Below are 82,957 nucleotides of genomic sequence, written 5' to 3'. Positions count from 1 at the left end.
AGAGGCTTATCTTTTAGAGGTAGGGCGCTACATACTACTTAACCCCGTTCGAGCAAATATGGTAGATACACCGAACGAATATGAGTGGAGCAGTTGGCTTTTCATTACTGGTTTTAAAGAGGCACCTGACTGGCTAGCCGTCGATCAAACCTTGCTTCAATTTGGGCGGCAGCGAAATAAGGCCGTTGAGAAATACAAGCAATTCGTTTACGAGGGGTTTGGTAAGCCACTATGGACAAGTTTAAAGCAGCAGATGTATTTAGGTAGCGAAGAATTTGTGAGCAGTCATCTTCCTAATTTGGATTTAGAAGAGGGAGACATCAAAGAGGTTCCAGCAAAACAGAGACGTGCTAAACCCCTTTCGTTAAAGGAATACCAAGACTCAGCACCAAGTAGAAATGATGCCATTATTGCTGCCTTTAGAAGCGGCGGTTATACACAAAAGCAAATAGGGAATCACTTCGATTTACATTACTCACGAGTCAGTCGTATCGTGGCACGAGGTTCGACTAGTTAGTCTTAGCATACTTGTGAAGCCAAGAGTGCGCTCTATCTATTTTAAATACACTGAAAATTGTATATTAATTCAGATCTTATGACTGGTTAAGTCTAGCGTAGTTGAAGGTAGAGTTAGTTTATCTAATGTGTGAGTTGCCAACTCTAGTTCCAGCCTATCTCATTATTGTCCAGAAACGTGTTACATGTTCCAGTGCGCAGACTACAGTTAGCTTTTCTTTAGTCGGTAATCTCGATTAAGTATTTGGTATTAGTAGTATCGAGAAAAGCCACCAGCTGTGTTGGTGGCTTTCAAAGTACTTAATGTATGTAGGTAGGGTCATCTCTCACTGAAAGTTGCTTGAATACCCAGGTAGCGTCGTACAATGGAGCTCCTCGCCGACATGTAAGTAGTACATCAACGGCTCGCTCAGCTAAGTGGTTAACATAGCCTTCCGTTAAGTGATAGTTGATTTGGAATTCATGCTCCCAAATCTTATCCTGGATAGAGGGTAGGTACTCTCGAACCTCTTGCTCAGTTAGCTGGTGGAACTCCTCAAATGCAGCAATGTCTAGGCAGATGCTAGCAGTTTGAATCTCTATAGGTGTCACGCTCATCACATACTCCAATTTCTAATAGGGTAAATGTCGTACTTTCCACATACGAGACTAAGATCACAGCGAACTGGTGAAGCACAATTTACACTTTAAGTTATGCAATCTAGTCTGGAAGTTTAAAAATTGTCTTCCTATAGATTAATATTAGTATATAAATGTACATCTGCAATTATTTTTGCTCTGTAGGAGTTAATATTTTGGACTTAGAGAGAAAAGTAACCTGCCACTTATCTCGGATTATGGGCGAAAAGCGTTTAAAGATATCAATAGTTTCTAGAGATACTGGCATTAATCGAGGAACCATTACTAGACTGTATTACGATGAGGCGGAGCGTGTTGAGTTGGATGTCATTGGGAAACTTTGTACGTATCTTGAAGTAGAGATTCAAGAGTTATTTGAAATACAAAAATCTCAATAGTAATTTTTTGAGTTTTGGATAGTCATAGCAAAATAAAAATAGTCGCCGTTCTGCGCATTAAGGGCAAGGGGTGTCGCGTTTTCTCTTACGTCCTTTAAAGAGGTTAGATAGGCGTTGCTAATGACTTATTGTGTAAACATAGCATGTTGTTGACGTCAGTTTATTTCTCTCTTGGTTGGGTGAAAATCAGCACTCTACTGTTCACTGTGTAATCTAGTCCTCAAATTGCCTGAGTTAAGTTTTTAGTAATAGTTACTTGAGTTGGTCTAAGCTCTGACAAGTGATAAAGACATGGGACACCGTAAGAGCCTAATTGTTGGCAAAAGCTAAAGTGAAATTCATGGTACTTTAAACTAGGTTTTTACGTGATGCCTCAATGTATTCACTCCACCAGTGCATTACGTCAATTCGTTGTACAAAAAAATCAGTGCGATTGTAACTAGCTCTGGTTTCATTTTGATCCGAATGAGCTAAGCATGCTTCTACTATAAGTGTATCGAAGCCTTGTTCATGTAGTGCTGTAGAAGCTATAGAACGTAGTCCATGTGCAACAAGCTTCCCCTTCATACCTAAGCTTCGTTTAAGGGCTGCATTTGCGGTGAATGTACTCATATGTGTCTCGTTATTCCGCTCACCAGAAAACACAAACTCTTTACCGTGACTGAACGGTTGAACTTGTTCTAGAATATCAATGGCATATCGTGTCAATGGAACTCGATGTTCTCGCCTGCTCTTCATTTCAGATTTTGGAATTGACCATGTTTTATCTATCAGATCAATGTCGCACCACCGTGTTCGAGCAGCTTCACGAGGTCGGGTTATTGTATGTAGTTGCCAAAGAAGTAAGCACTTTGTTTTTATCGTCAAGTTATCGTTACTTTCTATACGATACAAAAGCTCACCGAGTAATTCAGGCCTAACAGTGGGCATATGTTCAACATTATGTCTATCAAATGCATTAATAATCCGGGTTAGGGGGTTAGCATCAATCGCACCAATATCAACGCCATATTCCATGATTTGATTTAAAGACTGGCATAAACGTTTAATGGTCGATAGCTTATGAGCTTTTTCAATGGGGCGAAGTACAAGAATGGTGTTAGGGCGATTGATATCTTGGATTGGTAAATGACCTAACTTAGGAAATATGTATTTTTCTAATGTTCTCCATGTCCTCTTAGCATGTTCATGGCTTACCATTTTTTCTTTTCTTTGGAACCATAGATCAGCGATATGATATAGGTTATTGACCTCTTTTTTCATTTCTTCTTGCTTGATTAGAGAAAGTTGTTTTTTAAGGTTAATGCCCGAAGCAATTGTGTTGCGGTGGATTTGAGTTTGTTTTCTAGCATCACTGAGTTTTAGAGATGGATAAGTCCCCAGGGTAATTTTATTTATCCTTTTGGTTACAGGGTCACTGTAACGAAATTGCCATGATTTTGTCCCATTAGGGCGGATACGAAGATTGAGACCGTCGCCATCAGATAAAGTGTATTCTTTATCTCTAATAATAGTGTTGGCTATTTCTTTGTCAGTCAGTCTTCTGGTCTGCTTTGGCATAAGAACCTCTCCTACTAATCTGTATGTTAAGTATACAGTGGTTTGGTTCTATGGGGTACATAGTGGGGTACAAAAACAATAAAAAGCAGTGATTGTTTTAGGATGCTCTTGATGGCTATTGATGACTTTATATGTTGATTTTAAAGGCGTTATGATAACTCGTGAATTATTGTGGTATCTAAATGCTATGGCCCAGGGAACCATTGAATTGCATTGTTAACCATTAGAATGTACTACCTATAATTTTGTTGTTGTGCTTTTGATTTCAATTGGATGAAAAGTGTTTTCAATAAACAAGCGTAAGAGAAAAGACTCTATGTTGAACGACTCGTATTCGCTCAAATCATCAGAAAAGCGTAATTGCGTGAGATATTACCATTTTATACAAGAAAACGGGAACAGACTTACTAAACCAAGAAATAATCAGTATGTTAGTGTGTAATTATTAATCGTTGTTAGGGTAGGGTAATGGAATACGAACTAGACATGTATGTTGTAGATGCGTTCACCGAGGAGAAGTTTAAAGGTAATTCGGCAGCGGTTGTGCCTTTAAAGGATTGGTTAGAGCCTGATGTAATGCAAAAAATTGCGACTGAAAATAACCTTTCAGAAACCGCCTTTGTGAAAAAACTCTCAGCGAGCAAGTATCAAATACGCTGGTTCTCACCGTTAACAGAAATAGACTTCTGTGGTCATGCGACATTGGCTTCCTCTTTCGTGCTATTCAAATACTACGGTTGTATTGGCGAAATTGAATTTGAAACTTTGCATGTTGGTAATCTTACTGTTGTTCAAAATCTCGATGGCAGAATTGAAATGAACTTTCCAAAGCAAGAGTTAGAACCTGTTGTCATTTGCCCTGCGCCACTATTAAACGGATTATCGATTAAACCCGTTGAAGTGCTAAGAAATCGCCAAGCTTACGTCGCGGTGATGAGGTCAGAAGATGAGGTAGAGAAAGTAACCTATGATTCTGAGCAGTTAAAACAGTTGGCACCTTTTGATGTTTCTATCACCGCAGCGTTTGATCAGTATGATTTTGTCTCGCGTTATTTTTGGCCAGCGAATGGTGGAGATGAAGATCCAGTGACGGGCTCCATTCATACTGGTCTTGCTCCGTATTGGTCAAAGAAACTAGGGAAAAAGAATCTAACCGCTTATCAAGCATCGAAACGTGGTGGCGTTTTATTCTGTGATGTTGAAGAAGAACGAGTGACCATCGCAGGCTATGGTGTGTTGTATATGAAGGGAATAATCTATGTATAGGCAGACCTGTTGCTGCATAAAAGGGCTTTAGAGAGGTCTGCTGAAGAAATGATATTGGGTAATTAGTGTTTTCATTTCTATACTTATCTAAAGCTTGGAATGAGATAGTTAGAAACTATGCTAGAACGGTTAGGAACAATTATTGGGGTCATTGCTGTGCTTCTCTTTTCATTTCCAGTGAGCGCTCAATACAAAATGCACTTTTTCGTCCCTGACTTTCCTCCCTATACGACGGTTGATTTGAAAGGGAGTCCGGTTGGTATTGGAATCGAAAAAATGGGAAAGGTTCTTGCATCGTTAGATGTCGAATACAGTATTGAAGTCGGCCAAATCACGGGCGAGCCCTTTCTGAGCTGCGCCGAGGTCATTCTGATGGTTTCTTTATGGCTTCTAAAAATAGCGAGCGAGATAAGTATGGCGTCTTTTCCGAATCACTTATGGTTAATCGTTGGGTTTGGGTGGTTTTAGATGATAACAAAGACAACTTAGACCCCAAATCCGAAAAGTTTAAATCTGAAGCTCGCGTGATGAGCTTGCTTAATACCAATACGAGTTATTGGCTAATTAAGAATAAATTTAATGCTGTTTCCCCTGCGCCAGATATTCGTTCGTTAGTAAAAGCACTCGACAACAAAGAGGTAGACGCGATTTTTGTAGCAGAAGTCGTGTTTATCCATCGTTCTGAAAGTACTAAGCAATACCAAGTGATTTTAGAAAAAGAGAAAGAGTTTGGCATGTACGTCTCCAATGACTTTATCGAAAAAACCCGTTGTTTATGTTTAAGCTAAATAGTGCAATACGTAAACATAGAGAACATTAGACATCGTGGATTTGAGTTGGTTTTTTACTCATCTGACAACATGGAGTTATTGACTGAAAATAGAAAGGTGATAATGGTTAGATTAAAGGACGTTTACGCGTATAATTGACGCGTTATCAAAACCTGAGCAATAGGGCACACATGTTAGAAGAGCAGCAAAACAATCCACTTCACGGTCTAAAACTAGAACAACTCTTAACGGAGTTAGTTGATCACTATGGGTGGGACATTCTAGATGCAGCCATGCGTTTCAACTGCTTTCACACTAAGCCTACCATTGAAAGTAGCTTAAAGTATTTGCGTAAAACAGAGTGGGCGAGAGAGAAGCTTGAGAATTTCTATCTTTCTCGTTTCAAACGAATGCCGAAAGCAAGTGAAGAGCAGTTTAAACTTCCTCCTCGTCAACGAACTTACCCTAATGGCATAGAGCCACGCGACCCGATGCCACTTACCGTGGAATCCATTCTTAATTCTCAAGCGAAAGCGGCTTCATCATTCAAGGAGCGAGCAGGCCGAAGTGGGCGTTACAACCGTCGCTCATAGCTATTAAGTTTTAGGAGCCTATCAACAAAAGGTGGGCTCATAATCTTTCTATTCCCTCATAGAGCATCGATACTAGATTGTGTACGCGAATAGTTCTCTTTAGTTAAAAATCTTTCCAATATCTCTTGTATTCAAATTTTGATTAATCACTGCCCTTGTTGAAACATATCGATACTATCAATGTATGATTTTGTTGCATTCTATAACACCTAACTCTTTGGAATGTGTAATAATCTTTATTATCGTTCAAAGATGCGTAGGTGAAATTATAAGTATGGGTGTAATTAGTGTTTAAAAGCTATAGGCGAAATCAATTCCTTTTCGCAACCTTGTTAATCGCTTTTCTTTATGGATGTAGCTCCACTGGGAGTATCGAGCCAAGAGCACCAAAATCAGTTAGCCACCACTATGGTTATCAAGAGGGTTCAAGGCTTGACGCATTATTCCACCAGAGCGATTACGACACAGATACTCATACGGGCTTCGTTCCTCTTATTCAAGGGCATGATGCATTGTTAGCTCGCCTCTCGTTGATTGAAACCGCCGAAACCAGCATCGATCTGCAATATTACATCTATCGAGACGATGAAACGAGCCAACTTTTGACGTGGCGTCTATATGAAGCGGCTAAGCGTGGCGTACGTGTTCGACTTCTTCTTGATGACATGCAAAAGCGCAGTGACCGTGGAATGGCGACACTTGATGCTCACCCAAACATTCAAGTTCGACTGTTTAATCCGCACCAGTATCGCACTGCGAGAGGTGTTGCATTTTTATCTGACTTTGAGCGTCTTAATCGTCGAATGCACAATAAATCGATCACTGCTGACTCGGTTGTGAGTATTGTTGGTGGACGCAACATCGGTAATGAGTATTTTTCTTTTGAGTCCAATGTAGAGTTTGGTGATTTCGATTTACTGCTCTATGGAAATACGGTTGAACAAACCGCAGATCAGTTTGATATTTATTGGAATAGCGAATATGCAGAACCTATCAAGTGGATTTACCCCAATTCCCGAGTGCTATCAAAAGAAGCAATAAAGACCTTGCTTGAAGATACCGATCTTGAAAAGAAATTTTCTACAGGTGAGTACAATTTTACCAAGCTGCCTTTTTATCAAAAGCTCACTGAGCATGATTTTACTCTATATTGGGGGCCAGCCAAGCTTTGGTATGACATGCCAGATAAAGTGTCTGGTGAAAGTAGCCAGTTAGTGGATAACTTAATCGGTTTATTGAGTTCTGTTGAAGAGTCGCTCGTATTAGTTACTCCTTATTTCGTTCCGACACAAAGTGGTACTGAAGCATTGGTCGATGCAGTTCAATCAGGTAAAAGCATCACAGTGATCACCAATACATTAGCTTCGAATGATGTCTTTGCAGTACATGGCTGGTATGCAAAATATCGCCAAGATCTTGTAGAAGGCGGTGTGGATCTATGGGAGATTAAAGCAAGTGCAAATATCGATAGTAAATGGAGCTTTACGGGCAGTAGCCGGTCGAGTTTACACGCTAAAGCGATGTTGTTAGATGATAATAAAATCTTTGTTGGCTCGATGAACTGGGACCCACGTTCCGCGTTTTTAAATACTGAAATGGCGGTTGTTATTGAACAACCTGAGTATGTGCAACACTCTTTATCTCGGATGAAACAGCAGTTAAGCGCTAATGCTTATAAAGTTGTTGTCCAAGATGGTAAGGTCGTGTGGTATGACCCTGCAACAGGTGAAATCTTAACCAGTGAGCCGGAAGCTAGCGTGTGGCGAAGAATGGGAGCTTGGGTCTCGGGTTTATTACCTATTGAAGCTCAGCTTTAACTTTTCTATCCGTGAGTTTTAAATTAACCACCATTGGAGCCAAGCGATGTACGAGCAGATCAAGGCGTTTATAAACCCCAAGAAAAACGAAGACTTAGCGCAGGCGCATCAATATCAACGTCAACACCTTCCAACACTATGGTTGTTAGGAAAAACGGGCGCAGGGAAATCGTCATTGGTTCAAGCATTAACGTCACGCTCTGAGGTAGAAGTTGGTAACGGATTTCAACCCTGTACAAAAACAGCGTCTGTCTATGATTTCCCTAATGACAAACCTATTTTTCGCTTTCTCGACACTCGCGGTTTAGCTGAAGTCGATTATGATCCCAGTGATGACATTAAGCACTTTTTAAATCAAGCTCAAGATAGACAAGGCAAATGGGAGAGCCATCAAGCAGCTCATGCTTTAGTCGTAGTGATCAAGCTAGAAGAAGTTGAACAAAGTGCTCTGATCAACGCGTTGAAGGTCATCAAAAATACCAAGCAAATTGAACAGATTACAGTAGTGCTCACAGCAGTAAAACAAGTTGAAAATGGAGAGCGATCGCGATTAGCAGCTTTTCATCAAACCATACTCAAGGATGTATGGGGAGCTCAGGTCGAAACTGTCGAGGTAGATTTCGAATTGAATGATGGAACAGTTTATAACCTTGAAGGCTTGGTAGATGTGTTATCAAAGCAACTTCCGATTGTTGGAATGATGCTTGAGGACAAAGAGCATGCAAGTGTAGAAGTCGCCAATTTCGACCGACTGGAAAATGAAGTGCTTTGGTATGCGGGCTCTGCGAGTGCGTCAGATTTGATACCAGCGGTTGGACTAGTGTCGGTACCGGCGATTCAAGCTAAAATGCTTCATGCACTTGCTCAGCAATATGGTGTGGTTTGGAATAAACGAGCATTTGCAGAATTATCGGCAACGCTAGGCAGCAGCTTTGGTATTCAGTACGGTCTTAAACTAGGCGCTCGGCAACTGACCAAAATGATTCCTGTTTATGGCCAAACGGTTGGTTCGGTAACCGCCGCTGCGATGAGTTTTGCTACAACGTACGGATTAGGACGAGCGGCTTGTTACTATTTCTACCATAAGAGTCGGGACGAAACAGTGAGCACTGAAGCAATGCAAACCGTTTATAAAGAAGCGTTGATGAAGGGCAAGAAAGTCGGCTCTAACGTGTCGGAAGGTGACAATGAGTAAGTGGAAAAAAACACATCAAGTACTCACTCATTTGGCTGAGGGTGGCCTGGGTTTTGGATTCGTACTGGCTATTGTGCCTACTCTAATCATGTCATGGTTTGGTCTTTTTTTGTCGTTTAAATATGGCTATCTCATCGAGCTATCTATCGCGTTAATGTCTGTTAGCGTTTGTGCTTTGATTCCTATCCTGATTATCCGTTATAGAACGAAGAAAACGACACTAGAGTCAGAAGACATCGAGAGAGACTTTGTTCAAGCATCTACGGATTGGTCTGACAATGAATTGGAAATATGGAAGAGCACGAAACAGCATGTGAATTCCCTTTTAGAGCAAGATGATGAATGGTCATCACTTTATGATCATGGTGTGAACATCGTAGAGAAAGTGGCTCATCACTATGGGAAAAAAGAACTCGAATTTACCGTACCAGAAGGGCTTCAACTGCTTGAGGAAATCAGTCGGCGATATCGCAGTACTTTGATTGAGCATGTACCTGCCATTGAATCGATTAATGTCTCTCAAATAAAGTGGCTTTATGACGCTCATGATAAATATGGCGACAACGCGTTAGCAATGGCCAAAGTAGCGAATATTGGGCGAAAAACGTATTTGGCTTATGCCAATCCTATAAAGCTGATTAATGATGAAATCAGAAATAAGATCCTTATGACAGAATCGTCCAGTCGATATGGCGCTCTGCAAATCAATGCCAAGAAGGCGTTATTACACGAAGTCGCCTCCGTCAGTCTGGATCTCTATAGTGGGCGATTTACAGTGTCAGCCAGTAAGGTTACCGCATCCAATATATCTGAAAAAGATACGACACGGGAAGCGAGAGAATTAGAGCCTATTCGTGTGGTGTTGGTTGGGCAAACAAGCGCCGGAAAGTCTTCACTCGTTAATGAATTAACGAGTGAGCTTACAATGGAAGTGGATGAGCTACCATCTTCTAAAGGTGTAACGACGTATCTTATGACAGGATTAGACTCAGACGCTTTACGTGTCGTTGATCTTCAAGGTTTAGATGGAAATAAAGACACTCGCAGGCAGATGCTTGTTGAAATGACAAATGCAGATATCGTTTTGTGGGTACTAAAGGCGAATCAATCGTCTCGTCAGCTTGATTCGGAATTAAAACAAGAATTTGAAAGCTACTACGCAGAACGAGCGAATCTCTCAAAGAAGAGGCCCGTTGTTCTAGGAGTCCTAAACCAAATAGATCGCTTATCACCACTATCTGAATGGTCTCCACCTTATGACCTTGATAACCCTGTTGACGACAAATCCAAGACGATATTTGAGGCGCTTAAATACAACAAAGAGTTACTTGGGTTTGCCGAGGTTTATCCACTATCGATAGCACAGGACAAAGCGTCATTTGGCGTAGAGTCGTTAAAAGAACATCTACAGCGTTATTATAACCAAGCTAAAAACGTTCAAAGAAATAGACAAAACCGAGAAGCGGAACAAAGTGGCTATTCTATAAAACACCATGGGAAGCGGCTCTTTAGAAGTGCAAAGAAGATGGTTAAGCACTCAACATTGAGAAAGGAAAACGAATGAGAATTGGAGTCATCGGGTTAGGCGATATCGCTCTTAAGGCCTATATGCCGATATTGGCGAATTTAAAAGGTGTCGAGTTAGTACTTTGTACACGTAACGCAGAGGTTCTACACGCTGTTTCTGAGCAATACCGAATTAAGGAATATTGTTTAGATTACCATTCCTTGCCGATGATGAATGTTGATGCGGTGATGATACACGCTGCCACGAGTGCGCATTTTAATATTGCGAGTTACTTTTTAAAGCAAGGTATTGCTACGTTTGTTGATAAGCCTCTTGCTGACTCTGCAAAACAAGTCGAGCAATTATATGAATACTCCTATAGTTCAGGGGCTCCACTCTATGTTGGCTTTAACCGTCGCCATATTCCTCTTTTCAATCAGCATATTCCTGAGCTTAAAATTTCAAGTGTCGGTGCATTGACATCGTTGCGATGGGAAAAACATCGCCATAACCTGCCAGGCGAATTACGAACTTTCATCTTCGATGATTTTATACATCCGCTTGACAGTATTAACCTAGATTCTAGAAGTCGGCTAGATGATTTAAATCTAACCTTTCAAAAGCCTGCTAACCGCGCCAATGAAAACGAGCTATCTCGATTAGACATTCAATGGCAAGCAGGGGAAACGATTCTTCATGCTTCTATGAATCGTTCTTTTGGTGTGACGTGTGAAAATGTAATGGCCTGCTATGAGAATAAAACAGTAAAGTTTGATTCATTTGTTGATGGTCAAGTTTGGAGTAATGGTCAGAAATCAACAATTTCGTTAAAGGATTGGACACCAATGCTTACAAGCAAAGGCTTCGAAAGCATGATTAAAGATTGGCTAGAAGTTGTACAAAGAGGTTCAATTGAGCAGAACATTATTGAGCGAAACATAGCCACCCATCGATTGGCCGAGTCTGTGTATCAATACATAGTGACACGGTGACGGAAATGAACGTTGAGGCGGTTTCTAAATTAATACAGACTCTGTCCCTACCATTGTTTTTCGTCTGATAAAGGGGCGGGTGTTGCGGCTTGTTCAAGCGAAGAGTGTATTTTCATTCGGCTTTGTTTATTCGTACAGGACAATGCCCGAATAAAAAAGGCGAGAAGTTAAAACTTCATCGCCTTTCTCTATTCTACTTTAGATTAATACGTTCGTGAGTAACTAATCTTTGTGTTCAACCATTGCTATTGCAACCGCTTCTGCCGCTTTAATACCATCAATACCCGCCGATAAGATACCGCCTGCGTAGCCCGCGCCTTCACCAGCAGGGTAGAAACCTTTCAAGTTAATGCTTTGGAAATCTTTACCACGCTTAATGCAAACTGGAGAAGAGGTACGAGTTTCAACACCGGTTAGTAGCCCGTCATCAATCGCGAATCCTTTGATCTTTTTATCGAAAGCTGGAATGGCTTCTCGAATCGCTTCAACAGCGAAATCAGGTAGCGCCTTTGATAAATCTGTTAGCTTAATGCCAGGTGTAAACGAAGGCTCAACGTTACCAAGCTCACTCGGATCCGTTCCTTTTAAGAAATCGCCAATTTTCTGAGCGGGTGCGTCGTAGTTTTCGCCCCCAAGCTTGTAGGCTCTAGCTTCAAGTTCACGTTGAAGACGAATACCTGCTAATGGATCTCCAGGATAGTCTTGTTCTGGTGAGATACCCACTACAATTGCACTGTTAGCATTGCGTTCTGCACGTGAATATTGGCTCATGCCGTTAGTAACAACAGCGCCTTCCTCTGAGGTTGCGGCTACAACGGTTCCGCCGGGACACATACAGAAGCTGTATACCGTGCGCCCATTTGTACAGTGGTGAACGAGCTTATAATCAGCCGCGCCTAAGATAGGATTACCGGCATTTTTACCAAATCGAGCATCATCAATCATTGATTGTTTATGTTCGATACGGAAACCGACTGAGAATGGTTTCGCTTCCATATAGACACCACGATCATGAAGCATCTCAAAGGTGTCACGTGCACTGTGCCCAATAGCCAAAACAACATGACGAGTTTTAATCTCTTCACCATCCGACAGCGTAACACCCGTAAGTTGACCATCTTCCATGTGAATGTCATCTACGCGAGTACTGAATCGAATTTCACCACCTAGCTCGATGATCTTTGCACGCATTTTCTCGATCATAGTAACGAGCTTGAATGTACCGATATGAGGTTTGCTCACGTACATTATTTCTGCGGGTGCACCAGACTCAACGAATTCTGTAATGACTTTGCGGCCGTAGTGCTTTGGATCTTTCACTTGGCTATATAGCTTACCGTCAGAGAAAGTACCTGCTCCGCCCTCACCAAATTGAACATTGGACTCAGGATTTAACGTTCGTTTACGCCAAAAACCAAACGTATCTTTTGTTCGCTCACGTACTTCTTTGCCTCGTTCGACAATGATTGGGTTGAATCCCATTTGAGCGAGTACAAGACCAGCGAATAACCCACAAGGGCCAAAGCCAATAACGACTGGGCGCTCGGCTAAAGTTGCAGGGGCTTTAGCGACAAATTTGTATTCCATGTCTGGTGTGACTTTCACATGGGGGTCACTGGTGAATTTTTCGAGTAGCTCTTCCTCGTTTGTTACCTCAACATCAAGAGTGTAAATCAATAAAATCTTAGATTTCTTACGAGCATCATAGCCACGCTTGAACAGGTTGTATGAAACCATCTGTTCTGCAGGAATATCTAATTTTTTGATGATAGCCGCAGGAATAGCGTTTTCATCATGATCTAATGGAAGCTTAATTTCGGTTAAACGAATCATGGAGTTCTCGATGTTGTTATAGGTGTCTTTGCATAGGGATAAAATTGAATTCATTCACTATGCTCACAATGGCGCGTATTTTACGTGAAGTTGGCTGAAGTGTCATATACTTGATGGAAATTAATTTAAGCTTGATAACAGCAGTTTTTCACGGATTTTGGTTTCTTATGATTGTATTTTTAAGCTGAATCAGTATCATCGCCCGTCTTCAATTTTAGTAACGTGAGTAGTGAGTCATGGCGTTTGTCGTAACGGATAACTGTATAAGGTGTAAATACACAGACTGTGTGGCTGTGTGCCCAGCTGATGCATTTTATGAAGGTCCTAACTTTTTAGCGATTAGCCCAATTGACTGTATTGACTGCGGTTTATGTGTTCCTGAATGCAACGCTCAAGCTATTTTCCAAGAAGATGAGTTAGCGGACGATCAAAAAATCTTTATTAAACTTAACGAAGATCTTGCTGAAATTTGGCCGAATATTACCGAAGTAAAGCCGGCCCCTGAAGACGCTGAAGAGTGGAATGGCGTCCCAAATAAACTGGATATGTTAGAGAAGTAGCGCTATAAGAGTTTTGAAAGAATATTAAAAAAGCGCTAGATGATTTTTCATATAGCGCTTTTTTGTATTTGCCGTTTATGTATTTGGCTAGCATTCGCTTTTTCGAGAGCGTTAGTTTGTATGCTGGCGTTTCATATTGTCGAGAATAATCCCCGTTGCCATCGCGACATTTAATGACTCAGCGCCGCCAAATGAAGGAATGGTAACCTTATCGGTGACATAGCATGATGCCGCTTCTCGTACACCATGAGACTCACTTCCCATCAGAAGAATGCCTTCGGGTTTAAAGGTTGTTTGATGCACGCTGTCACCTTCCAAAAATGCACCATAAACAGGCAAGTTAGACGCTTCTAAATACGAAGGTAAATCGACTAAACTCACTGAGACTCGAGCAAAGCTACCCATAGTTGCGCTAATGGTTTTTGGATTGTATGGGTCAGCGCAATCAGTACTGGCAATGATGTGTTTAATACCATACCAATCTGCCACTCTAATGATGGTTCCTAAGTTGCCAGGGTCTGAAACACCGTCCAGTGCAATCATTGTTCCTTTTGCCGTTGGTACGTCCATATTTGGCGTTTCAACAATGGCAATCGCGGCGTTGTTACTTTTGAGCGTGCTTGCTTTGGTGAGTTCATCTAATGACGCATCAATACAATCAAAACCATTAAGTAAGTCTTTATGTTCAGATAAAAATTCAGAAGTAGCGAAGATCTGTTTCGTATTGAGATTACTGCCTACTAATTCTAAGACGTTCTTTTCACCTTGAACCAAGAATAGACCTAGTGCTTTACGTTGCTTTTTTTGACCTAAAGCGCGAAGAGTTTTTAGTTGGTTTTTTGAAATCATTATTAATTCTCGAGTCAAATCGCGGTCATTATAGGGGAAAGGGGAGTAGAGACAAAGCGTAGATTGAGTTAACGGAATATTAATAAATTATTGGACTAATAAAGATCTTTGTTAGGTCGTAGAGTTGTTGAGCGTTTATGTATCAATTATATTGTATTCCACCCTGCAGAGACGTAAAATTGCCCCTTAATACATAGATAAAATATCGAGCAGTCGTTGTCGAATACAATAAAAGTCAGTATCGCATTAGTCGCCGTTTATTTGCTCGTCTGGGCCGGTGTTTTAGGGCTTCCATTTAGTGATTTCGACAAAAACAAGGTCGACCTTTGGGTGTCGTATCTGATTTTTACTGAAGAAGTACTGTCGTTAATTTGTCTTGTTTTTATTGGTCAACTTCTGCTAAAAGACGTTAAATCGTCTTTACTCAAAACAGGTAAATAACGTAAGTACTGTTACGGTATATACCCCATCTATTAAGGCTGGTTATGGCGAACCCAGAGCATATCGAGACATTGGATCTTGTTGATAAAATCAGTGTGATTGGGTATCGGCTAGGTCTTAGTCTTTTTTCGGTATCATTAGCTTGGTATTGCATCATCGGTTTCGTTGAGAGCAGTTGGGGTCAGTTACCGTCTACCTTCCAATTTAACCCAGCGTCTCTATTTATTGTTGCTACCTTGCTGAGCGCAGGGAATCTGCATGTGTATGATAAAAATGTCCGTTCGATTATCATGTGGTCTGGTTGGTTAGGGATAGCGCTGTTTTCCTTTTTAATCAACAGTCATTTTGAATGGGTAGCATACGGTTTTATTTTTGTTGCTTTCTCTGGCATTGCGCTGAAAGAGTCATTTTGCTTTCGGGTGTTTGGGCTAAAATTGATACCACTCTTATTGTTTTTAACGACCTTGTTTATGGCGATAAGGTTATGGACGCTTAGTCTAGGGCTTATTGCAATATGTACGCTAATTTTTTCATATCTTACGGTCCAAAAATGGAAAATGCCTTTGCACTTCGACATTGGGAATAAATCTAACTACCAAATATAACGACATAATTGAGGATGTATATGTCAATGAAAATAAGTGATTTTAGCGTACAAACAGAAATTACTCCTGAACTCGATGCTCTATACGATGAGTGTCAGGAGAAACTGTACGATTTCAACCAAACAAGACCGAGTGAAAAGATCAAGCGTAAAGCCATGCTCAAAGAGATCATTGGAACGATCGACGATACGACCATTATTCCTCCTTTTCGGTGTGATCTAGGAGTAAACATTTCTTTCGGTCAAGGTGGCTTTTGCAACTATGGGTTAACGATTTTAGATATTGCACCGGTCACGATTGGTAGCAATGTATTAATAGGCCCTAACGTGCAAATTTGCGGAGCGTCACATCCGGCCTTAGCTTCAGAGCGAACTCTTCCGATTGCGTGTGGCGAACCCATCACGATTGGTGACAATAGTTGGATTGGCGGGGGCGCAATTGTCCTCGGTGGTGTCACTATCGGAGAAAACACCGTGATAGGTGCCGGTAGTATTGTGACGAAAAACATTCCAGATAATGTCATTGCTGTAGGTAACCCATGTAGAGTTATCAAACAGCTTCCGGATGGAAAGACGGCGAAAGAATACGGTGAATCAAGGCTAAATGAAAACCAGTAAAATAACCGAGCTTAAATAACCAAATTTTAATATCCAGTAATAGGTACCAAAATGTTTCATGCACATGTTTACTTTCCATTAAAGAACCTCAAACAAGCCGAGAACTTAAAGGCTCGCATTGAGTCAGAAAGGCGCGATGTTCTGAAAGTGTTTCCTCTGAATATGGGGTTAGTCGGGCCACACAAAATGCCGATGTTCGAAATCCATTTTTCTAATAATGAACGAGACTTTATTCAATGGCTAGACGGTGTTCGTGAGGATTTATCTGTGTTAATACACCCTGTCAGCGAGGAACACCTGCTCGACCATACAGAGCGTGCTACTTGGTTAGGTCGAGAGCTAGGCGTTTTTGAAGATAAACTTAAATAGCGGAGAGATGGCAGAGTTTAAAATGCCATCTGCCATTTGAAATACATCTCTTCTTCAGCGGAATTAACCCCAACACGAACTCGATGATTATCTATCTGTTTACCCACAAATGTGTCAACTGAGTGGGTCTTATAATCGTTTTCACCAACAGTGTAGAAAGGGTCTACGCCTAGGTGGAAGCTACTTCCAATATTGATTCGCGTGTACATACCGATAGTCCCTGTAGCAATGGTAGTATCCTTGAGTTCATCGTTATTAACGCCAACCATTGCCAACGGGTAAATCTTTATTTTTTCGGTGAGCTCAAACGTATGTATGTAACCTAGGCTTCCTGATTGCGTTTCAGTTTCATGATTAAAGTACGCTTCGGCATAGACACCTTTGCCCTCAGTCATCCAGGCGTAACGTGTACTTAAGGCGTCAGTTCCTTGCTTTGTCTCAAGCGATAATAAGTTATTCCCCCATGCAAACCCAGCAGAGACATCTAAATCTCCATTTGAACTCATGCTTGTACCGAAAGAAGAGTAAACTGCGGTTGGATCACTCATATCAACGCTCTTTTCTGCATTGGATTTCTGATTAGATGGGCTTGAACTTTTTGTGTCTTTTGCATGAGCAATAGGGACAAAGATCAAAGTGGTCACCATGACGGTATTGATAAATGGTTTGTAGAGGGAAGTCATAATCAGCCTTTAGCATCAATGTTTATAACGAAAAGTGTTTACTACGAAAAACGTCAGAGACGAAACGAGTAATGAGTGACAACATTACCGAATGTCTACACTCACTTTTGATAAGCAAAGAGCTTAAATTTGGGACTATGAGAAACCAAAGTGGTAAAAGAAAAGGCCGATAACAAAAGCGCTATGTTTCGCGTTTTTGCTAAAGGCCTTTTAGGTGTGAGTTCTTTATTGCCTAAGCTTCTAAATTGTTTGGTATGTAACGGAAGCCTTTATGAAGGTTGAGGGTTAGGTGTTTCAATCAAATTATTAATCCATTTTTTCGATTGGATGCGTTGGGATGTTAAACAAATCTTTACGACTTCTTCCAATAGGATAATCATCATAACCATGTGTAGAGGCCAACCAAGTACGATACCCGTAAAGTAGGCTAGGGGAATACCAATCGCCCATTGCCCAAATAGGTCGATGAAAATGCTGTATTTTATGTCGCCACCGCTTTTTAGGACACCACCAATCCCTACCATGTTAAAGACTCTTAGTACCATGCCAAATGCCATCACTAAACATACCTTAGTGGCCATGTCAGGATTACTGAGCGGGCTATTAATGAGTAACTGTTTGATCAATGGCTCAGCAGCCAAGCAAAGCAGGGCAAGAAGAAGTGCCAATGAGCAGCTCGTAATCACATACCACCATGAGGTGTCAGAAACCCTCTGGTAATTTTTCGCACCTATTTCGTTCCCTAGAATGATGGAAGCCGCGACAGAGAAGCCGAGAAAAGCTGAGATAAGAACGCTTTCAATAGGCGCAAGTAGAGAGATGATAGCAAGCTCACTGATGCCTAATTGTCCAACGATGACGTTATATACCAATAAACCACCCGCCCATGCTGCATCATGAATAATCATCGGTGTTGCGACTTTAAAAAAGCGTTGTTTATGTTGAGAACCTTTTGCTTCAATCCAATTGAGCTTTTGAGGCAATAAGTACGAATAATGCTTCTTAACCATGTAAAACAACATCAAGGTTTGTATGAGCCTAGATACCGTCGTACCGATTGCAGCCCCCAGTACACCCAGTTCTGGAAACCCAAATAGACCGAAAATCAGTAAAGCATTAAGCACTGCGTTGATGATAATGGCGACAATACTGACATTCGTCGGCATTTTGGCTTGTCCTACAGCACGGAGGGCGCTTTCCATGGGTACAACGACCGCAGTGAGTAACAAGCTAACGCCAGTAACGAGTAGATAGTCAGTTGCAAGCCCTACGTATTCAGGTTCTGACGCTATGATCGAGATAACTGATTTAGGCGCTAATGTATAAAGAATCACAAACGGAATGGTTATAATGATGGCAACAAGCCAAGTTTGCGCTAATGTACGCCTAACACCACTTAGGTCATTCGCACCAAAGTATTGCGAGGCTAGCACGCTCACAGCGCCACTGGTACCGACAATAACAATCATATTGAAAAAGAAAATTCGATTACCGACGCCAACGGCTGCTGTCGCTGCCTCACCTAACTGACTGACCATAAAAATATCGACGACGCCAAGTAGCGAAAACAGAAGACCTTGCAGGGAAACAGGAAGACCTATGTCTATGAGCTTTCGCCAGAATTGTTTGTCGAGTGATTGATAGGTGGATAGCATCACAATATTCCTTAAAGTAGATGCGTACTAGTTTAGTAATCATTCACAGTTATGTATTGTTAGAACTTATCAAATAATATTGCAAAACTATCATGCTGACTTTGGTGGTTTATAAGTGGGTGTAGGGACTCTTCATGATCGAACGACAAGAAACGCTACAAATTTCAGATAAAACGCATCATGAGTTTATAGACCAGACTAACGTATTAATGTTAGAAGAGATGGGAATTATTCAGTGCGGAATTGCCACTTGTCGTGATTTCTTCTCTATATACCGAAAGAACCAGCAAAAACATATGCTGCTCTACACGATTAAAGGGAAAGGTTGGCTAAAAGTACAGCATCAACGTTACCAGTTAGAGCCAAGCTCAGTGATTACGACTCCTGCGTTTATTGAAGTTGGGTTTGGAATGGAAGAAGAGGAGTGGCAAATCGCCTGGGTTTTTCTTGATCCAAAAGCGGATTGGTCGGACGTTATTGGTGGTGGGGTTCAATACTCATTAACACCAATCTCAGAGGTGATATATGCTGCAATCCTCTCAATGCTTCGCTCAATCTCTCTGCCTATTGACCTAGGTGGAGCGATAGGGAAAAGAGCCGTTGAGCAGATAGAGTTATTGATCAATGCCCCGATAAATAATGAGCAATCTCGAAGTAAAATAAGGATGACCCGAGTCTTTGACCTCGTTCAAAGACAACTTCATAAAGATTGGACAGTGACCCAGTTAGCTTCGCAATTTCCATGTTCAGAACCTCATTTTCATCGCCTCTGTCAGCAAATCTATAAGCATAGCCCTAAGGTACACGTTACTCGCATGAGAATGGAATATGCAGCCAGGCTGTTGGTCTCAACGGATTGGTCGATTCAGCATATTGGTGAGATTGTAGGGTACCCAAATGCCGCTAATTTTAGCACTCGGTTTAGGCGTTGGAGTAACATGACACCGAGAATGTTTAGAACAAACGTAAGAAGTGGCTAGTTATCAACTAATGTCACAGGATGAAGATCCTAGAATATTTAAACTATCATTAACCATCGGAAATTTAGGACTTTTCTTAAGCTGCTTTTAAAAAGCTCGAAATCACGTCGATATATTGCATATTTGCATCTAAACTCACTACAAACAATAAAACAAATTTCATACAAACCAGTTGGCTAATTTATTGTGCTGCGACGTTAGCACGATTGAGAGGGAGTATTTCAGCTAGGAGCTGTGAGGTTTGATTATGAAGATCGCTACAAAAATAATTATTGCGTGCACGCTATTGTGTACTTTAGGAGTCGTTGCCACTGGTGGCTTTGTTGGGTGGAGAGCATCCATTATGTCCGAGCAAGCGCTCATTGACCGGGCATCTAGTCAACTTATCTCGGTTCGCGAGATAAAAAAATCCGAAATAGAACGCTACTTTGATCAAATACATTTCCAATTGGAGACATTGTCGGATGACGTCTCCACAAAGGATGCGATGGTTGCTTTTAGTGATGCTTTTAATTCTTACCCTATATCCGATGTATCAGAGAGCGATAAGAGCAAGCTAAGAAATTATTACACCAATGAATTTGGTGCGACGTATCGAGAGTCCAATAACGGAGCGTCTGGTAATGAGTTACAACGGTTAGGCCAGATAAACGATATTGGCGTTGCTCTTCAGTCCCGTTATATAGCGGTAAACCCGAATGGGTTAGGTAATAAGCATCAAATGAAAGCCGACTCATTAGGCACAAGCTACGATAAAGCTCATAAGCGTTTTCATCCTGCCATCAAACATTTCTTAGAAGCGTTCGGTTACTACGATATATTTTTAGTCGATCTAGACGGAAATATTGTTTATTCAGTATTTAAAGAGCTAGATTTTGCTACGAATTTAACGACCGGACCTTACAAAAATACGGGTATAGCTAGTGTGTTTAGGGAAGCAAAAAATAAAGCCGTAAATCAATACCATCTTGAAGATTTTGCACCGTACTATCCCTCATATGAAGCCGCGGCATCATTCATAGCAACACCTGTTTTTGTTGATGACCAAAAAGTGGGTGTCCTTATTTTCCAAATGCCGGTTGATGTGATCAATTCCATTATGACCTTTGACGGTAACTGGAGTCATGCAGGTTTGGGATTAAGTGGGGAAACCTACTTGATTGGCCAAGATAGTTTATTACGCAGTCAGTCCCGTTTCTTGATAGAAGCACCAAGTGACTATTTCTCGGCACTTAGCAATTCAGGTGTGCCGCAAAACACCATTGAACAAATTAGAAGTAAAAACTCTGCAATAGGTCGCCAAAGCGTTAGTACTGAGACTGCAAGACTTGCACTGCAAGGTCAGAGCGGGATAGATGTGCTACCTGATTATCGAGGAGTGAAAGTATTCTCTGCCTATGCGCCTATTAATGCTGCTGGAATGCAGTGGGGCATACTCACCGAAATTGATGAGTCGGAAGCACTCGAAGACGTCACGACATTAGTCAATTCAATGGTAATGACTGTTCTTATCGCAATTGTCATTATCGTTGCCATTTCAATTGTACTCTCTTATCTCGTTGGTTCTGGTATTTCTAAACCAATCCGCGTAGCGTCTCATCAGATCCAATTAATTAGTAAAAATAATGATTTAACAGCACGATTGAAAGAGCAAGGTAAGGATGAGATGACGGATTTAGCGGTCTCATTAAATGCGCTATTCGTACACTTACAAAATATGATTCAACAGTTTGCTCATGCCACAGAGACGCTAAACAATAATACCCAAACCATGTCGAGTAATATGAACAGCACACGTGATGCCGTTCAGGAGCAAAACCATAGAACGGAATCTGTTGCGACCGCTGTGAATGAAATGAGTGCATCCATTAGTGAAGTGGCTCAGTTTGCGAGTCGAGCTGCAGACTTTGTTAAGGATGCGAACGATACGGGAACGCAAGGTGTGAGTGTCGGTAATTCACTCGGCTCGGAGATTAGCCAATTAAGTGACGAAATGAATACCGCGGTAGAGGCGATTACACGATTGCATACCGAAACGAATTCAATTGCCGAAGTATTGGACGTGATTCAAGGAATTGCCGAACAGACCAACTTATTGGCACTTAATGCGGCTATAGAAGCAGCAAGAGCAGGAGAGCAAGGACGAGGATTCGCGGTCGTTGCTGATGAAGTGCGTTCACTAGCAGGACGCACTCAGTCTTCAACGGAAGAGATCCGGGATAAGATTGAGGCACTACAAAAAGAGACCAACAGCGTAGCGAGTGGGATAGAGAGTGCTAATACGACAGTGATTCGAGGTGTAGATACGTGTGGCAAGAATACGGAAATGCTCACGCAACTGGTTTCGATGTTAAGTGAAATCAATGATATGAACGTTCAAATAGCGGCTGCAACTGAGGAACAAAGAGCAGTGACGGATGAGATCAGCGGCAGTATAACGTCTATCGCAGATGCGTCTTCCGCCGTGTCGTCAGAAGTAAACGATGTGGATGAAGTACTCCAAGGGTTATCAAACCAATCTACGGAACTTAGTGCTGAGATTTCTCAATTTAAATATAAATCTTAAGTAGTGGGTATTCGTCTATCGATTTGTTAAATGGCTGCATGGCAAAATGTTTTCCATCCAACCAATTGTTTTAAGTGAAGTAAGCTTCCGTAAATCAATACTCTAGAGACTTTGGTTTTCGTGCAAATATGCAAAACTGTGCTAAAACTTAAGAAGTAACGTAATGAACTTTTGAGGCTGTAATGCAACTATTTGCTGATCGACGTGATGAGACGTGCAGTACCGATGATACGAATGTGGTGGTGCACTCTGTTAAGCCATGGCGTCTGCTGCTTGTCGATGATGACAAGCAGATGCATCAAATCACACGCCTTGCATTAGGGAGTTTCAAATTTCAAAATCGCCCCTTAGAGATATTGTCGGCAATGTCAGCGGAAGAAGCCAAGAAATTATTGGTTGAAGAACAAGACATTGCTCTTGCCCTTGTTGACGTTGTGATGGAAACAGAGCACGCGGGGTTAGAGCTAATCAAGCATATTCGAGAGGTAGAGAATAATCATTTAATTCGCTTGGTGTTAAGAACGGGGCAAGCGGGACAAGCCCCAGAAGATACTGTTATCCAAGAGTATGAAATAGACGACTATAAAGAGAAAACGGAATTAACAACCCAGAAACTTAAAACATTACTTTATTCAATGCTTCGTTCCTATCGTGATTTATGTTTAATTGAGGATCAAAAAAAGGGGTTGAGCAGAGTTATAAAAGCGTCAGCAAAAGTCCAGAATACTTGTAGTCTTCAGGAGTATGCCTCTTCAGTATTGAGTCAGTTAACGTCTCTTTTAAAATTGGAAGAGTCTGCTTTTTATTGCGTTGTTCAACCAGGCCCGGAAGCGGAAGCATCACGTGCATTAACTCTCGCTGCGACAGGAGGTTACGTTAATTTTTATTACGAGTGTGTCTTAGATAAGCTCCCTAAAATTGTATCTGAACGCTGTCATCAAGTATTGCGAACAAAAGAGACTGCGAGATTTGATGATGCTTTTGTACTGTATACTTACACCGATGAGGGTGCGGACAGCCTTCTATATGTAAATTTGAACCGTACGCTTGATACACTTGATGAAAAGCTTCTTGAAATCTATATGAGGAACATTAGCCTTTCGTTTGAAAACCTCAATTTACTCATTGATTTACGTGAAACCTCGAAGGAGCTTGTTCACAATTTAGCCAACGCAGTTGAAGCCAGAAGTAAAGAGACAGGAGCGCATGTTCAGCGTGTTTCGTTAATTAGTGGAAGGCTCGCTGAACTTTATGGCTTACCAAAGAGACAAGTCACGCTCATTAAAGACGCTTCGCCTCTCCATGATATAGGAAAGGTAGCTATTCCAGACCGAATTTTACATAAACCGGGTAAGCTAGATGCGGAAGAGTGGGTTATCATGAAAAAGCATGTTGAGTTTGGTGTTGAGATACTCAGCTCATCAAAGCGAAAACTTATTCTTACTGGTAAAGAGATAGCCTGTGCACACCATGAAAAGTGGGATGGGACTGGGTATCCAGCCAACCTTTCTGGCCTAGATATTCCAGTTTCTGGGAGAATCGTAGCATTAGCTGATGTGTTCGACGCTCTTGGTGCTAGGCGTTCCTATAAAGAACCTTGGCCTGATGAGGATATTAAACAAGAGCTTATTTTGCAGAAAGGTAAGCATTTTGAGCCAAAGCTTGTTGATTTGATGCTCGATAATTGGAATGACTTTATTCAGATAAGAAATGAACTGCCAGATTAGTCCGTATTACAGATTTTCCTAATCATCGATACTAGAAGGCAATAATTTAGGCATAGTGATAGTGAACGTAACGCCTTGTTCCGGTTGGGAGTCAAACTGTAAATCCCCATCTAGCTTCTGTTTAACTAAGTTAAAAACTAGGTTGAGACCAAGCCCACTTCCACCTTTCCCTCTTCGACTAGTAAAAAAGGGTTCAAATATTTTTTGATGTAATGATCTGTCCACTCCACTGCCATTGTCTTGATACACTAAAATAATATTAGGTCCACTTTCAAAGAAGTTTATTTTTATTTCAGGACGAGTTTGTTTGTCAAACGCGTGAATAATGCTGTTCATTACCAAATTGGATACGATTTGGGTCAATACACCGGGTAAACTATTCATAGTAAGAAGCTCATCACCGGTAAGCTCTGGGGTAACATGAGCCTTTCGAGTTTCAGAGTGAAGGCTAGTAATTAGTGAATCAAGGACCTGTTTAACTCTAAACTGAGAGCGCATCTCTGACACCTGATCGACCGCAGTTTGTTTAAAGTCTCGAATAAGTTTTGCTGCTCGTTCAAGGTTGTTTTCTAACATGCCATTTCCCTCTTCGATTTGCCCAATCAGGTCACTAAATTGAGTGCTAGTTAGAGTTTGATTAGAAAAGGCGGTGTTTAATTCACTCGTTACATCACGAATTACCGACGCTGCAGTCACAGAAATACCTAAAGGGGTATTCACTTCATGGGCGACTCCGGCAACGAGACCGCCTAAGGCAGCCAATTTCTCTGATTCTATTAGCTGTTCCTGTGTTGCTTTAAGCTCTTCTACACTTTGTTTTAAATCGAGGGTTCTTTCGGCGACAGTATGCTCTAGGCTTATGTTGAGTTTCTCAAGTTCAAGTTGCGTTGTTTTTAGTTCGGTAATATTAATACTAGTACCACGAAACCCTATGAATTTACCTTCTTTATATTTGGCTATGGCTTGAAATAACATGTGGTACGTGATGTCGTTGATTAGAATAGTCTCTTCGCACATTGAAAAGTCATTAGTGGAATGGATTGCTTGGCTTAAGTTAGTCAGGTTATGAAATTGCGGAAGCTCAAGTAACATGGGCTTACTAAGCAGGTTCAGGCTTAACGCTTCCACCATAGACTCTGAGCAGTAGGTGAGTAAGCCGTTTTCATTGGTTTCCCATAACCAATCCGATGATACGTGAGTAAAATCAGTGAGTCGCTCTTTCTCAAATTTTATATTCTTATAGAGTTTGGTTACGTCACTGGTGATCTTATTTGCCTCATCGGCTAGCCAGTTCAGTTCGTCGTCTTTTTCCATGATCCACTTCTTATAAAAAAGGGATAAAGTTTTACCAGGGTGTCGTGGGTTATATGCCCTAAGGTATTTTGCGATAAGGAAAACTCGACGATTAATACTTTCGTGAAAAATCATTAGGATGATGTAACACACCAGTGTTGTTTTCATCGCATTTAAGGTGAGTGTTATGAAAAACTGTTTTATCAATGAGTTATAAATATTCTGAGCGTCAGACTCAATGTAGATATGGCCAATGATTTCAGCATCGGTGCGATCTTGAGTTACATGTTCAAGAGGGTACTCAACGGTGATTGATTGATTGATTACTTTGCTGCCTGCATTAAAGGAGTAATTACCTGAATCTACTCGTAAATAGTCTATCTTTGGTAAGTTAATTAACCCATCTAGACGTTCTTGTAATACAACGAGGTCGAAGCTCCAAAGTGAGGAAGCGAGTAGAGGGGCATGAATGGTTTGTATTTCATTGTGGCGCTGTTCAACATCATTGAATTCTTTATTGTAGTCCCAATATAACTGCATCAATGTTGTCAGCAACGTTATAAAACCACTTAAAATTATCATGATGAGGATGATACGGCGGCCAATCCGGCTATAGAATGGGTTATCTATACCGTTTTTAAATTGTTGGTCTTTGCTCATGTCAGGTCCAACTAGTATTTCATTATTTATAGTATAGATGCTTGCGGTGATTCAGTGTTTTTGAATTCCTCAACTAAACTAATAGTAGGGCTTGTCGAGATTGATATTGTTTGGAGAAGATGAAGTGAAATCATTAGTAGTCAAACAGAGGTTACTCTTTATCTGCATTCTTAGCTTGTGTGCCGTAAGTTTTCTCGCTCTGCCCAATACCGTGCTATTGATTGAAAGTTATCATAGCGAATTTGAGTGGGATGAAAGCTATATAAAGGGTCTTGAAAAAACACTTGGCTCAGCGGGAGAGCTACACACCTTCCAGATGAATACGAAAAGAATCTCCGCTGAGCGATATGAGGAGAGCGCTAGGAACGCGCTTCAAGCGTATCAAGATCTTAAACCCAGTGTGGTCGTTCTCGGTGATGATAACGCGTTTAATTTCATGTATCCCAAGCTGTTTAATGAGCCAATCTCGATTGTTTTTTTAGGTATTAACTCAAATCCTCGTCATTTACTGCAAGAGTATCAAGGGAAAGCGTCAGTTACTGGTGTATTAGAGCAGCCCTTATTTGTGAAGACCATGGGTGATATTGGTGAATTGATACAGGGTCAAGACAAAAAGGTAAGGGTCATGTTTGACTCTGGCGTAACGTCGAAATTAGCGATTGATTATATGGAAAAGCAGACAGCAGCGATAAGCCGAAGCTTGAAGATAGATATAGAGCTGCAAGCGATTAGTACCGAGATGGAGTGGCATGAAAGTGTTTTGGGCGCGAAGGAAGACGGGGTAAGTGCAATTGTTATCGGCTTATATCATACGCTGATCAACGAAAAAAAACAGAGTGTTAGTGCCGATACGATCTTGAGTTGGACGAACAAGAACAGCACTGTCCCTTTGTTTGGCTTTTGGGATTTTTCGATTGGAAAAGGAAAAGCAGCGGGTGGGGTCGTTCTTTTTGGCCAGCTTCAAGGTGAACAAGCCGGAGTATTGATTATGCGTATCTTAAATGGTGAACAGGCGGATTCGATACCCATCCAGATCGGTAAAAAAGGTAGAGCAATATACAGCCCAATCGAAATGGAACGCTGGGGATTAACACCACTTAGTCATTGGGAACCAATGTAACCATCTAAAAAACCGCAAGTTTAATTAGTGACTTCAACACACGGTTATTTTTATGGTATGTTTTTGAGCCTGATTTAAATTGGCAAGAGACACTCATGGAATTGAACGTATTTATAAAAGAGTTAGAAAGCGCACCAGAATCGATAGACTTTGAACAGACCATGTCAGTTATTGAGCACAACTACGAGTTTACACCGACCCAGTTTAAAAATGGTCAAACGGTTAACGAGGCGAATCAAAATAACGGATCTTGTAAGATCTTTGCATTTGGAGCGCTTCTTGAACTTACAGTTGAGCAAACTCTAGCTTGCTTTGGCAAATTCTATAGACAAGACGTACTACAACATCCGGAAAATGACGATCATCAGAATATCCGCAATTTTATGATCTCTGGGTGGGGTGGTGTTAAGTTTGAAGGTTCGGCATTAACTTCAAAAGCATAATTCGACCTGTTTACGTTTAAACTTTAAACAGATTTGAATGAACTATAAATAGGGTTCATCGTTATGTTATGAACCCTAGTTGTGTCAACTTGCTAAGGTATCCATTATTCGTATTGGCTATTTGTGAATAACCCTGAGAGTAGTTACAAAATAGGCAAAGCACTTAAACATTTTCTACACATACAAACACCACTCTTTACGACGTTTTCAGAGTCACGTTTATCAATATCAAAGCACCAACAACGACTTTTTCCGTTTTGAATATCACACTGTGTTTTTGCCTGACAAACGGGGCATTCGTGACTTGAAGTCTCACCTTTTATCTCAGCCATAATTTGATCTCTTTGAGCATCACTATAACTTTGCCATTCGGCGATCTCTTTGGTTGTACGTTGGCATCCAACACACATACTACCGGAACTCTCACAAGCGCCTATACAAGGTGATTTCATATAACCATGTTCATAATTTCATAATTTGCCGAGAGTATATCAGAGTGAATCGTTTAGGTTGATTGAATCTAGAAATTCTTAGTGTCTTGGTGTAGCATTGCCGCCCTTTTTTAGCTTCTGAGGCCACTATGTATATTGGTTTTGATTATGGAACAGCAAATTGCTCTGTTGCATCAATGCAAGATGGACAACCTTCTTTAATTCCACTCGAAGGTGAGCATTTTTATATTCCATCTACGTTATGTGCGCCTACACGTGAATCTGTCTCTGAGCATCTATTTCGACATCGAAATATCTCACCAATTGATGCGGTCGGTGAGCAGGTGTTAAGACGATCTATCGCTTTTAACCGTGAAGAAAGTATTGAGCTAGAAGCAGATGATGTTGCGTTTGGTCAAGCAGCATTAGATTTGTATCTAGAAGACCCAAGAGATATCTACTACGTTAAATCACCAAAATCATTTTTGGGAGCGTCAGGGTTACATGATGTTCAAGTGAGCTTCTTTGAAGATCTCGTCTGCGCCATGATGGCAAACATCAAGTCTAAAGCCGAGTTACACACCGAGCAGACGATTAAAGAGGCTGTGATTGGTCGTCCTGTTAACTTTCATGGTCGAGGTGGTGACGAAGCCAACAAACAAGCAGAAAAAATTCTCTTGAATGCAGCCAAACGAGCTGGTTTTAATGATGTTGTCTTTCAGTTTGAACCCGTAGCGGCTGGGCTAGAATATGAATCAACACTCACTGAGAACAAAACCGTTCTGGTTGTTGATATCGGTGGAGGTACAACCGATTGCTCAATCATTGAAATGGGACCGAAATGGCGCGGACAATCAGAACGTAATTCCTCATTGTTAGCACATACGGGTCAGCGTGTTGGTGGAAATGATCTCGATATTCATCTCGCGTTTCGACAGCTAATGAGCCCATTTGGATTTGGCAGTAAAATGACAACAGGGATTGAAATGCCAATCACCCAATATTGGAATCCAATCGCCATTAATAACGTTGAAGCTCAAAAGGATTTTTACAGCAAAGCCAACTTGTCAGCCCTTAAATTACTTCATAAAGAAGCGAGTGAACCAGACAAGTTGGCAAGGCTATTAACGGTTTACAATGAAACGCTGGGCTACAGTATTGTCCGTCGAGCGGAAGAAGCGAAAATAGCACTCTCTTCTGATACAAATTATCGAACAACCATTGATCTGCTAAAAGAAAAGATCGGCGTTGATATTAGTCAACAACAGATGATAGATGCCATTGCTCAACCTAAGTCAAAAATGGCGGAGTTGGTTAAGGAAGCGGTTCGTCAAAGTGGCACAAAGCCAGATGTGATATTCATGACAGGCGGCTCGGCTCGATCACCATTTTTACGTAGTGCGGTGGAAGAAATTTTGCCCAATATCCCAGTAGTCAGTGGGAATTACTTTGGTTCTGTCACCTCTGGATTGGCTCGTTGGGCGGAGATTTGCTTTAAGTAAAGCCCCTAAGCCATATATTTATCTTTCCGATAAGTATATGGCGTTTAAGACAGATATCAGGTAGCTAAATACACTCCTTCTCATTGCTATTTGGTATGGCTTGGTGGTTGATAAGAGAGTGACGAATCTTGTCGTAGAAAAACATTACTGGCGACGATACTTCCAATACAAATTGAAACAAGGGCAAGCCATGTCATTCCACCTGGAGTCTCGTTAAAGACGAATATCGCAAGTAAGGTCGCTACAACCGGTGTTAGTGACCCAAACGCAGCGGTTCTTTCTGCTCCAAGAATAGAAATCGCTTTTAAATAGGTAAAAGAAGCAAGCAATCCAGCTCCGACTCCTTGCAAGAGTAGATGGCCAATAAGCTCTTTAATTGGCCAATTCCCAATGTTTCCCAACCAAGAAAACTGTCCATCTACAGAAAATAACGACGTTTCTACTAAACCAATCATTAAAAGGAGGCTAAGGATTGCTAGTGATGATAGCGAAATAATTCCGGCACAGACCAAGGAAGGCAGGTTCGCGATCCGAGCGCAAATAGTGAAGATTGCCCACATTAAACTCCCGAAAAGAAAAAGTAGATAACCTTGAATCGCTTCGTTATTCGCGGAAGAGAAGCCAGAATAAATGAAGATACTGATGCCGACAACGATAAGAAAAATACCGATTTTCCGATGAGAACTGAGCGGCTGAGCAAAGAACAGAACGGCAATGGCAGAAACAAATAACGGAAGGGTACCTGGCACGAGCGCACTACCATCGGAAACGGTAGCGTAATTCATCGCCCATCCTGCTACTAATAAATAAGGAAGCCCTCCACCGATCATCATACCGATAAGGTAACGCTTAGGGACTAACAGGATCTTTTCCCTAGCGTAAAAAGTGATAGGTAATAACACGATAGCGGGAATAAGGAATCTAGTCATTGCCATGTCTGCGGGGGTGAGCGATGAAATAGCACCGCCTCTCAGAGATAGAAAGAAGCCTGACCATAGAACAATAGTGGCGAAAATTGCGGAATATCCAGAAATCATAGAGGTTACATTTTTGTTAATAAGCGCTATTATCCATCAAATAGATAAGTGGTATTCGGCGTATTTATCTCATAGAAATAGAAGATTGCTGTAATAATGCGTGAACTAGTATTTGAGTGATAAAAATCACTAAAGAGGATTTGTGGAGTTAGATAGAATTGATCGACACATACTTGAGGTCATCCAAATTAAGGGTAGATTATCGACAACGGAGTTGGCTGAAGAGGTAGGGTTATCTGCCTCACCTTGTGCTAGACGATTAAAAAAGCTTGAAGATACGGGCATTATTGATAGTTATAGTGCCAACCTTAATAAGGGAAAACTGGGTATAGGGATGACCGTATTCGTAGAGGTCAGCCTAAATAACCATCAAGCGGAGTCGATTGAAGCATTTGAGAACAGAATGCTTGATACGGAGTCTGTAATAAATTGCCATGTTGTTTCTGGCGCGTACGACTATTTACTGGAAGTTGTCACAAAAGACTTAGAAGGCTATGAGCTTTTTACCCGTTTATTGCAGCAGATTGAGACAGTGAAAGATATCCATACTCATCTAGCAATCAGGCAGGTGAAAACAGGAAGATCACTGCCAATATTAACCTAATCAATATTAAGCAGTGATGTTTAATCGTTAATGTTTAGCCTAGAGCGGGTAGGACACCAATGGTAATAGCCAATTGCGCCATTACAATACCAGCACCAATCACTCCTGTAACAACAAGAGCAGCTTGACCACCAAAGACTTGATATTCTGAATTGAACTTTTCAGAGCGTCGAGTCTTGTAAACCATGACAACAGGTAAGAATATCGCCAATATTGCGAGAGCAATAGCAGCATAGCCTAGAGCCATAATAAATCCTTGGGGATAGAACAGTGCAAAGCCCAACGGGGGAGTAAAGGTAACAAGTGCCGCTACAACTCGGCTTCGACCGTTAGCCTCTTTGTTAATGGAGTCAGCTAAGAACTCGAATAGTCCAAGACTTACACCCAAGAATGAGGTAAGTAACGCTAGATCGGCAAAGACACCGACGATGTGGCTAATATTTGACTGCTGTACCGTCAATGAAAGCTCATGGACTAAAGAGGATAGGCCGCTGTTTTTAATCAGTTGTTCTTGGCTGATGACACCTAACGTTACGACTTGCCAAAAGATATAGATAACAAGTGGTATAGAAGAACCAACAATAATGGCTTTGCGAAGAGAGCGAGTATCACCTTGAAGGTAATTCACGACGGCTGGAATGCTGCCATGGAAGCCAAACGAGGTAAAGATGACTGGAATTGCCGCTACGATTAACCCTTGTTGGACGGGCATGCTAAGCAGGTAGCCTTGAGTAACATTAGGAGCAAGAAAGCTGAGTACAAGAACCATCGCAATGAGCTTAGTAATGAATAGAACGCGATTTACCTTATCGACGGTAGCAGTACCAAACGTGACAATTGAAGCGACAATTATGGTAAACAATGCAGTCGCTAAGCCTGAGTGAATCTGTATTCCCATCCAAGATGTCAGTCTTTGCTCAAATTGAGCGCCTCCACCCGCAATGTATGCTGCACATAATGAATAAAATAAGAACAACATTGCAAAGCTAGCAACCCATTGGCCTTTCTTACCAAGAATTTTCTTAGCTAAGGTGTGCAACGTCGCTTTACTGTCAGCATGTTGGTGGAGTTCCAACATCAGTAATGCGGTAAATGCCATGAGTGCCCATAGTGCAACCATGATAAGAAGTGATGTTGTAAATCCAATCCCAGCTGATGCGATAGGCAAAGCGAGCATTCCAGCACCAATTGTTGTGCCTGCTATTATTAATGTACTACCAAATATCTTTGAATTATTCATCTGTATAAATTTCTTTACGTCGACATATGCTTTGGTATGTTAGTAATACTAAGCATATAGTTATGGCTAGTCTTCAATGACTGGGATTTTGTAGTATATAGAGGATAAGATCAAATGGTTTGTACACTTCAATATCCAGCAGTGTAACGTAAATTTTACGAAAGTGGTTTTGTTGATAAAGAAAAATACAAAAGCTAAGACTCAAAACACGTTTAAGTTCATATTACTTCTGCGCTTGTTGGTCCATTCTGCTAAAATCTGCGCCAGTTTAATTATTGGTATCTAAAATGACGCACCCATTTCAAAAATTAGGGCTTTCCGCCTCACTTGCTGATGTTGTTACTAAGTTGGGATTTAACCAACCAACAGAGGTTCAACTGCAATCTATTCCACATATTGTCGATGGAAAAAACATCTTAGCGGGTGCGCAAACCGGTACCGGTAAAACAGCGGCTTTTGGTTTACCAATTATCCAACGATTTTTAGACGCCCCAGTAACTCGCGAGATGAACAGTTGTGTCGTTCGTGCTCTTGTTTTGGTGCCGACTCGAGAGCTTGCTCAACAAGTGTTTGACAATATTACGGCTTACTCAGAACAAACTAACTTGAAAGTCGTGACTGCGTACGGCGGTACGAGCATGAATGTGCAAACTCAGAATTTAAAAGGTGGAGCAGACATTCTTGTTGCAACGCCTGGAAGACTTATTGACCATCTATTCTGCAAAAACATCATTTTGTCGCAGACCGAAGTGTTAGTTTTAGATGAAGCCGACCGAATGCTTGATATGGGTTTTATGCCTGATATTCAACGTATTCTTAAGCGTATGAATGAAGAGAGACAGACACTGTTCTTTTCCGCTACCTTTGATCAAAAAATCAAAATGATTGCTCATAAAATGATGAGTAATCCAGTGGAAGTTCAGGTCGCGCCATCTAACAGTACTGCAGAGTCGGTTAAGCAGATGGTATATCCCGTCGATAAGAAGCGTAAAAGTGAGCTTCTGGCCTATTTAATAGGGTCTAAAAATTGGCAACAAGTATTGGTCTTTGTAAAAACGAAGCAGGGTACAGACGCGTTAGTCAAAGAGTTAAAATTGGATGGTATTAAGGCCGCTTCTATCCATGGAGATAAAAGCCAAGGGGCACGTCAAAAATCGTTAGATGATTTTAAATCAGGAAAAGTAAGAGCGTTAATTGCCACAGATGTTGCTGCTCGAGGGCTAGACATCCACCAACTAGAGCAGGTTGTGAATTACGATTTACCGTATAAAGCAGAAGACTATGTTCATCGAATAGGAAGAACAGGACGAGCAGGTGCAACGGGTCTCGCGGTATCTTTAATGAGCCGTGATGAAGAATACCTCCTTAAGGCAATTGAAGACCTACTTGATAAACCGCTTCCACAAGAATGGCTCCAAGGTTTTGAGCCTAGTTTAAAAAACGTGGAAGATTTACCAGATACGAGCAGAAGGCGTGGCCGCTCGTCGGAGAAACAAAAAATGAAAGCAAAACTAAAAATACATTCAGGGAGAGGTAAGAAAAGATAGTGCATTAGTCGAGTTTCTCCTGTATTACACAACGCTTCATTGATTTAGGTCTTGTTCTATTTTTCGATGAAGTGTTGCTCCTCACCCAAGACGTTCTCTTTTATCTTATTAATCTCGCCTTTAAGCCAAGTAATGCGTCTACTATTATTACGCGCAAATATAATGTTTTTATATTACTAATTGATATGACAACTACATTTATTATTTCAATGTCATTATAAGTAGATTAACAATTAAATATATTCACGCACCTAAATAAATCAATTTATTAGTAATGTTGAACCAAAATAGTGCAGGTTTAATTTGAACTCACCGTTGTTGATGGTTCTATTAATAATGATTTTTAATTTGACACCTTTAATATTGAAAAGCTTGTTGCATTTTTTTGCGACACACTGCTAGGTCTTTACAAATCAATAACTTATGAATTAACGCGCCTTTTTTGATATAACGAATAATAGCATTAAAATCAACATCTTACATAATTTAACAAGCGCTTAACATTTCATCATAAGTGAGATCTCGTTCAATAATATGTGTATAAATCGTAAATTACATTTGAATTGTAATAAAACAGGTTTAGATTAAATAACTAGAAAGGTTCTTCAATTAGAAAGAATCAAAATATTAAACACGTTAGTTGGTGCTATTACATGCACCATTTTAAATAAGCTTAAATATTGCTGTTAAGAATGGAGTCCCCCAATGAAAAAGCTCGCTTTGATCACCGGATCAAAAGGCGGAATCGGTTCCGCGATCTCTTCTAAACTCGTTGCTGATGGTTTTCGTGTCATAGCTACCTATTACACTGGCAATTATGAGTGCGCGTTAGAGTGGTTTACCGAAAAAGGGTTTACCGAAGAAGAGGTTCGCTTATTTGAGTTGGATGTAACTAATGCCCCGGAGTGTGCAGAACGTTTAAGCCAACTTTTAGAAGACGAAGGAACCATAGATGTTGTGGTCAATAATGCTGGTATTACTAAAGACGTTCAGTTTAAAAAAATGTCTTTAGAAGCATGGCGTGACGTGATCGATACTAATCTCAATAGCCTATTCAATGTGACTCAACCTCTTTTCGCATCAATGTGTGAAAAAGGAGGCGGTCGTATTGTCAATATTTCTTCGGTAAATGGACTTAAAGGTCAATTTGGCCAAACAAACTATTCGGCTGCAAAAGCTGGAATGATTGGTTTTTCTAAAGCTCTGGCTGCTGAAGGCGCTCGTAGTGGTGTCACGGTAAACGTTGTTGCACCTGGATATACAGGTACACCAATGGTCGAGCAGATGAAGCCTGAAGTGCTTGATTCAATCAAAGCCCAGATCCCAATGAAGCGATTGGCGACTCCAGAAGAGATTGCAGAATCAGTCAGTTTTCTAGCAAGCGACGCAGCAGCTTACATTACCGGTGAAACATTATCGGTGAATGGCGGCTTATACATGCATTAAGGGTGAAGTAATGGAAAAAGTATTTGTAGTAGCGGCAAAAAGAACACCTCTAGGCTCATTTGGCGGAAGTCTTAAAGATATTCCTGCTGGCAAATTAGCATCAGTGGCCATCAAAGCGGCCCTAGAATCGGGTAACGTACAGGCGCATAACGTTGATGAAGTGATTGTCGGGAACGTTATCGGTGCAGGCCAAGGCATGAGTGTTGGTAGACAAGCTGCAATTTATGCTGGAGTACCCGCAAGCGTGCCGGCTTACACTCTAAACATGGTATGTGGCAGTGGCATGAAAACCGTGATGGATGGGGTTTCTCATATCCGCTCTGGGGATGCTGAGATTGTTGTTGCTGCTGGTGTAGAAGTGATGTCGCAAATTCCATTTACGGTTCCTGCGTCAGTGCGAGATGGACACAAAATGGGCAACATGAGCCTGACTGACTTACTAATCAATGATGGTTTAACGGATGTATTTAACCAGTACCACATGGGTGTTACAGCCGAGAATGTCGCGACTGAGTGTTCGATTGGGCGTCAACAGCAAGATGAATTTGCCTTAGCAAGCCAACAAAAAGCGGTAGCAGCGATAGAAGCAGGCGTCTTTAAAGACGAAATTGTTCCGGTTGATGTTAAGAAGCGCAGAGAAACGTTCGTATTCGATACTGATGAATATCCAAAAACAACAGCAACGCTAGAAGGCTTAGAAAAACTTCGCCCTGCTTTTGATAGAGAAGGGAGCGTAACTGCTGGAAATGCGTCTGGAATTAATGACGGCGCGAGTGCTTTAGTTTTAGCATCAGAATATGCAGTTAAAACGTATAACCTTAAACCAATCGCCGAAATAGCCAGCTATGCACAAACGGGTATCGATCCAAAGGTCATGGGACTTGGACCAGTAAAAGCGGTGACTACCGCATTGGAAAAAGCCGACTTAAAGCTAACTGATATTGACCTTTATGAGCTTAATGAAGCCTTTGCGGCACAGGCTTTAGGCGTTGTGCATTCGCTAGCGAAGGAACATCAAGTTTCGGCATCTTCCATCTTGGAAAATGCTAACGTAAATGGCGGTGCAATAGCACTTGGCCATCCATTAGGAGCTTCAGGAAATCGTATCCTCGTTACTCTTGTACACGAACTAAATCGACGAAGTGCTCAATATGGAGTTGCCTCACTATGTGTGGGCGGCGGCATGGGTACAGCTGTCATAGTTAAATCAATCTAGTTGTTAAACGGAATATTCCCTTTATTTAGGAGCAAGACCATGTATACAGATTTTTTTAAATCATTCACAGACCAAACTGAACAGTCACTACAGCCACTAGTTAAGTTCAATAAGCTAATAACAAAAAATGTTGAAGTGATGACTGAACTTCAGCTGAACGCTATGCGTACATATAGCGAAATGGGCATCAATCAGATGAAAGCTGCAAGCGAAGTACGTGATGTAACATCATTAACAGCGTTCAGCAGCCAACAACTAGCGGCGATGACAAAGCTGTCTCAACAGCTAAATGAAGACAGCACAAAGATCCAATCTCTTGCAAAAGAGTTTAAAGATGACGTTGATCAGATGACTTCGGAAAATCTTAAAACTGTGACTCCAGCGTAGCACAGACCTTTGCCGCCTTTGATAAGGCGGCTTTTTTCCGAAGATAGGAGTATAAAATATGTTCCAGCACTTCTTTTCGGACTACCTTGTAAAACTCCAAGAAACCAATCAACAGTGGTGGAAAGATCTTGAACAGAACAAGGAAGCCGTAAACTCTCCCCTTAATAAGGCGATGCAAGAAGTTAACTTTGAAGACTCAGCAAAGTTCTTTGAGCAAGCTGCGAATCAACCCGCCGCGTTACTTCAGTTGCAGACCCAGTGGTGGGAGCAACAGCTTCAAATCTGGCAAAATGTTGCGCTAGCAGGTAACTCAAAAAGTTTAGTTGAAGAAGAAAAAGGCGATAAGCGTTTTAAAGACGACGCTTGGAAAAACGATGCCTTCTACAGCTTTATCAAACAGTCGTACTTATTATTTAGCAAAACTTACTTTGACACGATTGAAAGCATTGAAGGTGTTGATGAAAAAACAAAAGAACGAATTATGTTTTTCTCAAGACAAGCCATTAATGCACTTTCCCCTAGTAACTTCATTGCTACCAACCCTGAGCTACTAAAACTGACTTTAGAGCAAAATGGCGAGAATCTATTAGCGGGATTAGAACAACTCAAAGAAGACGTTGAATCAAGTGCCGATATTCTAAAAATCCGAATGACAAATAATAATGCATTCCGCCTTGGTGATGATGTTGCGAATACACCGGGTGATGTGGTGTATCAAAATGAGTTATTCGAGTTAATTCAATATAAGCCACTCACAAAAACCGTCAACAAAACCCCGCTTTTGATCGTTCCGCCATTCATCAACAAATACTACATCTTAGATTTGCGTGAAAAGAACTCCATGATGCGTTGGCTGGTAGAGCAAGGCCATACTGTATTTATGATGTCATGGCGTAATCCAGGCAAAGAACAGTCACACATTGAATTTGGTGATTATGTCACTGAAGGTGTCGTTAAAGCGGTATCTGCAATTGAAGAGATTACTGGGCAAGAACAGATAAATGCGGCTGGGTATTGTATTGGTGGCACGGTTCTCGCTTCCACAGTTGCCTACTATGCAGCGAAACGTATGAAGAAGCGGATAAAATCGGCGACATTCTTTACAACGTTGCTTGATTTTTCACAACCAGGTGAGGTTGGCGCTTATATCAATGAGACCATCGTGAGTGCGCTTGAAGCACAAAATAGTGCAAAAGGGTACATGGATGGACGTTCGTTGAGTGTGACGTTTAGCTTACTTCGCGAAAACAGCTTGTATTGGAACTACTACGTCGATAATTATTTGAAAGGGAATAGCCCCGTCGATTTCGATTTGTTGTACTGGAATAGTGATAGTACGAACGTATCCGCACCGTGCCATAACTTTCTAATTAGACAGTGCTATTTAGAAAACAAACTGGTTCAAGACAAAGGTGTGAAAATCGGTGGCGTTTGGATCGATCTTAATAAGATAAAAATCCCAAGTTACTTTATCTCTACTAAAGAAGATCACATCGCGTTATGGCAAGGAACCTACCGAGGCGCACTTAATACGGGCGGTAATAAAACGTTTGTATTGGGCGAGTCAGGACACATTGCCGGTATTGTGAATCACCCGAGCAAAAACAAGTATGGATACTGGGTAAATGACAACCTAGATGACTCGGCTGAAGAGTGGTTGGCTAATGCAACTCGCACGGATGGTTCTTGGTGGACGCACTGGCATGAATGGTTAATGACATTTAACCTGAAGGAGCAAGTGGAACCGTATATGCAGGGTTCAGAAATTAATCCTGTAATTGGTGCCGCGCCTGGCCAATATGTTAAGCAAGTTTTGCCCGTGAAAAGTGACGTTTCCGATAGTGGTGTCCCTGATAGTGAAGTGGCAGAAGAAACCGTGTAGTTTCGTATAACAGTAGAAACAAAATGGACACCTAGTAGATAGGTGTCCATTTTTTATTTCGATGTATTAAAGTGACAACATTATTCTTGAGAGGCTTTTAGTGTTTTATAGCCGCCAATTAAGTTACGAGCTTTAAAGCCACTATTCACCAATTGACGATAAGCAACGTTACCCCGTAACCCAACTTGACAATAAACGATGATCTCTTTGTTTTTTGGTAACTCACTCATTCGATGGCGAAGTTGATCAACAGGAATGTTGATCGCACCTTCGATAAAGCCAACATTTTGAAGCTCAATTGGGTTACGAACATCAAGCAATAACTGGTCATCAGTTAAGTTATCAATTTGATCGAAGTGGATTGGCATCGCTTCACCATTAATGATGTTGTTGGCAACAAAAGCTGCTTGGTTGATCACATCCTTAGCACTGCCATAAGGTGGTGCATAGGTAAGCTCCAGGTGTTGCAGCTGTTCAATCGTCATTCCTGCGCGCTGAGCGACCGCCAGTATGTCAATACGTTTATCTACGCCATCTTTACCTGCTGCTTGTGCCCCTAGAATTTTTCCTGTTTCAGGGCTAAACAACAGTTTAAGTGAGACAATTTCCGCTCCCGGATAGTAGCTCGCGTGGCTGGCCGTATGTACATATACTTTTTCGTAAGCGATCTCTTCACGTTTCAGTGTTTTCTCGTTCTTACCAACAGATGCGACTGCTAAATCAAAGATTTTGACGATGGACGTGCCTTGTGTACCTTGATAAGTTTGGTCGCCGCCTAGCATATTATTAGCTGCAATGCGCCCTTGACGATTCGCAGGACCCGCCAGTGGCACAAATCCAGGTTTACCTGTCACAAAATCAGTATCTTCAACCGCGTCTCCCACGGCGTAAATATACGGATCACTGGTTTGCATAGCGTCGTTGGTATATATGCCACCAAAGTCTCCAAGACGCAGTCCCGCTTCTTTCGCCAGCGTAGACTCGGGACGAACACCAATAGACATAATGAGAAGGTCTGTCTTTAGCGTATCGCCATTATTTAGAGTGAGTTCTAGCGCACCCTGAAGATGCTGGTGTTCACTAGTTTCACCTGCATTTTTGTCTGCCACATGGTTGTTTGGTAGGTAGTTAACCGACTCAAGCGCAACACCTAAACGTAAATCAATACCATGCGATTTGATTTCAGCATGAGCAAAACCGGCCATTTCTTTATCAACAGGCGTCATCACTTGGTCAGCCATTTCGATTAATGTGGTTTTAATACCGAGCTGATGGAACGCCTCCATCATTTCTAAGCCAATGAATCCGCCTCCGACTACTGTCGCGTGCTCAGGCTTATTCATTTGCATGGTTTTTAAGATTCGATCCATGTCAGGAATGTTTCTAAGCGTATGGGTAAGCGGGTTCTTTATGCCTTGTATAGGTGGAACAAACGGTGCTGCGCCAGGGCTTAACAATAACAAGTCGTAAGACTCTGTATATTCGCTGCCGTCGATCATATTTTTGACAGTAACGGTCTTATTCTCGCGGTTAATTTTAGTGACTTCATTCATTACGCGAACATCGACGTTAAAGCGCGCTAGAAAGCTTTCAGGTGTTTGCAGCAGCAGTTTCGAACGATCTTTAATATCACCACCGATATGGTAAGGAAGACCACAGTTGGCAAACGAAACAAAAGGGCCACGTTCAAACATAATGATTTCAGCATCTTCACTTAAACGACGAGCTCGAGCAGCAGCTGAAGCGCCACCTGCAACACCACCAACAATCAGAATTTTAGACATTATCTTCTCCGAGTTACGCTTCACGTAAACCTAGCTTTTTTAAAAAATAGACAGCGGGACAAATACCAGTGAACGCACTTTGTATTAGGTTAACGCCAACAAACACGGTTAACCAAATAAAATGACTATGAACACTCAAGGTCAAAACCACTGATAGAAGAACCATACTACCGGCCAAAACACGCACACCATTATTAATTGTCATGATTGCTTTCCTTTTTTGTATGAAAACGAAATTTATATCGAAACACAATAGCACTTAATTTAGGTGATTCTAATATTGTTTAGTCTAATATGCAATGGTCTAATTTAGAATTGACTAATATAATATTGTCGGTAAACTACAGACATAGAGTAATGATGGAAGGTGACTATGGATACTTCGATTGTAGATATAGATGAAATGCACAGCCAAGCTGAAAACGCCGCTGATTTGCTGAGAGTGATGGCACACCCAGAACGTCTAATGGTGCTTTGTCAGCTTACGATTGGTGAAGTCGGTGTTGGAGAACTTCTACGCTGCTCAAGTCTAAGTCAGTCGGCATTCTCTCAACATTTGTCGGTACTGCGTAACTACGGGTTGATTGAAGCTAGGAAGGAGTCTCAACAAGTGTTCTATTCGTTAGCGGATCCACGAGTTGAAGTCCTTATTGGCAGTATTCATGGTTTGTTTTGTCAATCTGACATCAGAGCATAGATTTGTCGTTGACCTTACAACGGGGTGAATAAGGTCAATTGACGGTACGATTATTTTGAGATTTTATTTTAATTAAGAGGTGAAATATGGCTATAGCCGTTCCTTGGGAGTCATTGTTTGGCGGTATGTTGTTAGGACTATCTGCCACTATTTTGATGCTATTTAGTGGCAAAATTGCAGGCATAAGTGGCGTTATTGCGGGGCTCTTAAATCCGTTAAGACATGAATCTAGCTGGAGAGCGGCGTTTGTAACCGGCATGATTTTAAGCGTTGTGATTGTCGCTCCATTTAATTTCGCTTTACCAGAGCTCGGCGATACTAACTTATTGGTCATCGCGTTGGCGGGAATGCTGGTTGGGTTTGGTACTCGCCTTGCTAACGGCTGTACTAGTGGCCATGGCATTATCGGTATGGGGCGATTCTCTAAGCGTTCAATTGCTGCGACGTGCACCTTTATGGTAACAGCGATATTCGTTGTTTTCGTTAAGCGTCAAATGGGGTGGATGTAATGAACACTAAGAAATTGATTGGCATTATCGCAGGCCTAGTATCTGGCCTACTATTTGGTGCTGGAATGATTATTTCTGGAATGGCAGATCCAAAAGTAGTAACTGCTTTTCTTGATCTCACGGGTGAGTGGGATCCGAGCCTGATCTTTGTTATGGGGGGCGCACTTTTAGTCTTTACGCCTTGCTATCATTTGATTATTAAAAAGCGCCAAAGAGCATTGAGCGGAAACACATTTCAATGGCCTTCTAATACTAAAGTAGACAGCACTCTGATTGCTGGCTCGGTTATTTTTGGTCTTGGTTGGGGCATCTCTGGGATTTGTCCTGGCCCGGCAATGAGCAGTATCGGTGGGGGCTCGAGTACAATCTTAGCGTTTGTATTGAGTATGTTAGTTGGAATTGTTCATGCCAATCAATATCTTCTGGGACGTTTTCCATTGCCTTTTGTCGGTTATCGAAAAACCAGGGAGCAAGATGTGCCTGCTACAGCGACCCAACCTTTAAAAGTAACGGAATAACATGCGTTTCACCGTGCGACTATTCGATAACGGATGGTCGCACGGTGTGAGTCAAAAAGGAGTTTGAAATGAAGCAATCTCGGACACTGGTTCACAAGGTGATGAACAGCTTTTTTCCGTCAATCTTACTGGTATTAGCCATGATTTTCGGTGCTGCTGCGCTTTGGTTAACCCCGAAAGAAGAAGATCCTCAGATCATTGTTCCAATGATCGATGTCTTGATTGACGCACCAAGCCTCAGTGCTAGGCAGGTCGAGAATCAAATAACTGTACCAATTGAAAAACTCCTGAGTCAAATTGATGGTGTAGAGTTCGTTTATTCTTCATCCATGGAAGGGGCGGCGCAAGTTATTGTCCGTTTCTATGTCGGTGAAAATAGAGAACAAGCGCTGGTAAAGCTTTACAATAAACTCTACGCAAACCAAGACCAAATTCCTTCCACTGTGAAACGTTGGTTAGTGAAACCGATCGAAATTGACGATGTCCCCATTGTCGTTGCCGCAGTTTATTCAAAAGCCCCCACACTAACAGGAAGCGACGATCTGCGTCGACTGGCTGAACAAGCGACAATGGAGTTAAAAGCGGTTTCAAGTACCAATATCGTTTCCGTCATTGGTGGTCAACCACGAATGGTCGAGCTGGTGCTCGATACGGCAGCAATGGCAAGTTACCAAGTCACAGTCGGTGATTTAGAGCGAGCATTTATGCTTACTCACGCGAAAGTTCCGGTAGGGGATTCCTATCAGCAAGGCACGCGTTATTCATTAGAAAGTGGGCAACTGTTCCAATCGTCAGAAGAGCTCGGTGATTTTGTTGTGTCAGTCATTGATGGACGTCCTGTCTACCTGCGTGATGTCGCGGATATTTATGACGGTTCATCTGAAGCAACGAGTGACACGTGGTACCGTTCGACGGAATCGCATGACTTCCAAACCTTACCTGCGATCTTCATCAGTGTGGCGAAACAGAAAGGCAGTAACGCGGTTACCGTTGCCAATGATGTATTGACGACGCTAGACAATATTAAACAAACACAATTTCCAGATAACGTAGGCGTCGACATTATTAGAAATTATGGCCAGACCGCTGATGACAAAGTCAGTAATCTGGTGTCTAGCTTAGGCATATCGATTCTCACGGTTGTTGTTTTCGTTGGTCTTTTTCTAAACTGGAGAAGCGCACTGGTTGTGGGTATCGCGATACCGATCAGTTACGGTGCGACTCTAGGCGTTGATTTATTATTTGGCTATTCAATTAACCGTGTAACTCTGTTTGCGTTAATTTTAGCTCTCGGTTTGATAGTGGATGATCCGATCGCCAGTATTGATAATATTGAACGTTATCTAAAACGAAAACATCTCAAACGTACAGATGCCATCGTCCTCGCTATGGCCGAAATACGTAGCGCTTTGTTGATGTCAACGGTTGCCATTGTGATTGTATTTACGCCAATGTTCTTTATTACTGGAATGATGGGGCCTTATATGGCACCACTCGCATTCAATGTTCCAGTGAGTGTTGTGTTTAGTACCATAGTCGCGTTTTTTATCACGCCTTGGCTGGCCAAAAAAATACTTAAAAGAGCGCAAGAAGATGGACATTATGATATTCACAGTACCACTCTGTATAAGTTATACGATCGATTATTAACCCCACTCTTAAGTGACAGAAAGAAGAGTTGGTGGTTTTTGGCATTGGTGGCGGGGCTGTTTTTTATTGCAGCATCCCTACCGGTAATGCGCTTAGTACCGCTAAAACTACTCCCGTACGACAATAAAAATGAGTTCCAGTTAATTGTAAATATGCCAGAGCAATCTAACTATGTTGAAACATCAAATGTTCTGCGCGCGTTTTCTGATTATTTGGCTCTAGTGCCAGAAGTTAAATCACTATCGGGGTTTTCTGGTGTTGCGTCACCAATGGATTTTAATGGGATGGTTCGTCACTATTTTATGCGTAACCAGCCTTATCAGGGTGAAATTCGTATCGTATTAGTGGACAAAAACAACCGCCACATGCAGTCACATGAAATTGTGACTCGCCTTCGAGCAGACATCGAAGCGATTGCGGCTAAACACAACGCGATAATTCAACTGGTGGAAGTTCCGCCAGGGCCGCCGGTGATCACCACCATCGTGGCTGAAGTGTATGGTGATGGCATTCAAACCTATCAAGAGATACAAGCACAAGCGACAGTTGTGGCGGAACGTCTTGCTCGGGAAGAGTTTGTGTCAGAAGTGGATAGTAGTATTCAAGGTGACTGGCAAACACTTCAATTTGTTATAGACCAAGAGAAAGCGGCACTATCGGGCATCTCAATTTCTGATATTAATAAAACCCTCTCTGCAGCGAATCAGGGTTTTACACTTGCGTATTTAGCCAATCAGCGAGAACTTAATCCACTCGCTGTTTCCATTCGCTTACCCCGTCAAGACAGAGATAAGATCGATTCACTACTTCAATTGTATGTTCGAGGCGAACCCGGCGCGATTAAGGTGAACGACAACGGTGCGTTAGTTGATGCGCCTCTTCCAATGGTGCAATTGAGTGAGTTAGGTCATTTTGTCGAGCGAAATACCGATCAGCCTATCTACCATAAGAACTTACAACAGGTCGTCTACGTGTACGCTGAAGCAGCAGGGCGCGTTCCGGGTGAGATCATCGCTGATATTATCAGTGATCAAGATGCACAGAAGAGTACTTCTCGTAATCCAGTGAATAACCGAAACTACTTTAACAATGGGGCGGGCGATGGCTGGAGTGTGAGTGAAGGAACCAAGGTCGTTTGGAGCGGCGAGGGTGAATGGAAAATCACCGTTGATGTCTTTAGAGACCTAGGTATAGCCTATGGAGCCGCGTTATTGGGTGTTTTCATCGTTATGCTCATTCAAACCGGTTTACCGGCAGTCTCTGGCATCATTATGTTGGCTATTCCTCTCACTGTTATAGGGATCATGCCGGGTTTTTGGCTGCTCAACATAATGAGTAGTGACATAAATGGATACCCGAATCCAGCGCTGTTTACCGCCACAGCAATGATAGGAATGATTGCTTTGGCTGGGATAGTGGTGCGTAACTCACTGGTATTAATTGAATTTATTCAACAATCTTTAAAGCAAGGTAAACCATTACAAGATGCACTGATAGAGTCGGGGGCGGTCAGAATGAGACCGATATTATTGACGGCAGGTACTACCTTACTGGGTAATATCGTCATTACACTCGACCCAATATTTAACGGACTCGCATGGGCGATCATATTTGGTATTACAGCGTCAACCGTGTTTACTTTGTTGGTGATTCCGGTGGTGTATAACTTGGCTTATCAAAATACGGAAGGCCATGGCCTTAAAAATGTAGATGATTTACAAGAACAAGAAGAAGGAATTTACAATGAACAATAAATGGCTTGGTGTCATCCTATTTTCTTTTTTGGCGTTGCTATTCCTTTATATGGCAGGCAGGTTTGAGGATAAAGTACCCCAAGAGCACAGGGTGATGAACAGTACCCAAATGTCACCGCCTAACACCATTACCCTTGCGGCAAAGGCAGAGCCGATTTCACGCGAATTCTCTGGGGTGGTCATTGCGAAACACCGTACCGATATATCAGCAAGGTTAACGGCACGAGTGGCTGAAGTGCTGGTTGAAGTGGGTGATAATGTGAATCAAGGAGATATTCTTATGCGCCTTGATAGTGATGATCTCGATGCACGGGTCGTCCAAACTGAGCAAGCTTTGTCGGGCGCGCAGGCGAAGCTGAATGCTGCGCGAAAAGAGTATGTTCGTTCCAAAGAACTGCTTCAAAAGAAATTGGTATCACAAGCGAATTTTGATAACGCTGAAAGCCAACTTCAAACCGCAAAAGCCAACTTCAACCAGACAAAAGCCGCAGTATCTGAAGCACAAACGACCTTTGGATTTAGTATAATTAGCGCCCCTTTTTCGGGGGTTATCACTCAAAAACCGATCAATGTTGGTGACACAGCTTCTCCAGGCAATTTGTTGGTATCTTTATACCAACCGACAAAGTTACAAGTAGAAGCGTACATTGCAGAGTCAACTATGTCCTCGATTGAATTAGGTGAAAAGTTGAACGTAGAATTACCGTCTAGCTCAATCAATACCTATGCAAAAGTGAGTGAAATCACCCCGTCGGCTGACAGTCGCTCACGAAGCTACAAAATTAAACTTGATTTAGACCTAGTTGAGGATGTCTATCCTGGTATGTACGCGAAGCTGAACGTAGACGTGGGCCATAGAGACATATTGCGCGTTCCGATGGCTTCAGTGATGAAAATCGGCCAGCTAGACTATGTCAACGTGTGGAATGGAGAATACGTTTCCCGTAGGTTAGTACAATTAGGTGAAAATGGTAGAGTACGAAAAGGACTCGTTGAAGGCGAAGAGGTGGTCGTTTCACCGTAACGTCTCTCTTTATACGACGCGTTTGTGGTTATTGTTGTTGTCGGATAACCGCAAATTATTGAATGTGTAGAGTAACGGGGCAGTGATCGCTCAGATTGTAATTTAGAACGTGCTCTTTTTTAAATTCGACTTGCTTTGCATCAGTAAACAGAACATGGTCACTCACCACTATATGATCGATCAGTGATTTGTATTGATACGTTTTATTCGGTTCTCGCTTGGACTTTACTAAACACGTCGCCTTAGCCTTTTTGCTCGCTAACACAGCATTGTTACCACTGCTCAACAATGCCCACATCCAATCGTTTGGGTAACTGAGGTTGTGATTGAAATCTCCCGCTATCACATATAGGTCATTATCGAGTTCTCGGTCTAATATCCATTGCTGCAATATGTAGGATTGCTGTTTAAGTCGTCGACAATTTTTGCTGTTTCGGTAGGCTGCATGACATCCGGCCTTTAAATGTATGGCAAGCATATGAACCGGTTGTTCACTGTCAGGCTCTACCACTATATAGGTGGCAAAGCGCAGCTTACTTGTAGGGCTGTGCTCTAAACGAAGATCTGCCATACGTGTCACGCTGAGTGCTTTATTAACGGCAAACCCCGTATATTGATTTGTTTGAACAAATTGATGCTTTCTATTTTCTTCCCACGACCGCTGTGACAACCATATTGTATAGTTACTCCCAACCACATGCTTAATGGCGTCAAGATCATTCACTTCTTGAAAACTCAGAATATCAGGCGATATTTGAGAAAAGTATTGGTTGAGCTGTGAAAAATCGGCGTTTGACCGATGTGAGGGAACCATTGATGGGTTGGGGGCAGAAGTGAGCCACTCTATATTCCATGTCATGACTTTTAAGTTGGTGTTGGCCGAACTTGAACATGTGACAAAAAGCAAGCTTGTGACGAATATTTTTAATAAATGGTTAGTGAACATGCAATAGCTTCTATCAATTTTAGCCGAGCCTTTATTCTATCAGTGTTATAAAAAAATCAAGTGTGATTTTCATAAAACATACATATTTCATCGTTTCTTTTCTAAGTGAGAAGTGAGAAGAAAAGATCGAATTGATCTTGAACAGGCCTCACGTTTTCTTGATCCAAATCAATACTTCTGGTTGGTGCTTTTTGTTAAATACACCACAATATATAGTGTTATTCGGTTATTTAATCACCCTATATAGTGTGTTTGTGGATAAGTCTGTGAGTATGCTTAGGGTAAGGGGAAGTAGTGAAACCAATCGTAATCAAACGTGACGGCTCAAGAGCTCCGTTCAGCAGGGATCGCATTCAAGCAGCAGTGGAAAGTGCAGCGGAAAATGTAGACAAAGAAATTGCTATCTATGCACTTAATGTAGCATTGGCTGTTGAGCTTAAGCTTAAAGATCACGATGAAGTCCATATCTCTGAAATCCAAATGCTCGTCGAGAACGAACTCATGCAAGGGCCGTATAAAGCGCTTGCACGTGGTTATATTGAGTACAGACATGATCGAGATATTGCACGCGAAAAACAAAGTGCTTTGACACAAGAGATCGAAGGTCTTATTGAAGAGAGCAACGTTGATTTAATCAATGAAAATGCTAACAAAGACGGAAAAGTTATTCCGACTCAGCGCGATTTGTTAGCGGGTATTGTTGCAAAGCATTATGCGAAAACACACATCTTACCGCGTGATATCGTACAAGCTCATGAAGAAGGCGATATTCACTACCATGACTTAGATTACGCACCATTTTTCCCAATGTTTAACTGTATGCTTATTGATCTTAAAGGCATGTTAACGCATGGTTTTAAAATGGGTAATGCAGAGATTGATACACCGAAATCAATTTCAACCGCTACTGCTGTCACGGCGCAAATCATTGCTCAGGTTGCTAGCCATATATATGGTGGAACGACGATAAACCGTATTGATGAAGTGCTAGAACCTTATGTCAAAACCAGTTATGAAAAACACTTAGAAATAGCGAAAGAATGGGATATTCCAGAGCCTGAAGCGTTTGCGAATGCTCGTACAGAAAAAGAGTGTTATGACGCATTCCAATCTTTGGAATACGAAGTAAACACACTCCACACTGCAAATGGACAGACTCCATTTGTGACATTCGGTTTTGGCTTAGGTACTAGCTGGGCGTCTCGACTTATTCAGCAGTCGATTCTTAAAAACCGAATTGCAGGCCTAGGTAAAAATGCGAAAACCGCAGTGTTCCCAAAACTTGTGTTTGCTATTAAAGACGGCCTGAACCACCAGTCAGGCGATCCTAGTTACGACATTAAGCAATTAGCTCTTGAATGTGCGTCTAAGCGTATGTATCCGGACATCTTAAATTACGGCAAAGTCGTTGAAGTTACCGGTTCATTCAAAACCCCTATGGGCTGTCGTAGTTTCTTAGGTACCTACGAAGAAAATGGCGAACTTGTTCATGAAGGTCGTAACAATCTTGGTGTAGTTAGCCTGAATCTGCCAAGAATTGCGCTAAAAGCCAATGGCTCTATCGATACGTTCTACGCACTATTGGATGAGAAGTTAAAACTTGCTCGTCGAGCGCTAGAAACGCGTATTAGTCGTCTTGAAAATGTGAAAGCTCGCGTTGCACCAATCCTGTATATGGAAGGAGCGTGCGGTGTTCGTCTAAAAGCGGATGATTCAATTGCTGATATTTTCAAAAATGGCCGTGCGTCTATTTCACTAGGTTACATCGGTATCCACGAAATGATTACCGCTCTATATGGATCAGAAAAGCATGTATACGATAACGAAGAATTACGCCAAAAAGCATTAGATATTGTTAAGTACCTTAAAGAGCAAGTAAATCTGTGGACTGAAGAGACAGGTTACGCGTTTAGTCTTTATGCAACGCCAAGTGAAAATTTATGTAGCCGTTTCTGTCGTATCGATACGAAAGAGTTTGGCGTGATCGAAGGGGTGACTGATCGTGGCTATTACACCAACAGTTTCCACTTAGACGTTCAAAAGAAAGTGAACCCATACGATAAGATTGACTTCGAATTACCTTATCCACCAATCTCTTCTGGTGGCTTCATCTGCTATGGCGAGTTTCCTAATATGCAGAACAACATAGAAGCGCTAGAAAATGTATGGGACTACAGCTATAGCCGAGTGCCATATTACGGTACCAATACGCCGATTGATGAGTGCTACGAATGTGGTTTTAATGGTGAATTTGATTGTACAAGTAAAGGCTTCACTTGCCCTAAATGTGGAAACCATGACTCAACTAAGGTATCAGTGACTCGCCGTGTGTGCGGCTACTTAGGCTCACCAGATGCGCGTCCATTTAACTTCGGTAAGCAAGAAGAAGTTAAACGCCGTGTTAAGCACTTATAACGAAGCAACTCGTTAGTTATTTATAATTGATCGGTACTTTTAGCAATGAATTATCACCAATATCATCCTATTGATGTGGTTAATGGCCCAGGTACACGCTGCACACTGTTTGTTTCTGGTTGTGTGCACCAGTGTAAAGGGTGTTATAACCAATCAACACAACGTCTTGATTCTGGTCATCTATTCACTCAAGAACTTGCCGATCAAATTATTGCTGACCTAATGGACACTCGCATTAAGAGAAGAGGGTTGTCGCTATCTGGTGGCGACCCAATGCACCCAGCTAATGTGGCTGATGTATTGAGGCTAGTTAAACGTGTGAAACGAGAGTGTCCGAACAAAGATATTTGGCTTTGGACTGGATACGAGCTGAATGAGCTAGACGACCATCAAAAGCAGCTATTACCTTACATAGATACGTTGATTGATGGGAAGTTCGAGCAAGACAATTACGATCCTTGTTTGAAGTGGCGAGGGAGCAGTAACCAAATTATACATACATTTAGCGATCTATAAGAAGCATGAAATTTAGTCGAATAATCGGCTTTAGCAAAGAAATTTTTAAGTGAGCATTATTGATTTAACAAACCATTAAAATATCGCTTCGATTTTGATGAATCTAATGTTAACGTGATGTCATTACACTGAATTTCAAAGGGTTGTGACTTTCATGTTCTCACACTTATCAGAACCAACATTAGATCCCATTCTTTCTCTATCCATTGCTTACCGTCAAGATGCACGTCCTGACAAAGTTGACTTAGGCATTGGCGTCTATCGTAACAGCCAGGGGGAAACCCCAATTATGGCTGCAATCAAACAAGCTCAAGATATCGTCGTAGAAACGCAGCAAACCAAAGCTTATGTTGGTTTGGCTGGCTGTGAAGAATTCAACGCATCTATGACTGATCTTCTTTTGTCTGGTACATCGGCTATGGACCGAGTTGCAACCATTCAAACACCAGGAGCCAGCGGAGCATTACGTATGCTCGGTGACTTAATGAAGCTTGCACAACCAGATACAACTATTTGGATTTCTAATCCAAGCTATGTGAACCATAAACCCGTTATGGAAGCGGCAGGATTAAAGGTTAAGCACTACAGTTATTTTAGCCCTGTGACAAAACAGGTTGATAGTGGAAAGATGCTGGCTGAGTTAGCGCTAGCGGGCCCGAATGATGTTGTTCTTTTGCATGGCTGTTGCCATAACCCAACAGGTGCGGATATTGATTTCGCTGCGTGGCAGGCAATTACTGAGCTTTCTCAGAAAAATGGTTTTATTCCTTTTGTCGATATCGCTTACCAAGGGTTTGGTGATGGCTTAGAAGAAGATGCAAAAGGTTTACGTTATATGGCAGATAACGTTGAAGAAATGCTCATCACGACGTCTTGTTCTAAGAACTTTGGCTTATACCGTGAGAGGACTGGTGCCGCCATTGTTGTCGGTAAGTCAGCTAAAGATGTAAATAACGCAAAGGGTAAACTGCTTACACTTGCTCGTTCAACTTACACCATGCCGCCTGATCACGGAGCTGCGTTAGTAAAAACGATTTTGAATGATGAAAAACTTACTCAGGTTTGGAAGTCGGAACTTAGCGAAATGCAACAACGACTGCTGAGTTTAAGAACAAGTCTATGTAATGAATTTAGAACTACTCATGGAACGGAGCAGTTTGATTTTATCGAGCAGCATAAAGGCATGTTCACTGTACTCGGTTTTAGTGCTGATCAAATGGCGACACTACGAGAGCAGTATGGTATTTATGGTGTTGGTGATGGTCGAATCAACATAGCAGGGCTTTCAGAAAATCACATTGCCTATGTTGCTAGCGCAATCGCTCAAGTCGCTAACTAATTATTGGGGCCTATTATGAAAAAACAAAATAAGATCATTCTAATGATCATGTTAAGTGTAGGGTTAACCGCTTGTTCAACAACAGGTCAGATGGATAAGGAAACAATGCCAGAGCCTGTTAACCCAATTGAAAAACCTGAGGTGGAAACACCTGAAGTCGTTGACCCTGAAACGGTTGAGACAGCTGAACCAGAAGCTAAGCCTGAAGAGAAACCGGTTGAACCTGAGACTAAACCAGTAGAAAAACCAAAACCAGAGCCAAAGAAAACGGAAGATGGCAAGTTGATTCTTGGTGATCAAGAGTGGGTTTATATACCGGGTTTACAACAAAGTTTTAAGGCGAGAGTCGATACTGGCGCTACGACATCTTCTGTCAATGCACAAGACATCGTTCAATTTGAGCGAGATGGAAAAGACTGGGTTAAATTTAAGCTAGATATGGGCAAGGATCTGAGTAAAGAGATTGCACTTCCTATTCAACGCTGGGTTAAGGTTCGTCAATCTAACAGTGAAGAGTCAGTTAAGCGTCCTGTTATCGTTGCATGGGTACAGGTTGGTGATTTAAAAGAGAAAACTGAATTTACTCTTACAGATCGAGGTCATATGACGTATCCGATCTTATTAGGTCGTAGTTTCTTTAAAGATGTCGCTATTGTTGATGTCAGCAAAAAGTATGTTCAAGACAAGTACAAATAGTTTGTTAAGTTCAGCTTAGTGCCGACAAAGCCGTTCTATAACCTTCGTATTATAGGGTAGTAGAACGGCTTTCACATTTTAAAACGAGTGTATTGAAGGGGTCTATGCGATAGGAAGGTCGCTGCGTTGTCCCCATTCTGTCCACGAACCATCGTATACCGATAGATTCTCATAACCTACGAGCTCACATGCTAAAAGCACGATGCAAGCCGTCACGCCCGAGCCACAACTGAATATGTAATTCTCTTTATTAGGGTCAATTGAATTATTAAGGATTGTTTTTAGTTCTTCTGTCGATTTCAGTTTATGTCCTTCCATTAATTCGGCGAATGGCTGACACACTGAGTTGGGAATATGGCCGCTTCTAACGCCTGATCTAGGCTCTTTCACTTCACCATTAAAGCGAGCTAATCCTCTTGCATCTACAGTTAAGCTTGTAGTGTCATCGATAGCGTTAAGTGTTGTTTGTGCGTTAATGAAAGAATTTATGTTCAATGAACCTTTAAAGTCACCGTTGGATTTTGGTTCAGCGTAATGGTCAGTGACTGGTAAACTCTCTTTTTTCCATTCAGTCAAACCTCCGTCTAATACATAGACGTCTTTATGACCCATCGCTTTTAGCATCATCCATGCTCTAGGTGAAGCAAATGTACCGCTGTTATCGTATACCACGATAGTAGAGTCATTTCGTAGTCCTAATTCAACAGCTAACGAGTTGAAGCGTTCTTGTGAAGGCATCATGTGGGGTAGAGGATTAGAGGCATCACAAAAGCTCTTATCGTAATCAAAACGAAGTGAGTTAGGGATCTTGTTTACCGTATCTTTTTCAGTTTCTGCTGGGATTTTAAACTCGATACTGCAATCAAGAACAATAAGATTGGTATCTTCAATATGTTCAGATAGCCATTTGGCGGTAACTAGCGGCGACATAAAATTTCCTTATAGCGGTATCGATGACCTAATAGTTTTAGATGAACTCGTAACCAAACTTATTGGCACGAAACAAATTTATACTGTGTTTGAGAAGAAAAGAGAGTTTTAGTAGACGATAACTGTACGGTATCACCTACGTTACACTGTGTCGTTGGTGGCACCGTAAGAACGATAGGAGGTTGGTTATTAATTGTTACGGTCAAGAATCGTCGATGCCCGTCAATAGATTGAGTTAATGTATTATCAGAGATCAACGCTGATACGATCCCTGTAGCATGTGAATCTAATCTAATAGATTCTTGATATTTTAGTAGCCCGAATAAAAGTAACGAAGTAACGGCAAGTAAGAGTACGAAAACTTTAGGGTTATTCATAAGTATCAAAAATGGAACTCTTAGTTAACACTAAAGAAAAGTGTAACTAAGAGTTCATATCTAAACCAGTCAAATATACGTCTAATGTGATGCTAGGTTACAAGCTATAAAGTCCATTGGTTTTGACTTGCGGGAATGACGACTTGGATTGGGTCACTACCATCATAAAACCAGACTTCTGCGAGTACCATTGATTGTGAATCACTGATACAAAAATCAAGTGATGCAGTTCCATCGTCTAAAGTACTAGACGTTATTCGGCTATTAAAATTAGGTGTGTAACTCCCATCTTGATTTGTTGCGTAAGCACCATATATTGAGATATATGCTCTTTCCGTAGTATAGCTACTAATATCGACATCAAATTGATGTCCCATAACAGGGTTATAGCTGAACCCTTCAGGCACGTTAAGGTCAGACATAGTTCTTTGAGCAACCGTCGCGTTTTCAGGGGCATTGGAATCGTCCGTCGCTACTATTGTTGCTGAGGGCGAATCTACAGAACCAGAACCAGAACCAGAGCTTGAGTCAGAGCCACCGCCACCTCCGCCACATGCACAAAGAAATGATGTAATGATGAGTATTATCCATTTAGTATTCATTGTGTTTACTCCTGGGGTAGATAAAATTTGGTGTTGTTTGCATTTTCTTCGCTGTGCCAATCTTGTGATTGTTGCCCCGCAGATTCTGCGTAATCAGCGAAGTCTGGATAGGCGGAGAGTAATTCTACTTTTTCCTGTGGCCACTTCCATTCGCTTGAAATAAGCAGAGCCCAAGGTAGGTTAGCGTCCGTTTTGTAATAACGATTTACGGTCTCGTCGCTGCTGTCGACACCTCGACCAAATAACGAATCATCAAACTGTTCTGTAGGCGCTTGGTCAGCAACATGTACTTCCCATTTTCTTCCCGGTTGGAAGGTAACGCCTTCGCCGTGGTAGTAGTTAGGGGTAGCAAAGATGAAAGGGTCGTAAGGCATACCCATTAAGCTAGAGCTATCTGAACTCTCTTCTACAGTGATATCAAGTTCGAATGAAAAATTCAGAATTTCTTGACAGTTTTGTAGCGTTCTATAGAAGTTACATCCCTCTAATACCACATCAGACAAATCTTCCGAGATGATAAAAATAGCCTCATCTGAAATCGCTTCTAATCCGCTTGTTGGTTGTTGAGTTCCGTTGTGAGTCATTGTAGACAGATCCGTGTCAATATCGGTACGATTTAGCCCAGCTAAGCGGATTGCAAAACCGTTACGATATTCTGCACCATAGGCCGCAACATAACCCTGTATGACAGTACGCGATACTTTCCCATCTTGAAGTGTTTCTGTGACGCGGTAACGTACGACAACATCGTTCATGTCATAATCCGCTGTATATGGCCAGTTATCTTCAAAAGCGACTGTCGCGTAAGTTGATTCACTTGGGTAATGACGAATCGCAACACCATCTTTTGTGATTAATACAGGATGGTCTTCAACTTCGCCTTTTTGCGCTCCTCCAAAATAGTCAATTCCAGTCTGGTCACTAAAGCGGAAGCGACTCCATGTTGATCCCATCGTTACATCATTTGGCACTGAAAGAATCAGAGAATTACTTCCTTCTGAGAGAATGGTATCGGTAAATACCTGTTCACCTTGGTCAGTAAAATCGCCATCTTTATTCCAGTCTATCCAAGCTGAAAGGTAACCAGTCGTTGATGCTTGTACTGAGACAATTGAATTCATTCCAGCTTCAATGGCAGTAACAAAGCCGACGCCATCTTCATCTTGAAGGCCTGCTTTATTATCATCGAGTGGAGCGAGTAAACCATCACCTTCTCCATCGGGGGCAACAAACCCTAAGTAGTAGTCTGAACCTATCCCATGACGAGGACCGTTGTCATCTAGAAGAGTCGTGTAACTACTAGGTGCATCGCCGAAGTCTATGGTTGAATCTTCATCGATTACAGGGGCATTCGCACAACGAGCACCATCGTTTTGTCCTGAAGCGGGTCCGTACGCGAATATATCTGCTTCAATTATTTCATCGGTAATATTGTCAGGATCCGAAAGGTCGATGCGGAAAACATGACCGTCAGGATTACGAGATATGTAGTAATACCCATTAACATCAAAATACCCAGCACCAAAAGTGCCTGTTACTCCAACATTACCGACTAATGTTTCTCCTCCAACACTCGTATCGAACACATAAAGATCACCACTTGAATTATCAACTCCATAGAGCTTTCCATTTCCTGGATGAAAGGCGAAATCGGTTAGCGATACAGTTGCTATATCCGTTATTTTTACGAGAGGTAAGCTAGCCGTTGGATCGGCGTCTAGGGGAGATAGCTCTACCTTAAAAAGCCCATTTCCCTTTCTGTAGAGATACAAAACATGTTGATAAACATCACCAACATAAAAGGTATGTGTAGGCAAGCCAGTGACATTTAGAGTTTGTGATTGGAAGTCTTTACCCAGTCGGACGACTTCTTTATTAGTAGTGTCGTATCCATAAATATATCGGTCTTCATAATCGAAGCCAACCGCGTTAATGTTACCGTTAGTACCCGTATCAGCTTGTAAGAGGTTTGTTTCACCTGTTACTAAATTAACGCCATAAACTTGCACAGGTTTAGATTGAAATAGATAAGCTTTACTAGGGCAAGTATCAAAGGGTTCTGCCAATACAGCAGGAGATAGAAGGATAGTAATGAATAATAACGTTAGCCAACGCATAGTGTGCTCCTTTCGGTAAACATCTAAATTCTACTGTTACCTATTACAAGGAGCGTGCCACATTTAACCTGTTGTTTTTTAATGAATTAAAATTAAATTTTATAGGCGAGTGTGAAAATCTTCATATTGATTGTCAAAATAAAAAAACGACAATGTATCAATTTCTTATTTTGACTTAGGTCATTTGACTAAGATACCTAAAAAAGAGTGAGGAGAAGCTGAGCCGTCGACTCAGCTTTTTTAATAAACCAAAGAACAGATTATAATGAACAGGTAGGGCAGTTTGCTATTTTCATTAAGTTCATTTCTCGCCAGCTCATGGTTAGCGCATCCAAGATTAAGATCTTTCCTATTATTGGTTTACCATAGTTAGCGATAACTTTGATCGCCTCCATCGCTTGAACTGCGCCAATAATACCGACCACAGGTGCCATAACACCCGCTTCAACGCAAGACAGTGCGTTACTACCAAAAAGAGAACTTAAACATTGATAGCAAGGATCGCTCTCATTTTGATAAGTAAAGACGCTCACTTGGCCTTCCATGCGAATTGCAGCACCCGACACGAGTGGCGTTTTAGACTCAAAACAGAGTCGATTGAGCTGGTTGCGAGTGTCGACATTATCAGAAGCGTCTAAGACAAGTGTGTGGTCATCTATAAGCGCTTTAAGGTTTTCATCACTTAAGCGCTCATTAATTGTTTCAACGGTAAGGTGAGGGTTCAGCTTGGTAAGCGTTTCCTTTGCGGATGCCACTTTTTTTACACCAATATCGCTATCGGTGTGAAGCACTTGTCGTTGGAGATTAGAAAGTTCAACATGATCATCATCGATGAGCGTTAACTTCCCAATCCCCGCGGTTGCAAGATACTGGCTCGCCGCACAGCCTAAACCACCGGCGCCAAGAATTAGAATAGAGCTTTGCTTCAACGCTTCTTGTCCTTCAAAATCAAACTGCTTGAGAATGATTTGACGGTTGTAACGCAGCATTTCTGAGTCCGATAAAATATCCAATTCTTTTACCTAGTAAAGTGTTGAATTAAATAGTTGGATTTGAACAGTCTCGCCAATTTCCACACGACCCCGTTCTCGTTCTAAGACTACGAAACAATTCGATAGACTCATTGAACGGAAAGCGCCTGAACTTTGGTTTCCCGTCGTTTCAACGACGAACTTGCCATCTTCAAGGCTGTAAATTCCTCGTTGGTAATCTGTTCGTCCTGGTCCTTTTTTGAAGGCTGTCTTAGTGGTTGCAGGAATCGAAGGCTCTTCCTTCCACTGAGTGTGTCCACCAAGTTTCGCCAACATAGGTTGTACGAGTACATACATCGTCAGCATTGCTGAAACAGGGTTACCGGGTAATCCGCAGAACCAAGCGTTGTCTAACGCGCCAAATGCGAAGGGTTTGCCAGGTTTAATAGCAAGTTTCCAGAAACCTATTTCGCCGAGTTCTTCTAAAATATCTTTTGTATAGTCTGCTTCACCGACACTAACGCCACCGGAAGTAACAACCACGTCAGCCAGTGACTGAGCTTTCTCAAATGTTGATTTTAATGTTTCTTGGCAATCTGGAATAATACCTAGATCAATCGCTTCACAGCCAAAGTTTTCGATGAGCGGTTTAATGCCGTATCGATTACTATCGTAGATTTGGCCATCTTCAAGTGGTTCACCAAGCGGTTTAAGCTCGTCGCCCGTAGAAAAGAATGCGACTTTAGGCTTTCTAATCACAACGATATGGCTGATGCCCAGTGAGGCAATCATCGGGATATCTCTAGGTGTTAAACGCGCCCCTTTTTCAAGAACGATATCACCTTGACGAATATCGTCACCAAGAGGGCGAATATTATTCTGTGGAGCGATGTTTTCCTGACTAATAACGATGCCTTGCTGAGTTACTTCAGTATTCTCTTGCATGACAACAGCATCACAGCCCGTTGGGATTTTAGCGCCGGTCATGATACGAATACAGGTTTGCGCTGGCCAATCACCTTCGAAAGGAAGCCCCGCAAATGATTTACCTGCAAGCGGCAGTGTTTTAGTCTCGTTTAAATCTGCCAAACGTAGGGCGTAACCATCCATTGCAGAGTTATCAAAAGGGGGAACGAAAATTGGCGAAAGCACATTTTCAGCAAGAACGTAGCCTAGAGCATCAGCAAGAGGAAGTGTCAGCGTAGTTTGAATTGGTTTGATGCGAGAAAGCATCTTATCCATGGCATCTTCAAGAGGCATTAAGCCCGGTGCGTCACAGCAGCCCATCTAGTTATCCTATTATCTTCTTATTTGTTTTCAACTTTATCATAGAATTATCAGTACCTATAATGGCTAGAGACAATTTATGGGTAGTCATTATTTCTAATTACGGGTATTCTTGCTGCCATCCAAAAGGGGTAATTCAAGAGGAATGAGAATGTCAGATCTTAGCGAATCCGCAAAGTTAGTAAAAGATGCGCTAGAAAGCCGCGGGTTAGAAACGCCAATGCGTCCTAATCAGGTTAGTCGTGAAGATAAAAAAGAGAAGATAGAGCACCATATGCGTGAGATTTTATCGCTTCTCGAACTCGATTTGACAGATGACAGCCTCGAAGAGACGCCACATCGCATAGCAAAAATGTACGTTGATGAGGTTTTCTCAGGATTAGATTATGCCAACTTCCCAAAGATCACTGTCATTGAAAATAAAATGAATGTGAGTGAAATGGTGCGAGTAAAAGACATTACTGTGACCAGTACGTGTGAGCATCATCTTGTGACCATTGATGGTAAAGCCGCGGTTGCTTATATTCCTCGCGGTAGAATCATTGGACTCTCTAAGATCAATCGTATTGTTCGTTTCTTTGCTCAGCGCCCTCAGGTACAAGAGCGAATGACACAACAGATCCTAGTGGCACTTCAAACACTACTAGAGTCAGAAGACGTTGCTGTGACGATGGATGCGGTTCATTACTGTGTTAAGTCGCGCGGTGTGATGGATGCAACGAGCACAACGACAACCACAGCACTCGGCGGAATATTTAAATCTAATTCCGCAACGCGCCATGAATTTTTACATGGGTTGCGATAGTAACCAAAAAAAGATTCCAATACGCCTCTAAAATAGAGGCGTTTTACTTTAAGCCCAATTGAAAATTAAACGGGCAAAATTTCTATAAGTAGGCATAATACGCCTCCTAATTAAGAGCCTTGAAGGACATTACCGTGACAACAACTTCTTTTTCGACCCTGTCGTTAAAACCTGAACTACTGCAAACATTGGATTCTCTAGGTTATACCGAGATGACGCCGATTCAACAGCAGAGCTTACCGAGCGTTCTAGCAGGCAAAGATGTTATTGCTCAGGGTAAAACGGGCTCTGGTAAAACAGCGGCATTCTCGTTAGGTTTATTAAGTAACCTTAACGTTAAGCGTTTTCGTGTTCAGTCATTAGTACTGTGTCCAACACGAGAACTTGCCGATCAAGTAGCAAAAGAGATTCGTACTCTCGCTCGTGGTATTCATAATATCAAAGTACTAACCCTATGTGGTGGTATGCCAATGGGGCCTCAAATAGGTTCTCTAGAGCATGGTGCTCATATCTTGGTGGGCACTCCAGGACGAATCCTCGATCACATGTTACGTGACCGTATTTGCCTTGATGAACTAAACACGTTAGTGCTTGATGAAGCAGACCGCATGCTCGACATGGGCTTTGAAGATGCGCTTGATGCCATCATCGACCAAGCACCGAAGCAGCGTCAAACCTTGTTGTTCAGTGCGACTTTCCCGAAAGAGATTAAAACCGTTGCTGCTCGAATCATGGACAAGCCTGAGATGGTAAAAGTTGAGTCGACGCATCAAACATCAACGATCAAGCAACATTTCTATAAAGTTTCTTGCCAAGAAGATCGTGATGATACGCTTGAAACATTACTTCTCAATTACCAACCCGAATCTTCAGTTGTGTTCTGTAACACTAAGAAAGAAGTTCAAAACGTAACTGACGAGCTACAACATCGCGGATTTAGTGTGACAGAGTTGCACGGGGATATGGAGCAGCGCGAACGCGATCAGGCTCTAACCATGTTTGCTAACAAGAGTATATCTATTTTAGTTGCTACGGATGTCGCGGCTCGCGGACTTGATGTTGATAACCTAGATGCGGTATTTAACTTTGAGCTATCACGTGACCCAGAAGTACATGTTCACCGTATTGGTCGTACCGGACGAGCGGGTGAGAAAGGCAATGCCTTTAGCTTCTTTAGTGATAGAGAAATGCAACGTGTCGCTCTTATTGATGAGTACATGGATATCGAAATCAAGCCATCTGCAGTACCTGAAAGATGCAAGCAGGAGCCGATGGAAGCACCAATGACGACCATCCAAATCCTAGGTGGTAAGAAAATGAAACTTCGTCCTGGTGATATTCTTGGTGCCTTAACCAAGCAAGCCGGTATCGATGGTAAAAAAATCGGTAAGATTAACTCTCTAGCGATGGTGACCTATATCGCTGTCGAGAAGAGTGTTGCGAAAGTGGCTCTAAAGCAGATTCAAACAGGCAAGATTAAAGGACGTCAGTTTAAAGCACGTATCATGAAGTAAATGGTAAAATAGATAGAAAACAAGCCGACATGATCATATCAAGTCGGCTTTTATATTAATAAAGAATGGTGGTGTTCACAAACTAGCCATTAAATAAATACAAGTACTCTTCATAGCCTTCGGTGCTCATTTGTTCTACTGGAACAAATCGAAGTGCTGCAGAATTAATACAGTAGCGTAATCCTGTTGGTGCAGGTCCATCTTCAAACAAATGGCCTAAATGTGAGTCGGCAAATCGACTGCGAACCTCTGTACGTGAATAAATGAGCTTATTATCCGTGTGCTCAGAGATGTAGCCCTTATTGATAGGTTGGGTAAAGCTCGGCCAACCCGTTCCTGACTTATATTTATCAGTCGAAGAGAATAGGGGTTCACCGGTAACGATATCCACATAGATCCCCGCTTTTTTGTTATCCCAATACTTATTCTTAAACGGCCTTTCGGTGCCTTCCTCTTGAGTGACGTAATATTGAAGCTCTGTTAATTTCGCCTTAATCTGCTTATCACTTGGCTTGTCATAGGCCTTGATTGTTGCTAAACGTTCTTTATCGTCAATCATTGCTCTAAGCGTGACAGGCATATCGATGCGCTCTTCGTCGAAGATACGGTCTAGGTATTGATCTCTACCTGAATTATATCGGTAGTATTTGTAGCGAATTTTGTTCCGCTTGTAATAGTCCTGATGATAGTCTTCAGCAAGCCAGAAAGTATCGAAAGTGATGAGTTCAACTTTCAAAGGTGCTTTGAATACACCAAGATCATCAACCTGTTGTAAAAATGCCTCTGCAATCATTTTCTGTTCGTCATTATGATAAAAAATGGCAGGACGATAATGGGGGCCTCTATCAACAAATGATCCTTTGTCGTCAGTTGGGTCTATATGGCGTAACAGTTGATCGAGAACCTCTTCATAGCTAACCCGTGACGCATCATAAGTAACTGAAATAGCCTCTATGTGATTTGTCTTTCCTGATGAAACATCTTTGTAGGTAGGGTTTTCTAAACTTCCTCCAGAGTAACCCGACACGACATCAATGACGCCGTCTAATGCTTCTAAATCGGATTCTGTGCACCAAAAACAACCGCCAGCCAGTGTCGCAATTTCAATGTTTCCAGATTGATTGTTCTGTTCACCAGTCGCTTTAGTTGAAGATTCAACCGGTATCAGCGAAGAAACCACAAGTACACTCATTGCAGCGATAAAAATTGAAAAGAGAGAGCGTTTGCGCATATTGATTCCCCAAATTGTTTGTCTTTAAATTAGAACCGAAACGAATGGGAAAAATTTCAAAGTTTATGATTGGTGGTATAAATACAGAGTAAAAAAAAGCGAGGCAATTTGCCTCGCTTTTCTATTGTGAGCATATAAGGTTAGCTTAACCCTATGATATTTCCTTCGTCATCAAGATCAAGATTCATAAACGCTGGTTTATCTGGTAAACCTGGCATGGTCATAACATTGCCACATAGCGCATAGACAAAACCTGCACCCGCGCAAAGTTTAAGTTCACGAATAGGAACATCGAATCCGCTTGGAGCGCCTTTAATCGAACCGTCAGTTGAGATCGATAGGGGGGATTTAGCTAAACAAACCGCTAAATTGTCATAGCCGTCTTTCTTGAATTGGGCGAGCTGTTGAGTTGCTTTGTAGCTCATCGTTACGCCTTTCGCGCCATAGCCACACTCTGCGACTGCCATTAGTTTTTCTTCTAGAGCTTGCTCCATTTTGTACAATGGTTGAAACTCAACTTCGTTAGAACATTGTTTGATGACTTTTTGTGCGAGTGCAATAGTGCCTGCACCACCTTGTGAAAAGCCTTCACTTATCTCTACTTCAACATTGCTTGGAAGCGCTTCTACCATTTCTTTTAATTGTTGAAGCTCGTCATCCGAGTCTTGAGGGAAACGGTTGATCGCGACAACTGCTGGTACACCGTATTTATTAACGTTGTTAATGTGCCACTTTAAGTTTTTGAAACCTGCGGTCAATGCTTCTGAATCTGCGTCAAAAATAGTATCAGGGATAGCTTGACCTGGTTTTAGATCGTAGAGCCCAGAGTTCGCTTTTAATCCACGAAGCGTCGCGACGATAACCGCACAATCCGGCGCTTTTCCTGACGCTTGAGCTTTAATGTTACAGGCTTTTTCAAAGCCCATATCAGAACCAAAACCACCTTCAGTAACGGTAAAATCAGCGAGTTTATTTGCGATGTTATCGGCAATAATCGAAGAGTTACCATGGGCGATATTGGCAAAAGGGCCGGCGTGAATGAGAGTAGGGACGCCTTCCAGAGTCTGCATTAAGGTTGGTTCAATCGCGTCTTTCATGCTTACAGCCATTGCGCCAGCGACTTGCAGCTCTTCAGATGTGACAGGGTCACCATGAATGTTGTAAGCGACAACAATGCGACCAATTCTAGCGCGTAAATCTTTTAGATCAGTCGCCAAAGCTAAAATAGCCATGAGTTCAGAAGCTGCTGAGATGTCGAAACCGTCTTCGCGTTCAAAACCATTGATGGTTTTATTGGTTTCGTTTCTTCCTACCGTTACCATTCGTAAAGCGCGATCGTTATGATCAAGAACGCGTTTCCAAACTACATTCTTAGAATCAATTTTTAATGCAGTAAGCCCCGTACGCGCTTCGAAATTGGCATAGCCTTTACGCTGCTCATGATAAATACGAGCGTCAATAGCAGCGGAAGCGAGGTTATGGGCTGCAGTGACCGCATGGATATCTCCGGTCAAGTGAAGGTTTAACTCGTCCATCGGCGCAACTTGAGAATAGCCACCGCCAGCCGCTCCTCCTTTAACGCCGAAGACGGGGCCCATAGAAGGTTGACGAATACAGGCGACAACAGATTGGCCTATCTTCTTGAGGCCTTGAGACAGCCCGATTGTCGTTACGGTTTTGCCTTCACCTAGTGGGGTTGGTGTAATTGCCGTAACTAAAACGAGTTTCCCTGAACTGCTATCTGCCAAGCGTTTGACGCTAGATAGAGAAATCTTAGCTTTGAATTTACCTTGCGATTGGAATTCATCTTCAAGTAAGCCCATTGAAGTCGCAATGGAGGTAATTGATTGTAGTTTTGTCTCTCGACAAATTTCGATATCTGACAGCATAAAACCCTCGGAACAGGATGCAATAAAGTTAGGTAAACGTTTGCGTCAGGATGATAGCGTTAATAAATGCTTTGTAAAGGGCTAATTGACGCATTATTTGTAGGGTATTGTATCAGGAGCTGTCACAACATAAAAACAACGTGATCAATGAACGATAGAGTAATGATAAAAGGAGTGTCGCTATAAATTATAGTGGAAGGAATGTTGTATTTAGAAACGCGTTATATAAATGTGTACGCCGATAAGGCAATAAAAATTTGAGCGGTATAGTAGCTGATCATGACCACTTGACGCGTTAGGAATGATGGAGCTCTAAATCGGTCAACCGCAAGAACAAAATCGGAGAGTAAGAATAAAATGGAACCTGTGAAAGCGAATGCCGCCGATTGACTATAACCAGTACTTCTGTATTCAATCGCGCCCCAAGCCATCATTAGTATAGTGACAATATAGATAATGACCGGGAATTTTAGTTTTCCAAGGTGAGAACGAATGAAGCCGTAAACTAAAAGCCCAATAAAGCTAAGGACTATGATAGGCCAAATTGATCCAATAGAAACGACTTGGCTGAAAAAAGCGACAAAATAGAATAAATGAGCGATCAGAAAAAATTGCAACCCTGGCAGGAATTTATCACCTGGGTGCATCAGAAATATATCGCCGATGAGTGACATAGCTAAGCCAATTACGATCAACTGAGCATAGGGTAGAGTTGTCACTCCAGAAATTGCGAGTAGAGTGATCAACAATATAATTGGCATGGGTTTGGATATATAGAAAACCCAACGAAATCGAGTGTTGATCGACGAAACGTGCACTATTGCAAAGAGAACAATGAGAAACCACATAGCGACCAGCCCGATAAACACACACAAAAGAGAGCGATGCATGTTACCAGTTTTCTGACGGAAAATGTTTAAAAATTGACATAAAAAACACAGTAACTTGTTGAATGTACGTTTATTTGCCTATTTTTAAAAATAGGTGTTATTAGTTTGTGTTCTAGACGAAAATTTCGTAGTTGAAGATGATTGCGGTGAGTCCGATTATTATGGTCTCAAAAATTAGTTATTGGTGCAAAATTAGTGTCCATTAATTGCAGTGATGTACAGGTTTATTGCGAGTGATTGTACATGTTGACGATAAACCAAGCGCCATTTATTCAATTTATCCTAATGTTGTTTTGCGTATAAAAATTAGACAGCGAGCTGTGGTTTAAGCTGGTTTAGCGCATTTAAACAATTACTTAAGGATAGAGAGTTATGCGTAAAGCAAATATTGGGGTGCCAAAACGTGTCTTAACATTGAGCACTCTGGCGGCATCATGCTTGATGGCGACAAATAGTTATGCAGCAGTGGATTGTAGCCCATTGGCGGTTTGGGACTCTTCAACGGTTTATACCGGTGGAGATGAGGTTCAGCATGAAGGTAATGCCTATAAAGCAAACTATTGGACCCAAAATAACAACCCAGCAAACTTCGAAGGTGACTGGACTCAATGGAAATTGACCGACACTTGTACCACTGGAGGCGGTGGCACTAATGAAGCACCAACGGCGACTTTAACGTCACCAAAGGTAGGTGATGTCATTACTGAAGGTGATGTTGTTGTGTTATCAGCAAGCGCTGCCGATAGCGATGGCACTGTATCAAGAGTTGATTTCTTAGTAGGCGGTGTTGTTGTCGCGCAAACGACAAACTTGCCTTATAACGGTACTTGGACAGCAACGGTAGGAACACATCAATTCAGTGCAATTTCATATGATGACCAGGGTGTAGCAAGCGTAGAAAGCTCCGTTACTTTGGTTGTTGATTCAGGTGTACCTGGCAACACGCCACCAACTGCGTCATTATCATTATCTGCGTCCACCGTGGGTGTTGGCTCGGTAGTTACGCTAACTGCCCAAGCGGATGATACGGACGGTACGGTTGATAAAGTTGATTTCTATGTAGCAGGGACGTTAATCGGAACCGTGGCAAGTGCGCCATACACGCTTGAATACACTACGACCCAAGCGGGTACTTATTCGGTTTATGCAAAAGCCACTGATAACCAAGGTACAACGACGGATTCTGCTTCAACCGCGCTAAAAGTGAATGGTGTCGCAACCGTCAGTAACTGTCGTCCAGATGGTTTATACCAAACTGAAGGTGTGAATGTGCCTTACTGTTCGGTATACGATGAAGAAGGTCGCGAATTAATGGGTGCGGACCACCCACGTCGTGTGATCGGCTACTTCACAAGTTGGCGTGCAGGCGACGATCCGCAAGCGACTTACCTTGTAAAAGATATTCCATGGGAGCAATTAACTCATATTAACTACGCCTTTGTCAGTATTGGTGCAGATGGTAAAGCGAACATTGGCGATGTAAACGATCCTGAAAATGCGGCAGTGGGTAAGGAGTGGTCAGGGGTTGAAATTGATCCTGCGCTTGGCTTCAAAGGTCACTTTGGCGCATTAGCTACCGCTAAAGAGAAACATGGCGTTAAAACGCTGATATCAATCGGTGGTTGGGCTGAAACTGGTGGGCACTTTAGTGCAGATGGTAACCGAGTAGCTGATGGTGGATTCTACACCATGACAACCAATAGCGATGGGTCTATTAACCACCAAGGAATAGAAATATTTGCTACGTCTGCCGTCGAAATGATGAAAAAGTATAAGTTTGATGGCCTAGATATAGACTATGAGTATCCAACATCAATGGCGGGTGCGGGTAACCCGTATGATAAAGATTTTATGGAGCCACGACGTCAATACCTATGGGCTTCTTACCAAGTATTAATGAAGGTACTTCGTGAAAAAATAGACCAAGCGTCAGCATTCGATGGAAAGCACTACATGTTAACCATCGCAGCGCCATCGTCGGGTTACCTGCTACGAGGAATGGAAACGTTTGATGTTACTCAGTATCTAGATTACGTCAACATAATGTCTTACGACCTACACGGGGCTTGGAATGATCATGTTGGTCACAATGCTGCGTTATTTGATACTGGAAAAGACTCAGAGTTAGCGGCTTGGAATGTGTATGGCACCACAGCTTATGGAGGAATAGGTTACCTTAACACCGACTGGGCTTATCACTACTTCCGCGGATCTATGCCAGCAGGTCGTATCAATATTGGTGTACCTTATTATACGCGTGGTTGGCAAGGCGTCACAGGTGGCGAGAATGGTCTTTGGGGCCGTGCCGCACTTCCAAACCAATCTGAATGTCAGCCAGGTACAGGTGAGGGTGAGAAAAACAATTGTGGATACGGTGCTACCGGTATTGACAATATGTGGCACGACAAGGACCCACAAGGTAACGAAATGGGAGCTGGCTCTAACCCTATGTGGCACGCCAAGAACCTAGAGAAAGGTATTTGGGGGTCTTACTTGGCAGCGTATAGTCTTGATCCTGTGACTAACCCAATTGTAGGTAGTTATACGAGAAACTATGACAGCGTTGCTGTTGCACCTTGGTTATGGAACGCAGAGAAGAGCGTATTCTTATCGACTGAGGATAAAACTTCTATCAACGTTAAAGCGGATTACGTCATCGATAAAGAGATTGGTGGGATCATGTTCTGGGAGCTGGCGGGAGACTATAATTGCTATACGTTGGATGCTAATGGTAACCGTGTTGGTGTCGATGAGACAGAACAAGCTTGTGCTTCGGGCAACGGTGAATACCACATGGGTAATACCATGACCAAAACCATGTATGAGAAATTTAAGACAGCTACGCCTTATGGGAATAAGGTGGCGACGACTCCTCTTGCAACAGAAGTACTGGACATCGCAGTTTCTGTTGGTGGATTTAAAGTGGGTGATCAAAACTACCCGATTAATCCTAAAGTGACATTTACTAACAACACTGGCCAGACATTACCCGGTGGAACTGAATTTCAGTTTGATATTCCGGTGTCTGCTCCTGACAACGCAAAGGACCAATCGGGTGGCGGTTTGACGGTCATCTCTTCAGGTCATACACGCGCTAATAACATTGGTGGCTTAGATGGCCCAATGCATAGAGCATCGTTCTCGCTACCATCTTGGAAAGATCTACCAGACGGTGGTACGTACGAACTAGATATGGTGTATTACTTACCTATCTCGGGACCTTCCAACTACACTGTAACGGTGAACAACGTAGACTATGCGTTTAAATTCGAACAACCTGATCTACCGCTAGGCGATATTAGTAGCGGAGGTAATGGCGGCGGCACGGGTGGAGGAGACAACGGTGGTGGTTCGACTACGCCAGGAGCGGTTACACCTTGGGAGGCCGGCGTAACACGCGCAACTAATGGCGAAACCTACTCTCATGAGGGCAAGTGTTTTACCGCAAAAAACAACCCTGGAAGCTGGGAAACGCCGACACAATCCAATTGGTTCTGGGATGAGGTTGCTTGTCCTTAGCTAAGAAACCCACTTACGGTAAATTAGATCGTAGTGTGTAAACAAAAGAGCCTTAATCAAACAATTGAGGCTCTTTTTTATTTATCTCGAATATGAAATAGTAAATCTAATGTTTAGTCGAAACGATAACTTTCAGGAACGACCACAACGCCGCCATTTGAGATGTGGAACCTTTGTGCATCTTCGGCTTTATTAATACCTATCTGAGTATTCTCAGGGACAATAACGTGTTTATCGATAATACAATTGGTTAATTGGCAGCCACTCCCCACAATAACATAATCAAACAATATACTGTTTACAATGGTTGCGCTGTCATTAATTCGAACATTAGAAGATACGATCGAATGCTGTACAGAGCCTCCTGAGTTGATGACTCCGTTGGCTATGAGCGAATTAATAAAGATACCTTCATTTCCTGAAGCGGAAGAAACGGTTCTTGCCGGAGGATACTGAGCTTCATAGGTGCGAATCGGCCAATTGGGTTGATAAAGGTTCATTGGTGGTACAGGTTGAAGTAGATCCATGTTTGCTTGATAGAAAGAATCAATGGTTCCTACGTCTCTCCAGTAGCAGTCTTTTTCAACGCGTCCCTTATCACTACAAAACTGATACGCGAAAACTCGTTCTCGGTCGATAAGTTTTGGGATGATATCGTGTCCGAAATCATGACTAGAAGATTCGATGAAGGCGTCTTCTTCCAACACTTTTTGAAGGGTTTCTATTTCGAAGATGTATATTCCCATTGAGGCTAAACTTCGAGAAGGGTTGTTAGGCATAGAAGGGGGATCAGCGGGTTTTTCGATAAACGAGATTACTTGACCATGATTGTCGGTTTCCATGACTCCAAACTCATGAGCATCCTCTCTTGCCACATCCATGCAGGCAACGGTGAGCTTCGCACCCGTTTCTTTATGTTGTTTAAGCATAGCGGCGTAGTCCATACGATATACATGGTCACCAGAAAGTACGACGACGTAATCTGCATTGCTTCGAGATAAGAGCCATAAGTTGTGATAAATAGCGTCTGCAGTGCCTTCATACCACTTTCCACCTTTCCTCATTTGTGGCGGAACGACAGTGATATATTCACCTAATTCAGGGTTGAATATTGACCACCCATCTCTTAAATGCTTTTGTAACGAGTGGGATTTATATTGTGTTAGAACGAGGATTTGCCTAAGCCCTGAGTGAAGGCAATTGGTGAGTGTGAAGTCGATGATTCTATATTTTCCCCCAAATGGTACCGCGGGTTTTGCTCTATCATCTGTTAAGGGGCTAAGCCGAGACCCCATTCCTCCTGCCAAAATGACGGTTAACGCGTTTTGCATCTATATTCTCCAATGGATGTGCAATTGATTGTCCATCATATAGCGTAGTACATATTTTTAGTTGGGATAATATAGAAGGAAAATAGACAGTTAACGACTTATTACGCCGTAACTAAACAGCAAGGGAGGTATGTATCAATAGTCTAGGTAATCGATAATGTTTCAATAGTTTAAGTTAGCTATTCAGATATGAACGTTGCCAATAGGGTTAGAATGACTACGCAATTGCTTCATTTTCTTGACTTGTCACTATAGATATACAGTTTTTTCCTGAGCTTTTGGATTCATAGAGAGCAAGATCGGATCGTTTATATGAGCTTTGTACGCTGTCGTCTATATCGCTAATGCCACCACTAACAGTGACCGAATTATTATGATCAAGGCTAATAGCGATTCTCAAACGATTGAGTACCATTTCAGCTTCGTTTAGATCGGTATGAGGCATGATTAATCCGAACTCTTCACCACCGATACGAGCAAGAAAATCAGTCTCTCGAATTTGTTCTAATATTATATTCGAAACAGACTTTATTACGCGATCACCTTCGTCATGCCCAAGTTGATCGTTAATACGTTTAAAATTATCGATATCGATGATAGCGAGACAAGATTTATATTTGGTAGGGTATCGACGTGATCGTCGCGTTTCTCTGCGCATCTGTTTATCGAACTTTCTTCGATTCCAAAGTCCACTTAGGGCATCTTTCTCACTGAGTACTCTGAGTCTATTCTCAAGTTCCTTACGTTGAGTGATATCGACAAAAGAACCAACGTAATAAACGACTTTTCCTTTGTGATCGGTAACGGTTTGGATTCGTAAAATTTCGGTTAACAGTGAACCATCTTTGCGTCGATTAACGACTTCACCCTCCCAGAAACCTTGTTCTAACAGGAGTCGCCACATTTTGATGTAAAACTGTTGTTGATGCTTTCCAGATGAAAAAATCGCGGGGCTTTTACCTTTTACCTCTTCAAGAGCGTAACCGCTTAGCCTAGTAAACTCTTTGTTGACTGAAACAATGCGATTATTATGGTCAGATATAAGGACTGCAGACATTCCATCCATTGCAATTCGAGCTATTTGGCTCTCAATCGAGTGCTTTTTATGTCGCCGGTTCCAATTACAAAAAATTAAACTAAGTAGAGCTGTAATGATATAGACGGTTGTTCCTAACAGTAATAGATCAGAGTATTTATGATCGACATATTGACTGATTTTCTGGTCAGGGATATTCAACACAAGAATCAAGTCCCTGCCTAATAGTCGGCTAGAAAGCGTTACCTTAGAGTAGGACCACCAAGATTCAGCATCAAAAATGAATCCTGATGGGGCTATTTTTGCTTGCTCCCATAATTTAGGAAGTAAAATACTTAGATTGTAAGTCTCGTTTTCAGGAACGATATCCCCAAGTAATTGACTGAATGTTTGGCTTTGTAGTAGGAAACCATTCGTTTTAAAAATGTCAGGTTTAGGGTGATCATCAGAGCGGTTATCTAGCGCACCATAGATGACGTCAAAGTTTAGATTCGCAATGAAGTAACCGTGGCGTTTATTGTTTATATCAATGGGTGTAATTAATCTTAATGCGGGAGTAATTGGGCTGAGTATTTTACCATGTTCATACTCGACATCTATCCCAAAGCTTCCTGACTCATTTTGTTTTAGCGACTGAGCGTATTGAAAGTAATCACGATGTGATTTGTTCTGTAAATACTCATCCGTTACGACTTCGACAAAGTTATCGACACTATTTATTCGTATAACTTCCTGACCGGTAGTATCAATAAACCTTAAGTGAGAAAAGTATTTCTTAGACCTTGAAATCAAAATCCAAAGGTCTTGAACGGCCTCGAGATCGAGAGAGTCTTTTTCAGATATAGCAGAATGCAGTAACCGGTTACTTGAAAGTATCTCAACAGTGGCATCGATATCGAGCAGAATAGCTTGCAGTGATAACTGATTTAATTCTAGTTGCGATCGAGTCTCTTGTTCTACTAATGAGAACGCTCTCTCTTCAATACGCTTTAACTCAGTTGAGAAAAACAGCGTAGGGACGATACTCAGTATGATAAATACGAGAATAAATTGAAGAAGTAGAGAACTAGGTTTGGCCGTCATTGCACTGTGGTCAGGGAAATAATGGCTCTATCATACCTGACTTGGTAGTTATATTCGTGATACGAGTGGCATATTGAAGTTACTGCTACATATAAGCACTGTTATTGAATGATTTAGCACTTAAGTGTTAGGGAGCGCGTTGTTAAGGAATTTTATTTGTGGGTATGAAGGAGCTTGAGGGAACAAAAGCCGAAATGCCATAAAAGAAGACTGCCGATGATAATACCGACAGTAAATGGTCTTCTTTTTGTGTGCTAGGGTACGATAGTTAGTAGTTAAAACGTGCTGCTATTGAAAACTGTGGGCCATAAACTCCATCATTACGAGCTCCAGCAAATAAAGACAGTGCTTCAGTGGAATGAAAGTTTAGTCCGGCATGAAAGACAGAGCGTTCTTTATGCAAGCCGATACGACCCGTTAATTCAATTTGATTAGTCATCCAGACTCGGCCACCTATGTTAAATTCAGGTTGAAATGCCGAGTCTGAACTTGAAGAATCTACGAAGTTAACATGGTGAATAAGAATTTGGCCATAAATATCAGCAAAAGAACCTATCGGTCCGTTAAAACCAACACCGGCAGCTGCATCCCAATCGTTCTCAAACGATGTATCAACTCGGCCTACGAAGTGAGCATTCTCCATTAATAGCATGCTAAATTCTCCGCCGATGGTTTGCGGCCCAAATCCACCTCGAACTTCAAAATAGTTGTAGCTAAAATTATTAGCCTGCGCAAAAGGGGATAATAAAAGGGTAAGCGCGATAAGGCTAAATTTGCTGGATACTTTTAACATAACTGCTCCGTAGTCATTCAGTATAGTGATGTATATTTGACGTTACGGAATAGCCTGCAATAAGCAGGCCATAATAGTGCTTTTTAAGAACTAAGTTTTTCTATATAAAGGATAATTCTAATTTGGGTGTAAAAGTATCTTTTATAAGACAACTAAGTGTTCGACTTCAACTTCAGGTGTTGATCCTGTTTCATATTCACCAAAAATTCGAACGGTCGTTTCGTGGGAAAGTGGTTGAGCCAATATAATGTCGTCGAGTTCTACTTGAATCTCACCAGTAGCGTCGGCAAATATAAATCGGTCTTTAGATATTTGTTTTACTAAGTGCCCCTCAAGTACGACATCGCTATCGGAATACAGAGACGCGTCTTCGGCAATTTGATTTACAGTAGTTACTTCAATCGGCCCTGTATATTGAATGTTAGGCTCTCCTTTATGTTTGTCTTTGGCAAACGCTGGTGCTGTAGCTAGGGTAAGGGTTGATACGGCAGCAAGAGTAATGAGTTTCATGTTCATAATAATTCCTTATAAAGTTTGGTTGTGTTTTAGTTTTCGAAAAGCAGCATTTAGTAATAGCTTCCCGACAATGCCCATTAAAAAGCTTTTGAATTGAATATCTGCTGAGAAAACCATTCATAATCAATTCACGATATTGAGTAACGGCTCATACCCACGTTACTATTAGGTAAACCGTTAGTACGACGAAAAAGGCTAGGTATAAATAGAATATGAAAACGACGTTAGAGTCTTTGATGGTCCAAGGTACTACATCTGATGCCGGAAAAAGTGTGTTGGTGGCAGGCTTATGCCGTGTTTTAAAACGAAAAGGGATCTCTGTTGCCCCTTTTAAGCCACAGAATATGGCATTAAACAGCGCTGTTACTGAAGATGGTGGGGAAATTGGCCGAGCACAAGCGGTACAGGCCCAAGCGTGTGGTCTTAAGCCAACAATACACATGAACCCCGTGTTGTTGAAACCATGTTCCGATACGGGTGCACAAGTTATTCTTCAAGGAAAGGCAATCACCAATATGGAGGCCGTGGGATACCACGACTATAAGTTGGTGGCGATGAATTCTGTCATGGACTCATATCAACGACTGTCTGACAGTTATGACAGCGTTGTCATTGAAGGGGCAGGGAGTCCTGCCGAAATAAACCTTAGAGAAAATGACATCGCGAATATGGGCTTTGCTGAAAAAGCGGATATACCCGTAATCATTGTCGCAGACATAGACAGAGGGGGTGTTTTTGCCCACTTAGTAGGGACCTTAGCTCTTCTTTCTGAAAGCGAGCAAAACAGAGTTAAAGGCTTCGTCATTAATCGCTTTCGAGGTGATATTGCTTTACTTCAATCGGGGTTAGATTGGCTTGAAGAGAGAACAAAAAAGCCAGTACTAGGTGTATTACCTTATTTGCACGGTTTTGACCTTGAAGCGGAAGATGCTATCAATGATCGTCAGGTGGAAAATAGTGATACGAAGTTGAATGTCGTCGTTCCTGTACTTACACGAATTAGTAATCATACGGATTTTGATGCACTTCGACTCAATCCCGATATCAACTTTAGATACGTTGGCAAAGGTGAAAGGCTAACGGGTGCTGACCTCATCATTATTCCTGGTACTAAATCAGTTCGTAGTGATCTTGAATATTTACGCACCCAAGGCTGGGACGACGATATTAATCGTCATATTAGGCTTGGTGGCAAAGTCATTGGTATCTGTGGCGGTTATCAAATCCTCGGAGAAACGATAAACGATTCGTTCGGTGTTGAAGGCGCGCCAGGAACAAGTGAAGGGTTAGGGTTGCTACCAATAACGACAGACCTAACTCAGCAAAAAACACTCTCAAATGTCGGTGGTACGTTAAAGCTATTTGGTGAGGAGATATCGATAAGCGGCTATGAAATTCATGTTGGTGTATCCGAGGTTAACGCTACACAGCCGATCACGCTAGAAACTGGTTTCTTAGATGGGGCTATATCGAGTTGTAACCATGTGTTTGGAACCTATTTACATGGCCTATTTGATGCATCTGAAATAGTGCCTCTTATTGGGCGTTGGGTTGGCGTTGAAGAAATTGAAACTGTTGACCATGTTAATAACAACGAAAAAGCGATCGACCGAATTGCAGATGCGATAGAGGATCACATGGATTTGAAGAAATTGTGGCCAAGCTTATTTTAAGAAGGCTGTCTTCAAAGTTTATGATTAAAAGATAACAAAAGCCGCCATACACGGCGGCTTTCTATTTAATTGCAAAGTGAGCAATATTCATTTTACTATTTTGCGAAAACTTCACGGAAGTCTTTTTTCAAAATCGCATCTCTTCGAGCTTTTTTGATCTGCTTAACCATATCTTTCACGCAATTATGTAAAACTTGATCAAGGAGTTGACTACGATAAGCTTCTTTATCCTCATCGGTCATATCTTTTGGTAAATCAAGAGTAGGGAACTCTTCCATCAAATTTACACCAGCAAATGCTTGGCTTACCGAAATAAGAGCGTGAAATTGTTCAAAATTGTCGAGAACGTTTTGTGCGCTCGCTGGCAGAGAATCCCAGGCTTCTCTCACTGCTTCTTCCGAAACCTCATGAATAGACGTCACCATAAAGTACATTGCTTCAGGAACTTGATCGAACTCAATCACTTGTTTCAATTCAGCTGAAACCGTTGATAGGTCTACTTTAGGCTGTTCTGTTTGTTTTTCGTCAGTCATGACAATATCTCTTAAAATAAAAACAACATGCTAAAAACTTACACCCAAAAGTCAACAAGTAAGAGGCAATTAACTAATGAAAAATGTAAATTGAAGTGCTATAAGTCTTAATGAGACAATTTTTTTAAGGGATATTATGACTGTAAGTGGATCCTCAATGAGAATTTTGCTTGTTGATGACGTACAAATGGATCGAATGCAGTTAGCGATTCGACTTAAACAACTTGGGCATGATGTAGAAGCCGTATCAAGTGGTAAAGACGCGTTATCAGTTTATTTAAAGTTCGATCCTGAATTAATCCTATTAGATATCACTATGCCTGACATGAATGGGTTTGAAGTGTCTCAGGAGATCAGACGATTATACCCAGATTGGATTCCGATTATTTTTCTTAGTAGTCATGAAGAACCGAGTATGATTGCTAAAGCGATTGATGCGGGTGGAGATGATTATCTTACTAAACCCGTAGACAAATTGGTTTTAAATTCAAAGCTTATCGCAATGCAGCGTATTGCCCAAATGCGTCGAGAGCTCAAGCGAGCATCAATTAAATTGCAAGAATTGAATCAAGCTCTTCAACATCAAGTCAACGAAGATGGACTAACTGGTCTGTATAACCGACGGTTTATCGACGAAAAGCTCAACGATATGATAAGTTGGCATGGTAGGCACTGTTTCCCGTTAACTCTAATCCTAATTGATGTTGATAATTTCAAAGCGTTTAACGATAACTACGGTCACATAGAAGGCGATAAGTGCCTGATTGAGATTGCAAAGTTAACGAAAGAACTTTTTTCGCGAAGTGCGGAATACGTTGGACGCTATGGAGGGGAGGAGTTCGCTATACTGCTTAGCCATACTGACAAAGAGAAAGCTGTAACGTCGGCAAAACGTATCAAACAAGCATTACATGACGCTTCTTTACCCCATGAATACAATGAAGACTTTGGTGAAGTCACTGTATCTCAAGGTATATATAGTTTGATTCCAAATGGACATGAATCGATTAATGACATTTATCTGAATGCCGATGCTGCATTGTATGAAGCAAAACATCAAGGTCGAAATGCCTATGTATTAGCGGAAGGCAATAGATGAGTTCTTAAACTGATTAAGCAGGATTTAGCTTTCATCTATTAAACTGTTGATTTTGTGCTTAGTAATAGGTCATGATTATGCATTATGTTTGATTAGTGAAATGAGTCTTTATGATTTATATGTCATATGTTAGAGGGTTTCTTTTATGTAACTTTCTAATTACCCTTCTTATCTCATCAACAGTAGACGCCTCACCGAGCAAAAACTTTCAAACGCAGTTAGAGCAGACCTTTGCTGCGGCACTCATACTCATGGATAGTGATGTATTAGCCTTTGGAATTCACGATTTCGACCCAAATGATTGGTTTCATTTAGAAAATGAAGACATAGGAACCGATGATTCCATTGCACTAAGAAATAGAATTCAGGTAACGACCCTCCCTTACACGCTAGATTTAAGTAATGAGGAAGCGAAAAATAGACACTTTCTGATGTTTCGAGTTTCTGGGTTAGTATCTGAAAAAAACATTCAACTCAATGGACAAACACTGGAGGACCGAAGTAAGGATAGAGTGTTAGCTGGTAGTGTTGCTTATAAATACCAATACAATATAAACGATAAATGGGCGATTGAGCCTGCATTTTCAACACACTTGATGCAGTACAATAACAAATTTGATTATCGAAGTGACGAACTGACACAAGTCAAAGATCAACTTGATGGTATCTACGTAAATACAACGGCGTGGTCGATGATTTACGAACCGTCTCTAGCTTTCAAATATACACGTGAAAAGCCTTGGGGGAGTTGGGGGCTAACTTCTACATGGCACTACTTTTATGGGCATGGATGGGGAGACGCCAACCAGGGAAAAATAGGCAATACAGAAGGGTGGTACGTCTCTAACGGAATTCGATCGATTTACAATTTCGATCAGTGGGGTAAAGCGGTGCAGTCTATGTATTCGAGCTTTCGCCGTATAGATTTAGGTGCTGATATTGAGAAGCCTCTCGGAACTGGGCACTACTATGAAGCATCAATTGGCTGGTTAATGACCCCTCCGTTTGATACCGAGTGGATAGAGAATGTCGGCCTTGGGCTCAATTTTAATTATGGCAGCGCATTAAAAGGAGGCAGTATCGTACTGTTCTTCAACCAGTCTTGATATTACGCTCCCCTAATGAATAAACTAATGAGACACCTTATTTCTACCTGTTTGTTTCGCTTTATAGAGCGCCTTATCCGCAAGTTTTATCACATTATGAGGTTTTTTATCGGTTGTAGAGTCTGCTACGCCGATACTAATCGTGACATTAACCGTCTCTTTACTTGGAGTTTTACCGCGCTTTGATGCACCTTTCTTTTTATCTTTAGGCCTAGTTGCAGCATTTCGAAGTGCCATCTCATATTGCGCAATATCTTCTCTTAGAATCTCAAGGTGCTCTAAAGTATCAGATAGGTATTTACCTTTAAAAACCGCTGTAAACTCTTCACCACCATAACGGTAGACCTTTGCTTTACCGCCAATTAGCGTTAAACGAGAAGCGACTAACTTCAGCACATCATCGCCTGTATCGTGGCCATAAGTATCGTTAAAAGACTTGAAGTGATCGATGTCTATCATTGCTACAGAGTATTTTCGACCTAATTGCTTAATGTCCATTTCTAACGCATGTCGGCCAGGAATGCCCGTTAAACCGTCATTGAACGCAAGTTCATGACTTGCTGAAATTAAATGAAGAAGAAGAAGTACACCCGCTAGGGTAAACATCGTACTAGAAATAAAGGGAACTTCGAAAAAAACAAAAGTAATACTTGCAGTAATGATTGCGGAGTATGCGACAACATCCGCAATACGGTTATTTCTTAAAACCAAAATTGCGGTAATGCCTGAAAGCGCAAATAAATATAAAACAAGTACAAACGGAAGCTTTGATACCTGAGGTACGACGAACAGAAGTCCTTCTCTAAAGTGAGATAAACTATCTTCGCCAAAATGCGTAACGGTTAAGTATGACCAAGCGACTAACATGAAGTTGATCAATACGAATAATAAAAAACCTTTGCTTGTTAAACGAGAGTCTTTAAATGCATAAGTGAGCAAAGCAGCAACGGGTAATAGAAATGCAAGTAGAGAGAGCTCTAAGAGCGTTGTACCGGTACCAAGAGAAGATTGAAGACGATGTTGGATCACCCAGTAACTGATTAGCATTATCAGAGCGATCATAGCACAACGACTCTGGCTAAACGTATGGCTCATAAGTAAAGCAATCAAAAAAAGTACGATTGGCAGGTTAACTGCAATATCCAAATTACCTTGAGTCACGGTGATAACGTTTGACATACCGAGCCATAAGGAAGCGATTAAGAGTAAAGGAAAGGAGACCCTAAACCAATTAGACGTGACAAAAGATGGAGACATTATAAAAGCAAAATACCAAATAGTGATTGAATAAAGATGTTTAGCACCCTTTTAGGATACTTCTATTTACTGATTTGCCAAGCTTTTTGCTAAACTAATGAGATAAAGATGAATAAAGTAATTTTAGTTTATCATCTTCAATTAACAATACTTGTTGTTAATTGTTGGGTGCGCTAAATTAAACTTAAGATAGAGCCGACGTTTAGTCGTTATGTGTTTGATTAAGGAGTAAATTATGCAGATTAGTGTGGATGTTCACAATTACATGGAAACGCTAGTTGGACATGTACTCGCCGATGACCCTTATGCTAGTAACTATAGTAATGAACAACTTGCCGATATCGCGTGTTTAGCATTGAGTCAACTGCGCCCAATCTATATTCGCCACGACATCGATTTTTTGTCAGCGCTTCCTGAATCAAGACTCATAATTCTAAAGAACTATACGAAAACGGCGATTGAAAATGCGGAGTCAATGATTCAAAAAGATCGTCGGGCCCGTAGAGGTGACGATGTACCAGTTATGTTTAGTCATCCCCGCTTCGATGACGATGTAGAGTTAGAGTGGTTTGAAAAACCGCTCATTCAAAATGAAAAGTAGAGGAAAAATAAGTGGGATTATTTTCGCGTTTGTTCGGATTTGGCAATAAAAGTTCTAAGACCGAAGTTGAAGTAGAACCTATAGAGTATAAGGGCTTCTTAATTTATCAAGAGCCTATTGCAGAAGGTGGTCAATATCGAATAGCGGGGCGGATAACAAAAGAAGTAAATACGGAGTTGAAATCTCACCGTTTTATTCGATCTGATGTGCTATCAAACAAAGACGATGCCAATGAACTGATGTTAAAAAAATCGCAAATGTTTATTGACCAAATGGGTGACAATATTTTCTCTTAGTTGAGAACTTAGCTGATACCAACTTGATAGAAATCATAAATAGATGAGTCGTGAGCAGTTATGCTTACGGCTCTTTTTTTTGTATGTTTAATTACTTGTTTCTTATCATATTTTATAGATCTGGTTTGACCTCTGCTTTCTTATGTAAACGTTGTTTTTTTTCAACATAAGCAGCAGAATCAATTTACACAACGAGTTGCAAGTAATGATTTTAAGTACTTTTACTACAAATTGCTTGCAGAATAGGCAATCGTTAGTTAGAAAAGTAATAGTCATTGTGCCAATAGTGAAGGAATAACTATGCAAATTGGTGTACCTAAAGAAATTCTCGCGGGTGAAACGCGAGTAGCTGCATCGCCGAAGTCGGTGGAGCAGTTGATAAAGCTTGGCTTTGAGGTTTCCATTGAAACCGGGGCTGGCAGTTTAGCTAGTTTTGATGATTCAGCGTACGAAGAGGCTGGCGCTACCGTCGCGTCTTCAAGTGATGTATGGCAGTCAGATCTCATCTTTAAAGTTAATGCGCCTATTGTTGATAAAGACAATGGTCTTGACGAAATTGCACTATTTAAAGATGGTGCGAGTCTTATCAGTTTCATCTGGCCTGCTCAAAACCCTGAATTAATGGAACAACTTTCATCCAAAAACATTAATGTTATGGCGATGGATGCTGTCCCTCGTATTTCAAGAGCTCAAGCTCTAGATGCATTATCCTCTATGGCGAATATTGCTGGTTACCGTGCTGTTGTAGAAGCGGCTCATGAGTTTGGGCGTTTCTTTACTGGCCAAATCACGGCGGCAGGTAAAGTACCACCTGCAAAAGTTCTGGTAGCGGGAGCTGGTGTGGCAGGTCTTGCTGCAATTGGCGCTGCAGGTAGCCTTGGTGCAATTGTTCGTGCATTCGACGTTCGCCCAGAAGTAAAAGAGCAAGTTCAGTCGATGGGTGCAGAATTCTTAGAAGTCGACTTCCAAGAAGATACAGGCGCTGGCGATGGTTACGCTAAAGAGATGTCCGATGAATTCAACAAAAAAGCTGAAGAGTTGTACGCGGATCAAGCTAAAGACGTTGATATCATCATTACCACGGCACTCATTCCTGGTCGCCCTGCACCCAAGCTAATCACCAAAGAGATGGTTGATAGCATGAAAGCCGGTTCTGTTATCGTTGACTTAGCAGCAGCGAATGGCGGTAACTGTGAATATACCGAAGCAGACAAAGTTATAACAACTGAGAATGGTGTTAAGGTTGTTGGTTATACGGATATGGTTGGCCGCTTGCCGACTCAATCATCTCAGCTGTACTCAACGAATATCGTTAATCTTATTAAGCTACTGTGTAAAGAGAAAGACGGAAACATCAATATCGATTTTGAAGATGTTGTTCTTCGTGGTGTGACTGTCATTAAAGAAGGCGAAGTCACTTGGCCTGCTCCTCCTATCCAAGTCTCAGCTCAACCACAAGTTAAACAAGAAGCACCAAAGGTTGAACCAAAAGTTGAAGAACCAACATCACCAGTGAAAAAGATCATTGGCTTTGGTGCAGGCCTAGCCGCATTTGGTTGGGTAGCATCGGTTGCGCCCGCTGCATTCTTAGCTCACTTCACGGTATTTGTACTTGCTTGTATTGTAGGTTACTACGTAGTTTGGAATGTATCACATTCCCTGCATACACCACTTATGTCAGTAACTAATGCTATTTCTGGCATCATCGTTGTCGGCGCATTGCTACAAATTGGTCAGGGAAGTGGCGTTGTAACTTTCTTATCATTCATTGCCGTGCTCATCGCAAGCATTAATATCTTTGGTGGCTTTACTGTGACCAAACGTATGCTTGAAATGTTCCGTAAAGACTAAAGGGAGTAACAAATGTCTGCAGGATTAGTACAAGCGGCTTATTTAGTTGCTGCTATCTTTTTTATCAAGAGCCTTGCTGGTCTTTCTAAGCAAGAAACTGCACGTGCTGGTAACTACTACGGTATTGCTGGTATGGGTATCGCACTTATTGCGACGATCTTTGGACCAAGTACAGAAGGTATCGCTTGGATTCTTCTTGCTATGGTTATCGGTGGTGCAATCGGTATACACTATGCGAAGAAAGTTGAAATGACTGAAATGCCAGAGCTTGTTGCAATATTGCACAGCTTTGTTGGTATGGCGGCGGTATTAGTTGGCTTTAACAGCTACATCGATCCACCTGCTGTTATTTCAACGACGCCAGCGGATATTCATGCTGAGCATGTTATTCACCTTGTTGAAGTTTTCTTAGGTGTGTTCATCGGTGCGGTAACCTTTACTGGTTCTATAGTTGCATTCGGTAAACTTCGTGGTGTTATTTCTTCATCTGCGTTGAATATTCCTCATAAGCATAAGTGGAACCTGCTTGCGATCGTTGCATCAGTTCTATTGATGATTTACTTCGTTAAAGCTGACGGCAGCATGTTTGCAATGCTTGTCATGACGTTGATTGCTTTTGCTTTTGGTTATCACTTGGTTGCTTCAATTGGTGGCGCAGATATGCCAGTGGTTGTTTCAATGCTGAACTCTTACTCAGGCTGGGCAGCGGCGGCAGCAGGTTTCATGCTAGCAAACGATCTTCTGATTGTGACTGGTGCCTTAGTAGGTTCCTCAGGTGCCATTCTTTCTTACATCATGTGTAAAGCGATGAACCGCTCGTTCATTAGCGTTATTGCAGGTGGTTTTGGTCAGGAAGTTAGCACAAGTGGTAGCGATG

72 protein-coding genes and 1 pseudogene (1 of these 73 cut by a window edge) are annotated in these 82,957 nt (G+C 41.7%); 46 read left to right on the top strand and 27 right to left on the bottom strand.

What is annotated here, in order from left to right:
• Positions 1-517, top strand: a pseudogene (locus KP803_RS10365) (addiction module toxin RelE); the annotation flags it as partial.
• 299 nt (positions 518-816) lie between these two features.
• On the opposite strand, the gene KP803_RS10360 reads toward KP803_RS10365, so the two are convergent.
• A complete protein-coding gene (locus KP803_RS10360) occupies positions 817-1,113 on the bottom strand; it encodes a hypothetical protein (protein WP_248008749.1) in 297 nt (98 codons plus the stop codon).
• A gap of 197 nt (positions 1,114-1,310) precedes the next feature.
• Here KP803_RS10360 and KP803_RS10355 point away from each other — a divergent pair, with 197 nt between their 5' ends.
• Positions 1,311-1,532: a helix-turn-helix domain-containing protein gene (locus tag KP803_RS10355; RefSeq protein WP_248008748.1), complete on the top strand. Its 222-nt coding sequence runs from the start codon at positions 1,311-1,313 to the stop codon at positions 1,530-1,532.
• A 348-nt stretch (positions 1,533-1,880) separates the two neighbouring features.
• On the opposite strand, the gene KP803_RS10350 is transcribed toward KP803_RS10355, so the two are convergent.
• Entirely contained in the window at positions 1,881-3,092 is a 1,212-nt protein-coding gene (locus KP803_RS10350) for a tyrosine-type recombinase/integrase (RefSeq protein WP_248008747.1), read from the bottom strand.
• A gap of 468 nt (positions 3,093-3,560) precedes the next feature.
• On the opposite strand from KP803_RS10350, the gene KP803_RS10345 reads away from it, so the two are divergent.
• From KP803_RS10345 to KP803_RS10310, 8 genes are all read left to right on the top strand, one after another.
• Positions 3,561-4,358, top strand: a complete 798-nt coding sequence (locus KP803_RS10345) for a PhzF family phenazine biosynthesis protein (protein ID WP_248008746.1) — start codon at positions 3,561-3,563, stop codon at positions 4,356-4,358.
• Between the two features lie 117 nt (positions 4,359-4,475).
• Positions 4,476-4,826: a hypothetical protein gene (locus tag KP803_RS10340; protein ID WP_248008745.1), complete on the top strand. Its 351-nt coding sequence runs from the start codon at positions 4,476-4,478 to the stop codon at positions 4,824-4,826.
• On the top strand, positions 4,742-5,146 hold the full coding sequence (locus tag KP803_RS10335) for a type 2 periplasmic-binding domain-containing protein (protein ID WP_248008744.1): 405 nt from the start codon (positions 4,742-4,744) through the stop codon (positions 5,144-5,146). The genes KP803_RS10340 and KP803_RS10335 overlap by 85 nt, the downstream gene beginning before the upstream one ends.
• Positions 5,147-5,319: 173 nt before the next feature.
• On the top strand, positions 5,320-5,721 hold the full coding sequence (locus KP803_RS10330; RefSeq protein WP_248008743.1) for a VF530 family protein: 402 nt from the start codon (positions 5,320-5,322) through the stop codon (positions 5,719-5,721).
• A gap of 287 nt (positions 5,722-6,008) precedes the next feature.
• Positions 6,009-7,538, top strand: coding sequence for a phospholipase D family protein (locus tag KP803_RS10325; protein WP_427916941.1), 1,530 nt, complete (start codon positions 6,009-6,011; stop codon positions 7,536-7,538).
• 46 nt (positions 7,539-7,584) lie between these two features.
• Positions 7,585-8,733 carry a YcjF family protein gene (locus tag KP803_RS10320; protein WP_248008742.1) on the top strand — a complete coding sequence of 383 codons (1,149 nt, stop codon included), beginning with the start codon at positions 7,585-7,587 and terminating at the stop codon, positions 8,731-8,733.
• Positions 8,726-10,297: a GTPase family protein gene (locus tag KP803_RS10315; RefSeq protein WP_248008741.1), complete on the top strand. Its 1,572-nt coding sequence runs from the start codon at positions 8,726-8,728 to the stop codon at positions 10,295-10,297. The genes KP803_RS10320 and KP803_RS10315 overlap by 8 nt, the downstream gene beginning before the upstream one ends.
• A complete protein-coding gene (locus KP803_RS10310; RefSeq protein ID WP_248008740.1) occupies positions 10,294-11,232 on the top strand; it encodes a Gfo/Idh/MocA family protein in 939 nt (312 codons plus the stop codon). Before KP803_RS10315 ends, KP803_RS10310 begins: the two co-directional genes overlap by 4 nt.
• Positions 11,233-11,454: 222 nt before the next feature.
• On the opposite strand, the gene KP803_RS10305 is transcribed toward KP803_RS10310, so the two are convergent.
• Positions 11,455-13,065, bottom strand: a complete 1,611-nt coding sequence (locus tag KP803_RS10305) for an NAD(P)/FAD-dependent oxidoreductase (RefSeq protein WP_248008765.1) — start codon at positions 13,063-13,065, stop codon at positions 11,455-11,457.
• Between the two features lie 236 nt (positions 13,066-13,301).
• On the opposite strand from KP803_RS10305, the gene fdxA reads away from it, so the two are divergent.
• Positions 13,302-13,625 (top strand): ferredoxin FdxA, encoded by a 324-nt coding sequence (gene fdxA / locus KP803_RS10300; RefSeq protein WP_248008739.1) that lies wholly within the window; start codon positions 13,302-13,304, stop codon positions 13,623-13,625.
• 111 nt (positions 13,626-13,736) lie between these two features.
• On the opposite strand, the gene KP803_RS10295 is transcribed toward fdxA, so the two are convergent.
• Positions 13,737-14,474, bottom strand: coding sequence for an RNA methyltransferase (locus KP803_RS10295; protein ID WP_248008738.1), 738 nt, complete (start codon positions 14,472-14,474; stop codon positions 13,737-13,739).
• Positions 14,475-14,690: 216 nt separating this feature from the next.
• On the opposite strand from KP803_RS10295, the gene KP803_RS10290 reads away from it, so the two are divergent.
• Genes KP803_RS10290 through KP803_RS10275 form a run of 4 tightly spaced genes read left to right on the top strand, consistent with a single transcriptional unit; the run spans position 14,691 to position 16,506 of the window.
• On the top strand, positions 14,691-14,915 hold the full coding sequence (locus tag KP803_RS10290) for a hypothetical protein (protein ID WP_248008737.1): 225 nt from the start codon (positions 14,691-14,693) through the stop codon (positions 14,913-14,915).
• A 44-nt stretch (positions 14,916-14,959) separates the two neighbouring features.
• A complete protein-coding gene (locus KP803_RS10285) occupies positions 14,960-15,520 on the top strand; it encodes a DUF2301 domain-containing membrane protein (RefSeq protein ID WP_248008736.1) in 561 nt (186 codons plus the stop codon).
• Positions 15,521-15,540: 20 nt separating this feature from the next.
• A complete protein-coding gene (locus KP803_RS10280; RefSeq protein ID WP_248008735.1) occupies positions 15,541-16,137 on the top strand; it encodes a sugar O-acetyltransferase in 597 nt (198 codons plus the stop codon).
• Positions 16,138-16,188: 51 nt separating this feature from the next.
• Positions 16,189-16,506 carry a DOPA 4,5-dioxygenase family protein gene (locus tag KP803_RS10275; RefSeq protein ID WP_248008734.1) on the top strand — a complete coding sequence of 106 codons (318 nt, stop codon included), beginning with the start codon at positions 16,189-16,191 and terminating at the stop codon, positions 16,504-16,506.
• Between the two features lie 17 nt (positions 16,507-16,523).
• Here the strand turns inward: KP803_RS10275 and KP803_RS10270 are convergent, their stop codons facing one another.
• On the bottom strand, positions 16,524-17,189 hold the full coding sequence (locus KP803_RS10270) for a hypothetical protein (protein ID WP_248008733.1): 666 nt from the start codon (positions 17,187-17,189) through the stop codon (positions 16,524-16,526).
• Positions 17,190-17,458: 269 nt separating this feature from the next.
• Positions 17,459-18,844, bottom strand: a complete 1,386-nt coding sequence (locus tag KP803_RS10265) for an MATE family efflux transporter (RefSeq protein ID WP_248008732.1) — start codon at positions 18,842-18,844, stop codon at positions 17,459-17,461.
• Between the two features lie 134 nt (positions 18,845-18,978).
• On the opposite strand from KP803_RS10265, the gene KP803_RS10260 reads away from it, so the two are divergent.
• From KP803_RS10260 to KP803_RS10250, 3 genes are all read left to right on the top strand, one after another.
• Positions 18,979-19,824: an AraC family transcriptional regulator gene (locus tag KP803_RS10260; protein ID WP_248008731.1), complete on the top strand. Its 846-nt coding sequence runs from the start codon at positions 18,979-18,981 to the stop codon at positions 19,822-19,824.
• Positions 19,825-20,071: 247 nt separating this feature from the next.
• A complete protein-coding gene (locus tag KP803_RS10255) occupies positions 20,072-22,390 on the top strand; it encodes a methyl-accepting chemotaxis protein (protein ID WP_248008730.1) in 2,319 nt (772 codons plus the stop codon).
• A gap of 182 nt (positions 22,391-22,572) precedes the next feature.
• Entirely contained in the window at positions 22,573-24,117 is a 1,545-nt protein-coding gene (locus KP803_RS10250; RefSeq protein WP_248008729.1) for a DUF3369 domain-containing protein, read from the top strand.
• Positions 24,118-24,135: 18 nt separating this feature from the next.
• On the opposite strand, the gene KP803_RS10245 is transcribed toward KP803_RS10250, so the two are convergent.
• Positions 24,136-26,070, bottom strand: a complete 1,935-nt coding sequence (locus KP803_RS10245; protein ID WP_248008728.1) for a PAS domain-containing sensor histidine kinase — start codon at positions 26,068-26,070, stop codon at positions 24,136-24,138.
• 124 nt (positions 26,071-26,194) lie between these two features.
• Between KP803_RS10245 and KP803_RS10240 the strand changes: the two genes are divergently transcribed.
• Together KP803_RS10240 and KP803_RS10235 are read left to right on the top strand one after the other, a co-directional pair.
• Positions 26,195-27,190: an ABC transporter substrate-binding protein gene (locus KP803_RS10240; protein ID WP_427916940.1), complete on the top strand. Its 996-nt coding sequence runs from the start codon at positions 26,195-26,197 to the stop codon at positions 27,188-27,190.
• Between the two features lie 95 nt (positions 27,191-27,285).
• Entirely contained in the window at positions 27,286-27,633 is a 348-nt protein-coding gene (locus tag KP803_RS10235) for a HopJ type III effector protein (RefSeq protein ID WP_248008727.1), read from the top strand.
• A gap of 143 nt (positions 27,634-27,776) precedes the next feature.
• Here KP803_RS10235 and KP803_RS10230 read toward each other — a convergent pair whose 3' ends face one another.
• The gene (locus tag KP803_RS10230; protein WP_248008726.1) at positions 27,777-28,085 is read right to left on the bottom strand and encodes a DUF1289 domain-containing protein; all 309 of its coding nucleotides are present in this window, start codon (positions 28,083-28,085) and stop codon (positions 27,777-27,779) included.
• A 128-nt stretch (positions 28,086-28,213) separates the two neighbouring features.
• On the opposite strand from KP803_RS10230, the gene yegD reads away from it, so the two are divergent.
• Entirely contained in the window at positions 28,214-29,566 is a 1,353-nt protein-coding gene (gene yegD / locus KP803_RS10225; RefSeq protein ID WP_248008725.1) for a molecular chaperone, read from the top strand.
• Positions 29,567-29,652: 86 nt separating this feature from the next.
• On the opposite strand, the gene KP803_RS10220 is transcribed toward yegD, so the two are convergent.
• The gene (locus KP803_RS10220) at positions 29,653-30,603 is read right to left on the bottom strand and encodes a DMT family transporter (RefSeq protein WP_248008724.1); all 951 of its coding nucleotides are present in this window, start codon (positions 30,601-30,603) and stop codon (positions 29,653-29,655) included.
• 142 nt (positions 30,604-30,745) lie between these two features.
• Between KP803_RS10220 and KP803_RS10215 the strand changes: the two genes are divergently transcribed.
• Positions 30,746-31,207 carry an Lrp/AsnC family transcriptional regulator gene (locus KP803_RS10215; RefSeq protein WP_248008723.1) on the top strand — a complete coding sequence of 154 codons (462 nt, stop codon included), beginning with the start codon at positions 30,746-30,748 and terminating at the stop codon, positions 31,205-31,207.
• Positions 31,208-31,241: 34 nt separating this feature from the next.
• On the opposite strand, the gene KP803_RS10210 is transcribed toward KP803_RS10215, so the two are convergent.
• A complete protein-coding gene (locus tag KP803_RS10210) occupies positions 31,242-32,447 on the bottom strand; it encodes an aromatic amino acid transport family protein (RefSeq protein WP_248008722.1) in 1,206 nt (401 codons plus the stop codon).
• Between the two features lie 287 nt (positions 32,448-32,734).
• Between KP803_RS10210 and KP803_RS10205 the strand changes: the two genes are divergently transcribed.
• From KP803_RS10205 to phaC, 5 genes are all read left to right on the top strand, one after another.
• Entirely contained in the window at positions 32,735-33,994 is a 1,260-nt protein-coding gene (locus tag KP803_RS10205) for a DEAD/DEAH box helicase (protein WP_248008721.1), read from the top strand.
• Positions 33,995-34,699: 705 nt separating this feature from the next.
• Positions 34,700-35,440: an SDR family oxidoreductase gene (locus tag KP803_RS10200; RefSeq protein WP_248008720.1), complete on the top strand. Its 741-nt coding sequence runs from the start codon at positions 34,700-34,702 to the stop codon at positions 35,438-35,440.
• A 10-nt stretch (positions 35,441-35,450) separates the two neighbouring features.
• Entirely contained in the window at positions 35,451-36,656 is a 1,206-nt protein-coding gene (locus KP803_RS10195; protein ID WP_248008719.1) for an acetyl-CoA C-acetyltransferase, read from the top strand.
• A gap of 39 nt (positions 36,657-36,695) precedes the next feature.
• Positions 36,696-37,043 carry a phasin family protein gene (locus tag KP803_RS10190; RefSeq protein ID WP_248008718.1) on the top strand — a complete coding sequence of 116 codons (348 nt, stop codon included), beginning with the start codon at positions 36,696-36,698 and terminating at the stop codon, positions 37,041-37,043.
• A 58-nt stretch (positions 37,044-37,101) separates the two neighbouring features.
• Complete coding sequence (gene phaC, locus KP803_RS10185) at positions 37,102-38,925, top strand: class I poly(R)-hydroxyalkanoic acid synthase (RefSeq protein ID WP_248008717.1); 1,824 nt, start codon at positions 37,102-37,104, stop codon at positions 38,923-38,925.
• Between the two features lie 80 nt (positions 38,926-39,005).
• Here the strand turns inward: phaC and KP803_RS10180 are convergent, their stop codons facing one another.
• Positions 39,006-40,709 carry an FAD-dependent oxidoreductase gene (locus tag KP803_RS10180; protein ID WP_248008716.1) on the bottom strand — a complete coding sequence of 568 codons (1,704 nt, stop codon included), beginning with the start codon at positions 40,707-40,709 and terminating at the stop codon, positions 39,006-39,008.
• Positions 40,710-40,722: 13 nt separating this feature from the next.
• A complete protein-coding gene (locus KP803_RS10175) occupies positions 40,723-40,914 on the bottom strand; it encodes a YgaP family membrane protein (protein WP_248008715.1) in 192 nt (63 codons plus the stop codon).
• A gap of 168 nt (positions 40,915-41,082) precedes the next feature.
• On the opposite strand from KP803_RS10175, the gene KP803_RS10170 reads away from it, so the two are divergent.
• The 5 genes from KP803_RS10170 (at position 41,083) to KP803_RS10150 (ending at position 46,861) form a co-directional block, all read left to right on the top strand.
• Positions 41,083-41,406 (top strand): ArsR/SmtB family transcription factor, encoded by a 324-nt coding sequence (locus KP803_RS10170; protein ID WP_248008714.1) that lies wholly within the window; start codon positions 41,083-41,085, stop codon positions 41,404-41,406.
• 86 nt (positions 41,407-41,492) lie between these two features.
• The gene (locus KP803_RS10165; RefSeq protein WP_248008713.1) at positions 41,493-41,915 is read left to right on the top strand and encodes a YeeE/YedE family protein; all 423 of its coding nucleotides are present in this window, start codon (positions 41,493-41,495) and stop codon (positions 41,913-41,915) included.
• A complete protein-coding gene (locus tag KP803_RS10160; RefSeq protein WP_248008712.1) occupies positions 41,915-42,433 on the top strand; it encodes a YeeE/YedE family protein in 519 nt (172 codons plus the stop codon). The genes KP803_RS10165 and KP803_RS10160 overlap by 1 nt, the downstream gene beginning before the upstream one ends.
• Positions 42,434-42,501: 68 nt before the next feature.
• Positions 42,502-45,837: an efflux RND transporter permease subunit gene (locus tag KP803_RS10155; protein ID WP_248008711.1), complete on the top strand. Its 3,336-nt coding sequence runs from the start codon at positions 42,502-42,504 to the stop codon at positions 45,835-45,837.
• Positions 45,827-46,861: an efflux RND transporter periplasmic adaptor subunit gene (locus tag KP803_RS10150; protein WP_248008710.1), complete on the top strand. Its 1,035-nt coding sequence runs from the start codon at positions 45,827-45,829 to the stop codon at positions 46,859-46,861. Before KP803_RS10155 ends, KP803_RS10150 begins: the two co-directional genes overlap by 11 nt.
• A gap of 55 nt (positions 46,862-46,916) precedes the next feature.
• On the opposite strand, the gene KP803_RS10145 is transcribed toward KP803_RS10150, so the two are convergent.
• Complete coding sequence (locus KP803_RS10145; RefSeq protein WP_248008709.1) at positions 46,917-47,807, bottom strand: endonuclease/exonuclease/phosphatase family protein; 891 nt, start codon at positions 47,805-47,807, stop codon at positions 46,917-46,919.
• A gap of 294 nt (positions 47,808-48,101) precedes the next feature.
• On the opposite strand from KP803_RS10145, the gene nrdD reads away from it, so the two are divergent.
• The 4 genes from nrdD to KP803_RS10125 all read left to right on the top strand — a co-directional run bounded on the left by nrdD (position 48,102) and on the right by KP803_RS10125 (position 52,773).
• Positions 48,102-50,222, top strand: coding sequence for an anaerobic ribonucleoside-triphosphate reductase (gene nrdD, locus KP803_RS10140; RefSeq protein WP_248008708.1), 2,121 nt, complete (start codon positions 48,102-48,104; stop codon positions 50,220-50,222).
• Positions 50,223-50,267: 45 nt separating this feature from the next.
• Positions 50,268-50,738: an anaerobic ribonucleoside-triphosphate reductase-activating protein gene (gene nrdG, locus KP803_RS10135; protein ID WP_248008707.1), complete on the top strand. Its 471-nt coding sequence runs from the start codon at positions 50,268-50,270 to the stop codon at positions 50,736-50,738.
• Between the two features lie 154 nt (positions 50,739-50,892).
• The gene (locus KP803_RS10130; RefSeq protein ID WP_248008706.1) at positions 50,893-52,077 is read left to right on the top strand and encodes an amino acid aminotransferase; all 1,185 of its coding nucleotides are present in this window, start codon (positions 50,893-50,895) and stop codon (positions 52,075-52,077) included.
• A 15-nt stretch (positions 52,078-52,092) separates the two neighbouring features.
• Complete coding sequence (locus KP803_RS10125) at positions 52,093-52,773, top strand: putative ATP-dependent zinc protease (protein ID WP_248008705.1); 681 nt, start codon at positions 52,093-52,095, stop codon at positions 52,771-52,773.
• A 102-nt stretch (positions 52,774-52,875) separates the two neighbouring features.
• On the opposite strand, the gene KP803_RS10120 is transcribed toward KP803_RS10125, so the two are convergent.
• The 5 genes from KP803_RS10120 to moeA form a co-directional block, all read right to left on the bottom strand.
• Entirely contained in the window at positions 52,876-53,703 is an 828-nt protein-coding gene (locus tag KP803_RS10120; protein ID WP_248008704.1) for a sulfurtransferase, read from the bottom strand.
• Positions 53,704-54,184: 481 nt separating this feature from the next.
• Positions 54,185-54,682: a hypothetical protein gene (locus KP803_RS10115; RefSeq protein WP_248008703.1), complete on the bottom strand. Its 498-nt coding sequence runs from the start codon at positions 54,680-54,682 to the stop codon at positions 54,185-54,187.
• Positions 54,683-54,687: 5 nt separating this feature from the next.
• Positions 54,688-56,799, bottom strand: a complete 2,112-nt coding sequence (locus KP803_RS10110; RefSeq protein WP_248008702.1) for an LruC domain-containing protein — start codon at positions 56,797-56,799, stop codon at positions 54,688-54,690.
• Between the two features lie 260 nt (positions 56,800-57,059).
• Positions 57,060-57,812: a molybdopterin-synthase adenylyltransferase MoeB gene (gene moeB / locus KP803_RS10105; RefSeq protein WP_248008701.1), complete on the bottom strand. Its 753-nt coding sequence runs from the start codon at positions 57,810-57,812 to the stop codon at positions 57,060-57,062.
• 9 nt (positions 57,813-57,821) lie between these two features.
• Complete coding sequence (gene moeA / locus KP803_RS10100) at positions 57,822-59,057, bottom strand: molybdopterin molybdotransferase MoeA (protein WP_248008700.1); 1,236 nt, start codon at positions 59,055-59,057, stop codon at positions 57,822-57,824.
• A gap of 151 nt (positions 59,058-59,208) precedes the next feature.
• Here moeA and folE point away from each other — a divergent pair, with 151 nt between their 5' ends.
• Both folE and dbpA read left to right on the top strand, forming a co-directional pair.
• Entirely contained in the window at positions 59,209-59,862 is a 654-nt protein-coding gene (gene folE, locus KP803_RS10095; protein ID WP_248008699.1) for a GTP cyclohydrolase I FolE, read from the top strand.
• A gap of 134 nt (positions 59,863-59,996) precedes the next feature.
• Positions 59,997-61,376, top strand: coding sequence for an ATP-dependent RNA helicase DbpA (gene dbpA, locus KP803_RS10090; RefSeq protein ID WP_248008698.1), 1,380 nt, complete (start codon positions 59,997-59,999; stop codon positions 61,374-61,376).
• 82 nt (positions 61,377-61,458) lie between these two features.
• Here dbpA and msrB read toward each other — a convergent pair whose 3' ends face one another.
• The 3 genes from msrB to KP803_RS10075 all read right to left on the bottom strand — a co-directional run bounded on the left by msrB (position 61,459) and on the right by KP803_RS10075 (position 65,386).
• On the bottom strand, positions 61,459-62,607 hold the full coding sequence (gene msrB / locus KP803_RS10085; RefSeq protein WP_248008697.1) for a peptide-methionine (R)-S-oxide reductase MsrB: 1,149 nt from the start codon (positions 62,605-62,607) through the stop codon (positions 61,459-61,461).
• 140 nt (positions 62,608-62,747) lie between these two features.
• Positions 62,748-64,496: a formate--tetrahydrofolate ligase gene (locus KP803_RS10080; protein ID WP_248008696.1), complete on the bottom strand. Its 1,749-nt coding sequence runs from the start codon at positions 64,494-64,496 to the stop codon at positions 62,748-62,750.
• 221 nt (positions 64,497-64,717) lie between these two features.
• Positions 64,718-65,386 carry a lysoplasmalogenase gene (locus tag KP803_RS10075; RefSeq protein ID WP_248008695.1) on the bottom strand — a complete coding sequence of 223 codons (669 nt, stop codon included), beginning with the start codon at positions 65,384-65,386 and terminating at the stop codon, positions 64,718-64,720.
• A gap of 372 nt (positions 65,387-65,758) precedes the next feature.
• On the opposite strand from KP803_RS10075, the gene KP803_RS10070 reads away from it, so the two are divergent.
• Positions 65,759-68,905, top strand: a complete 3,147-nt coding sequence (locus tag KP803_RS10070; RefSeq protein ID WP_248008694.1) for a chitinase C-terminal domain-containing protein — start codon at positions 65,759-65,761, stop codon at positions 68,903-68,905.
• Positions 68,906-69,018: 113 nt separating this feature from the next.
• Here KP803_RS10070 and glgC read toward each other — a convergent pair whose 3' ends face one another.
• The 4 genes from glgC to KP803_RS10050 all read right to left on the bottom strand — a co-directional run bounded on the left by glgC (position 69,019) and on the right by KP803_RS10050 (position 73,664).
• The gene (glgC, locus tag KP803_RS10065) at positions 69,019-70,236 is read right to left on the bottom strand and encodes a glucose-1-phosphate adenylyltransferase (RefSeq protein ID WP_248008693.1); all 1,218 of its coding nucleotides are present in this window, start codon (positions 70,234-70,236) and stop codon (positions 69,019-69,021) included.
• 217 nt (positions 70,237-70,453) lie between these two features.
• Positions 70,454-72,355 (bottom strand): GGDEF domain-containing protein, encoded by a 1,902-nt coding sequence (locus KP803_RS10060; RefSeq protein ID WP_248008692.1) that lies wholly within the window; start codon positions 72,353-72,355, stop codon positions 70,454-70,456.
• A 268-nt stretch (positions 72,356-72,623) separates the two neighbouring features.
• Positions 72,624-73,148: a hypothetical protein gene (locus KP803_RS10055; RefSeq protein WP_248008691.1), complete on the bottom strand. Its 525-nt coding sequence runs from the start codon at positions 73,146-73,148 to the stop codon at positions 72,624-72,626.
• 141 nt (positions 73,149-73,289) lie between these two features.
• On the bottom strand, positions 73,290-73,664 hold the full coding sequence (locus KP803_RS10050) for a YgiW/YdeI family stress tolerance OB fold protein (protein WP_345791554.1): 375 nt from the start codon (positions 73,662-73,664) through the stop codon (positions 73,290-73,292).
• 212 nt (positions 73,665-73,876) lie between these two features.
• Between KP803_RS10050 and KP803_RS10045 the strand changes: the two genes are divergently transcribed.
• Positions 73,877-75,337: a cobyric acid synthase gene (locus tag KP803_RS10045; RefSeq protein WP_248008690.1), complete on the top strand. Its 1,461-nt coding sequence runs from the start codon at positions 73,877-73,879 to the stop codon at positions 75,335-75,337.
• Positions 75,338-75,432: 95 nt separating this feature from the next.
• Here KP803_RS10045 and KP803_RS10040 read toward each other — a convergent pair whose 3' ends face one another.
• A complete protein-coding gene (locus KP803_RS10040; RefSeq protein WP_248008689.1) occupies positions 75,433-75,870 on the bottom strand; it encodes a DUF3069 domain-containing protein in 438 nt (145 codons plus the stop codon).
• A gap of 136 nt (positions 75,871-76,006) precedes the next feature.
• On the opposite strand from KP803_RS10040, the gene KP803_RS10035 reads away from it, so the two are divergent.
• Together KP803_RS10035 and KP803_RS10030 are read left to right on the top strand one after the other, a co-directional pair.
• Positions 76,007-76,969 carry a GGDEF domain-containing response regulator gene (locus KP803_RS10035; RefSeq protein ID WP_248008688.1) on the top strand — a complete coding sequence of 321 codons (963 nt, stop codon included), beginning with the start codon at positions 76,007-76,009 and terminating at the stop codon, positions 76,967-76,969.
• A gap of 110 nt (positions 76,970-77,079) precedes the next feature.
• Positions 77,080-78,075 (top strand): Solitary outer membrane autotransporter beta-barrel domain, encoded by a 996-nt coding sequence (locus KP803_RS10030; protein ID WP_248008687.1) that lies wholly within the window; start codon positions 77,080-77,082, stop codon positions 78,073-78,075.
• Positions 78,076-78,099: 24 nt separating this feature from the next.
• Here KP803_RS10030 and KP803_RS10025 read toward each other — a convergent pair whose 3' ends face one another.
• The gene (locus KP803_RS10025) at positions 78,100-79,332 is read right to left on the bottom strand and encodes a GGDEF domain-containing protein (protein ID WP_248008686.1); all 1,233 of its coding nucleotides are present in this window, start codon (positions 79,330-79,332) and stop codon (positions 78,100-78,102) included.
• Positions 79,333-79,567: 235 nt separating this feature from the next.
• Between KP803_RS10025 and KP803_RS10020 the strand changes: the two genes are divergently transcribed.
• The 4 genes from KP803_RS10020 to pntB form a co-directional block, all read left to right on the top strand.
• On the top strand, positions 79,568-79,933 hold the full coding sequence (locus tag KP803_RS10020; protein ID WP_248008685.1) for a late competence development ComFB family protein: 366 nt from the start codon (positions 79,568-79,570) through the stop codon (positions 79,931-79,933).
• 11 nt (positions 79,934-79,944) lie between these two features.
• Positions 79,945-80,229, top strand: coding sequence for an HlyU family transcriptional regulator (locus KP803_RS10015; protein ID WP_248008684.1), 285 nt, complete (start codon positions 79,945-79,947; stop codon positions 80,227-80,229).
• Positions 80,230-80,529: 300 nt separating this feature from the next.
• Positions 80,530-82,080, top strand: coding sequence for a Re/Si-specific NAD(P)(+) transhydrogenase subunit alpha (locus KP803_RS10010; protein ID WP_248008683.1), 1,551 nt, complete (start codon positions 80,530-80,532; stop codon positions 82,078-82,080).
• Between the two features lie 12 nt (positions 82,081-82,092).
• Positions 82,093-82,957 carry the 5' portion of a Re/Si-specific NAD(P)(+) transhydrogenase subunit beta gene (pntB, locus tag KP803_RS10005; RefSeq protein ID WP_248008682.1) on the top strand. 533 nt of this gene lie beyond the right edge of the window, so the window shows 865 of its 1,398 coding nt (coding positions 1-865); it begins with the start codon at positions 82,093-82,095; its stop codon lies off the right edge, out of view.

The sequence above is a fragment of the Vibrio amylolyticus genome (assembly GCF_023145695.1).
Taxonomy (GTDB): domain Bacteria; phylum Pseudomonadota; class Gammaproteobacteria; order Enterobacterales; family Vibrionaceae; genus Vibrio; species Vibrio amylolyticus.
This window is presented reverse-complemented; position numbering and strand designations above follow the sequence as displayed.

Excerpts from the sequence above, each read along its gene's own strand:
- KP803_RS10360 (WP_248008749.1), bottom strand. The coding sequence starts at position 1,113 with ATGAGCGTGACACCTATAGAGATTCAAACTGCTAGCATCTGCCTAGAC.
- KP803_RS10350 (WP_248008747.1), bottom strand. The coding sequence starts at position 3,092 with ATGCCAAAGCAGACCAGAAGACTGACTGACAAAGAAATAGCCAACACT.
- KP803_RS10345 (WP_248008746.1), top strand. The coding sequence starts at position 3,561 with ATGGAATACGAACTAGACATGTATGTTGTAGATGCGTTCACCGAGGAG.
- KP803_RS10340 (WP_248008745.1), top strand. The coding sequence starts at position 4,476 with ATGCTAGAACGGTTAGGAACAATTATTGGGGTCATTGCTGTGCTTCTC.
- KP803_RS10335 (WP_248008744.1), top strand. The coding sequence starts at position 4,742 with ATGGCTTCTAAAAATAGCGAGCGAGATAAGTATGGCGTCTTTTCCGAA.
- KP803_RS10330 (WP_248008743.1), top strand. The coding sequence starts at position 5,320 with ATGTTAGAAGAGCAGCAAAACAATCCACTTCACGGTCTAAAACTAGAA.
- KP803_RS10320 (WP_248008742.1), top strand. The coding sequence starts at position 7,585 with ATGTACGAGCAGATCAAGGCGTTTATAAACCCCAAGAAAAACGAAGAC.
- KP803_RS10315 (WP_248008741.1), top strand. The coding sequence starts at position 8,726 with ATGAGTAAGTGGAAAAAAACACATCAAGTACTCACTCATTTGGCTGAG.
- KP803_RS10310 (WP_248008740.1), top strand. The coding sequence starts at position 10,294 with ATGAGAATTGGAGTCATCGGGTTAGGCGATATCGCTCTTAAGGCCTAT.
- KP803_RS10305 (WP_248008765.1), bottom strand. The coding sequence starts at position 13,065 with ATGATTCGTTTAACCGAAATTAAGCTTCCATTAGATCATGATGAAAAC.
- fdxA (WP_248008739.1), top strand. The coding sequence starts at position 13,302 with ATGGCGTTTGTCGTAACGGATAACTGTATAAGGTGTAAATACACAGAC.
- KP803_RS10295 (WP_248008738.1), bottom strand. The coding sequence starts at position 14,474 with ATGATTTCAAAAAACCAACTAAAAACTCTTCGCGCTTTAGGTCAAAAA.
- KP803_RS10285 (WP_248008736.1), top strand. The coding sequence starts at position 14,960 with ATGGCGAACCCAGAGCATATCGAGACATTGGATCTTGTTGATAAAATC.
- KP803_RS10280 (WP_248008735.1), top strand. The coding sequence starts at position 15,541 with ATGTCAATGAAAATAAGTGATTTTAGCGTACAAACAGAAATTACTCCT.
- KP803_RS10275 (WP_248008734.1), top strand. The coding sequence starts at position 16,189 with ATGTTTCATGCACATGTTTACTTTCCATTAAAGAACCTCAAACAAGCC.
- KP803_RS10270 (WP_248008733.1), bottom strand. The coding sequence starts at position 17,189 with ATGACTTCCCTCTACAAACCATTTATCAATACCGTCATGGTGACCACT.
- KP803_RS10265 (WP_248008732.1), bottom strand. The coding sequence starts at position 18,844 with ATGCTATCCACCTATCAATCACTCGACAAACAATTCTGGCGAAAGCTC.
- KP803_RS10260 (WP_248008731.1), top strand. The coding sequence starts at position 18,979 with ATGATCGAACGACAAGAAACGCTACAAATTTCAGATAAAACGCATCAT.
- KP803_RS10255 (WP_248008730.1), top strand. The coding sequence starts at position 20,072 with ATGAAGATCGCTACAAAAATAATTATTGCGTGCACGCTATTGTGTACT.
- KP803_RS10250 (WP_248008729.1), top strand. The coding sequence starts at position 22,573 with ATGCAACTATTTGCTGATCGACGTGATGAGACGTGCAGTACCGATGAT.
- KP803_RS10245 (WP_248008728.1), bottom strand. The coding sequence starts at position 26,070 with ATGAGCAAAGACCAACAATTTAAAAACGGTATAGATAACCCATTCTAT.
- KP803_RS10235 (WP_248008727.1), top strand. The coding sequence starts at position 27,286 with ATGGAATTGAACGTATTTATAAAAGAGTTAGAAAGCGCACCAGAATCG.
- KP803_RS10230 (WP_248008726.1), bottom strand. The coding sequence starts at position 28,085 with ATGAAATCACCTTGTATAGGCGCTTGTGAGAGTTCCGGTAGTATGTGT.
- yegD (WP_248008725.1), top strand. The coding sequence starts at position 28,214 with ATGTATATTGGTTTTGATTATGGAACAGCAAATTGCTCTGTTGCATCA.
- KP803_RS10220 (WP_248008724.1), bottom strand. The coding sequence starts at position 30,603 with ATGATTTCTGGATATTCCGCAATTTTCGCCACTATTGTTCTATGGTCA.
- KP803_RS10210 (WP_248008722.1), bottom strand. The coding sequence starts at position 32,447 with ATGAATAATTCAAAGATATTTGGTAGTACATTAATAATAGCAGGCACA.
- KP803_RS10205 (WP_248008721.1), top strand. The coding sequence starts at position 32,735 with ATGACGCACCCATTTCAAAAATTAGGGCTTTCCGCCTCACTTGCTGAT.
- KP803_RS10200 (WP_248008720.1), top strand. The coding sequence starts at position 34,700 with ATGAAAAAGCTCGCTTTGATCACCGGATCAAAAGGCGGAATCGGTTCC.
- KP803_RS10195 (WP_248008719.1), top strand. The coding sequence starts at position 35,451 with ATGGAAAAAGTATTTGTAGTAGCGGCAAAAAGAACACCTCTAGGCTCA.
- KP803_RS10190 (WP_248008718.1), top strand. The coding sequence starts at position 36,696 with ATGTATACAGATTTTTTTAAATCATTCACAGACCAAACTGAACAGTCA.
- phaC (WP_248008717.1), top strand. The coding sequence starts at position 37,102 with ATGTTCCAGCACTTCTTTTCGGACTACCTTGTAAAACTCCAAGAAACC.
- KP803_RS10180 (WP_248008716.1), bottom strand. The coding sequence starts at position 40,709 with ATGTCTAAAATTCTGATTGTTGGTGGTGTTGCAGGTGGCGCTTCAGCT.
- KP803_RS10175 (WP_248008715.1), bottom strand. The coding sequence starts at position 40,914 with ATGACAATTAATAATGGTGTGCGTGTTTTGGCCGGTAGTATGGTTCTT.
- KP803_RS10170 (WP_248008714.1), top strand. The coding sequence starts at position 41,083 with ATGGATACTTCGATTGTAGATATAGATGAAATGCACAGCCAAGCTGAA.
- KP803_RS10165 (WP_248008713.1), top strand. The coding sequence starts at position 41,493 with ATGGCTATAGCCGTTCCTTGGGAGTCATTGTTTGGCGGTATGTTGTTA.
- KP803_RS10160 (WP_248008712.1), top strand. The coding sequence starts at position 41,915 with ATGAACACTAAGAAATTGATTGGCATTATCGCAGGCCTAGTATCTGGC.
- KP803_RS10155 (WP_248008711.1), top strand. The coding sequence starts at position 42,502 with ATGAAGCAATCTCGGACACTGGTTCACAAGGTGATGAACAGCTTTTTT.
- KP803_RS10150 (WP_248008710.1), top strand. The coding sequence starts at position 45,827 with ATGAACAATAAATGGCTTGGTGTCATCCTATTTTCTTTTTTGGCGTTG.
- KP803_RS10145 (WP_248008709.1), bottom strand. The coding sequence starts at position 47,807 with ATGTTCACTAACCATTTATTAAAAATATTCGTCACAAGCTTGCTTTTT.
- nrdG (WP_248008707.1), top strand. The coding sequence starts at position 50,268 with ATGAATTATCACCAATATCATCCTATTGATGTGGTTAATGGCCCAGGT.
- KP803_RS10130 (WP_248008706.1), top strand. The coding sequence starts at position 50,893 with ATGTTCTCACACTTATCAGAACCAACATTAGATCCCATTCTTTCTCTA.
- KP803_RS10125 (WP_248008705.1), top strand. The coding sequence starts at position 52,093 with ATGAAAAAACAAAATAAGATCATTCTAATGATCATGTTAAGTGTAGGG.
- KP803_RS10120 (WP_248008704.1), bottom strand. The coding sequence starts at position 53,703 with ATGTCGCCGCTAGTTACCGCCAAATGGCTATCTGAACATATTGAAGAT.
- KP803_RS10115 (WP_248008703.1), bottom strand. The coding sequence starts at position 54,682 with ATGAATACTAAATGGATAATACTCATCATTACATCATTTCTTTGTGCA.
- KP803_RS10110 (WP_248008702.1), bottom strand. The coding sequence starts at position 56,799 with ATGCGTTGGCTAACGTTATTATTCATTACTATCCTTCTATCTCCTGCT.
- moeA (WP_248008700.1), bottom strand. The coding sequence starts at position 59,057 with ATGGGCTGCTGTGACGCACCGGGCTTAATGCCTCTTGAAGATGCCATG.
- folE (WP_248008699.1), top strand. The coding sequence starts at position 59,209 with ATGTCAGATCTTAGCGAATCCGCAAAGTTAGTAAAAGATGCGCTAGAA.
- msrB (WP_248008697.1), bottom strand. The coding sequence starts at position 62,607 with ATGCGCAAACGCTCTCTCTTTTCAATTTTTATCGCTGCAATGAGTGTA.
- KP803_RS10080 (WP_248008696.1), bottom strand. The coding sequence starts at position 64,496 with ATGCTGTCAGATATCGAAATTTGTCGAGAGACAAAACTACAATCAATT.
- KP803_RS10075 (WP_248008695.1), bottom strand. The coding sequence starts at position 65,386 with ATGCATCGCTCTCTTTTGTGTGTGTTTATCGGGCTGGTCGCTATGTGG.
- KP803_RS10070 (WP_248008694.1), top strand. The coding sequence starts at position 65,759 with ATGCGTAAAGCAAATATTGGGGTGCCAAAACGTGTCTTAACATTGAGC.
- glgC (WP_248008693.1), bottom strand. The coding sequence starts at position 70,236 with ATGCAAAACGCGTTAACCGTCATTTTGGCAGGAGGAATGGGGTCTCGG.
- KP803_RS10060 (WP_248008692.1), bottom strand. The coding sequence starts at position 72,355 with ATGACGGCCAAACCTAGTTCTCTACTTCTTCAATTTATTCTCGTATTT.
- KP803_RS10055 (WP_248008691.1), bottom strand. The coding sequence starts at position 73,148 with ATGTTAAAAGTATCCAGCAAATTTAGCCTTATCGCGCTTACCCTTTTA.
- KP803_RS10050 (WP_345791554.1), bottom strand. The coding sequence starts at position 73,664 with ATGAACATGAAACTCATTACTCTTGCTGCCGTATCAACCCTTACCCTA.
- KP803_RS10045 (WP_248008690.1), top strand. The coding sequence starts at position 73,877 with ATGAAAACGACGTTAGAGTCTTTGATGGTCCAAGGTACTACATCTGAT.
- KP803_RS10040 (WP_248008689.1), bottom strand. The coding sequence starts at position 75,870 with ATGACTGACGAAAAACAAACAGAACAGCCTAAAGTAGACCTATCAACG.
- KP803_RS10035 (WP_248008688.1), top strand. The coding sequence starts at position 76,007 with ATGACTGTAAGTGGATCCTCAATGAGAATTTTGCTTGTTGATGACGTA.
- KP803_RS10030 (WP_248008687.1), top strand. The coding sequence starts at position 77,080 with ATGATTTATATGTCATATGTTAGAGGGTTTCTTTTATGTAACTTTCTA.
- KP803_RS10025 (WP_248008686.1), bottom strand. The coding sequence starts at position 79,332 with ATGTCTCCATCTTTTGTCACGTCTAATTGGTTTAGGGTCTCCTTTCCT.
- KP803_RS10020 (WP_248008685.1), top strand. The coding sequence starts at position 79,568 with ATGCAGATTAGTGTGGATGTTCACAATTACATGGAAACGCTAGTTGGA.
- KP803_RS10010 (WP_248008683.1), top strand. The coding sequence starts at position 80,530 with ATGCAAATTGGTGTACCTAAAGAAATTCTCGCGGGTGAAACGCGAGTA.